This window comes from Paracidovorax citrulli (genome assembly GCF_900100305.1).
Lineage (GTDB): Bacteria > Pseudomonadota > Gammaproteobacteria > Burkholderiales > Burkholderiaceae_C > Paracidovorax > Paracidovorax citrulli.
The window spans coordinates 1-85,525 of sequence record NZ_FNEY01000023.1 but is presented as its reverse complement, the minus strand read 5'-3'; the positions used below and the strand labels follow the sequence as shown (position 1 = coordinate 85,525).

The 85,525-nt window shown below is 69.1% G+C and carries 82 protein-coding genes and 1 pseudogene; 43 read left to right on the top strand and 40 right to left on the bottom strand.

The genetic code is table 11. The features are described 5' to 3' along the window. Window positions 1–918, top strand: a 918-nt coding sequence (locus BLR99_RS23500) for a hypothetical protein (RefSeq protein ID WP_233427233.1), incomplete at its 5' end; no start/stop codon positions are given. Between the two features lie 3 nt (window positions 919–921). Continuing rightward, window positions 922–1,206, top strand: a complete 285-nt coding sequence (locus BLR99_RS15620) for a hypothetical protein (protein ID WP_011796524.1) — start codon at window positions 922–924, stop codon at window positions 1,204–1,206. 16 nt (window positions 1,207–1,222) lie between these two features. On the opposite strand, the gene BLR99_RS15615 is transcribed toward BLR99_RS15620, so the two are convergent. After that, on the bottom strand, window positions 1,223–2,125 hold the full coding sequence (locus BLR99_RS15615; protein WP_011796523.1) for a DMT family transporter: 903 nt from the start codon (window positions 2,123–2,125) through the stop codon (window positions 1,223–1,225). A 168-nt stretch (window positions 2,126–2,293) separates the two neighbouring features. On the opposite strand from BLR99_RS15615, the gene BLR99_RS15610 reads away from it, so the two are divergent. Together BLR99_RS15610 and BLR99_RS15605 are read left to right on the top strand one after the other, a co-directional pair. After that, entirely contained in the window at window positions 2,294–3,280 is a 987-nt protein-coding gene (locus tag BLR99_RS15610) for a quinone oxidoreductase family protein (protein WP_074687352.1), read from the top strand. After that, the gene (locus BLR99_RS15605; protein WP_011796521.1) at window positions 3,277–4,146 is read left to right on the top strand and encodes an NUDIX hydrolase; all 870 of its coding nucleotides are present in this window, start codon (window positions 3,277–3,279) and stop codon (window positions 4,144–4,146) included. The genes BLR99_RS15610 and BLR99_RS15605 overlap by 4 nt, the downstream gene beginning before the upstream one ends. A gap of 363 nt (window positions 4,147–4,509) precedes the next feature. On the opposite strand, the gene BLR99_RS15600 is transcribed toward BLR99_RS15605, so the two are convergent. Next, window positions 4,510–5,139 (bottom strand): flavin reductase family protein, encoded by a 630-nt coding sequence (locus tag BLR99_RS15600; RefSeq protein WP_011796520.1) that lies wholly within the window; start codon window positions 5,137–5,139, stop codon window positions 4,510–4,512. Window positions 5,140–5,359: 220 nt separating this feature from the next. Between BLR99_RS15600 and BLR99_RS15595 the strand changes: the two genes are divergently transcribed. Beyond that, a complete protein-coding gene (locus tag BLR99_RS15595) occupies window positions 5,360–6,406 on the top strand; it encodes a bile acid:sodium symporter family protein (RefSeq protein WP_011796519.1) in 1,047 nt (348 codons plus the stop codon). 35 nt (window positions 6,407–6,441) lie between these two features. Here BLR99_RS15595 and BLR99_RS15590 read toward each other — a convergent pair whose 3' ends face one another. Then, window positions 6,442–6,873 carry a tautomerase family protein gene (locus tag BLR99_RS15590; RefSeq protein ID WP_011796518.1) on the bottom strand — a complete coding sequence of 144 codons (432 nt, stop codon included), beginning with the start codon at window positions 6,871–6,873 and terminating at the stop codon, window positions 6,442–6,444. A gap of 108 nt (window positions 6,874–6,981) precedes the next feature. Here BLR99_RS15590 and BLR99_RS15585 point away from each other — a divergent pair, with 108 nt between their 5' ends. After that, window positions 6,982–7,899: a LysR family transcriptional regulator gene (locus tag BLR99_RS15585; RefSeq protein WP_011796517.1), complete on the top strand. Its 918-nt coding sequence runs from the start codon at window positions 6,982–6,984 to the stop codon at window positions 7,897–7,899. Here BLR99_RS15585 and BLR99_RS15580 read toward each other — a convergent pair. Continuing rightward, window positions 7,896–8,075 carry a hypothetical protein gene (locus tag BLR99_RS15580; RefSeq protein ID WP_017440661.1) on the bottom strand — a complete coding sequence of 60 codons (180 nt, stop codon included), beginning with the start codon at window positions 8,073–8,075 and terminating at the stop codon, window positions 7,896–7,898. The genes BLR99_RS15585 and BLR99_RS15580 overlap by 4 nt on opposite strands. A gap of 364 nt (window positions 8,076–8,439) precedes the next feature. Here BLR99_RS15580 and BLR99_RS15575 point away from each other — a divergent pair, with 364 nt between their 5' ends. Then, window positions 8,440–9,828, top strand: coding sequence for a YopJ family acetyltransferase (locus tag BLR99_RS15575; protein WP_228193982.1), 1,389 nt, complete (start codon window positions 8,440–8,442; stop codon window positions 9,826–9,828). A 6-nt stretch (window positions 9,829–9,834) separates the two neighbouring features. On the opposite strand, the gene BLR99_RS15570 is transcribed toward BLR99_RS15575, so the two are convergent. Beyond that, window positions 9,835–11,502: a Na/Pi cotransporter family protein gene (locus BLR99_RS15570; RefSeq protein ID WP_017439198.1), complete on the bottom strand. Its 1,668-nt coding sequence runs from the start codon at window positions 11,500–11,502 to the stop codon at window positions 9,835–9,837. Between the two features lie 245 nt (window positions 11,503–11,747). Here BLR99_RS15570 and BLR99_RS22645 point away from each other — a divergent pair, with 245 nt between their 5' ends. After that, entirely contained in the window at window positions 11,748–12,461 is a 714-nt protein-coding gene (locus BLR99_RS22645; protein ID WP_011796514.1) for a hypothetical protein, read from the top strand. A 37-nt stretch (window positions 12,462–12,498) separates the two neighbouring features. Here BLR99_RS22645 and BLR99_RS15560 read toward each other — a convergent pair whose 3' ends face one another. The 7 genes from BLR99_RS15560 to BLR99_RS23160 all read right to left on the bottom strand — a co-directional run bounded on the left by BLR99_RS15560 (window position 12,499) and on the right by BLR99_RS23160 (window position 18,376). Continuing rightward, a complete protein-coding gene (locus BLR99_RS15560; RefSeq protein ID WP_011796513.1) occupies window positions 12,499–13,356 on the bottom strand; it encodes a phosphodiesterase in 858 nt (285 codons plus the stop codon). Window positions 13,357–13,371: 15 nt separating this feature from the next. Next, the gene (locus BLR99_RS23775; protein WP_046059745.1) at window positions 13,372–14,457 is read right to left on the bottom strand and encodes an ABC transporter ATP-binding protein; all 1,086 of its coding nucleotides are present in this window, start codon (window positions 14,455–14,457) and stop codon (window positions 13,372–13,374) included. Beyond that, the gene (locus BLR99_RS15550; RefSeq protein ID WP_011796511.1) at window positions 14,447–15,244 is read right to left on the bottom strand and encodes an ABC transporter permease; all 798 of its coding nucleotides are present in this window, start codon (window positions 15,242–15,244) and stop codon (window positions 14,447–14,449) included. Before BLR99_RS15550 ends, BLR99_RS23775 begins: the two co-directional genes overlap by 11 nt. Before the next feature lie 9 nt (window positions 15,245–15,253). Continuing rightward, on the bottom strand, window positions 15,254–16,078 hold the full coding sequence (locus tag BLR99_RS15545) for an ABC transporter permease (RefSeq protein ID WP_011796510.1): 825 nt from the start codon (window positions 16,076–16,078) through the stop codon (window positions 15,254–15,256). Next, window positions 16,075–17,088 carry an ABC transporter substrate-binding protein gene (locus BLR99_RS15540; protein WP_074687350.1) on the bottom strand — a complete coding sequence of 338 codons (1,014 nt, stop codon included), beginning with the start codon at window positions 17,086–17,088 and terminating at the stop codon, window positions 16,075–16,077. Before BLR99_RS15540 ends, BLR99_RS15545 begins: the two co-directional genes overlap by 4 nt. A gap of 114 nt (window positions 17,089–17,202) precedes the next feature. After that, window positions 17,203–18,195, bottom strand: a complete 993-nt coding sequence (locus tag BLR99_RS15535; protein WP_011796508.1) for a LacI family DNA-binding transcriptional regulator — start codon at window positions 18,193–18,195, stop codon at window positions 17,203–17,205. 28 nt (window positions 18,196–18,223) lie between these two features. Beyond that, window positions 18,224–18,376: a hypothetical protein gene (locus BLR99_RS23160; protein ID WP_157774159.1), complete on the bottom strand. Its 153-nt coding sequence runs from the start codon at window positions 18,374–18,376 to the stop codon at window positions 18,224–18,226. Between the two features lie 169 nt (window positions 18,377–18,545). Between BLR99_RS23160 and BLR99_RS15530 the strand changes: the two genes are divergently transcribed. Then, window positions 18,546–19,475, top strand: coding sequence for a hypothetical protein (locus tag BLR99_RS15530; protein WP_233423741.1), 930 nt, complete (start codon window positions 18,546–18,548; stop codon window positions 19,473–19,475). Between the two features lie 40 nt (window positions 19,476–19,515). Here the strand turns inward: BLR99_RS15530 and lspA are convergent, their stop codons facing one another. The 3 genes from lspA to BLR99_RS15515 form a co-directional block, all read right to left on the bottom strand. Next, on the bottom strand, window positions 19,516–20,025 hold the full coding sequence (lspA, locus tag BLR99_RS15525; RefSeq protein WP_011796506.1) for a signal peptidase II: 510 nt from the start codon (window positions 20,023–20,025) through the stop codon (window positions 19,516–19,518). Then, on the bottom strand, window positions 20,026–22,905 hold the full coding sequence (gene ileS, locus BLR99_RS15520) for an isoleucine--tRNA ligase (protein ID WP_011796505.1): 2,880 nt from the start codon (window positions 22,903–22,905) through the stop codon (window positions 20,026–20,028). Between the two features lie 140 nt (window positions 22,906–23,045). Then, on the bottom strand, window positions 23,046–24,095 hold the full coding sequence (locus BLR99_RS15515) for a bifunctional riboflavin kinase/FAD synthetase (RefSeq protein ID WP_011796504.1): 1,050 nt from the start codon (window positions 24,093–24,095) through the stop codon (window positions 23,046–23,048). A 156-nt stretch (window positions 24,096–24,251) separates the two neighbouring features. Between BLR99_RS15515 and BLR99_RS15510 the strand changes: the two genes are divergently transcribed. From BLR99_RS15510 to BLR99_RS23735, 5 genes are all read left to right on the top strand, one after another. Further along, window positions 24,252–24,809 (top strand): HNH endonuclease, encoded by a 558-nt coding sequence (locus tag BLR99_RS15510; protein WP_011796503.1) that lies wholly within the window; start codon window positions 24,252–24,254, stop codon window positions 24,807–24,809. Window positions 24,810–25,064: 255 nt separating this feature from the next. Then, window positions 25,065–26,045, top strand: coding sequence for a TRAP transporter substrate-binding protein (locus tag BLR99_RS15505; protein WP_041828089.1), 981 nt, complete (start codon window positions 25,065–25,067; stop codon window positions 26,043–26,045). 97 nt (window positions 26,046–26,142) lie between these two features. Beyond that, on the top strand, window positions 26,143–26,658 hold the full coding sequence (locus tag BLR99_RS15500; protein WP_011796501.1) for a TRAP transporter small permease: 516 nt from the start codon (window positions 26,143–26,145) through the stop codon (window positions 26,656–26,658). A 27-nt stretch (window positions 26,659–26,685) separates the two neighbouring features. Further along, the gene (locus BLR99_RS15495) at window positions 26,686–27,969 is read left to right on the top strand and encodes a TRAP transporter large permease (protein WP_011796500.1); all 1,284 of its coding nucleotides are present in this window, start codon (window positions 26,686–26,688) and stop codon (window positions 27,967–27,969) included. A 125-nt stretch (window positions 27,970–28,094) separates the two neighbouring features. Next, complete coding sequence (locus BLR99_RS23735; RefSeq protein ID WP_011796499.1) at window positions 28,095–29,648, top strand: methyl-accepting chemotaxis protein; 1,554 nt, start codon at window positions 28,095–28,097, stop codon at window positions 29,646–29,648. A 245-nt stretch (window positions 29,649–29,893) separates the two neighbouring features. On the opposite strand, the gene BLR99_RS15485 is transcribed toward BLR99_RS23735, so the two are convergent. The 6 genes from BLR99_RS15485 to BLR99_RS15460 all read right to left on the bottom strand — a co-directional run bounded on the left by BLR99_RS15485 (window position 29,894) and on the right by BLR99_RS15460 (window position 37,806). Then, window positions 29,894–31,204: a tetratricopeptide repeat protein gene (locus BLR99_RS15485; protein WP_011796498.1), complete on the bottom strand. Its 1,311-nt coding sequence runs from the start codon at window positions 31,202–31,204 to the stop codon at window positions 29,894–29,896. 96 nt (window positions 31,205–31,300) lie between these two features. Further along, on the bottom strand, window positions 31,301–32,656 hold the full coding sequence (locus BLR99_RS15480) for a glycoside hydrolase family 18 protein (protein WP_017438366.1): 1,356 nt from the start codon (window positions 32,654–32,656) through the stop codon (window positions 31,301–31,303). A gap of 181 nt (window positions 32,657–32,837) precedes the next feature. After that, a complete protein-coding gene (locus BLR99_RS15475; RefSeq protein ID WP_011796496.1) occupies window positions 32,838–34,442 on the bottom strand; it encodes a hypothetical protein in 1,605 nt (534 codons plus the stop codon). Window positions 34,443–34,568: 126 nt separating this feature from the next. After that, entirely contained in the window at window positions 34,569–35,684 is a 1,116-nt protein-coding gene (locus BLR99_RS15470) for an acyl-CoA dehydrogenase family protein (RefSeq protein ID WP_011796495.1), read from the bottom strand. A 150-nt stretch (window positions 35,685–35,834) separates the two neighbouring features. Further along, entirely contained in the window at window positions 35,835–37,040 is a 1,206-nt protein-coding gene (locus BLR99_RS15465) for an acyl-CoA dehydrogenase family protein (RefSeq protein WP_074687348.1), read from the bottom strand. A 67-nt stretch (window positions 37,041–37,107) separates the two neighbouring features. Then, the gene (locus tag BLR99_RS15460; protein WP_011796493.1) at window positions 37,108–37,806 is read right to left on the bottom strand and encodes a YceH family protein; all 699 of its coding nucleotides are present in this window, start codon (window positions 37,804–37,806) and stop codon (window positions 37,108–37,110) included. A 67-nt stretch (window positions 37,807–37,873) separates the two neighbouring features. Between BLR99_RS15460 and purN the strand changes: the two genes are divergently transcribed. Beyond that, window positions 37,874–38,452: a phosphoribosylglycinamide formyltransferase gene (gene purN, locus BLR99_RS15455; protein ID WP_011796492.1), complete on the top strand. Its 579-nt coding sequence runs from the start codon at window positions 37,874–37,876 to the stop codon at window positions 38,450–38,452. Window positions 38,453–38,498: 46 nt separating this feature from the next. Here the strand turns inward: purN and BLR99_RS15450 are convergent, their stop codons facing one another. The 3 genes from BLR99_RS15450 to BLR99_RS15440 all read right to left on the bottom strand — a co-directional run bounded on the left by BLR99_RS15450 (window position 38,499) and on the right by BLR99_RS15440 (window position 41,017). Continuing rightward, a complete protein-coding gene (locus tag BLR99_RS15450; protein ID WP_046059743.1) occupies window positions 38,499–39,059 on the bottom strand; it encodes a hypothetical protein in 561 nt (186 codons plus the stop codon). Between the two features lie 123 nt (window positions 39,060–39,182). Next, entirely contained in the window at window positions 39,183–39,452 is a 270-nt protein-coding gene (locus tag BLR99_RS15445) for a DUF1653 domain-containing protein (protein ID WP_041827530.1), read from the bottom strand. 53 nt (window positions 39,453–39,505) lie between these two features. Continuing rightward, window positions 39,506–41,017 carry a pectate lyase family protein gene (locus BLR99_RS15440; RefSeq protein WP_048857509.1) on the bottom strand — a complete coding sequence of 504 codons (1,512 nt, stop codon included), beginning with the start codon at window positions 41,015–41,017 and terminating at the stop codon, window positions 39,506–39,508. Window positions 41,018–41,206: 189 nt separating this feature from the next. Here BLR99_RS15440 and BLR99_RS15435 point away from each other — a divergent pair, with 189 nt between their 5' ends. Together BLR99_RS15435 and BLR99_RS15430 are read left to right on the top strand one after the other, a co-directional pair. Next, a complete protein-coding gene (locus tag BLR99_RS15435) occupies window positions 41,207–42,481 on the top strand; it encodes an RsmB/NOP family class I SAM-dependent RNA methyltransferase (protein WP_011796488.1) in 1,275 nt (424 codons plus the stop codon). A 138-nt stretch (window positions 42,482–42,619) separates the two neighbouring features. Further along, complete coding sequence (locus tag BLR99_RS15430; RefSeq protein WP_046059741.1) at window positions 42,620–43,834, top strand: DesA family fatty acid desaturase; 1,215 nt, start codon at window positions 42,620–42,622, stop codon at window positions 43,832–43,834. 58 nt (window positions 43,835–43,892) lie between these two features. Here BLR99_RS15430 and BLR99_RS15425 read toward each other — a convergent pair whose 3' ends face one another. Further along, window positions 43,893–44,282, bottom strand: coding sequence for a hypothetical protein (locus BLR99_RS15425; RefSeq protein ID WP_228193983.1), 390 nt, complete (start codon window positions 44,280–44,282; stop codon window positions 43,893–43,895). A 303-nt stretch (window positions 44,283–44,585) separates the two neighbouring features. Between BLR99_RS15425 and BLR99_RS15420 the strand changes: the two genes are divergently transcribed. Then, entirely contained in the window at window positions 44,586–46,151 is a 1,566-nt protein-coding gene (locus BLR99_RS15420; RefSeq protein ID WP_052712000.1) for an aminotransferase-like domain-containing protein, read from the top strand. Between the two features lie 88 nt (window positions 46,152–46,239). On the opposite strand, the gene rpmG is transcribed toward BLR99_RS15420, so the two are convergent. The 3 genes from rpmG to trxB form a co-directional block, all read right to left on the bottom strand. Continuing rightward, the gene (gene rpmG, locus BLR99_RS15415; protein WP_011796484.1) at window positions 46,240–46,410 is read right to left on the bottom strand and encodes a 50S ribosomal protein L33; all 171 of its coding nucleotides are present in this window, start codon (window positions 46,408–46,410) and stop codon (window positions 46,240–46,242) included. 11 nt (window positions 46,411–46,421) lie between these two features. Then, a complete protein-coding gene (rpmB, locus tag BLR99_RS15410) occupies window positions 46,422–46,655 on the bottom strand; it encodes a 50S ribosomal protein L28 (RefSeq protein WP_005797187.1) in 234 nt (77 codons plus the stop codon). Window positions 46,656–46,901: 246 nt separating this feature from the next. Beyond that, entirely contained in the window at window positions 46,902–47,861 is a 960-nt protein-coding gene (gene trxB, locus BLR99_RS15405) for a thioredoxin-disulfide reductase (protein ID WP_074687344.1), read from the bottom strand. Between the two features lie 220 nt (window positions 47,862–48,081). On the opposite strand from trxB, the gene BLR99_RS15400 reads away from it, so the two are divergent. Continuing rightward, the gene (locus BLR99_RS15400; protein WP_011796482.1) at window positions 48,082–50,421 is read left to right on the top strand and encodes a DNA translocase FtsK; all 2,340 of its coding nucleotides are present in this window, start codon (window positions 48,082–48,084) and stop codon (window positions 50,419–50,421) included. Window positions 50,422–50,465: 44 nt separating this feature from the next. Beyond that, window positions 50,466–51,101 (top strand): outer membrane lipoprotein periplasmic chaperone LolA, encoded by a 636-nt coding sequence (gene lolA / locus BLR99_RS15395; protein WP_011796481.1) that lies wholly within the window; start codon window positions 50,466–50,468, stop codon window positions 51,099–51,101. 33 nt (window positions 51,102–51,134) lie between these two features. On the opposite strand, the gene BLR99_RS15390 is transcribed toward lolA, so the two are convergent. Then, window positions 51,135–51,491, bottom strand: a complete 357-nt coding sequence (locus BLR99_RS15390) for a DUF1304 domain-containing protein (RefSeq protein WP_011795000.1) — start codon at window positions 51,489–51,491, stop codon at window positions 51,135–51,137. Between the two features lie 175 nt (window positions 51,492–51,666). Then, window positions 51,667–52,266, bottom strand: a complete 600-nt coding sequence (locus BLR99_RS15385) for a uracil-DNA glycosylase family protein (protein ID WP_170838054.1) — start codon at window positions 52,264–52,266, stop codon at window positions 51,667–51,669. A 173-nt stretch (window positions 52,267–52,439) separates the two neighbouring features. Here BLR99_RS15385 and BLR99_RS15380 point away from each other — a divergent pair, with 173 nt between their 5' ends. The 6 genes from BLR99_RS15380 (at window position 52,440) to BLR99_RS15355 (ending at window position 59,587) form a co-directional block, all read left to right on the top strand. Then, window positions 52,440–53,744, top strand: coding sequence for a replication-associated recombination protein A (locus BLR99_RS15380; protein ID WP_017438188.1), 1,305 nt, complete (start codon window positions 52,440–52,442; stop codon window positions 53,742–53,744). Window positions 53,745–53,920: 176 nt separating this feature from the next. Next, window positions 53,921–55,714 carry a methyl-accepting chemotaxis protein gene (locus tag BLR99_RS15375; RefSeq protein ID WP_011795003.1) on the top strand — a complete coding sequence of 598 codons (1,794 nt, stop codon included), beginning with the start codon at window positions 53,921–53,923 and terminating at the stop codon, window positions 55,712–55,714. 315 nt (window positions 55,715–56,029) lie between these two features. After that, window positions 56,030–56,959 carry a branched-chain amino acid ABC transporter permease gene (locus tag BLR99_RS15370; RefSeq protein WP_017438186.1) on the top strand — a complete coding sequence of 310 codons (930 nt, stop codon included), beginning with the start codon at window positions 56,030–56,032 and terminating at the stop codon, window positions 56,957–56,959. Window positions 56,960–56,972: 13 nt separating this feature from the next. Next, entirely contained in the window at window positions 56,973–58,049 is a 1,077-nt protein-coding gene (locus BLR99_RS15365; protein WP_011795005.1) for an ABC transporter permease subunit, read from the top strand. Window positions 58,050–58,073: 24 nt separating this feature from the next. After that, window positions 58,074–58,856, top strand: coding sequence for an ABC transporter ATP-binding protein (locus tag BLR99_RS15360; RefSeq protein ID WP_017438185.1), 783 nt, complete (start codon window positions 58,074–58,076; stop codon window positions 58,854–58,856). Between the two features lie 2 nt (window positions 58,857–58,858). Then, the gene (locus BLR99_RS15355; protein ID WP_011795007.1) at window positions 58,859–59,587 is read left to right on the top strand and encodes an ABC transporter ATP-binding protein; all 729 of its coding nucleotides are present in this window, start codon (window positions 58,859–58,861) and stop codon (window positions 59,585–59,587) included. Between the two features lie 81 nt (window positions 59,588–59,668). Here the strand turns inward: BLR99_RS15355 and BLR99_RS15350 are convergent, their stop codons facing one another. Continuing rightward, window positions 59,669–60,271, bottom strand: coding sequence for an outer membrane beta-barrel protein (locus BLR99_RS15350; protein WP_011795008.1), 603 nt, complete (start codon window positions 60,269–60,271; stop codon window positions 59,669–59,671). Between the two features lie 322 nt (window positions 60,272–60,593). Here BLR99_RS15350 and BLR99_RS15345 point away from each other — a divergent pair, with 322 nt between their 5' ends. Both BLR99_RS15345 and BLR99_RS15340 read left to right on the top strand, forming a co-directional pair. Next, window positions 60,594–61,241, top strand: a complete 648-nt coding sequence (locus tag BLR99_RS15345; protein WP_011795009.1) for a DUF47 domain-containing protein — start codon at window positions 60,594–60,596, stop codon at window positions 61,239–61,241. A gap of 27 nt (window positions 61,242–61,268) precedes the next feature. Continuing rightward, entirely contained in the window at window positions 61,269–62,279 is a 1,011-nt protein-coding gene (locus tag BLR99_RS15340; protein WP_011795010.1) for an inorganic phosphate transporter, read from the top strand. Between the two features lie 21 nt (window positions 62,280–62,300). Here the strand turns inward: BLR99_RS15340 and BLR99_RS15335 are convergent, their stop codons facing one another. Then, the gene (locus BLR99_RS15335) at window positions 62,301–62,762 is read right to left on the bottom strand and encodes an NINE protein (RefSeq protein ID WP_017438184.1); all 462 of its coding nucleotides are present in this window, start codon (window positions 62,760–62,762) and stop codon (window positions 62,301–62,303) included. 20 nt (window positions 62,763–62,782) lie between these two features. Next, window positions 62,783–63,304: a GNAT family N-acetyltransferase gene (locus tag BLR99_RS15330; RefSeq protein ID WP_041827346.1), complete on the bottom strand. Its 522-nt coding sequence runs from the start codon at window positions 63,302–63,304 to the stop codon at window positions 62,783–62,785. A 123-nt stretch (window positions 63,305–63,427) separates the two neighbouring features. Between BLR99_RS15330 and rpsP the strand changes: the two genes are divergently transcribed. The 6 genes from rpsP (at window position 63,428) to BLR99_RS15300 (ending at window position 67,579) form a co-directional block, all read left to right on the top strand. Continuing rightward, entirely contained in the window at window positions 63,428–63,685 is a 258-nt protein-coding gene (gene rpsP / locus BLR99_RS15325) for a 30S ribosomal protein S16 (protein ID WP_017439238.1), read from the top strand. Between the two features lie 103 nt (window positions 63,686–63,788). Next, complete coding sequence (rimM, locus tag BLR99_RS15320; RefSeq protein WP_017439237.1) at window positions 63,789–64,364, top strand: ribosome maturation factor RimM; 576 nt, start codon at window positions 63,789–63,791, stop codon at window positions 64,362–64,364. A 6-nt stretch (window positions 64,365–64,370) separates the two neighbouring features. Continuing rightward, window positions 64,371–65,138 (top strand): tRNA (guanosine(37)-N1)-methyltransferase TrmD, encoded by a 768-nt coding sequence (gene trmD / locus BLR99_RS15315; protein WP_046059736.1) that lies wholly within the window; start codon window positions 64,371–64,373, stop codon window positions 65,136–65,138. A 145-nt stretch (window positions 65,139–65,283) separates the two neighbouring features. Beyond that, window positions 65,284–65,670: a 50S ribosomal protein L19 gene (gene rplS, locus BLR99_RS15310; RefSeq protein WP_011795016.1), complete on the top strand. Its 387-nt coding sequence runs from the start codon at window positions 65,284–65,286 to the stop codon at window positions 65,668–65,670. Window positions 65,671–65,791: 121 nt separating this feature from the next. Continuing rightward, window positions 65,792–66,517 (top strand): CoA pyrophosphatase, encoded by a 726-nt coding sequence (locus BLR99_RS15305; RefSeq protein ID WP_011795017.1) that lies wholly within the window; start codon window positions 65,792–65,794, stop codon window positions 66,515–66,517. 69 nt (window positions 66,518–66,586) lie between these two features. Continuing rightward, window positions 66,587–67,579, top strand: coding sequence for a CobD/CbiB family protein (locus BLR99_RS15300; protein ID WP_041827929.1), 993 nt, complete (start codon window positions 66,587–66,589; stop codon window positions 67,577–67,579). A gap of 42 nt (window positions 67,580–67,621) precedes the next feature. On the opposite strand, the gene rsgA is transcribed toward BLR99_RS15300, so the two are convergent. From rsgA to BLR99_RS15285, 3 genes are read right to left on the bottom strand one after another with little or no spacing between them, the layout of a single operon-like run. Further along, window positions 67,622–68,599: a ribosome small subunit-dependent GTPase A gene (rsgA, locus tag BLR99_RS15295; RefSeq protein WP_017438703.1), complete on the bottom strand. Its 978-nt coding sequence runs from the start codon at window positions 68,597–68,599 to the stop codon at window positions 67,622–67,624. Window positions 68,600–68,617: 18 nt separating this feature from the next. After that, window positions 68,618–68,968: a 4a-hydroxytetrahydrobiopterin dehydratase gene (locus tag BLR99_RS15290; RefSeq protein WP_011795020.1), complete on the bottom strand. Its 351-nt coding sequence runs from the start codon at window positions 68,966–68,968 to the stop codon at window positions 68,618–68,620. After that, on the bottom strand, window positions 68,965–70,293 hold the full coding sequence (locus BLR99_RS15285) for a M48 family metallopeptidase (RefSeq protein WP_048857508.1): 1,329 nt from the start codon (window positions 70,291–70,293) through the stop codon (window positions 68,965–68,967). The genes BLR99_RS15290 and BLR99_RS15285 overlap by 4 nt, the downstream gene beginning before the upstream one ends. A 74-nt stretch (window positions 70,294–70,367) precedes the next feature. Between BLR99_RS15285 and orn the strand changes: the two genes are divergently transcribed. The 3 genes from orn to BLR99_RS15270 all read left to right on the top strand — a co-directional run bounded on the left by orn (window position 70,368) and on the right by BLR99_RS15270 (window position 74,688). After that, window positions 70,368–70,949: an oligoribonuclease gene (gene orn / locus BLR99_RS15280; protein WP_011795022.1), complete on the top strand. Its 582-nt coding sequence runs from the start codon at window positions 70,368–70,370 to the stop codon at window positions 70,947–70,949. 284 nt (window positions 70,950–71,233) lie between these two features. Next, window positions 71,234–73,093, top strand: a complete 1,860-nt coding sequence (locus BLR99_RS15275) for a DEAD/DEAH box helicase (RefSeq protein WP_046059734.1) — start codon at window positions 71,234–71,236, stop codon at window positions 73,091–73,093. 134 nt (window positions 73,094–73,227) lie between these two features. Beyond that, window positions 73,228–74,688, top strand: coding sequence for a sensor domain-containing diguanylate cyclase (locus BLR99_RS15270; protein ID WP_074687342.1), 1,461 nt, complete (start codon window positions 73,228–73,230; stop codon window positions 74,686–74,688). A gap of 66 nt (window positions 74,689–74,754) precedes the next feature. Here the strand turns inward: BLR99_RS15270 and BLR99_RS15265 are convergent, their stop codons facing one another. The 4 genes from BLR99_RS15265 to rpoN all read right to left on the bottom strand — a co-directional run bounded on the left by BLR99_RS15265 (window position 74,755) and on the right by rpoN (window position 78,554). Beyond that, complete coding sequence (locus BLR99_RS15265) at window positions 74,755–75,987, bottom strand: multidrug effflux MFS transporter (RefSeq protein ID WP_017439143.1); 1,233 nt, start codon at window positions 75,985–75,987, stop codon at window positions 74,755–74,757. A gap of 125 nt (window positions 75,988–76,112) precedes the next feature. Continuing rightward, a complete protein-coding gene (locus BLR99_RS15260; protein WP_046059732.1) occupies window positions 76,113–76,616 on the bottom strand; it encodes a copper chaperone PCu(A)C in 504 nt (167 codons plus the stop codon). Between the two features lie 75 nt (window positions 76,617–76,691). Further along, on the bottom strand, window positions 76,692–77,078 hold the full coding sequence (locus BLR99_RS15255) for a hypothetical protein (RefSeq protein ID WP_046059731.1): 387 nt from the start codon (window positions 77,076–77,078) through the stop codon (window positions 76,692–76,694). Between the two features lie 69 nt (window positions 77,079–77,147). Then, a complete protein-coding gene (rpoN, locus tag BLR99_RS15250) occupies window positions 77,148–78,554 on the bottom strand; it encodes an RNA polymerase factor sigma-54 (RefSeq protein ID WP_046059730.1) in 1,407 nt (468 codons plus the stop codon). Window positions 78,555–78,807: 253 nt separating this feature from the next. On the opposite strand from rpoN, the gene BLR99_RS15245 reads away from it, so the two are divergent. From BLR99_RS15245 to BLR99_RS15220, 6 genes and pseudogenes are all read left to right on the top strand, one after another. Continuing rightward, complete coding sequence (locus tag BLR99_RS15245) at window positions 78,808–81,894, top strand: hybrid sensor histidine kinase/response regulator (protein WP_116212405.1); 3,087 nt, start codon at window positions 78,808–78,810, stop codon at window positions 81,892–81,894. A 76-nt stretch (window positions 81,895–81,970) separates the two neighbouring features. After that, entirely contained in the window at window positions 81,971–83,392 is a 1,422-nt protein-coding gene (locus BLR99_RS15240; protein WP_011795030.1) for a sigma-54-dependent transcriptional regulator, read from the top strand. A gap of 240 nt (window positions 83,393–83,632) precedes the next feature. Beyond that, window positions 83,633–83,917 carry a KGG domain-containing protein gene (locus tag BLR99_RS15235; RefSeq protein ID WP_011795031.1) on the top strand — a complete coding sequence of 95 codons (285 nt, stop codon included), beginning with the start codon at window positions 83,633–83,635 and terminating at the stop codon, window positions 83,915–83,917. Between the two features lie 343 nt (window positions 83,918–84,260). Then, complete coding sequence (locus BLR99_RS15230) at window positions 84,261–84,776, top strand: type VI secretion system amidase effector protein Tae4 (protein WP_011795032.1); 516 nt, start codon at window positions 84,261–84,263, stop codon at window positions 84,774–84,776. Continuing rightward, window positions 84,773–85,015 (top strand): hypothetical protein, encoded by a 243-nt coding sequence (locus BLR99_RS15225; protein ID WP_011795033.1) that lies wholly within the window; start codon window positions 84,773–84,775, stop codon window positions 85,013–85,015. Before BLR99_RS15230 ends, BLR99_RS15225 begins: the two co-directional genes overlap by 4 nt. Before the next feature lie 286 nt (window positions 85,016–85,301). Next, a pseudogene (locus BLR99_RS15220) lies at window positions 85,302–85,525 on the top strand (transposase); the annotation flags it as partial.

Below are 85,525 nucleotides of genomic sequence, written 5' to 3'. Positions count from 1 at the left end.
CTGGCACTCACGCCGATCTCACGCGCCAGCTCGTCGGGCGTGGCGCTGTGCGGTGGCAGCAACCTGCCCACCGCTCTGTCTTTGAATGCTTGTCCGTATCGTGCCAACTGGCTTCTCGCTCTTCGCCCCCGGGGTGAAACACACGGCAGCGGGCCGGCGCCTGAAGGCACCTGCAAGGCTGTGCATTTGTGGACGATGCGCTGCGCGCACCGGCCCGCTTGCCGTGGACAACGCTTCGCGTTGCCCACCACGCAGACCTTCGACCACAACTACACAGCCTCCTACTACCTTCATGAACTCCGAACACCGGAGTCCTATCGAGGCGACAACTATTCTGACGCGGGGGGATGGGGCGGGGGCCGGGCTTACATCCAGAAGTTCAAGGACGCCTGGGTCCGGCATAACAAGCAGTCGATCGTCACCGAGTCAAAGAAGTATCAATTGCCGCCGGAGTTGCTGGCGGGCGTTTGCTGGATCGAAGTGGGTGGCGATCCCAGCTTCATCGATCGGGTCGCTTTCGAGATCAGGTCGTTCGACTGGAGCGGTCCTCCTTGGACAGACAAGCAGGCGATTACCAACCATCCCAACAAGACGTCCTTTGGAGCCGTCAGCATTCAGATTCGCGCTGCGGCTGAAACGCTCGGGCTCAATCCCTCTGAACTGACTTCCAGCCAAGCCCGCGGATTGGCAGAATGCTTGCAGAAAGATGTGTTCAACATCGAAGTGGTCGCCAGGCATTTGAGCCAATTGGCTGCACACGATGGTTTCTCCGCACCCCTCGGTCAAGAAGAGGTTCGCATCATTGGTGCCAGATACAACCGGGGAGTGGGATTGACGCTGGAGCAGATCAGGAAGAACACCAGCTATGGCAATTTCCTCGTGAAATTCTGGAACCGTTTCAGTCAACTGATCCAGTAAGCCATGCACAAAACCCTCCGTCTCTGCATCCACCTGGCATGCATCGCCGGCCTGCTGGCGATGTTCCTGCTGTCCGGCGACAAGTACGACGTGCTGTACGCAATGGATCCTTCGATTCCACCGGGGAGCATCGAAGGTGGGGGTAGCGGAAGAGTGGTGACCGTTGCCATCTTCCTCGCCATCGTGTTGTTGCAGATCTTCGCCATGGCAAAGGCCACCCGCATGCGGGAGCGGTGGCTGCCCGCCGTTCTGATGTTGTCAGGAGCGCTGCTGCTGGTCTTCGCCTGACTGGAGCAAGAGTTTCTTACCCCCGCCGCGACGACACCACGATCCCCGCCACGATCAGCGCGAACGCCGCGCCGTGGTAGAGGTGGGGCGTCTCGCCCAGTACCAGGGCGGAGAGCACGGCGGCGAAGAGTGGCGTGAGGTTGATGAAGAAACTCGCCACGGCCGGGCCGGCGCGCTGCACGCCCACGCCCCAGCAGCGGTAGGCGAGCAGGGCGGGGCCGAGCGCGATGAAGGCGAGGGCGGCCACGAGCGGCCAGCCCCAGGTGGCGTGGGCGTGGCCGAGCGTCCATTCGCCGGCGGCGAACGCGCCGGACCAGGCCAGGCCGAACACCATCTGCGCCATGAGGAAGGCGGCCCAGTCGCCGCGCAGGCCCACGGGTTCGGTGGTGCGCGACAGCAGCCAGCTGTAGAAGGCCCAGGAGATGGTGGCCAGCACCATGTAGAGATCGCCCGGCACGAGCCGCAGCGCCAGCAGCTGCGCCCATTCGCCGCGGCTGAGCACCACCAGCACGCCGGCGATGGAGAGCAGCGCACCCGTCGCCTGCGCGCGCGTCACCCGGGCCCCGAAGCAGAGCGTGCCGATGGCCAGCATCCAGACCGGCAGGCCGGAGCCCACGAGCGTGACGTTGAGCGGCGTGGAGGTCTGCAGCGCCATGTACTGCAGCGCGTTGTAGCAGCCGATGCCCAGCAGCCCGAGCATCGCGTAGCGGCGCCAGTGCGGCCACAGCGGGCTGCCGCGGCGCAGCACGCCGTGGGCCAGGGGCAGCAGCACGAGGAAGGCCAGCGCCCAGCGGATGAAGTTGAGCGCGACCGGGGAGATGAGGGGATGCACGAGGCGGCCGACGACCGCGTTGCCGGCCCAGAGCAGCGGCGCGGCCACGAGCAGGGCCGCGGTGCCGGACGAGAGTCGTTGTGTCATGGCCTGGAAATGTACCGGCCTGCGGGCTTCGCCGATCCGTGGCAGGATGCACGCCGGCCCCCGCGTGGGGCCATTCCGCGGGCCGGATGCCCGTCCGCATTGCCCCGGTCCGCGTTCCCGATTTTTTCCTTTCTTTTTGATCGTGTCTTCCATCGCAGGAGTCGCCGCATGAGCCTTGCCGTCCAGATCCGCCAGCACGGCGGTCCCGAAGAACTGCACCTGACCGACGTGACCGTGGGCGAGCCCGGCCCCGGCGAGATCCGCATCCGCCACCATGCGGTGGGCCTGAATTTCATCGACGTGTACCACCGCACGGGGCTGTATCCGCTGCCGATGCCGGCCACGATCGGCATGGAGGGCGCGGGCATCGTCGAGGCCGTGGGCGCGGGCGTGACGCACCTGGCCGTGGGCGACCGCGCCGCGTATGCGAGCCAGCCGCCCGGCAGCTATGCCGAGGTGCGTGTGCTGCCCGCGAAGTGCGTGTGCCGGCTGCCCGACGCGATAGATTTCGAGACCGGCGCGGCGATGATGCTCAAGGGCCTGACGGCGCAGTACCTGCCGAAGAAAACGCTGCCGGCCGAAGGCCTGCAGCCGGGCGACCACGTGCTGTTCCATGCGGCCGCGGGCGGCGTGGGGCTGATCGCCTGCCAGTGGGCGAAGGCGCTGGGCCTGCAGCTCATCGGCACGGCGGGCAGCGACGAGAAGTGCCAGCTGGCGCTCGCCAACGGCGCGGCGCATGCCATCAACTACCGCACCGAGGATTTCGCGGCGCGCGTGAAGGAGATCACGGGCGGCAAGGGCGTGAAGGTGGTGTACGACTCGGTGGGCAAGGACACCTGGGAGAAGTCGCTGGAGTGCCTGCGGCCCTTCGGCCTGATGGCCACCTTCGGCAATGCCTCGGGCCCGGCGCCGGCGTTCGCGCCCGGCATGCTGGGCGCCAAGGGATCGCTCTACGTCACGCGGCAGACGCTGTTCACGCACATCGCCACGCGCGAATCCACCCAGGCCATGGCGGACGACCTGTTCGCGGTGGTGCAGAGCGGCGACGTGTCGATCCACATCGACCAGCGCTACCCGCTGCGCGACGTGCAGCAGGCGCACCGCGACCTGGAAGCGCGCAAGACCACGGGCTCCACCATCCTGACGCTGGAATGAGCGGGCATTGCGAGATGCCGGTGCCCGCGTGGGTGGCACCGGCCCGCGCGCTGGCGCACCGGCCGGCTATGGTGCCGCGTGTGCTGTTCGCCGTGGCCGGGCAGATCGTGGGCTCGGTGGCGCCGGGGGTGATGGAAGGAATCGCGCTGGACAGCGACGCTGACCGGGCCGACGGGGCCGACGGGGCCGACGGGGCCGTTGCCGCTGCGGCCTCGCTGGTGAAGGAACGCCACGCCGGGGCCGAGCGCTGGCACCTGGCCTGCGCCCCGGCCGATGCCACGCCTGCGCTGGCCGCGCTGGCGAATGCGCTGCGCCGCGCCGGGCGCTGCGGGGCGTGGCGCGAGGAGCAACTGGCGGTGTGCAACGCGGCGGGCGAGCGCATCGGCACGGTGGAGCGCGGCGCGGTGCGCGCGCTGGGCATCGCCACGCGGGCGGTGCACCTCGTGGCCTGCGCGCCGGACGGGCGGCAGTGGGTGCAGCAGCGCGCGTTCGACAAGCCCAGCCACCCGGGCCGGTGGGACACGCTCATGGGCGGCATGGTGAGCGCGCAGGACACGGTGGAATCCGCCCTGGCGCGCGAGACCTGGGAAGAAGCCGGGCTGCGCATCGAGGCGCTGCAGGCCGTGGCGCACGGTGGCCATGTCGATTTCTCGCGCCCGAGCGATGAAGGCGAGGGCGCGGGCTACATGGTGGAGCGCATCGACTGGTTCCGCGCCACCGTGCCCGAAGGCGTGGTGCCGGCCAACCAGGACGGCGAGGTGGAGCGCTTCGAGTTGCTGGAGGCGGCCGAAGTGCAGGCACGCCTCGCGCAGGGCGCGTTCACGCCCGAAGCGGCACTGGTGCTGGCCGGCTTCTACGGCTGGTGACCTGGCGCGGGGCAGGGCGGCGGGCGCACCGCCGTCCTCCTTTTCTTTCTTTCTTCCCTCGGTTTCCCCTTCACCGGCGGCCGGCACGCGATACCCGCACGCGCCGGATAGCGGCTGCGCGCGCCGGATAGGGCGCACGCGGGTCTTCGCCGCACCATGGAGCCCAAGCAGCAAACGGCTGCGAAACCACCGGAGAGGGTCTGGGAGCGGCTCACACGACCCTTCTGGCGTCGTTGCCGCATCTTGTCGTAGCGCTGGAACTGCCTGTGCGATGCGGTGCCCCGCCGGAACCGCGTCCCTGGGGCGTGTGAGTCGCTCGGGATAAGAAGCGGCTGGCACGGCTGGCACAGCGGCTCCGCCGTGCTACCGGGGCCGCGCCATGCGCAGCAGTCCCTCGGGCAGGATCTGGAAATAGTCCTGCGGACCGCCCGCGCGCAGGATGGGCTGCGCCGCAGCCGTGTCGTAGATGCCGCCGTGCAGCAGCGCGCGGTCGATCTGCACCGCCACCACCTGGCCGAACACCATCCAGGTGCCGAGCGGCTCGCCGTCCAGCCCGGCCAGGCGCTGGACCTGCGTCACCCGGCATTCCAGGGCCACCGGGCTCTCCGCCACGTGCGGGGCCGCCACTTCCAGGCAGGGCGCTGGCGTGAGGCCGGTGAGCGCGAACTCGTCGGCGCCAGGCAACTCGGTGCTGCTCAGGTTCACCTGTTCCGCCAGCGGGCGCGTGGCCAGGTTGCACACGAACTCGCCCGTCTCCTCTGCATTGCGCACCGTGTCCTTGTGCCCGACGCTGGAGAACGCCACGATGGGCGGGCGGTAGTTGAAGATGTTGAAAAAGCTGTAGGGCGCGAGGTTGGCCCGGCCGCCGGCCGAGCGCGTGGAGATCCACCCGATGGGCCGGGGCCCCAGGATCGCCGGAATCGGATCGTGCGCGAGCCCGTGGCCCTCGGAGAGGCGGTAGGTGTGCCTTTGCGTTTGCCTTTTCGTGTGCATGCGGTAAGTGGCGTCGTGGCGGAGGGGAGGTCCCGGCCATTCTGGCGCCGGACCGCCCGCGGGAGCGCGGCGCGGCGCAGAGATCCGCAGGCGGCGGATAGCGGCTGCGGGCAGCGGACGGGGTGGGCATGGCGGACATCGCACGGCCGGGACTGCACGCCGTGCCCGCCGGGTCAATAATGCGGGGTTATCCCGTACGCAGCGCACCGCCGCAACCGCCATGGCCCGTTCCCGCTTCCTGCCCGACAACTTCACCATTGCGCTGATCGCCGTCGTCGCGCTGGCCAGCGTGCTGCCCGCCGCCGGCCGGGCGGCGCGTGGCTTCGAATACGCCACCACGGCGGCCGTGGCGCTGCTGTTCTTCCTGCACGGCGCCAAGCTGTCGCGGCAGGCCATCGTCGCGGGCCTGTCGCACTGGCGGCTGCACCTGCTGGTGATCGCCTCCACCTTCGTGCTGTTCCCGCTGATCGGCTGGGCACTGCGGCCCGTGCTGGAGCCGCTGGTCACGCCGGAGCTCTACCAGGGCGTGATCTTCCTGTGCGTGCTGCCCGCCACGGTGCAGTCCGCCATCGCCTTCACCGCCATGGCGCGGGGCAACATGCCCGCGGCCATCTGCTCGGCCTCGGGCTCCACGCTGCTGGGCATCGTGATCACGCCGATGCTGGTCGGCCTGCTGCTGCCGGGCGTGCCCGGCGCCCAGGCGGGAGCAGCCACCGCGGGCTCGGCGGGCCACGACACCCTCGCGAGCATCGGCCGCATCACGCTGCAGCTGTTCGTGCCCTTCCTGGCCGGCCACCTGCTGCGGCCCTGGATCGGCGGTTTCGTGCAGCGCCGTGCGGCGGTGCTCAAGTTCGTGGACCAGGGCTCCATCCTGCTCGTGGTCTATACCGCGTTCAGCGCGGCGGTGATCGAGGGCCTGTGGCACGACATTCCCCTGCACGCGCTGGCGGGGCTGGTATTCGTGTGCGCCGTCATCCTCGCGATCGCGCTGGCCACCACCACCTGGATCAGCCGGCGCATCGGGTTCTCGAAAGAGGACGAGATCACCGTGGTGTTCTGCGGCTCCAAGAAGAGCCTCGCGAGCGGCGTGCCCATGGCCAAGGTGCTGTTCGCCTCGCACGCCGTGGGCGCGCTGGTGCTGCCGCTGATGGTGTTCCACCAGATGCAGCTCATGGTATGCGCGGTGATCGCGCAGCGCTACGCCCGCCGGCCGGCGGCGGACGGGGAAGCCGCCGCAGCCGAAGTTCCGCCCGCGGCACGCCGCTGAGTGCGCGCGCCGCGGGGCATGCCCGTGCGCGCGGGTCAGCCGCCCTGGATCCACTCTCCAGGCACTGCCTGCACCCCGGCCTGCTGGTGGCGCCATTCCTGCGTGCGCCCGCCGTAGCCGTAGGCCGCCGCGCGCGCGTCGATCAGGTGCACGTAGCTCACCGGATGCAGCCGGGGCAGCAGGGCCTCGAAGGCCGCATGCACCTCGCGCAGGTAGAGCGCCTTCTCGGCCTTGGTGTTGGTCTCGTCGGTGATGCTGATGTCGAGGTGGAAGGCGCTCTGCTCCAGCTCTGCCAGCGATGCGCCGCCCACGAACCATTGGGCGGCCGGGATGAACTGCACGGTGGTGGCGATGACCGGCAACTGCTTGCCCAGCACGCGCTGGGTGATGCGGGCCACGGCATCGGCGGCGTTGCGGGCGAGCGAGGCGTCGGGTTCGCCGCTGAGGTGGATCACGGTGTGGGGCATGCGAGGCTCCTGGGGCCGGGTTGGAATGGTTCCGATTCTTCGGCTTTCCACGCCATCGGAAAAGCAGGATGATCGGCAGTCATCCATCGAAAATTCCGTGGGATCGACATGCGCCCCTTCAACCTGGAACAACTCAGGACGTTCGTCGCGGTGGCCGATGCCGGCAGCCTGGCCGCCGGTGCGCCGCAGGTCTTCCTGTCGCAGTCGGCCGTGAGCGAGCAATTGCGCAAGCTCGAGCAGCATGCCGGCCAGGCGCTGCTGGTGCGCTCCAAGGCCGGCGTGGCGCCCACCGCCGCCGGGCTGCGGCTGCTGGCGCACGCCCGGCAGTTGCTGACGCTGAGCGAGTCGGCATGGCACGACCTGCGCGGCGCGCGGCTGGAGGGCGCGCTGCGGCTGGGCGTCACCGACTATTTCCGTCCCGCGGAGCTGGCGGGGCTGCTGGCGCGCATGCAGGCCCGGCACCCTGGCGTGCGGCTGCAGGTCACGGTGCAAAAGAGCGGCGACGTCGAGGCCGGCTACGCCCGGGGCGCGTTCGATGTCGGCATCGCCATGCGCCTGCCGGCCCCTGCCGCCGGCCGCTCCGCCGGTGCGCCGGCCCCGGCCCGCGGCGGGCAGGTGCTGCGGCGCGAGCCCCTGCACTGGATGGGCGCCGCGCAGATTGCCGCCGCGCCGCCCGGCCGGGAGGAACCCCTGCGCCTGCTGGCACTGCCGGACACCTGCGCCCTCCACCAGTTCACGGCGGCCTTGCTGCGCCGGCGGCGCATTCCGTTCACGGTCGCGCTCATGGCCTCCGGGGTCGCCGGCCTGCAATCCGCGCTGGCGGCCGGGCTCGGCATCGCCTGCCTGAACGCCGCCGCGCTGTGCGAGGGCGTGCAGGTCCTGCCCGCGGCCTGGGGGCTTCCGGCGCTGCCCCAGGCCCGGTTCATCGTGCTGCCGCCGCGCCCGGGCGAATCCGCCTTCGTCCGCAACGCCCGCGAGCAACTGGCAACCGACTTCGGGCAGGCCCCGGCGCGCGCGGCACGCTAGCGCCCCGGCTTCGGTGGCGCAGGGCTTTCGCTGCCGCCGGCGGGCTGCCGCAGGCGGTCGTTGCGGACCTCCTTCATCATCTCCTCGCCGACCGGATCGGTGCCATCCACCGGCACATCGGTTTCCTGGGTGACTTCCGGTTCGTCGCTGGGGGGCTTGCGGTGGGGCGTGGGCATGGCGTCTCCTCGGGGTGCGGGATGGCGGGGCCATCGGACCTGACAGGGTAGGGGCTCCGTGCCCCGATGGCAAACGCGGGGGCTTGCAGGGCATCGCGATGCGGACGGATGGCTTTCGCCCCGGTTCGCCCGGCAGGCACCCGTTTCGCGCCGCCGGGCGCCTTTCCGCAGGCCACGTGCATGCTCGGCGGCATTGCCCTCGAAGGCACTGCCTTGCCCCGCCATGCCCCGTTCCGTCACATCCTCTTCGCCGCCACGCCCGCCCGGCCCTGCCCACCCCGACCATCCGCCGCCATCCGCGGCCGAGCGGCCTGCCCGACGGCGCCGGCAGGCCGCTGGCACGCCGGGGCCGTCGGCGCCGGGAATGCCGTCGCCGCCGCGGCGCCCGGGGCTTTCCCTGCCGATCACCCGCGAGCGCGCCACGCTGCGCCGGATGGTGCAGGGCCCCGCCTTGCTGGACAACACCGCCGCGCTGTCTCGCATGGGCTTCGACCCCCGGGCGCAGTTGCTGTGCGCGCCTCCCGGGCGGCGCCCCGTGGAGGCTGCCGCACCGGGTGCGCTTTTCCTTCCCATGGCGCTGCCTGTGCCGCCGGCCCCGGTGGTCGCGCTGCCTTCCGGCGATCCCGTGGCCGCGCAGCGGCGGCAGGTGGTCGATGGGCTCTGCGAACTGCGTGCCCTGGCAGCCGAAGTGCATGCCGAAGGCGCGAGCCCGGACGACGAGCCCGCCGCCTTCCGCAAGCTCGACAAGCTGGCGATGCCGGCGATCGTGTCCGCCCTCAATGCGGAGGACCCGCGGCTGCGCCTCGTCTATGCCCACGCCAGCGTCCCGGACGACCGGGGCGTGGTTCCGGACCACCGCGGCTTCGGCTCCGTGGAGTGGCGCAGCTTCCTGGCGGATGCGGCGCCCGGCCGATGGCGGATCGTGCTCGACAACGCCGCCCACAATCTCGCGCTGGACCTGCATGTCGAGGGACTGCCCGGCGAGCCGGGGCGCCGTGGCTCCGTGGTGCACATGAACTCGTCCGTTGCCGAGGGCGCCGAGCCGATCATCACGGCTGCCGAGATGGCGGCCCACCTGCGCCTGCCCGAGGGCTGGCCGCTGTTGCTGCTGGATGTGCCCGCCCAGAAGAGCCTGCGCTCCTGCAGGATCTTCGCGCTGTCGATGGCCCTCAAGTGCGCCGCCGATGCATCCCTGGAGGAACTGCACGCCCGGCAACTGCGCGGCGAGCCGCCGTCCTTCGATACGGTCGAGGTGGATGCCGAGCTGCTGCTGCCGGCCGAGTATTCCGGCGAGGCCGACAGCCTGTCGGACGGCAGCACGGCCGCATCGGCGGACAGCCCGGCGACCGGCTCCGTCGCCCCGGCGACCCCGCAGCCGGTGGGCCTGCTCGCGCACTACGTCAAGACGGTGGCGGACGTGCTGGGGCCGGCCTACATGAAGCATGCCCAGTCCCGCACGGCCGTGCAGGGCTATCTCGACGGGTTGCCGCACGGGGCCCGCGATCAGCCCGTGAACCGCAAGGGACAGACGCTGCTGGAAAGGCACGACGCCCACCGGGTGGCCCGGTGGCCCGGCCCTGCGGCGCGCAGGCCCGGCCCGCTGCTGCAGAGCGCGTCGATCGAGCTCAAGCGCATCGCCTTCCTCGACAAGGCGATCCGCCATGCTGCCCGGTGCAGCGCGCAGGACATCCTGCCGCTGTGCGAGGCCATGGGCAACGTGGACAGCCGCTGGCGCGACTGGTATCGGCACTGACGGGGGTCAGGCCAGCGGATCGGCACCCGCATCGCCGGGCGCGCTGCGCAGCCGGCTCGGCGCCAGCGCCCCCGCGGAGTCGAGGATCGGGTAGGCCAGCGAGCAGATGTGCGAATTGATGCGCTTGAGGTCGCTGATGAGGTCGATGTGCAGCGAGCTGGTTTCCATGCTCTGCACGGTCTTGTCGGACAGGCGGCCGAGGTGGGTCGCCGCGTAGGCGCGTTCCAGGTCGCGGAAACGCGTCTTTTCCTCCAGCAGCCGCTGCGCGTCGCGCACATTGCCGTTGAGGAACACGCTCATCGCCAGGCGCAGGTTGCTCACCAGCCGGCCGTGCAGCTCGGTGATCTCGGCCATGCCCGCATCGGAGAAGCGTCGGCCCTTGCGGATCTTCTTGTCCTCGATGTCCGTGAGCACGCGCTCGATGATGTCGGCCACCTGCTCCATGTTGATGGTGAAGCTGATGATGTCCGTCCAGCGCCGGCTTTCCTCCTCGCCCAGCGCTCCCCGGGAGATCTGGGTGAGGTAATACTTGATGGACGAGTACAGCCCGTCCACCTCGTCGTCCATCTTGCGCAGTTGCTGCGCCAGCTGCACGTCGTCCCGGCGGATCACGTCGAGCACGCCCAGCAGCATGGTCTCCACCACGTCCGCCTGGTAGAGCGCCTCCCGCGCCGCGCAGGACATCGCCAGCGAGGGGGTGGAGAGCGCTGAAGGGTCCAGGTGCTGCGGCCGGCGGCTGGGCGGACCTTCGGGCGGGGGCAGCAGCCGCGTGACGGCGCGGGCCACCCACTGCGTGAACGCGATGAAGCCCAGGCTGACCACCACGTTGAAAGCCAGGTGGAAGAGCACCACGCTCTGGGCCGCGCCGGGCATGTGCGGCTGCACGTGCCGCAGCCACAGTCCCACCAACGGCGCGACCACCAGCACGCCCATGAGCTTGAACATCAGGTTGCCCACGGTCACCTGCCGCACTTCCACGGCCGACTTGGCGGTGGTGATGACCGCCAGCAGGCCGCTGCCGAGATTGGCGCCCAGCACCAGGCCCAGCGCCACGTCCAGCGGCACCACGCTGGAAGCCGCCATCGCCGAGATCAGCAGCACGATGGCGAGGCTCGAATAGGCGATCACCGCCAGCACCGCGCCCATCACCACCTCCAGCACCAGGTCGCTGTCGAGCGAGCCGAGCAGGGTGCGGATGATCGGCGAGGCCAGCATCGGCCCGCTGGCCTGCACCACCATCTCCAGCGCCAGCAGCATCAGGCCCAGCCCGATCAGCACGCGCCCCACGCGCCCGGCGGTGCTCGCCTGCCGGGTGATGAACAGCACCACGCCCACGAAGATGAACAGCGGCGACAGCCAGGACAGGTCGGTGGAGAACAGCACGGACATGAGGGCCGTGCCGATGTCCGCCCCGCGCATCACCGCCAGCGCGGCCGGCAGCGTGATGAGCCCCTGCCCGACGAAGGACGAGGTCATGAGCGAGGTGGCGGTGCTCGACTGCACCAGGGCCGTGACCCCGATGCCCGACAGCGCCGCCGAGAAGCGGTTGCCCATGCTGCGCGCCAGCAGCGTGCGCAGGTTGGCGCCGAACACGCGCAGCACCCCGGTACGCACGAGGTGCGTACCCCAGACCAGCAGGGCCACGGCGGCCAGCAGATTCAACAGGTGCTTCATGGATCGGGTGTTCGCAGGCCTCCCACGGCAGAGCCGCGGCAGATGTTGTTTTCCAGAGGCCACAGCATACTCCTGAATCCATAGCAATCGGCCGGCGGCCACGGCCGTGCCGGGGGCATGGGATGCGGTGAAGCGCGAGGGCGGGCGCCTTCGCCCCGGCCTGCCGGACTTCGCGGGCATGGCCCCGCGGCGCCGCGGGCGGCCCTAACCTCGCCGCATTCCTGATTCGAACGGATCACCACACCATGCATTTCAGCTTCAATCAGCTCTGCGGGGCAGGTACCTCGCAACGCCGGTCGCACTCCGCGCAACCGGCCGCCACCTCCGCGACCCGCCAGTCCCACCCTGGCCGCAGGCTCGACGCCGCAGGCGGACCGGCCCCCCGGGGGCGCACTTTCCAGACCGACCCGGCCGATTCCGGCCCGCCGCCCCGGCGCCCGGCGCCCGCGCTGCCGCAGGCGCACCGGATGCAGTCGCAACCCGCCGCTGCGCAGACCCTGGTGTTCGCGCCGCGCTTCCTGTCGAACGGGCCGGTGGAGGCCATCGTCCTCACCCCTGAACAGGACGCGCAACTCTCGCGTGCCGACAGCGCCGCCACCCGGCTGGAGCGGCTGGTATCGCTCTCTCTGGGGCCGGCGGCCAGTGGCCGGCCTTCCGCCGCGGATCCGGAGCAGGTCGGCGCGCTGCAGCGCAAGCTGGGCGAACTCCAGGAGATTCAGGCGCGGAAGGCGCAGCTGGCCGAGGACGCGACGCAACTCCGGGAAGCCTTCGATGCGGGGACATCTCTGGGCATCGACTGGAACCGCCACAAGTCCTGGGAGCGCATCCTGAAAGCCCGTCCGGAGGAACGGATCGTCCAGGTCGATGAGGGCGTCGCCAATCTGCAGCACCGCCTGGGCGAGGCCCGGCACGCCATCGGCGAGCGCCGCGAAGCGGCGCTGGGCAAGTACGTTTTCTGAGCGAATGCCGGCACGGGCGCGGTGCCCGCGCCGGCCGTCAGTCGATGAGCCGCCCGCCGTCGTGGAACGGGTAGGGGCCCGGATACTGCCCGCTGGCTGCCAGGTGGCTCACCAGCCGCCCACCTGCGGGCAGCGCATGCACGGCGAAGCCCGGGGGCTCCAGCGTCCAGGCCGACGCGGCATCGGGCGCGAGGTCCAGGCACACCTGGTGCGCCGGCGAGGGCACCGTGGCCGCGATCGTGCCGCCGAAGCGCACCTGGATGCTGCGGTGCAGGTGGCCGCAGATGACGCGCTCGACGTTGGGATGGCGGGCCACCAGGGCCTCCAGCGCCTGCGCGCCTTCGAGCAGCCCGATCTCGTCCATGTGGCCGATCAGCGTGCGGAAGGGCGGATGGTGCATGGCGATGACCACCGGCCGGCCCCTGCTGGCATCGAGCTGCGCGGCCAGCCATTCCAGGCGCTCGGCGCAGAGACTGCCCTCGCTCGCGCCGGGCACCACGGTGTCCAGCGCGATGAGCTGCAGGCCGCCCACGGACACGCTGAATTGCACGAAGCCGTCCGTGCCCAGGTAGCCGTGGCCCGGGAAGCTGGCGCGCAGCTGCGCGCGGTCGTCGTGGTTGCCGGGCAGCAGGTAGAGCGGTATCGCGCCCAGCGGCGCGAGCAGCTTGCGCAGGTGGCCGTACTCTTCGGGCCGCCCGAAATCCGTGAGGTCGCCCGTGGCGACGATGGCGTCGGGGCGCTGCGGCATGCGCAGCACCGTCTCCACTGCCTGGCGCAGGTAGGGAGCGGTGTCCAGCCGGCCGTAGGCCAGGCGGCCGGGCTCGCGGATGTGCAGGTCGGAGAGCTGCAGCAAAAGGGTGGTGGGTGCGGTGGATGCGGTCATGGAGCGGGTCATGGATGGGTCTGCGTTTCAGGCGGCAGTGTCTTCGGCCAGCGGCATGAGCCGCTGCGGCGCGATGCGCACGGCCACCGCATCGCCCGCGCGGGCGGCGTGGTCGCGGGCCACGTCGGCGCGCAGCGGGGCCTGGCCGGGCACGTTGAGCGTGAGCTGCACGCGGTCGCCCAGGAAGCTGCGGTGCGTCACGTCGGCATGCCCCCAGCCGGGTTGGCCCAGGACGGTAGGCTCCACTTCCACGTCTTCCGGCCGGACCAGCCAGGCGCTGCAGGCGGCGCCTGGCGGCACGGGCAGTTCCAGCCCGCCCAGATCGATACAGCCCGGCGCGGCGTGCCGTGCGCCCGCCTCGGGCAACACCAGGCGGTTCACCCGCCCCAGGAAGGATGCCACGAACGGGTGCGCCGGGGTGCGGTAGAGCGTCTCGCCGTCGCCCACCTGCACGATGCGCCCGGCCTGCATCACGGCCAGCCGGTCGGCGATGGCGAGCGCCTCCTGCTGGTCGTGCGTGACGTGGATGGCGGTGATGTGCAGGCGGCGCAGCAGCTCGGCCAGTTCGTCGCGCAGCGATTCCTTGAGCTTGGCGTCGAGTGCGGTGAGGGGCTCGTCCAGCAGCAGCACGCGCGGGCGCGCCGCCACGGCGCGGGCCAGGGCCACGCGCTGGCGCTGGCCGCCGGAAAGTTCCGCGGGGCGGCGCTTCTCCAGCCCGTTCAGGCGCACCAGGTCGATCAGCTCGCCCACCACGCGGCGGCGTTCCACCTCGGGCGTGCCGCGGATCTTCAGGCCATAGCCGATGTTGCCCTCCACCGTCATCTGCGGAAACAGCGCATAGTGCTGGAACACCATGCCCACGCCGCGCTGCTCGATGGGCAGCTGCGTCACGTCGGCGCCGCCGAAGGCGATGCGGCTGCCGGCGTCCGGCGCCTCCAGCCCGGCGATCAGGCGCAGCAGCGTGGTCTTGCCGCAGCCCGAGGGGCCCAGCAGCGCCAGCACCTCGCCCGGCTCCACGGCCAGGTCGGTGGGCTGCAGGCCGCGCGCGCCGCCGGCATAGGTCTTCGCGCAGCGGACGATGTCCACGCGCGTGCGTTCGAGTTCAAGTGCCATGGTGTTTCTCGATGAACGTGCCGGCGGCCTGCAGGCCCCACAGCACGGGCAGGATCACGATCAGGAAAACAAGGGTGTAGGCCGAACCGATCTCGATGCGCATCGAGGCATAGCTGTCGGCCAGCCCCACGGGCAGCGTGCGGGTGAGCGGGGTGTGCAGCATCCAGGTGAGGTTGAATTCGCCCACCGACAGCGTGAACACCATCAGGCTGCCGGCCACGATGGCTGGCAGCACGGCCGGCACCAGCACGCCGAGGAAGCGCTGAGAGAAGCTGGCGCCCAGCGAGCGCGCGGCCTCTTCCAGCGAGCGCAGTTCGTCCTTCCGGAAGGCCGCGCCCACGGTGCGCACCATGAAAGGCAGCGTGAACACCATGTGCCCGACCAGGATGAAGGCGAAGCTCTGGCGAAAGCCCTGCAGAGAGCCGTAGGCCAGGATCAGCGCCAGCGCGCTCGCCAGCCCCGGCACCGCCACGGGCAGGGTCAGCAACTCCTCGAAGAGCCGCGCCGCGCGCGAGCGGCTACGCGCCAGCGCATAGGCGCAGGGTACGCCGATCAGCAGGTTGCCCGCCACGCACAGCAGTGCGAGCCACAGCGACCAGGTCACGGTGCTCCCGTAGTGCTCCCACACCTCGCCCAGCCAGCGCAGCGTGAGACCGCTGCGCAGCCCCGTGCCGTAGTTGTGGACCAGCCCGGCCATCACCGACAGGGCGATGGGCGCGGCCATGAAGAGCGTCACCAGCGCGGTGAGGGCGATCAGCGCCCAGGGTGCCTGTCGTGCGTTGCGCATGGAGATTCCTTAGAACGCGGACGTGCCGGCCCAGCGGCGGGACACCCAGAGCACCAGCCAGGTGATCAGGCCCAGCGCGATCGACAGGCTGGCTGCCAGCGCGAAGTTGGCGTAGTTGGTGAATTCGTCGTAGATGGTGATGGGCAGCACCTCGAACTTCGCCGACAGCGTGAACGCCGTGCCGAAGGCGCCCATGGCCGTGGCGAACACGATCGCGCCGCAGGCCAGCGTGGTGGGCGCGAGCGCCGGCATCCACACGTCGCGCGCCACGCGCCAGCGCGAGGCGCCGAGCGAGCGCGCGGCTTCTTCGAGCTGCGCGTCCATGGCGCCGGCCGCCGCCGTGTAGGTGGCGATGGCGCGCGGCAGCGAAAAGTACAGGTAGGCCAGGAACAGGCCCACCAGCCCATAGGCGAAGGTGATCCGGCCCCAGCCCAGCGCCTGCGTCAGGCCCGCCAGCGTGCCCTGGCGACCGCCCAGCAAAATCATGAAGAATCCCACGATCACGCCGGGAAAGGACAGCGGCAGCGTCAGCAGCGACAGCAGCAGCTGCCGCCCGGGAAAGCGCTGGCGCGCCAGCGTGATGCCCACCAGGGCGCCGAGCATCAGCGTGGCGAGCGTCACGGCCAGCGACAGACCCAGCGTCTGCAGCAGGCTCTGCAGGTAGCGGCCGTTCGTCAGCACCGCGAAATACGTCGCCCAGCCCTGGCGCGCCGGCAGCGCCACCAGCAGGGCCGTGGGCAGCAGCCAGAAGGCCGCGAAGAACGCCACGGCCGGCGCGGCGCACGCGGCCAGCAGGGCGCGCGAAGGAGCGAAGCCGCCGTGGCGTGCCGTCATTTCACGTCCCGCAGGTAGCGGTCGGAGAACGCCTTCTGCACCGCGGCCATGCGGCCGTAGTCCACCGTCTTCGCGCGGGCATATTCGCTGGCGGGCAGGAAGCGGGCCTGCACGTCGGCGGGCATGGCGGCGGCGCGCACCGGCCGCAGGTAGGCCTTGGCCCAGATCGCCTGGCCCTCGTCGGAGAGCACGAAATCCAGCACCTTCTTCGCCTCGGCGGCATGGGGCGCCTTCGCCACCATGCCCATCACGTAGGGCACCACCACCGTGCCCTCGGCGGGGATGACGAACTGCACGTTGGCGCCGTCCTTGTACTTCGCGCGGTAGGCGTTGAAGTCGTAGTCCAGCAGGATCGCGATCTCGCCCGAGAGCACGCGCGCATAGGCGGTCTGCTTGGGCACGATCGGCTCGTTCTTCTGCAGCGCCTTGAAGTAGTCGATGCCGGGGCCGAAGTTCTCCAGCGTGCCGCCGCGCGCCTGGTTGGCGGCCACCGCGCCCACGTAGCCCACGAAGGCCGAAGCCGGGTCCAGATAGCCGATCAGGCCCTTGTACTCGGGCTTGAGCAGGTCGGCCCACGACTTCGGCACCGGCTTGCCGCCCAGCGCATCGACGTTGACCATGAAGCCCAGCGTGCCCGAATGGATCGTGAACCAGTGGCCGGCCGGGTCCTTCAGGCCGTCGGGAATGTCCTTCCAGCCGGCGGGCTGGTAGGTGCCCAGCAGGCCATCCTTCTGCGCCTGGATGGCGAAGGTCACGCCGAGGTAGGTCACGTCGGCCACGGGGCTGGCGCGTTCGGCGGACAGCTGTGCGAGCGACTGGCCGGAGTTCTTGTTGTCCGGCGGCACGGTCACGCCGGTCCGGGCCTTGATGGCCTTGAGCTGGGTGCCCCAGTCGGCCCATTCGGGCGGGCAGTTGTAGCAGATGGCGGTCTGCGCGAAGGCACCGCCGGTGGCGGCCAGGCCGAGGGCGAGCGCGGCGGCGCGGGCGAGTTTCTGGAGGGCGGATCGCATCGATGGCTCCTGTGCGAAGAAAGAAAAAGGGGGTGGATGGAACGTGGCGGAGAAAAAGCAGAAAGCGGGCGGAACGGACCGATCTGGGCGGGGCAGGGGGCGCGAGTGTCGGTGTCAGATGGCCGCGCACGACCCTCCCGCGCGGAAGTGATGGGGCAGCGTCAGGCTGTCTTCCCGGGTGGGCAGCCGGTGCGACGCCATGGCCTCGATCAGCAGTTCCACGCTGCAGCGGCCGATATCGACATTGGGCTGCGCCACCGTGCCGAGCACGGGCGTCAGGTCCCTGCCCAGCGCGATGCCGTCGAAGCCCACCACGCTGAGGTCGCGCGGCACCTCCAGGCCCGCCATGTGCGCCGCGCGCAGGCAGCGGATCGCGATCAGGTCGTTGGAGCAGACCAGGGCGGTGGGGGGCCGCGGGCCGCGCAGCAGCTCGGCCACCTCCTGCACGGCGGTCTCGACGAAGGGCACTTCCACGACCCGCGCCGGGGCCAGCCCCGCCTGCGCCATGCCGCGCATGAAGCCGCGGCAGCGCTGCTGCGCGCGGTCGGACGCCGCGAGCTGCCCGCTCACCATGGCGATGCGGCGGTGCCCCAGCGCGGCCAGTTGCGCGACCAGTTCCGCCACGGCGCCTTCGCCGTCCACGGAAACACAGGGATGGTCCGGATGCCGGTTGTAGGCCAGCGCATACGGCAGTCGCGCCGCGGCCAGCCGCTCCAGCGCCACCGAGGTCCGGGGCTGGGACACCACGAGGACCATGCCGTCCACATTGCCCGCCAGCAGCAGGTGCACCGCGCGCTCTTCCTGCGCCACCGCATAGTCGGTGGTGTACGGCAGGATGGCGTAGCCCCCCCGCGCCGCGGCCTGCGCGATGCCGTCCAGGCATTCCGCGAACACCGGGTTCAGCAGCGTGGGCAGCACCACGCCGATGACGTGGCTGCGCTGGGTGCGCAGCGTGCGCGCCGTGGCGTTGGGCACGTAGCCCAGCCGCTCGGCGGCGCCGAGCACCGCGGCGCGCGTGGCGGGCACCACCTTGTCGGGCGTATTGAACACCCGGGAAACGGTGGCGGCCGAAACCCCGGCTTCGCGGGCGACGTGCTGGATGGTCATGGGAGGACGGAACAGGGCGGGAAACAGGTCATGTAATCGATTTCATGGCATTGGAGCCCGGCCGCGTGACGGGGCGATGACAGCAGGGCAGTGCCCCGGGGGCGATGCCTTCGTTTCCCTGGTTGCCTGCTTCGCCCAGGGAGTCGCCGGATGGCATGGCAACTTTCATCATCTCGTCCATGGTTTCCCGCCTCACCCCGACCAGCGCTCCGCCAACGCACCAAGCCCATGGCGCGCCTGCCGCGCCCCCGCCGCATGCGCGAGGCGCATCCTCCGCAGTGGCGGCCGGTGCCGGCGCAGCCCTGCGTCCCCGAGGGGTGCCCCCAGGACCTTCCGCGCCGCGCCGCGGCGTGGCCGGCGACGCGCTGTTGCGGCCCTATGTCATGGCGCGGGCGATCGATGGACGGCACGTGGAAGGGGCGGATCTGGCCCGACTGCGGCAGGCCCACGGCACGGTCGAGGCAACGCGCAGCCTCCTGTCCATTGGGCGGGGCAATGTGGCTCAGGACATCGAGCGCACCGGCGGCGAGAGCCTGCGCGGGATGACCGCCGCCAAGGCCGTGGCGGAACACCTGGTGGGTGCGGGCTGGCCGCAGTTGGCCGCGAGGGCCGCCGGTGCGATCGCGGCCAGGGCCGGCAACTGCGACGAGCACGCGGCCCTCGCAGCCCTGTTGCACGTGCCCCGGCTGCGCCCGCAAGAGGCGCTCTGCCAGGTGATTTCCCACGAGATCCCGCACGTATGGACCGAAGTGCGCGGCGGTGGAGGGCCGGAGGACGACCTCGTCATGGATGCCTGGCTGGAAGGGCCCGCAGTGTTCGCTCCCGATGGGCAGTGGTCCGACACGCCGGCGACCAAGGAGGAATACTTTGTGCAGGGCGGTCCGGAAAAAGCCTGCCTCGACGTGTTGCTCGCATACTCCGGCGCCGCCTTGCATGCATGGGTCGAGTACGAACGGAGCCAGGTTCCGGAAGGCTCCCTGCCTCCCCCCGGCTATGCCTATCCAGCCATGCCGGCCGTCAGCAGGGCCTTCGAGCGCAGGGTCCAGCGGAAACTCTCCGGTGCCGGAGAGGCGGAGCGGGCCGCCAGTGCCGGGGTGCCCCGCGAGGCACTGACGGCGCTACCCGCGATGCAGGAGGCACGGCGCGCGGTGCGCTATGGTGTGCTGGCCGTAGGCGTGGCCCGGCAGATGACCGCCGGGCTGGACGTGCGCCAGGCCGTGGCAGAAGTGCCCGCCTTGCTGTACGGCGCCGCCTGCCGGCTCCGCCGGAGAACGTCCTGACGGCCCGACGCGCCCCGGGCCGGTGGCATCCGGCGTGCGTTCAGCTGCCCCGCCGCACCCGCATCAGCTCGTCGATGATCAGGCAGGCCGCGCCGATCGTGATCGCGGAGTCGGCCAGGTTGAAGGCCGGGAAGTGCCAGCCGCGTGCGTGGAAGTCCAGGAAGTCCACCACGTAGCCGTGCATCATGCGGTCCACCACGTTGCCGATGGCGCCGCCCAGGATGCTGGAGAGCGCGAAGCAGAACAGCTTCTGCCCGGGGTGGGCGCGCAGCTGCCAGACGATGAAGAACGCCGCCGCCACGCCGATGCCGGTGAACACCCAGCGCTGCCAGCCGCCCGCGTTGGCCAGGAACGAGAACGCCGCGCCGGTGTTGTGCGCCCGCACGATGTTGAAGAAGCTGGTGACGTAGGTGGCGTCGCCCAGGCGGTAGTAGCCCAGGATCAGCGTCTTGGTGAACTGGTCGGCCACCAGCAGCAGCACGGCCCAGGCCAGCCAGGGCCACAGCGAGCCCTTGCCGGATGCGGAGGAAGAAGCGTTGCCGCGGGCCATTTATGCGTGCTCCCGTGTCTCGCCGCTGCCGTACAGGTTGCTCACGCACCGGCCGCAGATGGTCGGGTGGGCAGCGTCCCGGCCCACGTCGGCGCGGTAGTGCCAGCAGCGCTCGCACTTGGCGTCCTGGCTGGCCGCAACACGGACGGCGAGCGCATCGCCCGCCACCAGCTCGACGGCGGAGGTGATGAACACGAACTTCAGGTCCTCGCCCAGGCTGGCCAGCAGCGCATGGTCTTCCGGCGGCGCCACCAGGGTGACGTCGGCCTGCAGCGACGAGCCCACCTGGCCGGCGGCGCGCACCGCCTCGATCTCCTTGTTCACCGCGTCGCGGATGGCACGGATGCGCATCCACTTCGCGGCCAGGCCTTCGTCGGCGCCGGCGATGGGCTGGTAGGTCTCCAGGAAGATGGACTCGGAGTGGCCGAACGTCTTCCACGCCTCCTCGGCGGTGAAGGACAGGAACGGCGCCATCCAGCGCAGCATGGCGTGGGTGATATGGTGCAGCGCGGTCTGTGCGCTGCGGCGCGCCAGGCTCTTCGGCGCGGTGGTGTAGAGACGGTCCTTCAGCACGTCGAGGTAGAAGCCGCCCAGGTCCTCCGAGCAGTAGAGCTGCAGCTTCGCCACCACCGGGTGGAACTCGTACACCCGGTAGTGCGCCAGCACCTCGGCCTGGAACTCCGCCGCGCGCGTGAGCGCATAGCGGTCGATCTCCAGCATCTCCGGGAACGGCACGGCGTCCGTGGCGGGATCGAAGTCGCTCACGTTGGCCAGCAGGAAGCGCAGCGTGTTGCGGATGCGGCGGTAGGCGTCCACGACGCGGGCGAGGATCTTGTCGTCGATGGCGAGGTCGCCCGAGTAGTCGGTGGACGCCACCCACAGGCGGATGATTTCGGCGCCCAGCTTGCCGCTGATCTGCTGGGGCGACACCGTGTTGCCCAGCGACTTGCTCATCTTCTTGCCCTGGCCGTCCACCGTGAAGCCGTGCGTGAGCAGGCCGCGGTAGGGCGCGCGGCCGAAGATCGCGCTGGCCAGCAGCAGCGAGGAGTGGAACCAGCCGCGGTGCTGGTCGTGGCCCTCCAGGTACAGGTCGGCCTCGGGACCGCTGTCGTGGTGCATGCCGGCGTGCGTGCCGCGCAGCACGTGCCAGAACGTGGAGCCGGAGTCGAACCACACTTCCAGGATGTCGGTGCTCTTGGTGTAGTTCGGCGCATCCTGGGCGCCCAGGATTTCCTCCGCCGTCACGCGGCTCCAGGCCTCGACGCCCCCCGCCTCGACGATGGCGGCGGCCTGGTCCAGGATCTCCATGGTGCGCGGGTGCAGCTCGCCCGAATCCTTGTGCAGGAAGAACGGGATCGGCACGCCCCAGCTGCGCTGGCGCGAGATGCACCAGTCGGGCCGGCCCGCGATCATGTCGCGCAGGCGGGTCTTGCCGTTCTCGGGGTAGAAGCGGGTTTCCTCGATGGCGGCCAGGGCGATCTGGCGCAGGGTCTGCGCGGGCTTCTGGGCCGGATCGGTGAACACGCCCTCGCCCTCGTCCATGCGGACGAACCACTGCGCGGCGGCGCGGTAGATCACCGGCGTCTTGTGGCGCCAGCAGTGCGGGTAGCTGTGGGTGATGTCCTTGGAGGCCATCAGGCGGCCGGCATTGCGCAGCGCCTCGATGATGACCGGCACGGCCTTCCAGATGTGCAGGCCGCCGAACAGAGGGAAGCCGGCCGCGTAGGTGCCGTTGCCCTGCACGGGGTTGAGGATGTCCGCCAGCGCCAGGCCATGGGACACGCAGGAGTTGAAGTCCTCCAGGCCATAGGCGGGGGACGAGTGCACGATACCCGTGCCGTCGTCGGCCGTGGCGTAGTCGGCGAGGTACACGGGCGAGAGGCGCCGGTAGCCGAAGCTGCCGTCCTCGCTCGCCACGTCGTAGAGCGGGTGTTCGAACTCCAGTCCGCCCAGCTGCTTGCCGGGGGTGGTGGCGATCACGCTGCCCGTGAGTCCGTAGCGTTCCAGGCAGGCGGCCACCAGCGGTTCGGCCACCAGCAGGAGGCGCTCGCCCGTGTCCACCAGCGCGTAGCGGATCTCGGGGTTCAGGTTCAGCGCCTGGTTGGCGGGGATGGTCCAGGCGGTGGTGGTCCAGATGACCACGAAGGTGTCCTTGGGCAGGGCGGGCAGGCCGAAGGCGGCGGCCAGGGCGGCCGGGTCGTGCGCCCTGAAGGCCACGTCCAGCGTGGTGCTCTTCTTGTCCTGGTACTCGATCTCGAACTCGGCGAGCGACGAGCCGCAGTCGAAGCACCAATAGACGGGCTTCAGGCCGCGATAGACGAAGCCGCGTTCCATGACCTTCTTCAGCGCGCGCAGCTCGCCCGCCTCGCTGGCGAAGTTCATGGTCTTGTACGGGTGGTCCCATTCGCCCAGCAGGCCCAGGCGCTGGAAGTCCGCCATCTGCTGGGCGATCTGCTCGGTGGCGAAGGCGCGGCCCTTGGCCTGCATCTCGTCGCGGGGCAGGTTGCGGCCATGCAGCTTCTCGATGGCGTTCTCGATCGGCAGGCCGTGGCAGTCCCATCCCGGGGTGTAGAGCGCGTCGAAACCTTCGAGCTGCCGCGCCTTGGTGATCATGTCCTTGAGGATCTTGTTCACCGCATGGCCGATGTGGATCTGCCCGTTGGCGTAGGGCGGGCCGTCGTGCAGGATGAACTTAGGGGCGCCGCGCCGCGCATCGCGCAGGCGCTTGTAGATGCCCTTGTCGTTCCATTCCTGGACCCAGCCCGGCTCGCGCCTGGGCAGGTCGCCGCGCATGGGGAAGGGCGTGTCGGGCAGGTTCAGCGTCGCGCGGTAATCGGTTCCGGGCGTGGATTCGGAGGCGGAGGGCGTGGTGTCGGACATGGCTGGGCAGGAGTGCCTGGCTGCCGGCAGGTGCCGGGGCCGCCAGGGCGGAAGCGTGAAAAAGGGGGAGGGAGGGCAGCCGCGCACCGGCGCGGCCCGGGGAGGAGCGGGCGCGGCCGCCGGGGCGGGCCGCGCGGGCGTCAAATTCGGTCGCGCGTGGTCTGGCGGCGGGTTTCCGTGTAGCTGGCGGCCGGGGTGGAGGCGAAATACGCCCGCGCGTCCTCGCAATCCCGGGCGATGCCGGCGGTGAGGGCGTCGAAGCTGTCGTACTTCAGCTCGTCGTGCAGTTTGTGCAGGAGTTCCACGCGCACGATTTTACCGTAGGCCCCCTCGGGCCCCAGGTGGGCGGGCCACTGCAGGCAATGCGTCTCCAGCAGCACGCGGCCGCCGTTGACGTCGTTCGGATCCAGCGAGGGGCGCACGCCCAGGTTGGCGACACCGGGCAGGGGCGCGTCGCAGAGGCCGTGCACCAGGACGGCGAAGATGCCGCCGGCCGCCGGCTTCCAGTGCGCGAAGCGCAGGTTCAGGGTGCGGAAGCCATCCCCGGCGCCCTCGGCGCTCGCGCCCAGCGCACGGCCGAGCTTGCGCCCGTGCACCACATGGCCGCTGATCGCGTAGGGACGGCCCAGCAGCGCCGCCGCGGCTCCCATGTTGCCGCGGGCCAGCGCATCGCGCACGGCCGAGCTCGACACGCGCAGCCCATGCACTTCATAACTGTTCATGCGCGCCACGTCGAAGCCGCGCTCGCGCCCGGCGGCGTCCAGCATCGCGTAGTCGCCCGCGCGCTGCGCGCCGAACCGGAAGTCATCGCCCACCAGCACGTAGCGTGCGCCCAGGCCGCGCACCAGCACGTCGTCGATGAAGGCCTGGGGGGGCTGGCGCGCCAGCCGTTCGTTGAAGGGCAGCACCACCGCCTGCTGCACGCCGCAGCGCGCCAGTTCCTCCAGCTTGTCGCGCAGCGTGCCGATGCGCGCGGGCGCCAGTTCGGGCCGCCGCAGGGCTCCGGCGAAATAGTCGCGGGGATGCGGCTCGAAGGTCAGCACGCAGCTCTCCACGCCGCGGTGCGCCGCTTCGCTGGCGAGCAGCGCCAGCATGGCCTGGTGCCCGCGGTGGACACCATCGAAATTGCCGATGGTGACCGCGCAGGCTGGGGCGATGCCGGGGTGGTGGAGGCCTCGGAAGATCTTCATCGGAATGCTAGTTTTTTGATACCGTGCCATGCAGGTGCGCCAAGCGCTGGCCGCCAATCCGTCGTGATTTGGGAGTATATTGTGCGGCACGGGCCCCCGCGGGTGGCCCGCGAGACATCAGCGTTCCGAATCTTGTCGTGTTGCAAGGAGGGTGTTGTGAAGGTCTTGAAGCTGTCGGCCCAGGGGCTGCCGCAATCGTGGATTTCGCTCGAACAGGCGGTCACGCACTATGCCGCTGGCGAGGTGCGCTGGGAGTCCGGCGGGCCCATCGCGGTGTTCCGCGGCGGGCACAACGCGCTCACGGGCGAGCAGTCTGTGATCGAGGTCAACAGCATCATCGGCACCAAGGGCGTGCCCGGCATCAACCCCTTCGGCCTCAAGCCCTCCCTCACCAACAGCAAGCTCTTCGCGCGCGACCGCAACATCTGCGCCTACTGCGGCGGCCACTTCCACGAGGAAGACCTCACGCGCGAGCACATCGTGCCCTTCGCTCGCAACGGCGCCGACCACTGGATGAACGTGGTCACCGCCTGCCGCGCCTGCAACCACCGCAAGGGACCGCGCACGCCCGAGCAGGCCCACATGCCGCTGCTGTACGCCCCGTACGTGCCGAGCCTGTGGGAAGACTTCATCCTGCGCAACCGGCGCATCCTCGCCGACCAGATGGAGTTCCTCATGGCGCATGTGCCCAGGTCCTCGCGGCTGCTGAGCTGACGGGCCCTTCGTTCCCGACCGCCGTGTTCCGGCATGCGGTATGCGGTGCGCGGAACCGGCGCAGTCAGGGCATTCCCGCTCGCCAGGATGGCGCAACGGTCACCATAATCGCCCGCCGTCCCCGGGCGGCATGCTTTTCCGCTGCCGGCCCTGCCAGGCTTTCCACGTTCACCGGACCCCGTACCCATGCGCCACGCTGCCGTTACCGCTCCCGCCGTTTCCTCGCCTTCCCTCCCGCTGCCCGCCCACCGCACCCTGCGCCGCCAGGGCCTGGCCGCGGCGCTGGCCGCCATCGCCTGCCTGGCCACGGGCACGGTCCACGCCCAGCAGGCCAAGGAAGTCAAGCTCGGCTACGCGCTGGCCGTCAACTCGCACTACGGTGCGGCCGCCCAGGCGTGGTCCGAAACGGTCGAGAAGGCCACCAACGGCGCCATCAAGTTCAAGCAGTTCCCCTCCAGCGCCCTGGGCGGCGAGCGCGAGCTGATCGAGGGCCTGCAACTGGGCACCGTGGAGGCCGTCATCGTCTCCACCGGGGCCCTGAGCAACTTCGTGCCCGACGTGGGCGTGGTGGACATCCCCTTCCTGTTCCGCGACACGGCCCACGCCCGCGCCGTGCTCGACGGCGCCTTCGGCCAGGAACTGCTGGGCAAGTTCCAGAAGCGTGGCCTCATCGCGCTGGCCTGGGGCGAGCAGGGCTTCCGCCACCTCACCAACAACAAGCATCCGGTCAAGACGCCCGCCGACCTGAAAGGCCTGAAGATCCGCGTGACCGAGAACCCGGTCCACATCACCGCCTTCCGCACGCTGGGCGCCTCGCCCACGCCCATGTCCTGGCCCGAGGTGATCGGCGCGCTGCAGCAGGGCACCATCGACGGGCAGGAGAACCCCATGTCGGTCATCGTCTCGGCCAAGCTGCCGCAGGTGCAGAAATACCTCTCGCTCACGGGCCACGTCTATGCCCCGATGGCCCTCATCGTTTCGCCCAACTTCTGGGCGGGCCTGAACGATGCGCAGAAGGCCGCCTTCACGCAAGGCGCCAAGGCGGGCGCGCTGGCTTCGCGCAAGTTCGTCGATGACGTGGAGCAGAAGGGCCTGGCCGAAGTCAAGGCCGCCGGCATGCAGGTGGTGGAGTCGGTGGACAAGAGCGCCTTCCAGAAGGCCCTGGAGCCCGCCTACAAGCAGTACGCCACCAAGTTCGGCCAGAAGACCCTGGACCAGATCGCCAGCGTGAAGTGAGCCGGGGCGGGCGGCATGGGCCGCCTGCCTTGCGGCTCCATCGGCCTGTGCCCGGCGCGTCCGGGCTTTGTCTTTTCCAGCCCCCATCCATCCCGCCATGCTCCCTCGCTTCGAGCGCGCCCTGGTCGCCGGCAACCGCTGGCTGCTCATCCTCCTGCTGCTGGCCATGGCCTGCATCGTCTTCGCCAACGTGGTGCTGCGCTACACCACGGGCGACTCCATCGTCTGGGCCGAAGAAGTGGCGCGCCACCTGATGATCTGGTGCACCTTCCTGGGCGCCGGTCTGGTGCTGCGCTTCGGCGGCCACGTGGCCATCGACAACCTGCACCACGTGCTGGGCGAGCGCGGCGCGCGGGCGCTGCGCGGCTGCATCGTGGTGGCGCTGGGCGCGTTCTTCCTGGTGATGGCCTGGTTCTCGGTGCAGTACGTCTGGGCCACGCGCTTCCAGACCACGCCCGCCACCGACATCCCCTTCGCCTGGATCTACGCGGCCATGCCGGCGGGCTTCGTGCTGCTCTTCGTGCACCTGCTCTTCATGGCGCGCGGCTACATCCGGGACGGCCGCTACGTCGAATCCGACGAGATGGACGCCGAATCGGCGGCCTCCCTGTGATGGCCCGCAGCAGAAGGAACTGACGCCATGGCCATCACCCTCTTCGTTTCCGCCCTCCTGCTGATGGCGCTGGGCTTTCCCGTCGCGTTCGCGCTCGCCATGTCGGCCGCCATCGCGGTCTTCGTGGGCGGGCGCTATCCGCAACTGATCGTGTTCAAGGAGATGTTCACGGGCATCGACAGCTTCCCGCTGATGGCCGTGCCCTTCTTCATCCTCGCGGCCGAGATCATGTCCGGCGGCGCGCTCACCGTGGTGCTGCTGCGCTTCGCCGCGCAGTTCGTGGGCCACCTGCGCGGGGGCCTGGGGCACGCCAACATCCTGTCGCTCACGCTGTTCTCGGGCATCTCGGGCTCGGCCCTGGCCGACGCGGCGGGGCCCGGCTCGATGATGGTCAAGATGATGGACAAGGCGGGCTACTCGCGCGCCTACGCCGCCGCGCTCACCGCCAGCACGGCCATCGTGGGGCCCATCATCCCGCCCTCGATCATCATGATCATCTACGCGCTGCAGGACGAGCAGGTCTCGGTCGGCGCGCTCTTCATCGCCGGCTTCGCGCCGGGCATCCTCATCGCCGTGGCCATGGCCATCGTCAACTGGCGCGTGTGCGTGCAGCGCGACTACCGCTCCCGCGAGCCGCGCCCGGGCGGCCGGGAAATGCTCGCCAACAGCATCCGCGCCATTCCGGCCCTGATGCTGGTGGTGCTGATCCTGGTGGGCATCCGCTTCGGCATCTTCACGCCCACCGAGGCCTCCGTGGTGGCCGTGTTCTACGCCCTGGTCTGCGGCAAGTGGATCTACCGCACGCTGGAGTGGAAGGCCCTGCCGCACATCGCCGCACGCTCCGCGCTGCTCACCGCCTCGGTGCTGCTGGTGGTGGCGGCCTCGGCCGCCTTCGCCTGGGTGCTGACGGTGGAAGGGGTGCCCCAGCGCCTGGCCGAGACGATCGTGGGCTGGAACCTCTCGCCCGTCACCTTCCTCATCGCGGTCAACATCCTGCTGCTGCTCTTCGGCATCTTCATGGAGCCGCTGCCGGGCGTGATGATCCTCGTGCCCATCCTCGCGCCCATCTCGGCGGCGCTGGGCATCGACCCGATCCACTTCGCCATGGTGGTGATCGTCAACCTCACCCTGGGCATGATCACGCCGCCGGTGGGCGGACTGCTGTTCGTCACCTCGGTCGCCACCAAGGTGCCGCTGGCGGCGCTCACGCGCGAACTGCCGCCGTTCCTCGTGGCGCACCTGATCGTGCTGGGCCTGCTCACCTTCGTGCCCGCCATCTCCACCTGGCTGCCGCACGCACTGGGCTTCTGAGAGGGCGGTACCCCGGCACGTTGTAGAAATGCCGTCATCTTTGATGAACGTGTATTAATTCCTTACGTTTCTGGCACCATGGGACGGCCTGCACGGATGAGTTGCAGTTCGAGGGGTTCCGTTCCATGCCGCTATTCAAAAACATCACATTGGCGCAGAAGCTGGTCGCGCTGGTGGCTTTCTTCCTGGCCGTCGTCCTGCTCGTCGGGGCCACGGGCCTGGCCCAGCTGCGCGCGGTGAGCGCCGCCCAGCGCGAGATGTACACCGACACCGTCGTCCCGTTGCGCAAGGTGGTGGACGGGGGCCGGCAGGCGGCGGTGCACTTCCGGCGCATGTACCCGTTCATCCTCAAGACCGACGCGAAATCCCGCGAGGAAACGCTGTCGCTCAACCAGCAGTCGGAGCAGTCCGTGCTCGACGCCATCGGCCTGCTGCGCCAGGACGATGGCAGCGCGGAACTGCGCGCCACGGGCCAGAAGCTGGCGGACACCTGGGCCCGCTACAAGGCGTCGGTGGCCAGGCTGCAGGCGGCTGCGCAGGCCGGCGATGCGGAAGCGGCCATGGGCGAGCTCAACGCCTCCACCGACCGGCTGCACGTCGAGGTCCGCAACCTGCTGCTGGAAGCCGGCAAGCTGCAGGAGCAGCAGGCACGGGACGAGACCGAGCGCGTGGCCGCCTCCGTGGACCGCACCTTCCGCATCGTGTCCGCGCTCATCGCGGCGGGCGCGGTGCTCGGGGGGCTGCTGGGCTGGCGGATCATCCGCTCCGTCCTGCGCCAGCTGGGCGGCGACCCGGCCCAGGCAACGGCGATCGCCCGCCAGATCGCGGACGGCGACCTGCGCGAGAGCTTCGCGGCAGGCGCGGGCGACACCTCCAGCCTGGTCCACCATCTCTCGGCCATGCGCCTGCAACTGGCCCAGGTGATCGGGCAGGTCCGCCAGTCCGCGGACGCGGTTTCCCAGGCCTCCGTGGAGATATCCTCCGGCACGAACGACCTCTCGGCCCGCACCGAGCAGCAGGCCGCCGCCCTGGAGCAGACGGCCGCATCGATGGAGCACCTGGGCTCCACCTCGCGCCAGAACGCCGACAGCGCCCGCCAGGCCAATGAACTTGCCGTGAACGCGAGCACCGTGGCCGTGCGGGGCGGGGAGGTCGTGGCCGAGGTCGTGCAGACCATGCGCGGCATCAACGATTCCAGCCGCAAGATCGCGGACATCATCGGCGTGATCGACTCCATCGCCTTCCAGACCAACATCCTGGCGCTGAATGCGGCAGTGGAAGCGGCCCGCGCCGGCGAACAGGGCCGCGGCTTCGCCGTCGTGGCCGGAGAGGTGCGGCTGCTGGCCCAGCGCAGCGCCCAGGCCGCGCGGGAGATCAAGGACCTGATCGGCGCCAGCGTCGAGCGCGTGGGCCAGGGCTCGCAGCTGGTGGACCGGGCAGGCACCACCATGGCCGAAGTGGTGTCCGCCATCCAGCGCGTCACCGGCCTGGTCAGCGAGATCAGCGCCGCCAGCGGGGCCCAGAGCGACGGCGTGGCCCAGGTCAGCGAAGCCATTACCGTCATGGACCAGGGCACCCAGCAGAACGCCGCGCTGGTGGAGCAGAGCGCCGCCGCCGCCCAGTCCATGCAGCAGCAGGCCGCCCACCTCGTCCGCGCCGTGGACGCATTCCGCATCTGAGCCGCCAGAGCTCGCCGCCCGGCGCCTCCGAGCCTGCGGAAGCTGAAACGCCTTGGTGCCAGACCCCGCCGAGAAAAAAGCGCGCCCGAGGCAGGCTCGGGGCGCCAGCGTTGGACAGGCAGTGCGCCACCCATCCGAAGGCCGCGGAGCAGGCCATGTCAGCAGACGCCGCAGAACCGGCTCCGCCGGGCTGCCAGCGTCGTCCCCCCGGGGGGAAGGCGCCGCAGGCGCCTCAGGGGGGGCCGTTATTTCCTTGCGGTTACCAGGAAGCCCTGCACGGGCTCATTGCCGTCGTAGCGCAGCAGGAGATCCTCGATCTCCACCGACGTGAAGCCCGCCGCCCGGCACACGGCCAGGGCGTGGCTGCGCTTGTGGGCGTAGCGGCCACTGGCCTGCAGCACCAGGTCCGGGCCCTCTTCGGGAGCGGCTTCGCACGAGAAGAGGAAGTCGCCGTTCGGCACGATCAGGCGGAAGGCGTCGGGCACGGTGTCCGACAGGTCGCCCGCGTAGATGAAGACATCCAGCGCCGCCACCACGTCGTAGGTGGAGGAGGGCGTGTCGCGCAGCGCGTCCAGCAGGTTGGCATTGTGGAAGCGGTCGTACACGTTGTGGCGTGCCGCCTGCTCGATCATCTTCATGGAGATGTCCACGCCGATGAGGAAGCCGTCGATGCGGCCCAGGCACACGCCCAGCAGTCCCGTGCCGCAGCCCAGGTCCAGCACGTTCATGTGCTTGTCGGGGTAGCGTGCGAGGATCTTTTCGGCCGCGATCTTCGGCAGCTTGTACTTCAGTCCGGCGACCATGTGCTGGTCGTAGAGGCTTGCGAGGTTGTCGAACAGCGCGCGGTGCAGTTCCGGCGGCTGGTGCTGCGGCGTCACGCCGTGCGCGATGGCCGTGTAGTAGGCCACCACGGAATCACCGGGCGCGAGTTCCATCAGCGCCGTCGTGTCGGCCACCGCCTGCGCCGGCGTGCCGGCCGCGATGCAGGCCTTCACCCGGCCCAGGCGGGCCTCGGTGTCCTGCGGGTTCTCGTCGATCAGCGCGCCCCAGACCTGCAGCGACTCGGCGTGTTGGCCCAGGTCGCTCAGGTCGCGGGCGAGCAGGCGGCGCAACTGCACGTCGCCGGGCACCATCTCCAGGCCGCGGCGCAGGTGCCGCACGGCCATCTCCAGGTGCCCCGCGCGGTGGGCGATGTCCACCACGCCGGCGAGCACCACCAGGTTGCGCGGCTCGCGCGCGGCCAGCTTCTCGGCCAGCTCCACGGCTTCGCGCAACTGGTTCTGGCGCGCGTGCAGCAGCGCCAGCTCCAGCTGGCCCGGGCCCCAGTCGGGCGCCAGCGTCACGGCGCGGCGCAGCCCGTCGAAGGCCTTCGGGATATTGCCCGCCTTCTCGGCCATGAGGCCCGCCAGCATGAACACGCGCGGGTCGTTGGGCTGGGTGCGCTGGGCCTTGTTCAGCGTGAGCGCGGCCTGCTGCAGGTCGCCGCGCGCGATCTGCTCGCGCGCCGTTTCGAGGTGTTGGCGGTTCGGGTCGGTGGGGGTGGCAGTGGCGCTCATGTCTCGTGCTGAAAATAGAGAGCCGGGCGCTCGGCCCGGCTGCAGGGAATCACGGGATTATCCCGGATTCGCCTTCCACGGCGCGTCCCGCGGGTTTCAGCGGCCCGTGGACAGCTCCTCTCCCGCCGCGCGCACCAGCTCGCCACCATCGCCGGAAAGCTCCCAGAACATCATGCCGCGCAGGCCCGCGGCCCGCACGGTGCGCGCCTTCTCGCGCACGACCTGTTCGTCGTCGAAGGTCCAGAACGTGCTGCCGTCGAAAAGCCAGGCCGCGCGCGACCACGCGTCCCGGTGGCGCGTGAAACCGGGCTTGGCGCGCACGGTCTTGAAATCATCCACGCCGGCCTCGTAGGTGCCCTGCGCGGGCCCCGTGGCCGGCTGGTAGAGGCCGTTGCCAGCCGGATTCACGCCGCTCCATCCCTGCGAGTACAGCGGTGCGCCGACCACGAGCTTGCTGCGCGGCACGCCGGCCTGCAGGTACCGGCCGACGGCTTCCACCACCGAGAGATCCTTTGCCCGGTCGGGGTCGCGCGGGCTGGGTGCGAGCGCGGCCTGGTGGTTGGTGCGGCGCTCCGGGGAAACATGGAGGTCGTAGGCCATCAGGTTGATGAAATCCACCGTCTTCGCCACGGCCGCGAGCTCGATCTTCGCGCTGTTCTGCGGGCCCGCGGGGGCCGCGATGGTCAGGCGCAGCGCCGGGTCGATCGCATCGAGCTGCCGGCGGAATTCCTGCAGCAGCAGCGTGAAGTTCGCCGTATCCTCTGGCCGCACGATATTGCCCGGTGCAGCCTCGGCGGCGACGTGCTCCCAGTCGATGTCGATGCCGTCGAACACGCCCGCGGCCGGGCCGTCGCCTTCGGTTTCCCCTCCGGTGCGGCCGCGGATGAAGAGATCGACGCACGACTTCACGAACGCGCTGCGCGACGCGGGCGTGAGCGCCGCGTCGGAGAACCACTTCGATCCGTTCCATCCCCCCAGCGAGACCAGCACCTTCAGCCCGGGCCGCAGGCGCTTGAGCGCGCGCAGCTGCTGGAAGTTGCCGCGCAGCGGCTGGGTGTCGTCCACCGCCGTGCCGTCCACGCTTTCCTCGGCCGTCCAGGGACGCTCCACGTCGGCCCACGCGTCGCCGAGCCGACAGCCCACCGGGCCGCTGCCGTCCGCGCTGGCGGGCGCCACGCTGCCGAACGCATAGTTCAGCGTGGTGATGCGGGGCAGGGCGCCCTGGGAGGCCAGGCTTCTCGCGGTGTAGCCGCGGGCATAGATGCCCCAGGACGTGAAGTAGCCCACCATTTCGCGTGCGGGCGCTGCCGCGTGGGCGTAGGCGTGGGCGTGGGCGGACATGGCGAAGCGCGGCTGTTGCCCGGCGTCCGGCGCGGCCGTGCCGCTCCAGGCAGGGGCGGCCAGGAAGGCCAGGCAGGCGATGCCCAGGGGGCGGGTCCAGGTGGGCCTCATGTGCGGTGCTCTTCAGTGTGCAGGGCTCCGCACTCTCGGCCCGGGGAGGCAGCGTGTCAATGCAGCGCCATGCATGCAATGCCGAGGGTGCCGCTTTGGGATGCGGCCGCGCCCGGCACGGCGGCGGTCCGCGCCACGTGGCATGTGCAGCCCCGGCCTCGCGCCATGGCTGCACTTCCCGTCAGGAGGCCGGCGTGTTCAGCTCTTCGGTGCTGCAGGGGCGGAAGCTGCCTTCTTCCGTCCGCCGGACACAGAAGCCGCCGCCATAGACCCGGCGCGGTGACTTGTAGAAAACGATGTGCCCACCGGCATCCACTTCGAACTGGTAGTTGCTGTAGGTGCCCGTTGCCCCGGACCCGTCGCACACGTAAGTTCCGGAGGGGCTGACGAGGCTCCGGCCGGCGAACCGGTAGCTGCCCGTGTAGGTGCAGCCCCCGGTGCCATCCCCGCCGTTTTCGACCATCTGGAACTGCCCGTCGCGTGCCTGGAACTTGAGCTGCAGGGACGGTGCGCCCCCCAATGTGGAGCCTCCGGCGTACCGGATGCGATAGGTCTGGTTGAACCGCGCCGTGAGATCCTCGTACTGGAACCGCACGATGCGCCGGGGCGTGTCGCCGGGCAGGGTGACGGTGCCGGTGGTGGCCGAGTCGAAGGTGATGCGCATTGGGCCCAGGTCGGCGGCCTGCTCGCCACTGCGGGTACCGCCGCCCAGCACGGGCCCGTTGCGGTATTCCTGCAGGTTGCCGGTAAAGGCCGTGTCGCCTTCGGCCCGTACGCCCCCGGCCTGCAGGAAGAGCGAGGAGCCGTCGGGCCGGTAACCTACATAGGTCACCACCATGGCGCGTCCCTGCTGCGTGTCGATCTGCAGGCTGCGCCCGGGCCGGCCGCTCACCTCGCCCTCGAAACCCCAGATGCCGGGTTCCGGCTGCGTCTGGAACCCTCGTGCCGTGGGGCAAAGCCCCGGCCAGTCCATGAAGACGGCACCCCCCATGCAGTAGCCGAGCAGGTCGGTGGACGCGCCGTCACGCCACAGGGTCCCCCGGAATATGCCATCGGCCTGCATCATGAAATGCTCTGCGCGGTAAGCGCCTGTCTCCTGCGTTCCATCGTCCTTGGTGCACAGGTACGTCCCGTCGGAAGACACGCCCGAACCTGCGGGCTGGATGTTGCCGGTATAGATGCAGTTTCGCCGTTCCGCGCTGGTTTCGATCTTCATGGAGAGCTGGCCATTCTCCAGCTTCATGTCGATTTTGTGGGGAGTTCTCGAGCTCTGCGTCGCGCCAGCGAAGGTATCGGCGGCGATGGAGTCGCGCGTGAGCCGTACGGCAGGATCTTCGTACTGGTAGCGCGAAATACGCCGCGGCACGTCGCCCGGCAGCGTGACGGTGCCCGTGGTGGGCGTGTCGAAGACGATTTTCACGGGGCCCGCGGTGGCTGCGGTCTCGCCCTGGCCGGCGCCGCCGCCGATCACCGGGCCGTTGCGGAATTCGCTCAGCGTGCCGTCGAAGGTGGAAGAGGTGTTGGGCCGGATGCCCGCGGCCTGCAGGAAGAACGACGAGCCGTCGGCGCGGTACCCCAGGTAGGAAACGGCCATGGTGCGGCCGGCCTGGGTGTCGATGTGCAGGCTGCGGCCCGGGCGGCCATCCAGCTCACCGTCGAAGCTCCACATGCCGGGCTCGGGCTCGGCCGTCTGGGCCCAGGCGGGCGCGGCACAGGCGGCGACGATACCGCCCAGCAGCAGGGCAGATGCGGATGGGCGGCGGGATGGCAATGGCGTGTGATGCATGGAACTCCCTCGGGTCAAGTGACATGTCGGATGAACCTCGCACTTGAACACAGAGTTCCCGCCCTGCCTACCCCTCCGTCGCGGGGTTCGTGTTACCGCGCCCAGACGGTCGCGTTGTCGCCCGGGTCAGGCGAACACGCCCGCCGTGTCCTGCATGCGCGCCGACACCTCGCCCAGGTGGTGCAGCGTATCGCCCCAGGTCATTTCCAGTTGCGTGAGCTTCTTGAAGTAGTGGCTGCCGATGTATTCATCGGTCACGCCGATGCCGCCATGCAACTGCACGGACTGCTGGCCCACGAAGCGCATCGACTGCCCGAGCTGCACCTTCGCGCGCGACAGGGCGCGGCGGCGCTCCTCGGCGGGGGCGCCGAGCTTCAGGCTGGCGTAATAGCTCATCGAGCGCGCCAGCTCCAGCTGCATCTTCATGTCGGCCACGCGGTGGCGCAGCGCCTGGAAGGTGGCGATCGGCACGCCGAACTGCTTGCGCTGGTTCATGTAGTCCACGGTGAGCGCCACGGTCTGGTCCATCACGCCCACGGCCTCGGCGCACGCCGCGGCGATGCCGATGTCCACCGCGAGTTCCAGCGCCGCGAGCCCGTCCTCGGCGACCAGCGTGGCCGGCGCGTTGTCGAACTGGACCTCCGCCGCGCGGCTGCCGTCCTGCGTCACGTACCCGCGCGTGGCCACGCCCTGCGCGCCGCGCTCGACCAGGAAAAGGGCCACGCGGCCCTGGTGCTGTGCCGGCACCAGGAACGCATCGGCCTGGTCGCCCGCGGGCACGAGGCTCTTGGTGCCCGTCACCGTGGCGCTGTCGCCCGAACCGGTGGCCTGGGCCTCGCAAACGTCCAGCCGGTAGCGTGCCTTGCGCTCCTGGTGCGCCAGCACCACCAGTGCCTCGCCACTCGCGATGCGCGGCAGCCACGCGGCCTGCACCGCCTCGGGTGCGCACTGCGCCAGCATGCCGCTGGCCACGAAGGTCTGCGCCAGCGGCTCCAGCACGATGCCGCGGCCCAGCTCCTCCATCGCCACCATGGCATCCACCGCGCCCTGGCCCAGCCCGTCGTGCGCCTCCGGCACCGTCAGTGCCGTCAGGCCCAGCTCCGCCAGCTCGCCGTACGCCGCACGGTCGAACCCGCCCGCCGCCACGATGCCGCGGCGCCGCTCGAACGTGTAGCCCTTGTCCACCCAGCGCCGCACCGCATCGCGCAACGATTGCTGGTCTTCAGAAAAATCAAAATCCATGTTCGTCTCCAAAAGCCGTTCAGGGCGGGGCGCTTGCACGCCCCCCTTCAAAGATCAGCGAAGCTCATGCTGGAGCCCCCTCGCGGAGGGGGCCTGGGGGAGCGGTGCGTTACCGCGCCAGCGAAACATCGTCGCTCCCTCGGAAGCAAATCAGCCCAGCACCGTCTGAGCGACGATATTTCGCTGGACTTCGTTGCTCCCCCCGTAGATCGTGGTCTTGCGCAGGTTGAAGTAGGTGGACGCCAGCGGCGCGTTCGCCACCGTGCCGCCCGGGTAGCCGCCCAGCGCGCCCATCGCCGCGTCGCCCTGCCAGCCGGCCTCCATGGCTTCTTCGATGAAGGGCAGGGAGTACGGGCCGGCGGCCAGCATCATCAGTTCGGCATAGCGCTGCTGGATCTCGCTGCCGCGGATCTTGAGCAGGCCGGCGATGTCCAGCGAGTTCTTGCCCGACTTCTCGGCCGAGAGCACGCGCAGCACCAGCATCTCCAGCGCCACGATGTCCACCTCCAGCAGCGCGATCTGGTCGCGCAAGCGCGGGTCGTCCCACACGCCCTCGGTCTTCGCGATGCGTTTGAGGCGCTCGAGCTCGCGCTTGCTGCGATTCACGTCCGCGATGTTCGTGCGCTCGTGGGAGAGCAGGTGCTTGGCGTAGGTCCAGCCCTTGTTCTCCTCGCCGATCAGGTTCTCGGCGGGCACTTCGACGTTGTCGAAGAACACCTCGTTCACCTCGCATTCGCCGTCCAGCAGCTTGATCGGCCGCACGGTGACGCCGGGCGACTTCATGTCCAGCAGCAGGAAGCTGATGCCGGTCTGCGGCTTGCCTTCCGTGCTGGTGCGCACGAGGTTGAACATCCAGTCGCCGTACTGGCCCAGCGTGGTCCACGTTTTCTGGCCGTTGACGATGTACTTGTCGCCGCGGCGCTCGGCGCGGGTCTTGAGGCTGGCCAGGTCCGAGCCCGAGCCCGGCTCGCTGTAGCCCTGGCTCCACCAGACCTCGCCGCTCGCGATGCCGGGCAGGAAGCGCTGCTGCTGCTCGGGCGAACCGAAGGCCATGATCACGGGGGCCACCATCACCGGGCCGAACGGCACGATGCGGGGCGCACCGGCCAGCGCGCACTCTTCCTCGAACAAATGCTTCTGCACGGCCGTCCAGCCGGGGCCGCCGAACTGCTTGGGCCAGCCGAAGCCCAGCCAGCCCTTCTTGCCGAGGATCTTCGCCCAGCCCTGCAGGTCGTCGCGCGTCAGGCGCAGCGCGTTGTGCACCTTGTGCGCGGTCTCGGCCCGCAGATGCTCGCGGACCCACGCGCGAATCTCTTCGCGGAAGGCCTGTTCTTCGGGGGTGAAAGCAAGGTCCATGCGGTGTCTCCGTGTGAGCGCCGGCGTGGCCGGCGCGATACCGCAATTTGTAGCACGGTCGTGCTTTTTATGGCTGTCCGGGGAGCGACACCCCGAGCTGGCCGCAGAGCGCCGCCAGCGATCCCCGCAGAGCCGCTACCTCGGCCTCCAGGGCCGCGACACGCTCGGCCAGCGCCGGATCGGCCGCCCGGGCGGAAGATGTCGGGGCCGCGGCCTGCGCCGCCTGCGCGGCCATGTCGGCGGCGCTCAAAGGGCCGCAGAGCAGGTGCGTCCAGCGCGATTCGCGGGCGCCCGGCGCGCGCGGCAGCAGGGCCACCAGCGGGCCGCCTTTTTCCTCGCTGCGCGACTGCAGCTCGTCCAGGAACGCCTCGACCGATGAGATGTCGGCGAAACGGTGCCAGCGCTCGGCATTGATGCGCAACTCGCCCGCCGTCTGCGGGCCGCGCAGCATCAGCAGCCCGAGCAGGGCCGCGGACTGGTCGGGAACGCCCGCCGCGCGCGTGAAGTTGTGCTCCCAGCGGGTGGCGCGCTGGCCGCCGATCTCCACCACCATCGCGCGGCGGCGCAGGCTGTCCAGCGCTTCCTGCACTTCGGCGTCGGAAAGCGTGGTCACCGGATCCCGGCTCGATTTCTGGTTGCAGCCGGTCACCACGGCATTCAGGGTGAGCGGATAGCTGTCGGGCACCGTGCGGGCCTTTTCCATCAGGGTGCCGAGCACGCGGGCTTCGGCGGCGGTCAGGGGCTGGAGGCGGGGATCGAAGGGCATGGAAACAAGGCGGGTGGCACCGCCGCAGGCAAGGAGGAGGAACGGACGCGGCGATAATCCGCGCCCCATGAAGAACATCGTGATTTTGATCTCGGGCGGGGGCTCCAACATGGCGGCCATCGTGCGGACGGCCCGCATGCAGGACTGGGCAGGCCGCCACGGCGTGCGGGTGGCGGCCGTGCTGAGCAACAAGGCCGATGCACCCGGCCTCGCCTGGGCGCGTGAGCAGGGCATCGCCACGGACGCCGTGGACCACCGGGCCCACGCTTCGCGCGAGGCCTTCGATGCAGCACTCGCGCAGCGGATCGACACACACGATCCCGCGCTCGTCGTGCTGGCCGGCTTCATGCGCATCCTCACGCCCGGCTTCGTGGCGCATTACGCAGGGCGGCTGGTCAACATCCACCCTTCGCTGCTGCCGGCCTTTCCCGGCCTGCATACCCACCAGCGCGCCATCGACGCGGGCTGCAAGGTGGCCGGGGCCTCCGTGCACCTCGTCACCCCCGAACTGGACGCGGGGCCCATCCTGGCCCAGGGCGTCGTGCCGGTGCTGCCGGGGGACACGGCCGAGCGCCTGTCCGAGCGGGTGCTGGCGCAGGAGCATGCGATCTACGCACCGGCCGTGCTGCAGTTGCTGCTGTCCTGACGCTTTGGCCGATACGGCCATGCGGCCAGCGCGGTGAGCCGGCGGATCAGAGCGCCGTTACGATCTTTCCGGGGTGGCTGCCGTCCAGCAGGTCCCTGGCCAGCTGCGCCTGGTGCGGGTCCGTGGGATGGACCACCACGGCCCAATGCCCGTCGCGCAGCGCGGAACGGACCTGGGTGATCAGCCGCACGTGGTCCGGCCGCAGCGAGACCAGCCCGCCGAGCAGCACACCGAAGGCCGTGGCGATGCCGACGATGGCGAGGAAGGCCTGCAGCGGACTGCCCGCCACCACGGGCTGGCTGCCGCGCAGCAGCCAGGCGTAGAACAGCACGCCCGCCAGGGCGCCCGCCAGCCCGGTCACGAGATGCGATCGCGGCAGCGTGCGGAAAACGCCTCGCTGGTCCGGTTCCAGGGCGCGGCCGAACAGGTCCGCCCGCGAAGCGCGTGCGTCCTGCGGGCCCAGCAGCCGTACCTGCCCCGGCCGCAGGCCATGCAGCCGCAGCAGGCGGCCGGCGAGCGCCTCGGCCGGTGGTTTGTCATCGTAGATTCCAGCGATCTTGGTCAGGGACTTTTCCCCGAACATGCCTTGCAGCGGATGGTCCGTCATGGACCCAACGTTAGGCAGGGATGGACTGCCGGCCTGTAGGACGCCTGCCGCTGCCCGCGACGGGCGTGCGCCGCGGGCGGACGCAGGCCGGCTTCTGACGCGCCTGCGGTCGCCTTCGCGTCGTCAGCCTGGCGTACTGCCGGAGGCGACGGGCTCGAACCGCGGCCGGGCCAGCCCGTCGATGAGGACCGTCTCCGCGAACATGGCCGCGGGCCGTACCCACAGCCCACGGTCGCCGTAGAGCGCCCGGTACACCGTCATCGGCTCCAGCGTCTCGCTGTGCCGCGCGGTACCGACGACCTCGTAGAGCATGCCTTTGTAATGCCGGTAGAGGCCGGGAGGGGTGGGCTGCAGCGGAGGCAGTTCGCCATCGGGGTGGGAGGGACTGTGCATCGCCGGATTGTGCGCTTGCTCTGCAGCCACCCGGGCACTCCCGACGCCCGGCGTCAGCGTGGTTCTGCGGGACCCTCGAGCTTGCCCGCTCCCGCACGGGCGGTGATGCGCGCCGCCAGGTCCGCGGTGTCCTCCAGCGTGTAGTCGTAGTAGTCCGATGGCTTCCAGGCCGGGGCGGCCGCCAGTGCCGACGACCAGCGCACGGCGGCCGTCAGGTCCGCGGGCCCGCCGTTGAGCACCGTGCCGCTGTCGTAGAACGTGGAGGCGCACTCGCTGGCCGAAAACAGCGCCGCGCAGTCCTGCGTCCGTGCCGCCGAGATCCGGGCGTTCGCCACGTCGGCAGGCCGCGCGGGCCGGTCCGGGCCGGCGAGCGATACCACGTTGTTCTCGGCATGCACCTTGCCGCTCTGGCCCAGCGTCATGCCGGCGAGCCAGGGGTAGTCGGCCGAGGCGTCCCGTGTGTTCTCGTAGTAGTTGTTGTAGAGGTGCACCATCCCGTAGCGGACCCGGGCCTGGCGCTGCCGCAGGTTCTGGAAATGGTTGCCGTGGAACGTCACCTTCAGCATGCGCGGATTGCCGCTGTCCGCGCCGGGGACATCGGTGCCACCGATCAGGAATGCCTTGTCGTGGTCGTGGAAATGGTTGTTCGACAGGGTGACGTAGTTGCCGTGCCGGGTCACGTCCACGAGGCCGTCATGGTGCTGCACCTTGAAATCGCCGCCGCTGTAGTCCGTGCCGTGCACCGTCTCGTGCCACACGGAAGGGAAGGCATGGTCGTGGCGGTCGCCGTCGCTGAAGGTGTTGTGGTCGATCCACACGTGGCTGGCATGGGCGACGGAAATGAGGTCGTACTCCGAGTTCCACCGGCCGTCGGAGGAGTCCGTCGGGTCCCATTGGGGGAAGTCGTCGAATGCGTCTTCGAAGGTGATGTTGCGGATCACGATGTTGGCGACCGGCGCATCCGGCGTGCCCAGCATGAGATTGCCGTGCAGGATCTTCGCGTCCGTGCCGATGCCCAGCAGGGACGTGTTGTCCGGCACGCTGATCGTCACGACGCGCCTTTGCAGTTCCGCCGCGCAGGCCCGCGCGTCTTCCGGCTTGCCGCTCACCGTTCGCGCATTGCCCCAGGCGCCCGGGCGGTAGGCCGCGAGGTAGTCCGACCAGAGGCTGGCCTGGGACGCATAGCCGTGCACCGACGATGCGCAGGAGTCCGCCACGTAGCGGTCCGGCGTGTAAGGGCGCAGCTGGCCGTCCACGTTCAGGTCGATGGTGCCCCGGATGCGGATGACCTTGGGCGCCTTGTCCGGCGTCCCCTGCACCGAACCGTCCGGTGCGATCACGGCGGTGTTGCCGTAGAGCGCCTGGATGAGTTCGTTGCGGTTCGCCACCGTGTAGGTCCTTTCTGCCGCGGCGCCCTGTCCACCGGTGGTCGGCGTGCCATGGGAGGCCCAGCCCGTCGCGCCCAGCGAATCGATGCTGCCTGCGGGCGCGGCCGCAGCCTGCGCGGTCACACTCTCGCCGCCGCAGGCGCACATCAGCGCCGCCGCCGCGGCAGCGGCTGCCATGCGCAGCGCCCGGGGGGGCGGAAGCAGCGAAGTCGCGCGCGGTCGTCGTACGGGTGCATGGTGCATAGCCGCCCAATCTAATGCCGGCAGTGCCTGGCGCGCCGGAAAAATGCATACTGTTTTCTTTTGCAGCGCATTGCATTCCATAACAGTGACGCGCCCGGCACGCATGGATGGGACAATCCTCCCATGCACCCGAAAGCCCTTCTGGATGCCTGCGCGGAACTCGTCAGGCTCACCCTCCAATTCGAACACCCCGCCGATGCCGTCGTGTCCCGCTATTTCCGGGACCACCGCTCCCTCGGTCCGCGCGAACGCGCCACCCTCGCCGAAACCGCCTATACCGTGCTGCGCAAGAAGCTGCTGTTCGAGCAACTGGCGCGCTCCGGCTCCGGGCCGCGCGAGCGGCGCCTCGCCATCCTGGGCTTCCACGGCCCGCGCGACTTCCTCAAGAGCGCGCTCTCCGATGCCGAGAAGAGCTGGCTCGACCAGTGCGACGCCGTGCCGCCGTCCGACCTGCTGGAGCCGCACCGCCACAACCTGCCCGACTGGCTCGTGCAGCCGCTCCGGCGCCAGGTGGGCGAGGGCTTCTGGGCCCTGGCGGACAGCCTGGCCCAGCCGGCGCCGCTCGACCTGCGCGTCAACGACCTGAACGCCAGGCGCGCCGACGTGCAGAAGGAACTGGCCAAGGCCGGCATTCCCGCAGTGCCCACGCCGTACTCCCCCTGGGGCCTGCGCGTGGAAGGCAAGCCGGCGCTCACCAAGGTCGATGCGTTCGCGCGCGGCGCCGTCGAGGTGCAGGACGAGGGCTCGCAACTCCTCGCCCTGCTGCTGCAGCCCCGCCGCGGCGAAATGGTGGTGGACTTCTGCGCCGGCGCGGGCGGCAAGACGCTCGCCATCGGCGCGGCCATGCGCAGCACCGGGCGGCTCTACGCGTTCGACGTCTCCGCCCACCGGCTCGACGCGCTCAAGCCGCGGCTGGCCCGCAGCGGCCTCTCCAACGTGCACCCCGCCGCGATCGCGCACGAGCGCGACGAGCGCATCAAGCGCCTGGCCGGCAAGATCGACCGCGTGCTGGTGGATGCACCATGCTCCGGCCTGGGCACCCTGCGCCGCAACCCGGACCTGAAATGGCGGCAGTCCCCCCAGGCCGTCCAGGAACTGGTGGCCAAGCAGACCGCCATCCTGCAGAGCGCCGCGCGCCTGCTCAAGCCGGGCGGACGCCTGGTGTACGCCACCTGCAGCATCCTGCCCGAGGAAAACGAGGGTATCGCGGAAGCCTTCAGTGCGGCACATTCCGACTTCGTGGCGGAAGACGTGGGCACGCTGCTGGAGCAGCTCAAGGTCGAGGGCGCGGCCGGACTGTGCAGCGGGGGCGCCAGCGGCACTGGTTATCTGCGCCTGTGGCCCCATCTGCACCAGACCGATGGCTTCTTCGCCGCGGTATGGACCCGGAAAGGCTGATTTCCCCCGGCTGATCCGCCGATGAAAACACCGCGCATCGCGCGGTCTTGTGCAACTTCCCGGCCGCATCGGCTTCTAAAATCACTGAAGTGCCCTTCATCGGGCAGTTTTCCCGTCCGCTTTCCTCAAAGGCTTCCCATGTACCTTCCCGACCGGGCCGTTTTCGATGCCATCCTTGCCTGGATGGCCAATGGCCTGCTGGACCTGTCCTGGTGGGAGATCGTCCTCTACACGCTCGTGACCACCCATATCACGATCGCCGCCGTGACGATCTTCCTGCACCGCGCCCAGGCGCACCGCTCGGTGGACCTCGGCGCCGTCCCGTCGCACTTCTTCCGCTTCTGGCTGTGGGTGGGCACGGGCATGGTCACGAAGGAATGGGTGGCCGTCCACCGCAAGCACCACGCCAAGTGCGAGACCGCCGACGACCCCCACAGCCCGCAGACGCGCGGGCTGGATACCGTGATGTGGCGCGGCGCAGAGCTGTACCGCTCCGAGGCCGCCAATGCCGAGACCCTGGCCAAGTTCGGCCACGGCACGCCCGACGACTGGGTCGAGCGCAACGTCTACAGCCGCTTCGCCTGGCAGGGCGTGGGGCTGATGCTCATCATCAACGTGCTGCTCTTCGGTGCCATCGGCGCGACGGTCTGGGCCGTGCAGATGCTCTGGATCCCGTTCTGGGCCGCAGGCGTCGTCAACGGCATCGGCCACTTCTGGGGCTATCGCAACTTCGAGGCGCAGGATGCGAGCACCAATCTGGTGCCCTGGGGGCTCGTGATCGGCGGCGAAGAACTGCACAACAACCACCACACCTATCCCACCTCGGCCAAGTTCTCGGTCAAGCCCTATGAATTCGACGTGGGCTGGCTCTACATCAGCCTGATGCGCCGCGTGGGCTGGGCCACCGTCAGGAAGGTGCCGCCCAAGCTGCGCCTGGGCGCCGTCAAGCCGGTGGCGGACGAGAAGACGCTCGAGGCCCTGATCGCCAACCGCTACGAGGTCATGGCCGGCTATGCGCGCGGCGTGCGCCGCGCCTGCCGCGAGGAGATCGCCGCCCTCAAGGCCCGCAAGGCGGACGTGTCCGTGCTGCGTACCGCGCGCCGCTGGCTGCACCGCGATGCCGAGAAGGTGCCCGCGCGCGCCCAGGAGCAGCTCGCCAGTGCCCGCGCCGCGCATCCCGTGCTCGACACCATGGTCACGATGCGCGAGGAGCTGCGCCAGCTCTGGTTGAACACCTCGCAATCGCGCGAGCAGCTCACGGCCGACCTGCAGGCCTGGTGCCGTCGCGCCGAAGAGAGCGGAATCGCCGCCCTGCGGGATTTCTCGCTGCGGCTGCGGGCCGCGCAGGCCTGAGCTGACTGGAGCCGGGGCGGGCTGCGGCAGCGGCCGGCACGGCAGGCGGCGTTCGCCATCACCGTGCTGTGGTGGCATGGGCCCCCGCCCGCTGGCCGTGGTCCGGCGTGCCGGGCCTCGGCCTTCCATGCGCCCGCAGGGTGCGCATCCCGCCGCCCAGCCGGTTCAGGCAGGCCCTGACCAGCCCCGCCAGCGATGACAGGACGGGGGCAGGCTCCAGCAGCTTGGCATGGGCCGTCGTATGCCCCGGGTTGGACACTTCCATCCACTCCGTGGACTCCGCCGCGCCGGTCCGGCATTGCCCGGCTTCCAGCGTCCCGAGGCGGGCCTGGGATGCCAGCACCTGCCCCCACACGACCGGACCGGCCCGCAACGCGAGGCAGCCATGCTCCACCACCAGCGAAGCGCCGGGCGGCAGGCAGACCAGCAGCGTCTGGCCAGGGCGCACGGACAGTTGCGTGGCCGCGGGAACAAGGGGGCTGACAGCAGGGGATGCGCAAGGGGCTGGGCGTGTGGCGTGCGGCATGGTTTCTCCTGGGGGCGGATGCGTCGGAACAGGGCCTCATCCTAGGAAGAACCCGGATGCCGGGGCAGGCACAGGCGGACCGGAGGGCAAGGAGAACAGTGCGGGTTTTTCTGCCTCTGTTATGGTCACTGTGTGGCCTGTCTGTATCTGTGCGGCCGTGCGATGCCGCGGCATGATGGCCGGCACTGCTTTCCCGCCTCCAGCGCCTTTCGGGGCGTCCCCGCCATGACCGATTCCGTCGCCGAATTCCCCCTGTCGCCCGCGGCGCGGGCCGCGGACCAGCCGCGCTACCGGCAGATCGCGGGCCTGTACGTGCAGGCCATCGCGGCGGGCAGCCTGCAGCCGGGCATGCGCCTGCCGTCGGTGCGGGAGCTGTGCCAGCGGCATGGCGTGAGCCTCACCACAGCCCTGCAGGTGCTGCGGCACCTGGAGGCCGAAGGCTTCGCCCAGGCGCGCGAGCGGGTGGGGTACTTCGCCGCCGTTCCTGCCCGTGTCGCCTCCCTGCCGGCGGCCCGCGAGCCCGAACTGCACGAGCCGCTGCCGCCCGACCCGCACGTGTTCGCCGGCATCAACGAACGCATTTCCACGTTCCTGGAGAAGGCCCGCCGTGCGCCTTCCGCGCTGGACCTGGGCAGCGCCATGCCCGCGCCCGCGCTGTTCGATGCCGAGGCGCTCAACCGCCTCGCGGTCCGGCTGCTGCGCGAACAGCCCGACATCCTCGTCTATGGCCCCTCCGCCCCGTCCACGCACCCGGAGTTCCAGCGGGCCATGGCGCACCATGCGCTCAGCTTCGGCCTGAGCCTCGCGCCCGAGGGTATCGGCGCCACGCACGGCAACTCGGAGGCCGTGAACCTCGCGCTGGACGCGGTGGCCGAGCCCGGCGATGTGATCGCGGTCGAATCCCCGACCTTCTTCGGCATCCTGCAGGCGATCGAGGTGCGGGGCCTGCGCGCGCTCGAGATTCCCTGCAGCCCCCACACCGGCATATCGATCGAGGCCCTGGAACTCGCGGCCCGCAACGAGCCGCGGCTCAAGGCCGTGGTGGTGGTGCCGCACCTGCAGATGCCCCAGGGCAGCGTCATGCCGGACTCCCACAAGGAGCGCCTCGTCGCGCTCTGCGTGGAGCACGGCCTCGCCCTGATCGAAGACGATATCTACCGCGAGTTCGTCGAATCGCCCCAGCCGATGCGGCCCGCCAAGGCCTGGGACCGCCCGGGCGACGCGGGACAGGTGATCTACTGCGCCTCCCTCAGCAAGAGCTTCGCGCCGGGTTTGCGCCAGGGCTGGATGAGCGCCGGCCGCTGGAATGCGCGCGTGCAGATGCTCAAGTTCGCCCGCACGCGCAACATGCAGACGTGGTCGCAACTGCTGGCGGCGCGCACCGTGGGTTCGCCCGCGTACGAGCGGCACCTGCGCCGCATGCGCGCTTCGCTGAAGGAGCAGCGCGAGCAGTCGGCCCGCGCCGTCGCCCGTTACTTCCCCGCGGGAACCCGCCTGAGCCTGCCGCCCGGCGGGATCAGCCTGTGGCTCGAGTTGCCCGCGGGCCTGTCCTCCACGCGGCTCTACGACGATGCCCTGGCACGCGGCATCCGTGTGGCGCCGGGGCCCATGTTCTCCAACACCGGGCGCTACGAACGTTTCCTGCGGCTGAGCTGCGGCATGCCGTTCACGCCTGCGGTGGAGGAGGGGTACCGGGTGCTGGGCGAATTGCTGGCCGGCCAGCGCAATACCGTGCCGGAAACCGGCCGCCCGCCGCAGCAGGGCGGGGGCCGCCAGGCCGCTGCGGCCTGAGGCCACGCCAAAAAGGAACAGCCGGAAAAAGAAAAGCCGCCCTCGGTGGGGCGGCTTTCACGGGAAAGCGCTGGAAGCGGCTGGCGCCTTACTTCAGTTTCATTTCCTTGTACTCGACGTGCTTGCGAGCCTTGGGGTCGAACTTGATGATCGACATCTTCTCGGGCATCGTCTTCTTGTTCTTGGTGGTGGTGTAGAAGTGGCCGGTTCCTGCGGTGGATTCCAGCTTGATCTTGTCGCGTCCGCCTTTGGTTGCCATGGTGCTACTCCTTAAGCCTGGCCACGTGCACGCAGGTCGGCGAGCACGGAATCGATGCCGTTCTTGTCGATCAGACGCAGGGCGGCGCTGGAAACACGCAGGCGCACCCAGCGGTTTTCGCTCTCGACCCAGAAACGGCGGTATTGCAGGTTCGGCAGGAACCGGCGCTTGGTTTTGTTGTTGGCGTGGGAAACGTTGTTCCCGACCATGGGCTTCTTGCCCGTGACGTCGCAGACGCGTGCCATGAGGACACTCCGATTTTTCAAATACAGCCGCAGGACATGCACGCTCCGCTGGTTCGCGAAAGCCTGTCCGCGCGGCCTCACCTCGCCAGATAGGGTGGCGGTAACCCGGTTGGTATCTGCCGCGGCGCGCGGCTCGCTTGAAAAAGCGGTGCGCAAGATGCAGCAAAGCCGCGCATTATAGCGCGGCCTTCAAACGGGTGTCCAGCCCGCACGGCTGCCGCCCGCGCGGACGGACCGGGCAGGGCGTCAGATCACGCCTTCCTGCTCCAGGAAACGCTGTGCGTCGAGCGCCGCCATGCAGCCCGTGCCGGCGCTGGTGATCGCCTGGCGATAGACGTGGTCCTGCACGTCGCCGGCCGCGAACACGCCGGGCACGCTGGTCTGCGTGGCGAAGCCCTTGAGGCCGCCCTGCGTGACGATGTAGCCGTTCTCCAGCGTCAGCTGGCCTTCGAAGATGCCGGTGTTGGGCGCATGGCCGATGGCGATGAAGCAGCCCTGCAGGGCGATGTCCTGGGTGCTGCCGTCCTGCGTGCTCTTGATGCGGATGCCCGTCACGCCACTGTCGTTGCCCAGCACCTCGTCGAGCGTGTGGAACACCTTCAGCTCGATCTTGCCGGCGGCGACCTTCTCGTTGAGCTTGTCCACCAGGATGGGCTCGGCCTTGAACTTGTCGCGCCGGTGCACCAGCGTCACCTTGCGGGCGATGTTGGAGAGGTAGAGCGCTTCTTCCGCGGCGGTGTTGCCGCCGCCCACCACGCACACGTCCTGCTCGCGGTAGAAGAAGCCGTCGCAGGTCGCGCAGCCCGAGACGCCGCGGCCCATGAACGCCTCTTCGGAGGGCAGCCCCAGGTACTTGGCCGAGGCGCCCGTGGCGATGATGAGCGCGTCGCAGGTGTAGGTGCCGCTGTCGCCGGTGAGCGTGAACGGGCGCTTGGACAGGTCCACCTGGTTGATGTGGTCGAACACCACCTGGGTCTTGAAGCGCTCGGCGTGCTCCAGGAAGCGCTGCATCAGTTCCGGGCCCTGCACACCGTTCACGTCGGCGGGCCAGTTGTCCACTTCCGTCGTCGTCATGAGTTGGCCGCCCTGCGCGATGCCGGTGATCAGCACGGGATTCAGGTTGGCGCGGGCGGCGTACACGGCGGCCGTGTAGCCGGCGGGGCCGGAGCCCAGGATCATGACTTTGGCGTGTTGCGTAGTGGACATGGTGAAAGGTAAGAGTTTGTGCCGCCGGGTGGCGGGTGCATTCCGTCCATGCGGTCGGTTCCACGAGTATCCACCCGGGGCCGGCCCGCGCGGGCGCGGGGTTTTCAATCGCGGCGATTGTAAGAAGCCGGCGAAGACCGGGCTGCCGCAGGGTCTGCATCCAGGACGCCGCGCCGACACGGCCGGGCAGGGCATCGGGTAAGCTTGCCGCGCTTCGACTATGACGTACTCCCTCAACACCCTCAATGCTTCTGCCGGGGGCAGATCGGCGCCGCGCAGCATGGCCGCACGCTTCGGGCACGAGATCGGCCTGGTGGCCGGGCTGCTGGCCCTGGTTTTCTGGCTGCTGGCCCTGGCCAGCTATTCCGCGCAGGATGCGGCCTGGTCCACGTCCGGTGCGCACGACAGCCGGCTGATGGCGAACTGGGCCGGACGCCTGGGCGCCTGGCTTGCCGATGGCAGCTATTTCGCGCTCGGCTTTTCCGTATGGTGGTGCGTGGCCGCGGGCGTGCGCGCCTGGATCGCCTCGCTCGCGCGCTGGATGCGCGGAGGGGAGTCCGCGACACCCGGCCAGAGCCCGCTGGCACGGCGGCTGATGTTCTGGATCGGCCTCGCCCTGCTGCTGTGCGCGAGCACGGCCCTGGAGTGGTCGCGCCTGTACCGCCTGGAGCCGCTGCTGCCCGGGCACGCCGGCGGCGTGCTCGGCTACATCACCGGCCCCGCCGGCGTGAAGTGGCTGGGTTTCACCGGCTCGGGCCTGGTGGCCGTGATAGCGGTCGTGGCGGGCGCCGCGCTGGTGTTCCGCTTCTCCTGGGGCCAGCTGGCCGAACGGCTGGGCGGCCGCATCGACGGGCTGGTGCAGTTCGGCCGGGCGCGCCGCGAGAAGGCCCGTGACGTCGCGGCCGGCAAGCGGGCCGCCCGCGAGCGCGAGGAGGTGGTGCAGGAGGAGCGCCATGAAATCCAGGAGCACCATCCGCAGCCCGTGCAGATCATCGAGCCCGTGCTCATGGCCGACGCCCCCCCGAGCGCGCGCGTGGTGAAGGAGCGGCAGAAGCCCCTCTTCACCGAAATGCCCGACAGCCGCCTGCCGCAGGTGGACCTGCTCGATGGCGCGCAGGCGCGGCAGGAAACCGTGGCGCCGGAGACGCTGGAGATGACCAGCCGCCTCATCGAGAAGAAACTCAAGGACTTCGGCGTCGAGGTGCGCGTCGTGGCGGCCATGCCCGGGCCGGTGATCACCCGCTACGAAATTGAGCCCGCCACCGGCGTGAAGGGTTCGCAGATCGTGAACCTCGCCAAGGACCTGGCCCGCTCGCTGTCGCTGGTCTCCATCCGCGTGATCGAGACCATCCCCGGCAAGAACTACATGGCACTGGAGCTGCCCAACGCCAAGCGCCAGTCGATCCGCCTCTCGGAGATCCTGGGCTCGCAGATCTACCACGACGCCAAGAGCCTGCTCACCATGGGCCTGGGCAAGGACATCGTGGGCAATCCGGTGGTGGCCGACCTCGCCAAGATGCCGCACGTGCTGGTGGCCGGTACCACGGGTTCTGGCAAGTCGGTGGGGATCAACGCCATGATCCTCTCGCTGCTCTACAAGGCAGAAGCGCGCGACGTGCGCCTGCTGATGATCGACCCCAAGATGCTGGAAATGTCGGTCTACGAAGGCATTCCGCACCTGCTGGCGCCCGTGGTCACCGACATGAAGCAGGCCGCGCACGGCCTGAACTGGTGCGTGGCCGAGATGGAGCGCCGCTACAAGCTCATGTCCAAGCTGGGCGTGCGCAACCTGGCGGGCTACAACACCAAGATCGACGAGGCCAAGGCGCGCGAGGAGTTCATCTACAACCCCTTCAGCCTCACCCCCGAGGAGCCCGAGCCGCTGGAGCGGCTGCCGCACATCGTCGTCATCATCGATGAACTGGCCGACCTCATGATGGTGGTGGGCAAGAAGATCGAGGAACTGATCGCACGGCTGGCGCAGAAGGCGCGGGCGGCCGGCATCCACCTCATCCTGGCCACCCAGCGGCCCAGCGTCGATGTGATCACCGGCCTCATCAAGGCCAACATCCCGACCCGGATCGCCTTCTCGGTGGGCTCGAAGATCGACAGCCGCACCATCCTGGACCAGATGGGCGCCGAGGCGCTGCTGGGCATGGGCGACATGCTCTACATGGCCAGCGGCACCGGGCTGCCCATCCGCGTGCACGGCGCCTTCGTCTCCGACGACGAAGTCCACCGCGTCGTCAGCTACCTCAAGAGCCAGGGCGAGCCCGACTATATCGAGGGCGTGCTCGAGGGGGGCACCGTGGACGGCGACGATGGCGCCTTCGGCGAAGGCGGCGGGGGGGGTGAAGGCGGAGAAAAAGACCCCATGTACGACCAGGCGGTGGAAGTGGTCCTCAAGGACCGCAAGGCCAGCATCTCGTACGTGCAGCGCAAGCTGCGCATCGGCTACAACCGCTCCGCGCGCCTGCTGGAAGACATGGAGAAGGCCGGCCTCGTGAGCGCGCTCACCGCGAGCGGGCAGCGCGAGGTGCTGGTGCCCCACCGCGAGTGACCGCCGGCATGCCGGAGCCTGGACGACAAGGATTGGATCGAAGCATGATGAAACAGTGGATGGCGATCGCCGCGATCGCGGTCGGTGCGCAGAGCGCCTGGGCCGATGGCCTGGCGAGCCTGGAGTCGTTCATGAAGGGCGCCCAGGCCGGGCGCGCGGATTTCACGCAGACCGTGACATCGCCCCCGAAGGACGGCCAGGCCTCGCGCACCCGGACCTCCTCCGGCACCTTCGAGTTCCAGCGGCCGGGCCGCTTCAAGTTCACCTATACCAAGCCCTTCGCCCAGACCATCGTGGCCGACGGCAAGTCGCTCTGGCTCTACGACGCCGACCTGAACCAGGTCACCCAGCGGGCGCAGGCGCAGGCGCTGGGCACCACGCCCGCCGCGCTGCTGGCCTCCGCGCCGGACCTGCAGGCATTGCGCAAGGATTTCACCCTCGAATCCGCGCCGGACCAGGATGGCCTGCAGTGGGTGCTGGCCACCCCCAGGACCAGGGACGGCCAGCTCAAGAGCGTGCGCGTGGGCTTCCAGGGCGAGCAGCTCGCGGCCCTGGACATCCTGGACAGCTTCGGCCAGCGCTCGGTGATCCGCTTCGCGAACGTCCAGTCCAGCGCTTCCCTGCCGGCCTCCACTTTCGAGTTCAAGCCCCCGCAGGGCGCCGACGTGGTGCGCCAGTGATGCCCTGCAAGGCCCGGCGCCGCCGGCCTGCCGCTAGATCCAGAGCAATGCCAGGCCCAGCGCGGCCGGCACTGCCTGGATGAACAGGATCTTGCGGGCCGCCGTGGCGGCGCCGTAGAGCCCGGCCACCAGCACGCACAGCAGGAAGAAGGTCAGGACCGCGCGGCCGTGCGGTCCGCCGAGCCAGAGGCCCCAGAGCAGCCCGGCCGCGAGGAAGCCGTTGTAGAGACCCTGGTTGGCCGCCATCACCTTCGTGTCCGCCGCGCGCTCCGGCGTGTTACGGAACGCCTTGAGGCCTGCCGGCTTGTCCCAGAGGAACATCTCCAGTATCAGGATGTAGATGTGCAGCAGCGCGATCAGCGCCGCGACGGCATGGGCAGCGAAATGCATGGATGGGTCTCCGAAGGGATGGGGGCGGCCTGCGGGCAGGCGCGCGAAGCGTGATTGTCCGCGCTGCGCGGCCATGGCCCGGCGCATGGCGGACCCGCCTTCCCCGGCCGCAGAGTTTAGCTCCGCAGGCCCACACATGGTTTCGCTCACGCGGCGCTGCGTGTACCCGCAGCGTTCAGTCCGCGAGCACTTCCGCCACTCCGCGGCGCAGGGTGGGCAGCAATTCTTCGGCGAACCACGGATGGCGTTTCAGCCAGCCGTTGTTGCGCGGACTGGGATGCGGCAGCACCCATAGCGCCGGCGCATCGCGGCGCCAGTCCTGCACGGCGTCGGTCAGCGACGCCGGCGCAGGCGCGCGGCGTCCGTGCCAGGCGAGGGCGTGCGCGCCGAGCACGATGGTGAGGCGGATGCCGGGCAGGGCTTGCAGCAGCGGCTTGCGCCAGGTGGAGGCGCATTCCGGGCGCGGCGGCAGGTCGCCCGAACGGCCGGTGCCGGGGTAGCAGAAGCCCATGGGGACGATCGCGATGCGCCCGGGGTCGTAGAACGTGTCCCGGTCCACCCCCATCCAGGCGCGCAGCCGTTCGCCGCTCGCATCGTCGAAGGGAATGCCGCTGGCGTGCACCTTGCGGCCCGGTGCCTGCCCCGCGACGAGGATGCGCGCCCCGGCGGAGGCCTGCAGCACGGGCCGCGGCCCGAGGGGCAGGCTGCCTGCGCACAGGGTGCAATTGCGCACGCTGTGCACAAGCGAGGCGAGATCGGGCTGGGGGCGCAGCATGTCGTCGGAGGGTGCGGGGATGCTCGCGGCGCCGGCCTGCAACGCGGAGCCCCCGGATTGGTGCAGGATACCGCCTGCAGGAATAATGGGTGCGGCGGCCTGTCTTTCCCGTTCGCTCCTGCCGGTTTCCCTTCCCGAACCCCCGTTCTTCCGCTGCATCGCATTCCACCGCCATGGCAGATCTGTTCTCCACTCCTCCGGTCGCTCCCCTGGCCGAAGCCCTGCGCCCGGCCAGCCTGGACGAGGTGATCGGGCAGTCGCACCTGCTGGGGGAGGGCAAGCCGTTGCGGCTGGCGTTCCAGTCGGGCAAGCCGCACTCCATGATCTTCTGGGGGCCGCCAGGCGTGGGCAAAACGACCCTGGCCCGGCTCACGGCCACGGCGTTCCAATGCGAGTTCATCGCCTTGTCTGCGGTGTTCTCCGGTGTCAAGGACATCCGTGCCGCCATGGAGCAGGCGCAGCAGAACCTGGCGATGGGCAAGCACACGATCCTGTTCGTGGATGAAATCCACAGGTTCAACAAGTCGCAGCAGGACGCGCTGCTTCCCTACGCGGAAAGCGGCCTGGTGACCTTCATCGGGGCCACCACCGAGAACCCTTCCTTCGAGGTGAACTCGGCTCTGCTGTCGCGCGCCCAGGTCTATGTCCTGAAGTCCCTGACGGATGAAGAACTGCGGCTGCTTCTGAAGCGTGCGCAAGAGATGGCCCTCGGCCATCTTCGGTTCGACGACCTGGCGACGGACACCATCATCGGCTATGCGGATGGCGACGCCAGAAGGTTCCTGAACCTGCTGGAGCAGACCAGCACGGCAGCCAATGCTTCGGGGACCACGGCGATCACTGCCGACTTCCTGCAGAACGCCTTGACGCTGAACAGCCGGCGCTTCGACAAGGGCGGGGACAATTTCTACGACCAGATTTCAGCCCTGCACAAGTCGGTGCGCGGCTCCCATCCGGACGCTGCCCTCTACTGGCTCACGCGCATGCTGGACGGTGGGGCAGACGCCAGGTATCTGGCACGGCGCATTGTCCGCATGGCGTGGGAAGACATCGGCCTGGCCGACCCGAGGGCCATGCAGATCGCCAACGATGCCGCGCTGACCTACGAGCGTCTGGGAAGCCCGGAGGGCGAGCTGGCCCTGGGGCAGGCCGTGATCTATCTGGCGGTGGCTGCCAAGAGCAACGCGGGGTACAACGCCTACAACGCGGCCAGGGCCTTCGTGAAGAAGGACAAGAGCCGTGAGGTGCCGGTCCACCTGCGCAACGCGCCCACCAAGCTCATGAAAGAACTGGGCTATGGGCACGAGTACCGGTATGCGCATGACGAGCCCAACGCCTACGCTGCCGGGGAAACCTATCTTCCCGACGGCATGGATGAGCCGGGCTGGTATCGGCCGGTGCCCAGAGGCCTCGAAGTGAAGATCGCGGAGAAGCTGGCGGTGCTCAAAAAGTGGGACGAAGAAGCGCGCAAAAATTGAGATGAATGCCTTGGTGAGCGCGCCGGGATTCCGAAAAGTCAATCTCGTTGTGGTGCCGCATACAACATCTTGTGCCGATGCACAGCACGCATGCGCATAACGTTTTCCCTGTGGTATGTTTGTTTTTGTAATAATGCAGTTAATTGGTTTGATTGCAAAAACAAAACTCCACCAAAATGTTGTCATCCATTCGCACCCGCGTCGTCGGTGTCTCGGTATTGCTGGTCGCGCTCTCGGTCATCGTCAGCACCGCGACCAATTACCTGATCGCAAAATCGAGCATGTCGGCGGCGGCCGATCAGGATTTGATCACTTCGGTCAACGAGCATGCGGTGGTCATCGGCGACTGGGTGGCTGACAAGTCCCGTATGGTGGCTTCGCTGCAGGATGTGGTGCTGACGAGTAGCCCGGATATCGCACTCAAGCAGATTGCCGTCGCCGGTGGTTTCTACGACGTCGGCGTCGGCTATCCGGACAAATCCGCGAAATTCACGGATTGGCCGAACATTCCGCCCACGTACGATCCGACCAGCCGCCCCTGGTACCAGGGCGCGGTCCAGGCCGGTAAACCCGTCGCCATTCCGTACGTCAGCACCAGCAAGCTCCTGCTGGTGGCACTGGCCCTGCCGGTGATGCGCGAAGGGGCGCTCAAGGCCGTCCTGGTCGGGGATATCGCGCTGGACAGCGTGGTGGAGAACATCAAGTCGATCCAGCCGACACCAGGAAGCTTCGGCATGTTGATCGACCGGAGCGGCCGCATCATCGCGCACGCTGATACAAAACTGCGATTCAGGCAGGTCACCGATATCGCGCCCGATTTTTCCCAGCTCTCCGTCGCTTCCACGGGCCCGGGCTCGGCGCAGATGAAGGTCGTCGTCGATGGCCGGGCAAAGCTGGTGCGTGCGCAGGATGTCCGCGGCACCGACTGGCGCATCGTGATCGTCATGGATGAAGCCGAGGTGATGGCGGGCTCGCGTTCCTTGCTGGTGGCCTCGCTGGTGTCGCTGCTCATCATCGTCGGCATCGCCTCCGTGATCGGCATCGCCATGACGGCGACCAGCTTCCGCCGGCTCGAGCAAGTCAGCCAGGCCATGACGGCCATCGGCTCGGGGTCCGGCGACCTGACGCAGCGCCTGCCGGACCAGGGCAAGGACGAGGTCGCCACCATCGCCCGGTCGTTCAACCAGTTCGTCGGCAAAATACAGAGCGTGATGCTGGAAGTCCGGGATGCCGGAGCGTCGGTCCTGACTGCCGCCGATGAAATCGCGAGCGCCAGCCAGGACTTGTCCGCCCGTACCGAGCTGGCTGCCGCCAATCTCGAGGAAACCGCTGCCTCGATGGCCCACATCTCGGGAACGGTCGACAGCTCCGCCGCGGCGGCCCTGGAGGCCGACCAGCGTTCCAGTGCCGCGACGGAAATGGCCTCGCAGGGGGGCAGGATCGTCTCCGAGGCGGTCGGTACGATGGAAGAGATCGAAAAGGTCTCGGGACAGATCGGTGCCATCATCACGGTCATCGACGGCATCGCATTCCAGACCAACATTCTCGCGCTCAATGCAGCGGTGGAAGCCGCCCGTGCCGGGGAGCAGGGGCGCGGTTTTGCCGTCGTCGCCCATGAAGTGCGCAACCTGGCGCAGCGCAGTGCAGAGTCCGCACGCGAGGTCAAGCAGCTGGTGGAGTCCACGGTGTCGCGCGTTTCCGCCGGGTCGGTCCAGGTGCGCCGGGCCGGCAAGACCATGAGCGAGATCATCTCCCATTCCGCCGAAGTGCAATCCGTCATTTCCGGGATCGCGCGTGCCGCCGCAGAGCAGACGCGCGGCATCCAGGAAGTCAATCAGGCGGTCGTCCAGCTGGATGCGATGGTGCAGCAGAACGCTTCGCTGGTGGAGCAATCCGCTGCCGCCTCGGGCACCTTGCAGACGCAGGCCAATGCACTGGCCGCGACCATCGGCCGGTTCAAGATCGCCTGACCTTCTCCACTGCCGGGAAGGGCGGGAGACGGCTGCAGCCTCCGCTCCACCAGCGCCCCGCCGGCACCGCGTCCATGCGTGAATGGATCAGCGCGCCTAATGGCCTGTTCGGGCTGCTGATGTCTTGTCCATCCCCGGGAAAACCCCGTCCAGCCGTGGTAAGGCGCCCGCAAGGCATCTGGCTACAATCCCGCACCAAACCCGCGTGGCACCTGTCCTGGCGGGTTTTTTGCTACATGGCAATCGGGCCCAAAAGGCTGTACCGATTCCCGGCCCAATGACGGGATGGGACGTTATCAACGAAGGACTTTTTCTATGGACATTTTGCTGCAGCAGATCATCAACGGTCTGGTCCTCGGCAGCATGTACGCCTTGATAGCCTTGGGCTATACCATGGTGTACGGCATCATTCAGTTGATCAACTTCGCCCACGGGGAAGTGCTCATGATCGGGGCACTGACCAGCTGGAGCTGCATCGGGCTGATGCAGGAAGCCATGCCGGGCGCTCCGGGCTGGGTCATTCTCCTGCTGGCCACCATCATCGCCTGCGTGGTCGCCGCTGCGCTCAACTTCACCATCGAAAAGGTCGCCTACCGTCCGTTGCGAAGCAGTCCCCGCCTCGCTCCCCTGATCACCGCCATCGGCATGTCCATCCTGCTGCAGACGCTGGCCATGATCATCTGGAAGCCCAACTACAAGCCCTATCCCACGCTGTTGCCGACCACGCCGTTCCAGATCGGCGGCGCGGTGATCACCTCCACGCAGGTGCTGATCCTGGCCGTCACGGCCATCGCGCTCGCCTCGCTGGTCTATCTGGTCAACTACACCAAGCTCGGCCGCGCCATGCGCGCCACCGCGGAGAACCCGCGCGTCGCCGCCCTGATGGGCGTCAAGCCGGACATGGTGATCTCGGCCACCTTCATCATCGGGGCCGTGCTCGCCGCGATCGCCGGCATCATGTACGCCTCCAACTACGGCACCGCCCAGCACACCATGGGCTTCCTGCCGGGCCTGAAGGCCTTCACGGCGGCCGTGTTCGGCGGCATCGGCAACCTGGCCGGCGCGGTGGTGGGCGGCATCCTGCTCGGACTCATCGAGGCCATCGGCTCGGGCTACATCGGCACCCTCACGGGCGGCCTGCTGGGCAGCAACTACACCGACATCTTCGCCTTCATCGTGCTGATCATCATCCTCACGCTGCGCCCCTCGGGCCTGCTGGGCGAGCGTGTGGCCGACCGTGCCTGAGGAGCGCATTCCCATGAAAAACAACAAAGCCCAATGGATCATCGGCGCCATCGCGCTGCTCGTCCTGCCGCTCATCCTGCAGTCCTTCGGCAACGCCTGGGTCCGCATCGCCGACCTCGCGCTGCTCTACGTCATGCTGGCCCTGGGCCTGAACATCGTGGTCGGCTACGCCGGGCTGCTGGACCTCGGCTACGTGGCCTTCTACGCCGTGGGTGCCTACCTCTTCGGCCTGATGGCGTCGCCGCACCTGTCGGATACCTTCGCGAGTTTCGCGGCCATGTTCCCCAACGGTCTGCACACCTCCCTCTGGCTCGTGATACCGCTGGCCGCGCTGGTGGCCGCGGTCTGCGGGGCACTGCTCGGCGCGCCCACGCTCAAGCTGCGCGGCGACTACCTGGCCATCGTGACGCTGGGCTTCGGCGAGATCATCCGCATCTTCCTGAACAACCTGGACCACCCCGTCAACCTGACCAACGGGCCCAAGGGCATCGGCCAGATCGACTCGGTCAAGGTCTTCGGCCTGGATCTCGGCCGGCGCCTGGAGCTGTTCGGCTACGACATCAACTCCGTCACGCTCTACTACTACCTGTTCCTGGTCCTGGTGGTGTTCAGCGTCATCATCTGCTACCGGCTGCAGGACTCGCGCATCGGCCGCGCCTGGATGGCCATCCGCGAGGACGAGATCGCCGCCAAGGCCATGGGCATCAACACCCGCAACCTCAAGCTGCTGGCCTTCGGCATGGGCGCGTCCTTCGGCGGCGTCTCGGGCGCGATGTTCGGTGCGTTCCAGGGCTTCGTGTCGCCCGAGTCCTTCAGCCTGATGGAGTCCGTGATGATCGTGGCCATGGTCGTGCTGGGCGGCATCGGCCACATCCCCGGCGTGATCCTGGGTGCCGTGCTGCTGTCCGCGCTGCCCGAGGTGCTGCGCTACGTGGCGGGCCCGCTGCAGTCCATGACGGACGGCCGCCTCGACTCCGCCATCCTGCGCCAGCTGCTGATCGCGCTGGCCATGATCATCATCATGCTGCTGCGCCCGCGCGGCCTCTGGCCGTCGCCCGAGCACGGCAAGAGCCTCGTGCAGAAGTCCTGAGAACACCCTTCGAGAGCAACGAACATGGCAGAAACAACCAACGAAGTGGTGCTGCGGGTCGCCGGTATTTCCAAGCGCTTCGGCGGGCTGCAGGCCCTCTCCGACGTGGGCATCACCATCGGCCGCGGCCAGGTCTACGGCCTCATCGGCCCGAATGGCGCAGGCAAGACCACCTTCTTCAACGTCATCACGGGCCTCTACACGCCCGACAGCGGCACCTTCCAGCTGGCCGGCAAGTCCTATGAGCCCACGGCGGTGCACGAGGTCGCCAAGGCGGGCATCGCGCGCACGTTCCAGAACATCCGGCTCTTCGCCGAGATGACGGCGCTCGAGAACGTGATGGTGGGCCGGCACATCCGCACCCAGTCCGGCCTGATCGGCGCGATCTTCCGCACCAAGGCCTTCAAGGAAGAAGAGGCCGCGATCGCCAGGCGCGCGCAGGAACTGCTCGACTACGTGGGCATCGGCAAATACGCCGATTTCAAGGCACGCACCCTGTCCTACGGCGACCAGCGCCGCCTGGAGATCGCGCGCGCCCTGGCCACCGATCCGCAATTGATCGCGCTCGACGAGCCGGCCGCCGGCATGAACGCCACCGAGAAGGTGCAGCTGCGCGAACTGATCGACCGCATCCGCCGCGACAACCGCACCATCCTGCTCATCGAGCACGACGTGAAGCTGGTGATGGGCCTGTGCGACCGCGTGACCGTGCTCGACTACGGCAAGCAGATCGCCGAAGGAACCCCTGCCGACGTGCAGAAGAACGAAAAAGTGATTGAGGCCTACCTGGGCACCGGAGGACACTGAGCATGGCCGAGAAATCCAACAACGTACTGCTGTCCGTGAAGGGCCTGAAGGTGGCCTACGGCGGCATCCAGGCCGTCAAGGGCGTGGACTTCGAGGTGCGCGAGGGCGAGCTCGTCTCCCTCATCGGTTCCAACGGTGCCGGCAAGACCACGACGATGAAGGCCATCACCGGCACGCTGGCGATGAACGACGGCGACATCCACTACCTGGGCGAGAGCATCCGCGGCAAGGGCGCCTGGGACCTCGTGAAGAAGGGTCTGGTGATGGTGCCCGAGGGCCGCGGCGTGTTCGCCCGCATGACCATCACCGAGAACCTGCTGATGGGCGCCTACACGCGCAACGACAAGGCCGGCATCCAGGCCGACATCGAGAAGATGTTCAGCATCTTCCCACGCCTGCGCGAGCGCAAGGACCAGCTCGCGGGCACCATGTCCGGCGGCGAGCAGCAGATGCTCGCCATGGGCCGCGCGCTCATGAGCCAGCCCAAGGTGCTGCTGCTGGACGAACCCTCCATGGGCCTGTCTCCCATCATGGTGGACAAGATCTTCGAGGTGGTGCGCGACGTCTATGCCCTGGGCGTGACCATCGTGCTGGTCGAGCAGAACGCCAGCCGCGCGCTGGCCCTGGCCGACCGCGGCTACGTGATGGAATCCGGCCTGATCACCATGACCGGCCCGGGCCAGGACCTGCTGAACGATCCGCGCGTGCGCGCCGCCTACCTGGGCGAGTGACACGACGGCGCGCCCTGCGCCATGGACGAGAAAAAGGCCCTGCGAAGGGCCTTTTTGCGTTTCCGAGGGGAGGGCGATGGATCAGTACCGGTACTGCACGCCGATCGTCGTCATGTCCACATCCGACTTGCCGTCGGCGAAATGCAGGCGGTGGCGCTCCCACTCCAGCACGGCGGCCCACTGGGGATTGAACGCCCAGCGCACGCCCGCGCCATAGGACAGGCCGAAGCCGCTGTCGTCCCCCGTGGCCACGCCGAAACCGGGATTGCCGGAGGTTTTCGTGCGGCCGTAGGTCGTGCCGAGCTTGCCGAAGATGTCGAACTGTTCGCTGATCGGTGCACGGCCCACCAGGCTGAAGTTCAGCCCCTGTGCCTTGGTGTCCCCGCCGAGGCGGGTGGCCTTGCCGAAATTGAGGTAGCCGAACTCCACCCCGACATTGGGATGGAAGAAGCCGCCCGTGTAGAGCTTCCAGCCGGTGTCGCTGTCGTCGAAATCGAAGGGGCTCGTGCCATTGCGCAGGTCGTATTTGGATTGGCCGGCGTTCAGGCCGATATAGCCCTGCTGCGTGGCGGGGATGAAGGAGTTGCCGGTCGCGCGGCCGGCCTGGGCATGGGCGGCCATGGTGCCGCAGGCGAGGGCGAGGGCGCAGGACAACAGCCGGAGGGAACGGTTCGGTGTGTGCATGGGTTTTCCTTATGGTGGAGGACAGACGGGCGGTGGTGGCAGGATCGGAGGCTGCACCTCGGCCCGCGGACGGGCCTTGGGCCCATTGGAAGGGCCGTGGCGCATGAGGTTTGTGGGCACTCGCGTCCGGCGTCTGTAGGAGTGCGCTCACAAGGCGCGTGTGCATTGGCGCAACGCGGCGCATCGGGCGGCATCTGCCGGGATCGGATCGGCATCCCGGTCGCGGTTAAACTCGCGCCTTTCTTGAAATCGTCACCATTTCGTCACAATCGCGGCCACGCCGCAGGTGGCGCATGCCTGCCAGTCGTCCAGGAGTCCCCCCATGTTGTTTGGAAAGCTGTTGCCCCGCGAGGGCAATTTTTTCGAGATGTTCAACCAGCATGCGGACCGCATCGTCGAGGCTGCGAGGGCCTTCTCCCAACTGGTCGCCAACTACAACGACCCGCACCTGCGCGACAAGTACAACCAGGACGTGGACAACGCCGAGCGGGCTGCGGACCGCGTGACGCACGAGGTCAACCGCACGCTCCACAAGACCTTCATCACGCCGATCGACCGCGAGCAGATCCATTCGCTCATCAACACGATGGACGACGTGGCCGACCTGATCCAGGATTCGGCCGAAACCATGGCGCTCTATGACGTGCGCCACATGACCGAAGAGATCAGCCGACTGACGGACCTGAGCCTGAAGTGCTGCGAGCGGCTGCGCGATGCCGTCAAGCTGCTGGAGAAGATCGCCGATCCGGGCGTGGCCGAGGCGGCGCTCAAGACCTGCGAGGAAATCGACCGCCTGGAAAGCGACGCCGACCGCGTCATGCGCAGCGCCATGAGCAAGCTCTTCCGCGAAGAGCCCGACGTGCGCGAGGTGCTCAAGCTCAAGGCCATCTACGAGCTGCTGGAAACCATCACCGACAAGTGCGAGGACGTGGCCAACCACATCGAGGGCATCATCCTCGAGAACTCCTGATCCGCGGCGGACGCAAGCGCTCAAAGCATGGAAACCGTACAAACCGCCCTGTGGGTCGTCGCCCTCCTGGTCGCGCTCGCCATCCTGTTCGATTTCATGAACGGGTTCCACGACGCCGCCAATTCGATCGCGACCGTCGTCTCCACCGGCGTTCTCAAGCCCACGCAGGCCGTCATCTTCGCCGCGTTCTTCAACTTCATCGCGATCTTCATCTTCCACCTGAGCGTGGCCGCCACCATCGGCAAGGGAATCGTGCAGCCCGGGGTGGTGGACACCCATGTGATCTTCGGCGCGCTGGTGGGTGCCATCACCTGGAACGTCATCACCTGGTACTACGGCATCCCCAGCAGCTCCTCGCACGCGCTGATCGGCGGCATCGTGGGGGCGGTGATCGCCAAGGCCGGCATCGGGTCGCTGATTTCCGGAGGCATCTTCAAGACCGTGGCGTTCATCTTCGTGTCGCCGCTGCTCGGCTTCCTGCTCGGCTCCCTCATGATGGTGGCCGTGGCGTGGATCTTCCGCCGCTCCCGGCCCAGCAAGGTGGACAAGTGGTTCCGCCGCCTGCAGCTGCTCTCCGCCGGCGCCTACAGCCTGGGCCACGGGGGCAACGACGCGCAGAAGACGATCGGCATCATCTGGCTGCTGCTGATCGCCACCGGGCATGCCTCTGCCTCGGACACCGCGCCGCCGACCTGGACCATCGTCGCGTGCTACCTGGCCATCGGCCTGGGCACCATGTTCGGCGGCTGGCGCATCGTGAAGACGATGGGCCAGAAGATCACCAAGCTCAAGCCCGTCGGCGGCTTCTGTGCCGAGACGGGCGGGGCGATGACCCTGTTCCTCGCCACCACCCTCGGCATCCCGGTGTCCACCACCCACACCATCACCGGCGCCATCGTCGGCGTGGGCTCCACCCAGCGCGCAAGCGCCGTGCGCTGGGGGGTGGCCGGCAACATCGTCTGGGCGTGGATCCTCACGATTCCCGCCAGCGCCTTCGTGGCCGCGATTGCCTACTGGATCAGCCTGCAGCTGTATTGATCCGGGCGCCGCGGCGCCGCCTCACTGCGAAATCTTGCGTGCCTCTTCGATCTGGTATTCGAAATAGCGCTGGAAGCTGAACGCGATGCTCGCCATGAGCACCGCCGTGCCGAGCATCAGCGACAGCGCGATCGCGAACACCGTCGCCCAGCGGGTGCGCCCGGCGGGTGCGTCGGCTGCGCTGCCCGGGTTGAAGCGCGCATTCCAGCGCTCCGGTGCCATGAGGCCATAAAGGATCGCCCGCAGCGCGCATCCGGCGATCGTGAAGCCCAGCAGGGGGATCAGCATCCAGCTCAGGTGGTCGTCCTGCCCGAACTGCTGCACCCGCTGGATGCCGTGGATGCCCAGCGCCGTGGGAATCGGCAGCATCCAGCCGATCAGGTCGCCGAAGCCGTGCAGGTAGAAGCGGTGCAGGCCGAGCGGACCCCCGAGGAAGGCCAGCCACGCGGCGACCGTCTTGCTTTTGCCGCGGGGGCGGGCCATCGGTGCGTGCCGGTCCGGGGTCATTCGGGTGCCGTGGTGTCCGCGGCGCCGAGGGGCTTTTCCATGAGCACCACGTCGCGCCACGCACCGAACTTCCAGCCGACCGAGCGCATCACCCCGATTTCGGTGAAGCCGGCGGCGCGGTGCACGCCGACCGAGCCGGCGTTGGCGGAGTCGCCGATCACCGCCAGCAGCTTGCGCACGCCCGCGGCCTCGGCAGCGCCGCACAGCGCATCCAGCAGCAGCCGGCCCACGCCGCGCCCACGGGCCGCGTCCGCCACGTAGATCGAGTCTTCCGCGGAAAAGCGGTAGGCCGGGCGCGGCTTGAACCAGTTGGCGTAGGCGAACCCGAGGATTTCTTCCTGTTCCTCGGCCACCAGGTAGGGCAGGCCGCGCGCCAGCACGTCCGCCCGCCGCGCCGCCATGTCGGTGGCGCTGGGCGGATCGGTCTCGAAGGTGCCCGTGCCGTGCAGCACATGGTGGGCATAGATGGCGGTGATGGCGGGAAGATCTTCGTCGCGGCTCGGGCGGATATTGGGCATACGTCGGGATGTGGATATAATCGCGGGCTTTGCAGCGTGTCGCTGGCCGGGTGGCCATGTCGCGTGTCTCAAACGCCGCAAAACCTCGACAGATTTTGCTGTCACCCACCCGAAGGATTCATTATGGTCGTGATTCGACTCTCCCGCGGCGGCTCCAAGGGCCGTCCGTTCTTCAACATCGTCGTTGCCGACAAGCGCGTGCGCCGCGATGGCCGCTTCATCGAGCGCCTGGGCTTCTACAACCCCACCGCCAAGGAAGGCGAAGAGGGTCTGCGCATCGCCCAGGACCGCCTGACGTACTGGAAGGGCGTGGGCGCCCAGACGTCCGACACCGTCGATCGTCTGATCAAGCAGGCCGCCAAGAAGGCCGTCGCCGCCTGATCCTCGGTCGTCGAGCCGGGAGATCCATCTTCCCGGAACGAGGCGGGCTCCGTTGCCACGGCAAACGGAGCCCGCTTTTTTTCTTTTCATCCCTTTTTTCGCCATGCCCGCCCTTCCCATCCTCGATCCCGCCGACCTGCCCGCCGACGCGGTGGAAGTAGGGCGCATCGCGGACGCCTGGGGCGTCAAGGGCTGGTTCAAGGTGCTGCCCTACAGCGCCGATCCCGAAGCGCTGTTTTCCTCCAAGCGGTGGTACCTGCAGCCCAGCGAGAAGGGCGCGAAGAGCTTTTTCACGGGAACCGTGCTGCTGCCCATCCGCCAGGCACGCGAGCATTCCGACTCCGTCGTCGCGCAGGCCCAGGGCGTGGACGACCGCGACGCCGCCGAGGCCCTGCGGGGCGCCCGCATCTTCGTGCCCCGCTCGAGCTTTCCCACGGCGGCCGAGGACGAGTACTACTGGGTCGATCTCATCGGCCTGGAAGTGGTCAACCGCGAGGGCGTCGCGCTGGGCTCCGTGCGCGAACTGCTCGCCACGGGGCCGCAGACGACCCTGGTGCTGTCGTTCCCGCAGGAGGGCGGCAAGGAGGGCGAGCGCATGATTCCCTTCGTGTCCGCCTTCGTCGATCGGGTGGACATCGCCGGGCGCCGCATCGTGGTGGACTGGCAGCCGCATTACTGAGCCGCCATGCGTTTCGACGTCATCACGCTGTTCCCGGAGCTGTTCACGCCGTTTCTCGCCAGCGGCGTGACGCGACGGGCCTATGCCACCGGGCTCGTGGACGTGCGCTTCTGGAACCCGCGCGACTACGCGGAGGGCAACTACCGCCGCGTGGACGACCGCCCCTTCGGCGGAGGGCCGGGCATGGTCATGATGGCCGAGCCGCTCGAGCGCTGCCTGCGGGCCATCCGCGCGGACCGCGGCGAGGCACCCGAGGCCGTGGCGCCACTGGTGATGTTCTCGCCGATCGGGCGCAGGCTGGACCATGACGGCGTGGCGGGCTGGGCCGCCGGCAACGGCGCAGTGCTGCTGTGCGGCCGCTACGAGGGCGTGGACCAGCGGTTCGTCGATGCCCATGTGGACGTGCAGCTGAGCCTGGGGGATTTCGTCCTCTCCGGCGGCGAGATCCCCGCCATGGCGCTGCTCGACGCGGTGGCGCGGCTGCAGCCCGGCGTGCTGAACGATGCCGGCAGCCACCAGGAAGACAGCTTCAATGCAGCGCTGGACGGCCTGCTGGACTGTCCGCACTACACCCGTCCGGAGTCGTGGCAGGGGCAGGCGGTGCCCGCCGCGCTGCTGTCCGGCCACCATGCGCAGATCGAGCGCTGGCGGCGCGACCAGCGGCTTGCCGTGACGGCGCGGCACCGGCCGGACCTGGTCGAGGCCGCGCGCGCGGCGGGGCGCCTCGACCGCGCGGACGAAGCCGTCTTGGCGAAACTGAACGGCTTGCTATAATGGCGGGCTTTCCGATCCTCTGTCCGGCCGCTGGCGGACGCTTCCTTTTCGCAGCCGCAGGGCTGCCGGGGCGGCCTTTCAGCACCATGCGTCAATCCCGACGCCTGCCAATCCTGGCGCGGCCATGATCGCAAGGAAATCAACAATGAATCTGATCCAGACCCTCGAGCAGGAAGAAATCGCCCGCTTGAACAAGACCATCCCCGAATTCGCGCCCGGCGACACCGTCATCGTGAGCGTGAACGTGGTGGAAGGCAACCGCAAGCGCGTGCAGGCCTACGAAGGCGTGGTGATCGCCAAGCGCAACCGTGGCCTCAACAGCGGCTTCACCGTGCGCAAGATCTCCAGCGGCGAAGGCGTGGAGCGTACGTTCCAGACCTACAGCCCGCTGATCGCCAGCATCGAAGTGAAGCGCCGCGGCGACGTCCGCCGCGCCAAGCTGTACTACCTGCGCGACCGTTCCGGCAAGTCCGCGCGCATCAAGGAAAAGCTGCCTTCGCGCGTCAACAAGGCTGCCGCCACCGCCGCTTGAGGCCGGGCCGCCGCTCTGGCATCCGAAGCCGCTACAGGGTCCTGTAGCGGCTTTTTTCTTGGCCGCCGCGCTGCGCCCCCGGGCGCGCGCATTTATCTGCCCACGCCGTAGGACCCGACGCATGTCCTCTTCCCCATCCACCGCGGCCGCAGCCACTGCCGGGCCGCTGACGGCCCTGCCAGGATTCGATCCCCGGACGGTTCCGGTGCTGGGGACGGACGCCCACCTGCCCGCCGTGCCGGCCGCTGCGTGGGCGCCCGAGGCGCTGCGCCGGCGCTTCGCCGCGCCGCCGTCCTGGACGCCCGACGTGCTGCGCGAGAGGGCCATGACGACCCGCGCGCCGCGCGATGCGGCCGTGCTGCTGGCGATCATGCTGCGCGATGAGCCGACCGTGCTGCTGACGGAGCGCACCGCGCATCTGTCCAACCATTCGGGGCAGGTGGCCTTCCCGGGCGGACGCGTCGATCCGGGCGATGCGGACGCCGCTGCCGCCGCGCTGCGCGAGGCGCGCGAAGAAGTGGGCCTCGACAGCGGCAGGGCGGAGGTGCTGGGCACGCTGCCCGTCTATGCCACCGGCACGGCCTTCCTCGTCACGCCCGTGGTGGCGCTGGTCCAACCGGAAGGCAGCTTCCAACCCAATCCTTATGAAGTGGCCGATATCTTCGAGGTGCCGCTGGCCTTCCTGCTGGACCCGTCGAACCACCGGCGCCATGCCCTCGACATCGGCGGTGCCCTGCGCGAGTGGTTCTCCATGCCCTACACCGATCCGGCGACGGGCAAGGACCACTTCATCTGGGGTGCCACGGCGGGCATGCTGCGCAATTTCTACCGCTTCCTGCTGGCCTGAGCCGGCGGCGTGCCGGTAGCGGGTCGGCCGCAATGTTTCCTGTGGTTACGGCCCAGTATGATTGCCGGCATGAGCTTCTTTGCCATCCTCATGGCGTTGCTGATCGAGCAGGCCCGCCCGCTGGCCCGCAGCAACCCGATCCATGCCGGCGTGCGCGCGTGGGCGCTGTCCGTGAGCCGCAATTTCGATGCGGGCAAGCCGCACCATGGCTGGGTGGCATGGACCCTCGCGGTGTGCGTGCCGTCGCTGGCCGTGCTGGGCGTGCACTGGCTGCTGATGGTGGCCATCGGCTGGCCGGCCGCCGTGGTGTGGAGCATCGCCGTGCTCTATCTCACGCTGGGCTTCCGGCAGTTCAGCCACCACTTCACGAACATCCGGGATGCGCTGGAAGAGCGCGACGAGGACGCCGCCCGGGCCCGCCTGGCCGCCTGGCAGCAGGTGGACGTGGGCCTGCTGCCGCGCAGCGAGATCGTGCGGCACGTGATCGAGTATTCCGTGATCGCGGCGCACCGCCATGTCTTCGGGGTGCTGGCCTGGTTCTCCATCCTGGCGGCACTGGGCCTCGGCCCCGCGGGCGCGGTGTTCTACCGGCTCGCGGAATTCGTGTCGCGCTACTGGAAGGCGGGCGGGCGCGGCGCCAGCCTCGTGCATCCCGGCAGCGAGCCGCTGCAGCGCGCCTCCGCCCAGGCCTGGACGGTGGTGGACTGGCTGCCCGCGCGCCTCACGGCCCTCAGCTTCGCCGTGGTGGGCAGCTTCGAGGAAGCCATCGACGGCTGGCGCTTCCATGCGCAGCATTTTCCCAATGACAACGACGGCGTGATCCTGGCGGCCACCGCCGGTGCCATCAATGTGCGCCTCGGCGGCGAAGTCCTGCAGGCACGGCAGGACGCGCTGGGCGAGGGCCTCCTGCCGCCCGAGCCCGGGCCGGCCGGCGGCGACAGCACCCCGGGCAGGGAGCCCGAAGTGGCCCACCTGCGCGGCGTCGTGGGCCTGGTATGGCGCTCTGTCGTGGTGTGGATGCTGCTGCTCGCCCTGCTCACCCTGGCCCGCCTGCTCGGCTGAAGCCGGGGCGCCGCCCCGGGCGCCGGCCCTCCGCTGCATTGCTCACCAGTGGCGGTGCGTGCTCAGTTCCTCGTACAGCTGGCGGTAGATCTGGTAGCGGTTCGCGCCGATGCGGCGCGAACCCGGTACCGGCGAGGCATCGGGCTCGTCCACGTGCGCCATGACGGCGCAGCCGGGCTCGTGCAGATGGGTGCAGTTGTAGAAGCGGCACTCGCCCGCGTGCTGGCCGATGTCCGGCATGAGCCGGGCCAGGTCCGCGGCACCGATGTGGTGCAGCCCGAATTCCTGGAAGCCCGGGGAGTCGATGAGGGCGGTGGTGCGGTCCTGCGGGTCCACCCAGTACCACGTGGTGGTGGTGGTGGTGTGCCTGCCCGAGTTGAGCGCCTGGGATATTTCTCCCGTCACGGCCGACGCATGCGGCACCAGCAGGTTGATGAGCGTGCTCTTGCCCGATCCGGAGGGTCCGAGCACCAGCGTGGTCTTGCCCTGCAGTTGCTTGCGCAGCGCTGCATGGTCCACCTCCGCCGAGTGGGTGAGCGACAGCGGCAGCACCTGGTAGTGGTGCCGCCCGGCGCCGTCGCCGCACATGTGCCGGTAAGGCCAGAGCCGTGCCCAGGCCCGCTCGAAGGGCTCGACCAGGTCGCTTTTGTTGAGGGCGATGACCGGGGCGATGCGTTCGGCTTCCGCCGCGATCAGCGCCCGCGCGAGCTGGCTTTCGGAGAACACCGGCTCGGCGGCGATGAGGATCAGCACCTGGTCCAGGTTGGCGGCGAACGATTTGGTGCGGATCTCGTCCTGCCGGTAGAACAGGTTGCGGCGCTCCAGCACTTTCTCGATCGTGCCTTCGTCGCCCTGGCCGGGCGGCGGGGCCTGCCAGAGCACGCGGTCGCCGACCACCGCCTGGCTCTTCTTGCCGCGCGGATGGCAGATGCGCCGCGCGCCGTCGGGGCTCTCGACGAGGCAGTGCCGGCCGTGGCTGGCCACCACCAGGCCTTCGAGGGGGCCGGAGCGCTCAGACATGGGTCGCCGGTCGGGTCGTCATTCGGAGGCCGCCAGCAGCGCGTCGAAGCGCGCGGCGCATTCGAGGTCGGTGGTGGAGATGCCCTTCACGTCATGGGTGTTGAGGCGAACCACGCAGCGGTCGTAATGCACGGACAGGTCCGGGTGGTGGTCCTGTGCATTCGCGATGAAGGCGACGGCGTTCACGAACGAGATGGTCTCGTAGTAGTTCGCGAAACGGTAGGTCTTCTCGATCGCGACCGCGGCGCCGTCGCCGCTCAGGGCCCAGCCCTGCAGGTCCGCCAGGCGCGTGACGATTTCGGTGGGGCTGAGCGCACGGCGTGCGTGGGCGGACCAGTCTTTCTTGGTGAGCATGGAAGAAGAGGTCATGTCGATGGCTGGGGAAGGGGCATGCGGGCCAGCCGTTCGCCGGCCGGCGGGTGGGAGTAGTAGAACCCCGCGTACACCGGGTCCGGCGTGAGCGTGGAGGCGTTGTCCTCGTAGAGCTTGAGCAGTGCGGAGGCGAGGGCGCTGCCTTCGGCCTGCGCCATGGCATAGGCATCCGCCTCGAATTCGTCGCGGCGCGACAACTGGGCGAAAACCGGCGAGACGAAGAAGGTCAGCACGGGTGTGGCCAGCAGGAACAGCAGCAGCGCCAGCGCGTCGTTGGAGGCCGAGCCCGCCGGCTGGCCCGGGAGCAGGGCGGCGGGCTGCACGCCCAGGCCTTCGTAGAACCAAGTCTGCCCCGAAAGCCAGCCCAGCAGCGCGAAACCGAGCAGTGCCATCGCGAACACGCCCGCCATGCGCTTGGCGATGTGGCGGTGCTTGAAGTGGCCGAGTTCGTGCGCGAGCACGGCTTCGACCTCGTCCGGCCCGAGCTGGCGCAGCAGCGTGTCGTAGAACACCACCCGCTTCGCGGCCCCGAAGCCCGTGAAGTACGCGTTGGCATGGGCGCTGCGCCGGCTGCCGTCCATCACGAACAGCCCCTTGGCCGCGAAGCCGCAGCGCTGCATGAGCGACGTGACGCGGGCCTTGAGGGATTCGTCCTCCAGCGGCTGGAAGCGGTTGAAGAGCGGCGCGATGAACAGCGGATAGATCACCATCAGCGCCAGGCTGAAAGCCACCCAGGCGCCCCAGGCCCAGAGCCACCACAGGGCGCCCGCGGCCCCCATGAGCCAGAGGATCAGCGCGGCCAGCGGCAGCCCGATCACGGCGCCCATCAGCGTGGACTGCGCCAGGTCCTTCAGCCAGAGGCGCGGCGTGGTCTTGTTGAAGCCGAAGCGCTCTTCGAGCACGAAGGTCTGGTAGGCCGCGAGGGGCAGGTCGATGAGCCCGCTCACCAGCGCGAACGCCGCCAGCAATGCGATCTGCTGCACCATGCCGCCGTCCAGCACGGACAGCAGCGCCTGGTTGAGCGCGTTCAGTCCGCCCAGCAGCGTCCAGCCCAGCAGCACGGCAGCGCCCAGGGCGGCTTCCAGCATGCCCAGCCGGGCCCTGGCGATGGTGTAGTCCGCGGCTTTCTGGTGGGCGGCGAGGGGGATGCGCCCTGCGAACGGCTCCGGGACGGTGCCGCGGTGGCGCGCGACGTGCCGGATCTGCCGGGACGCCAGCCAGAAGCGCACCAGCAGGCCGGCGGCCAGCAGCAGGGCGAAGGCCGCGGTCAGCAGGCCGGCGGGCGTGGTGAAGTAGGAGGCGGTATCGGGGGCGGGAGGCATGTACCGGGAGTTTAGGGCTTCGCGGACCGGCATCGCGGCGGCAGGGGCGTTCCGCCTGGGAGACAATCCGGGCCATGTCCGATACCGCACCCGTCTCCGTCCCTCCCGTCCTTCCCAAATCCGACCTGAACTTCGTCTGGCTCGACTGCGAGATGACGGGGCTCGATCCCGAGAAGGATCGCCTGCTGGAGATCGCCGTCGTGGTCACCGGCCCGGAACTGGAGCCGCGGGTGGAGGGGCCGGTGTTCGCCATCCACCAGTCCGATGCGTTGCTCGACGGCATGGATGCCTGGAACAAGGGCACGCACGGTCGCAGCGGTCTCATCGAGAAGGTGCGGGCCTCCACGGTCACGGAGGCCGAGGCCGAACAGGCCATCCTGGAATTTCTCGCGCGGTATGTGCGCAAGGGCGTGGCACCCATGTGCGGCAACAGCATCGGCCAGGACCGGCGTTTCCTCGTGCGCTACATGCCGAAGCTGGAGGCGTTCTTCCATTACCGCAACGTGGACGTGAGCACCCTCAAGGAGCTGTCCCGGCGCTGGAAGCCCGAGGTGTACGCCAGCTTCAAGAAGGCGCAGAAGCACACCGCGCTCGCCGATGTGCACGAATCCATCGAGGAACTGGCGCACTACCGCAAGCACCTGCTGGTGCCCTGACCGCGGCCGTTTGCGGGAAAACCCGAATCGTGCGATAATTGCAGGCTTGCGCGGAAAAACATCGGATGCAACTTCCGGTCCGCGCGATTTGCGCATCTCCCCTTCACACCGGGCCGCGGACGGCGGCGAATCTTCCAGGTTCGCTGCATGATCTTCCGCACCAATGCTCACCTGCCCCGACACACCGGGCGCCGGTTCTGTTGAATGGTTGATGTTTTTTAACCATTGACGGAGCCCGCGCAGGCCTCTTTGCCTGCGTTCGTCTTCGTGTGAGAAACATAGACATGACCGACACTTTGCAAGTGCAGGGCGCTTTCGCGCCTGCAGATTCCTCTTCCGTGGCCGCAACCGAAGCAGCCGTGGCGCCTGAGGCCCTGGCCACGGACACGGCTGCTGACGCGGCTGCGCCCCAAGCCCCGGCGGCCCCCAACGGCTTCGTCGAACTGGGCCTCGCCCCCGAACTCGTGCAGGCCGTGGCCGACCTGGGCTACACCCAGCCCACGGGCGTGCAGGAACGCGCCATTCCCCTGGCCATGGGTGCCGGTGCCGACGCCGGCAAGTTCATCGACCTGATGGTGTCCAGCCAGACCGGCAGCGGCAAGACGGCGGCGTTCCTGCTGCCCGTGCTGCACACGCTGATCGGCCAGCAGGCCGCGGCCCAGGCGGCCGCCCGTGCTGAATACGAGGCGGCAGTGGCCGAAGCGGCTGCCCGCGGCGAGCCTGCTCCCAAGCGCGCCAAGCGCAAGGACCCGACCAACCCGCGCCATTTCAAGGCGGCCACCCCCGGCGCCCTGGTCCTGTGCCCCACCCGCGAACTCGCCCAGCAGGTGGCCCACGACGCGATCGAACTCGTGCGCCATTGCCGCGGCCTGCGCGTGGCGAACGTGGTGGGCGGCATTCCCTACCAGCTGCAGATCGCCAAGCTGCAGAACGCCGACCTCGTGGTGGCGACGCCCGGCCGCCTGCTGGACCTGCAGCGCTCGATGCAGATCAAGCTCGACCAGGTGCAGTTCCTGGTGGTGGACGAGGCCGACCGCATGCTGGACCTCGGCTTCTCCGACGACCTCGCCGAAATCAATGAACTCACCAGCCAGCGCAAGCAGACGATGATGTTCAGCGCGACCTTCGCGCCCCGCATCCAGCAGCTGGCGATGCGCGTCATGCATGACGGCGGCGCCTCGGTGAAGAAGGTGCAGATCGATTCCCCGCAGGAAAAGCACGCCAACATCAAGCAGGTGCTGTTCTGGGCCGACAACGCGCAGCACAAGCGCAAGATGCTGGACCACTGGCTGCGCGACACCTCCATCAACCAGGCGGTGGTGTTCGCCAGCACGCAGGTGGAGTGCGATGGCCTGGCCAACGACCTGCAGCAGGATGGCTTTTCCGCCGTGGCGCTGCACGGTGCCCTCAGCCAGGGCCTGCGCAACCGGCGCCTGATGGCGCTGCGCAATGGCCAGGTGCAGATCCTCGTGGCCACCGATGTGGCGGCCCGCGGCATCGACGTGCCGACCATCACCCACGTGTTCAACTTCGGCCTGCCGATGAAGGCCGAGGATTACACCCACCGCATCGGCCGCACGGGCCGCGCCGGCCGCGACGGCCTGGCGGTGACGTTCGCGGAGTTCCGCGATCGCCGCAAGATCTTCGACATCGAGGGCTACAGCAAGCAGCCGTTCAAGGCCGAAGTGATTCCGGGGCTGGAGCCCCAGCAGCGTCCTCCGCAGGCGCGCTCCGAGTTCGGCGGCCGCGGCCGTGACGGCGGCGGCTTCCGCGATCGCCGTTCCGCAGGTGGCGGCCGGGGTGGATTCGGCGACCGCCATGGCCGCGGCCGCGATGACGGCCGGGGCTTTGCTCCCCGGGACGATCAGCGCGGTTTCGCACCCCGTGAGGATCAGCGGGGCTTTGCTCCGCGCGATGACCAGCGTGGCTTCGGCCCGCGCCGCGACGGCGAGGGCTATGGCCGCAAGCAGGGCTTCGGCGAGCCGGCGCGTGGCGGCTTCGGCGGCGGCCGTGGCGAGGGCGGTGGCCGGGGCGGTGATTTCGCTCCCCGCAAGCCGGCTTTCGCCAAACCCGGGGCGGGTGGCGGCAAGCCGTCGTTCGCGCCGCACGATGCGCGCAAGCGCCCGGCGCGTCCGGCGCGCTGAGGTCCGCATGACCGCAAAGGCCAGCCCTCGAGGCTGGCTTTTTTTCGTCCATGCCACGGCGTGGGGCTTGCCGGACGCGGGTGCGTCCGATAATTCATCTCCCCAGGGCCCATACGCACGGAGTTCTCCGAAAAATGACCTTTCCTCCCTCGTCGGAGAACGATTTTGAACACATGTTCGACCTGGCCCCGGTGTCGCTGTGGCTGGAGGACTTCAGCGCGTTGAAGTCGCTGCTCGACGCCTGGCGCAGCGAGGGAGTGGTGGATGCCGAGGCCTACGTGCGGGAGGACCCCGCGCGGATGCAGCAGTACGGCGCGAGCCTGAAGGTGCTCCAGGTGAACCGGCGCACGCTGGAGCTGTTCGCGGCGCCCGACCAAGCCACGCTGCTGGCTTCGCTGGACCAGGTGTTCCGCGGCGACATGTTCGAGCAGGCGATCTCCGAGCTGCGGCAACTGTGGTCCGGTTCGCTGGAGTTCTCCAACCAGACGGTCAATTACGCGCTCGACGGCCGCCGTCTCGATGTGCACATCCGCGGCCGCATCCTGCCGGGCCATGAGGACCGCTGGGACCGCGTGCTGATTTCGCTCGAGGACAACACCGAGCAGATCCGCTCCGGCACGGCATTGCTGCGCAGCGAGCAATACGCGCGCGGCCTGTTCGAGCATTCGCCGGTATCGCTGTGGGTGGAGGACTTCAGCTGCGTCAAGCGCCTGCTCGACGACGTGCGCGCGCAGGGCATCCGCGACTTCAAGACGTTCCTGAAGGTGCATCCGGAGTTCGTCACGCGCTGCATGCAGGAGATCCGCGTCATCGACGTGAACCAGCAGACGCTGGAGATGTTCGGCGCCGACAGCAAGGAGCAACTGCTCCAGCAGATCGGCAAGGTGTTCCGCGGGGAGATGGCCGAGTCCTTCGCCGAGCAGCTGCTCGACCTGTGGGACGGCCGGCTGGCGCAGCAGCGCGAGGTCGTGAACTACAGCCTCTCGGGCGAGCCGGTGTATATCCACATGCAGTTCGCCGTGCTGGACGAACGCAGGCATGACTGGTCCATGGTGCTGCTGTCGCTGGTGGACATCACGGCGCGCAAGAAGGCGGAGGCCTATCTGGAGTACCTCGGCAAGCACGATGTGCTCACCCAGTTGCGTAATCGCGCCTTCTACATGGAGGAAATGAACCGGCTCGTCCGCAAGGGCCCCTGGCCGGTGGCGGTGGTGGTGGATATGAACGGGCTCAAGGCCATCAACGACGAGTACGGCCATGCGGCCGGCGATGCGATGATGCGACGCGTGGGCGAGGTGCTCCTCAAGGCGGTGGACTCCCCGGACTGCGCCGCGCGCATCGGCGGCGATGAATTCGCCCTGCTGCTGCCGGCCTGCGACGAGCGCGGCGCACAGGCCGTCACCGACCGGATCGCATCGCTGCTGGAGCTCAACAACCAGTTCTATCCCGGCAAGCCGCTGAGCCTGGCGATCGGGACCGCCATCGCGGCCACGGGCGACCAGGTCGAGGGGGCCGTGCACCGCGCCGACCAGGCCATGTACGCGGAGAAGCTGCGCTACTACCAGCAGGCCGGGCTGGAGCGCCGCCGCAGCTGACGCGGGCACCTCCGGCCGCGAGCATGGGCGCACGAAGCTGCCACGGTGCGGCAGGCCGCGCCTGCTTCAGGCGGCGGTGGCCACGCGGCCGATGTCCGGCCAGCGGTGGTGCAGATAGACCCAGGCCACCAGGCCCACGCACATCATCGCCAGCGACGCGCAGGCCAGCAGCAGGGTGGAGTGCATCACCAGCGGGGCCACCACGCCCGCCACCAGGCCGTTGGCGGTGGAGCCGACGAAGGCCTGCAGCGACGAGGCCATGCCGCGGCGCTCGGGGTACAGGTCCAGCACGAGCAGGGTGACGACCGGCACCATCAGCGCCCATCCGAAGGCGAAGACCGCGATGGGCAGCAGCGCCCACGAGACGTGGGCCGTGAACAGTGCATTGGCCGCCAGGTTCAGCAGGGACATGATGAACATGATGAGGAAGCCGTGCCGTATCTGGCGCTTGGGCGCGATGCGGCCGGCCAGGCGGCCGCTGAGCCAGGCGCCGCCCATGATGCCCGAGATGGTCAGTATGAAGAACCAGAAGAAGTGCGTGGGCGAAAGGTGCAGGTGCTCGCCGAGGAAGGCGGGGGCCGCGAGCACGTAGAGGAACATGCCGTTGAACGGCACGCCGCTGGCGAGCGCCAGCAGCAGGAAGCGCGGGCTGGAGCCCAGCTGCCAGTAGCCCTGCAGCAGGTGGCGGGCGTTGAAGGGCTGGCGGTGGTCCGCATGCAGCGTCTCGGGCAGCAGGCGGTAGTTGGCGATCCAGAGCAGCAGCCCCACGCCGGTGAGGAACCAGAACACGCTGTGCCAGCCCGCATGGACGAATAGCCAGCCGCCCACGATGGGGGCGATGGCCGGCGCCACGCCGAAATAGATGGTGACCTGGCTCATCACCTGCTGGGCCTGGGCGGGCGGGAACATGTCGCGGATCACCGCCCGCGAAACCACGATGCCCGCGCCGGCCGACAGGCCCTGCAGCGCGCGGAACAGCACCAGCTGGCCGATGCTTTGCGACAGTGCGCAGCCCGCGGAAGCCAGCGTGAACACGGCGATGCCCCAGAGCACCACCGGCCTGCGCCCGAAGCTGTCGGACAGGGCACCGTGGAACAGCGTCATGAACGCGAAGCCGAACAGGTAGGCCGACAGCGTCTGCTGCATCTCGACCGGCGTGGCGCCCAGCGCCGCCGCGATGCCCGAGAACGCCGGTATGTAGGTATCGATCGAGAACGGCCCCAGCATGCCCAGCACGGCCAGCAGGACGGCGAGGGTCCAGCGCGGGGCGCGCCAGAGATGGTGGGCGTCTGGATTCATGGCGGAAGCAGGGGGGATGGGGGCTGTCGGGCCGGCCCGCGCACGGTGCGGAGCACCGGCAGGCGGGCGATTTCCATTATCGGGGCGCCGCCGCAGGCCCGGGGCCGGCCTGCGTCTCCCGGGCGTCAGTGCTGGTGCGCGCCATGGCCCGCATGGGCGGGGGCGTCCTGCGCCGGGGCATTGTTCCCGGTCGTGCCCAGGGCGCGCACGGGAGCCTGCACGTCCACCGTCTGGCGCTGGCCGTCCGGGCCTTCCAGCACGAGCTGCAGGGGCACGGTATCGCCCGCCTTCACCGGCTTGGCCAGGTCCATGAGCATGACGTGGTAGCCGCCGGGCTTGAGTTCCACGGCCTGGCCCGCCGGAAGGTCGAGCTTGTCCACGGGCCGCATTTTCATGACGTTGTCCTGCAGCCGCATTTCGTGGATTTCCGCCACGGGGGCCGCGGGGGACTTCACGCCGACGAGCTTCATCGGCCTGGCGGCGGTGATCTTCATGAAGGCGCCGGTCGCCTTTTGCTGGGGCACGGTGGCCCGGACCCAGGCGTCCTGGACGGTGGCGGTCTGGCCGTGCGCGGACAGGCTGGACAGGGTGGCGATGGCGATCAGGGAAGAGGAAAGAATGCGTTTCATGGATGATGTCCGTTCAGAGGGGGCGCAGCGCAGCGCCCGGATGGGAAGCCTGCAGGGCAGGGGGGCTGGAGCGCGTCAGGCTCCGGAGCGCATGCATCCAGGCGGCCCCCTGGCCGGCAGATGTCCGGCGGCAGGGCAGGCGGGATGCGGGTTCTGCCGGCCGGCGGGGCGTGCCGCGGGCAGGAAGTCGTGCTGGAATGCACCGGCCACCACCGTGGGCGGGGGCAGTCCCGTGGGCAGGCATGCGGGGCAATCCAGCGCATGGGCGTGCGGTTGCGGTGCCGGCTCGCCAGGGGCCGCCGCGGGCACGGTGACCCATCGCGCGGAGCCGTCCGCCGAGCAGATGCGGTCCAGGGGGGCGGCGGAGAGCACCAGCGGGGACGCGCCCGACGCGGCGATCGCCCACAGAAAGCAGGCGAGCACGAATCGGCGGACGGCGAGGGCGCTGCGGAGGAACGGCATGGTGCGCCGGTGATTATGGGCCGTCCCCGCTGCCGGGGGCCCCTTGCGGCCGCGGAGGCGCCTGCAGCTTCAGGGACGCGCCGCGGCACGCTGCTCTGCGGGCGGAATGCGCAGTTGCTGCCGGTACTTGGTCACCGTGCGGCGCGCGATGCGGATACCCTGGCGCTCGAGCTGCCGTGCGATGTCCACGTCGGAGAGCGGCCGCTGGCCGTCGTCCGCCGCCAGGATTTCCTGCACGAGCCCGCGGATGGCGGTGGGCGAACTGTCCCGCCCTGCCGGCGTGGTCATGGCGCGGGAGAAGAAGTACTTCAGTTCGAACAAGCCGAACGGCGTCTGCAGGTACTTGTTGTTCGTCACCCGCGATACGGTGGAGACATGCACCCCCAATTCTTCCGCGATGTCCTTGAGCGCCAGCGGTCGCATGCCGATGGGGCCGTATTCCAGGAAGTGGGGCTGCCGGCGCAGGATCGCCCTGGCGACATCCAGCACGGTGGAAAAGCGCTGCTGCACATGGCGGACGGTCCAGCGCGCCTCGGCCAGTTGCGCCGCCAGATCGCGGTGCGCGTTGCGCGCTCCGGTGTCTTCCGGAGCGGGCGCCGGCCCGTCCGGCGCATCGGCCGGCGACTGAAGCAACTGCTGGTACTGGCGATGGATGCGCACGCGCGGCATGACGGCCTCGTTCAGCGAGACGGTCCACTGCCCGCGGGCCTTGTGCGCGATGACATCGGGCATGATGTACTGCACCGGCTGGGACCCGTGCCGCCATCCCGGGTGGGGGTCGAGGTGCCGCAGCCGCTCCATTGCCTCGCGCACGGCATGCGCGGGTACATCCAGGCGTGCCGCCAGCTGCCGCATGGCCTGCGGCCCGGACCCTTCCGCCGCCCTGGCCAGTACCGCATCGCACAGCGCACGCTGCAGCGGGCAGGCGACTGCGGGCAGCTGCAGGCGCAGGCATTCCTGCAGGTCGCGCGCACCCACGCCCGCGGGCTCCAGGGACTGCACGGTGCGCAGCGCGGCGTCCAGCTCCTCGGCCGTGGCCTCCGGCTCCACGCCGTAGTCCCTGCAGAGGGAGTCCAGGGAGGCCAGCAGGTAGCCGTCATCGGACAACTCTTCGACCACCAGGCTCGCCAGGAGAAAGGCGCGGTCGGGCAGGCGCAGCAGGCGCAACTGCGAGTGCAGGTGTTCCTGCAGCGTGGCCGTCGCCGGTTCGCGGTCCAGCATGGACAGGCCGTCGCCGCTGCCGGCCTGGGGCGACCGGGAGCCCGGTGCCGCGGTCCAGGCCGGCCCCTCTTCCGGGCCGGGGGCAGCAGGTGCCGCCGCCTCGTCTTCCTCGAGGAACGGGTTCTCGTCCACGGCAGCCATCACGCTCTGGATGAACTCCGCCGTCGGCATCTGCAGCAATTGCACAGCCTTCTGGAGGCGGGGCGAAAGGTGCGGGGTCTGGGTCTGTCGGGCTCCAAGAGCGAGTGTCGGCATCGGACGAAAGGTTCCTCGGGCAGGCCAGCCATGTGTGGCCTTCCAATGCTTCGTGCAAACACCATGCCGCCTTTGTCCGACAGTGTACGTATGGATACCTTTGCAACAATCCGGCAGACCGCCAAGCGAACTCCTGTAACTGTGGACGGCCGGCGGGGAGCGCGGATTGCAATGCGGTTGCGCAGATGCGGTGAACGCGCCGTCCTGGCGCCGGACGCTGCTGCGGGACGGTATTAATTGCGGAAACTATTGCATGGCCCAACACACCGAATCATCGCTTCCGCCCTCCGGCCCCGACGTGGATGCGGACATCATGGAAGCGCGGAGGGACTCCGGACGGACCCGGGGGCTGCCCGGCTGGTCCGAGCGTGCCTGGCCCTCCGCGTCGCTGCGGACCTATCTGGTGGCGATGATCCTGGCCGCGACGCTGCCCATCGCCCTGCTGCTGACCTACAAGGTTTCGGCGGACCTCGTGCAGGCGCGCAGCCGCCTGCAGTCCGTGCTGGGCCACAGCGCGGCCGGACTGGCGCAGACCGTGACGCTGGACATGGCCTCCACAGTCGATGCGCTGCTGGCGCTGGAGCGCACGGATGCGCTGCGGTCCGGCCAGCCCTCCGCGCTCGAGCGCTGGCTGCGCCAGCGGCCGCCCATGAAGCCCCAGTGGCACAGCGTGTTCCTCGCGACGGCCGACGGACGCATCGTGTTCGACACCGCCCGGCCTGAGGGCGATCCTGCGCAGGACGCGGCCATCGAGGCGCTGGCGCGCAAAGCCTCGTCGGAGCAACGCGCGGCGCTTTCGGAGTCCGCCCCCGTGGACTCCGCCCGGGCCGAGGTGGCGCTGGTCGTGCCGGTGCGCCTCGCGGGCGCGGATGGCCATGTGCTCGGCGCGCGCATGGATGCGCACGCATGGCAGCGGCTGCTGTCCACTTCCGCCCCGCCGGAGGGGGGCTTCATCGCGCTGGTGGATGCCCGCCAGAACGTCGTGGCCGCGGCGGGCCATCTGGCCCGTGGCCGGCAGCTCCTGCCCACGGGGGTGGACCGCGTGCAGGCCCGCATGGGCGATGACGGCATCGCCGAGCCCGCGGTGGCCGCATGGCGGCCCGTCGCGCATTACGGCTGGCAGGTGAGCGTGGGCGCGCCCGCGGTGCCCATCGAGGCGGCGGAGCGCGCCACCGTGCTGTCCGCGATCGCCACCATGGGAGCCTGCCTGGTGCTGGGCGTGGCGCTGGCGTTCCTGCTGGCATGGCGCATCGCCCAGCCGCTGCAGATGCTGGCGCGGGCCCAGCGCCTGCCGCCTTCCATGCGCATTCCCGTGCGGGAGATCGCCCTGCTGCGCGATGCGCTCTGGACCGCGCAGCGGCGCGATGCCACCACGCGGCAGCGGCTGCAGGCCAAGGCCGCGGAATTCGAGGCCCTGTTCGAGAACACGCCCATCGGGCTGGCATTCGCCGATGGGGCGCATTGCGGCCATGTGGTGCTCAATCCCGTGATGCGGGGCCTGTTGGGCGTGGCGGATGACGAGGATAGCCGGGAGACGCCGGCCCGGATCTTTCGCGGCGGAAAGGAACTCGCGCCTGAGGAGCAGCCCTTGATGCTGGCATGCCGCCTGGCGCAGCCCGTCGGGCCCATGGAGCTGGAGATCCGCGTGCCGGGGCGCGCACCCATGTCGGTCGTGGCGAGCGCCGTGCCGCTGCTCGACGAGCAGGGAAGGCCGCGCGGCGCCCTGAGCGCGGTGACGGACATCACCGAACTGCTGCAGGTGATGGCGCTCTGGCTGGCCGCGGACCGCAAGCGGCAGGAAAAGCAGAGCCTGATCGACCTGGCCTGCGAGGCGGGCTACGTGGGATTCTTCGAGTACCGTTTCCGCCCGTCGGAACTCGTCTGGACCGCGGGGCAGGAGGGGCTTTTCGGGCGCGATCCCGCGGCCCCTCCGCCGGATGGCAGGGCGCCGCCCCCGGGGCTCAGGGCCTGGAGCGCCCTCGTGCATGCGGACGATCGCGCGAGGCTGCGGCGATCCCTGGCCCGGGCCCTGCGCACCCGCAGCGCCAGGGCGCAACTGGAATACCGCATCGCCGCCGCGCCCGACGAGGCGCCCCGCTGGCTGTCCAGCCGGCTGCTGCTGCGCTACGGGACCGGCGGGCGCCCGGAACAGGTCGTGGGTATCACGGTGGACGTCACCGAGCAGAAGAACGCGGAGCGCCGACGCGCGCTGCAGTCCGAGCAGGAGCAGGCGGCACGCCGGCAGGCGGAAGCGGCCAGCCGTGCCAAGGACGAGTTCCTGACCATGTTGAGCCATGAGCTGCGCAATCCGCTGGCGGCCATCGCGGCGGCGTCCGACGTGCTTTCCACCGGTGCGGGCGGGGCCGAGACGACCAGCCAGGCCCTGGGCATCATCCAGCGGCAGACCCAGCACCTGGCCAGCATGATGCGCGACCTGCTGGACGTCAGCCGCGTGCTGCGCGGCAGCGCCGTGCTCGCGCGCCGGCCCACCGACCTGGCCGAGCGGGTGCGCAGCGTGCGCGAGTCGCTGTACGTCGGCGGCACGATGCAGCGTCACGCCTGGACGTTCGACCTGCAGCCGGCGTGGATCAACGGCGACGCGACGCGCATCGAGCAGGTGATCGTGAACCTGCTGCAGAACGCCATCAAGTACACGCCCGAGGGCCGCAGCATCGACGTGAGCGTGGCCTGCTCCGGCGACGAGGCCGTGCTGAGCGTGGCGGACGGAGGGGACGGCATCGACGAGGATCTGCTGCCGCACATCTTCGATCTGTTCCGCCAGGGCGAGCGCATGCTGGACCGGCAGGACGGCGGGCTCGGGGTGGGCCTGACGCTGGTGCAGCACCTGGTGGAGCAGCACGGCGGCACCATCGACGTCGCGACCTCCGCAGAAGGAACCGTGTTCACGGTGCGCTGGCCGCGCGTGGCGCCCGGCAGCGCTGCCGCCGCGCCATCGGATGCCGTGGCCGGGCGCCCGCGCGGCCCGTCGCGGCGGATCGTCGTGGTGGAGGACAATGCGGACATGCTGCGCTCCGTGAATGCCTACCTGCTCGGCAGGGGGCACACGGTCCGCACGGCCGAGGACGGGCTCGACGGGCTGGTCCTGATCATCGCGGAGCGGCCCGACGTGGCCATCGTCGATATCGGGCTGCCGGGAGTGGACGGGTACGAGGTCGCGCTGCGCGCACGCGCGGCAGGTTATGCCGGCCGGATGGTGGCCGTGTCGGGCTACGGCCAGGCGCAGGACATTTCCAAGGCGCGGAAAGCCGGTTTTGACGAGTACCTTGTCAAACCGATCACGATGGAACAATTACAAAACGCAATGGACCGCATGCCTTGACGGGTGCAGAGTCCACACGCATCTGTATTGGCGCGGTGCACGGACGGCCGCACTGCGGCAAGCATCTGGAGGACTCATGGGTTTGGCTCTGATCGTGGACGATGACGCCGATGCGGCGGACATGCTGGCGGCGCTGTGCAGCGCCGAGGGCTATCACGCCGCCACGGCGCATACGCTGGAGGCAGCGCGCAAGAAGATGGTGCTGCAGCCGCCGGACGTGGTGCTGCTCGACCTGCACCTGCCGGACGGCAACGGCCTGTCGTTCATGAACGAGCAATCGCTGCGTTCCAACACGCAGGTGGTGCTGGTCACGGGGCACGCGACGCTGGAGACGTCGATCCAGGCGCTGCGCCTCGGCGCGGCCGACTACCTCGTGAAGCCCGTGAGCCTGCCGCAGTTGCGCGGCGTGCTGTCGCGCGTGATGCCTCCCGCGGCGATCGCCGCGGAGATCGAATCCTGGCGCAAGACGGTGGACGATACCGGCCGGTTCGGCCACCTGGTGGGGCGCTCGGCCTGCATGCGGCGGGTGTACGAGCAGATCGCGCGCGTGGCCGGAACCTCGGTCACGGTGTTCGTGACCGGCGACAGCGGGACCGGCAAGGAGCTCGTGGCGCGCACGGTGCACGACCTGAGCCGCCGGCGTTCGCAGCCCTTCCTGGCCATCAACTGCGGGGCGATATCGCCGCAGCTGATGGAGAGCGAGATCTTCGGCCACGAGAAGGGCAGCTTCACGGGCGCGGAGCGGCAGCACCAGGGGTTCTTCGAGCGCGCGCACGGGGGCACGCTGTTCCTGGACGAGGTCACCGAAATGCCCATGGAGCTGCAGGTCAAGCTGCTGCGGGTGCTGGAAACCGGCACCTTCATGCGCGTGGGCTCCACGGTGGAGCGGGCCACCGACGTGCGCATCGTGGCCGCGACCAACCGCGATCCCCTGTCCGCCGTGGCTGGCGGGGCCCTGCGCGAGGACCTGTTCTACCGGCTCAACGTGTTCCCGATCGAGTTGCCGCCGCTGCGCGAGCGCGCCGAGGACATCGGGCTGCTGAGTGCCCATTTCCTGGCGGCGATCGGGCAGAAGGAAGGCCGCCCCAAGCGGCTGGAGCCCGCCGCCCTCGAGCGCCTGGAACGCTACCGCTGGCCGGGCAACGTGCGCGAACTGCGCAACGTGATGCAGCGTGCCTACGTGATGGCGGAGGGCGATGTGATCACGGCGCACTGGCTTCCGACCAACGGCGCCGAAGCCGATGCCGCGGCCGTTCCCGAAGGCCGGGCAGCGCGCGCGCCCGTGGAGGACAACGGTGCCGAATCCGCGGGCCAGTTGCGGGTGGACGTGGGCACCTCGATCGCGGACGTGGAGCAGCAGCTCATCCTGCGCACACTGCGGCACTTCGACAACCACAAGGAGCGCGCCGCGGCGGCCCTCGGCGTGAGCCTCAAGACCCTCTACAACAAGCTCAAGGCCTACGAGAGCACGGCTGCGGACTCCTCCTCCACGCGCTGAACGCGCAGGTCGCGACCGGTCCCGGCCTTCAGGGCACGCCGATTGCCCTGTATCTTTTGCCTGGCCGCCCCGCCAGGCGCGCCCCTCTTGAGCCCGCCACCAAGGCGGGCTCTTTTTTTGCCGGGTGCGGCGCCCGCACCGTCGGGCATGCCGATTGCCCTGAGTCATTGCGTAGGCCCGGCCGCTGCGGCGCCGGACTGCAAATTCCATCCATTTCCATTTTGTTGAGAGGAGCGGTACATGGCCAATGACCCAACGAACGAACGCGACACGGGCAAGCAAGCACAGGCGGAAGAGGCGCTGAAGCAGGGAGCCCGCCGTGCCGGTCCGGCCCGGCGGGGGTTCGCGGGCATGGACCCGGCCCGCCAGCGCGAGATCGCGTCCCTGGGCGGGCGCGCGGCCCACGCCAGCGGCAACGCCCACCAGTTCACGTCGGAAGAAGCCCGCGAGGCTGGCCGCAAGAGCCATCGCAAGTCCGCGGCATCCAGCGGCGCTGGCGCTAGCGCAGGCGCTGCCTCGTCCTGAGGTGTGCGTGCCGGTGCCGGCATCGCCGGCTCCGGGGGCATCCGGGCCCGCCTTCATGGCGGGCTTTTTTCATGGGCGAAGGCTGTATGTCGGAAAGGATTTCTTGCCGTAAAAACGCCTCGAAAGGCTGCCGTGATGGGTGGACAGACTTGCGGGCAGGGAGTGGCGCATGCCGAAGGGTGGAAAGTCGCAAGCTTCTGCGCTGTTTCCAAACCCAACAATTCACAGTCTGCTGCGTAAGAATTTGGTAAGGAATGACCGCGGTAATACCGAGTGCTGGCGGGAGGCCAGCCCATCGCAAAGGTCATGCTCCACGCCTTTTGCTCATTCCGCAGACAAGCAAATGCCAAACTTCCAAGACATCTGGAAAAACCATCCCAATGTGCGAGGCGATGCGCCACTGCTGGACAAAGCAGCCTACGAAAACCAATGTGCCATCAACTTCTCCGCCGCGCTCATGCGTACCGGCGTGGACTTCCGCACGTTCCGCGGCGCATGGTCCTGGCAACAAGGCGCCACGAAATACCCCATCCGAGCGCAAGAGGTGGCCAATTGGGTGGCGGCCGGCGGGACGCGCCTGCCGATCAGTATCGAAAAGTTCACTGGCGCACAGGCATTCGGCCGTGCGGAGGGCAGCGCCGGCATGAAAAACCGTACCGGTTTGGTGTTCTTCCAGAACTACTGGGGCCCTGGCATGCAGGGGGACCACATCGACCTTTGGAATGGTAGCCGGCTAACCGATCGCGGCTCGTGGCTACGCATCCATGCGCGCATTGGCAGTTTCGGGATCCACAGCATCCTGAGCGACGTTTCGGATATGGAAAAAGCCCAGGCGGTATGGTTCTGGCAACTCGCATGAAAGCCATACTCCACATCATTGCCGGGGTGATCCTGGGCGTGCTTCTCGGCGTGCTTGCTTCTGCGGCGTTCAGCCGCGTCTTCGGCGCCGGCTATCCCCTGAGCGAAGAGCGGTCCAACATCCTGGCCGCCGTGTTTGTGTTCGTGGTGCTCCCAGCTTCCGCACTCGTCGGTGCGCTGGTCGGCTATGCGCTGCATCGGCGGCGCGCGCGCAGTGCTCGGTCTGCGTCGCCCTCATGACGGCGAACTGATGTGGATCAGGCCTGCGGCGAAGTCCTCAACTCTGGCTGCGCGCGCCTGCAAAGCCATTGCTGGAAAAGGTGTTCGTAGGAATGCGGGAGACTGGGACTCGTCTCATAAGACATCACATTCGAGCCCGAATGACAAAAGACGGTGCTACATTTACGATAGCGCCATCCTTTTCAGCTCTGCGGCTTTATTGGGGGTAGATCTTGAGTTATTTGAAAACTTGACCTACGGCTTAAGAGCGGCTAACAGCACCGTCTGAGGCTTGTGCAGAGCCGTTATGCTTGGCGCCCTCATGGCAAGAAGACCCGTCAGCAAAGAACTGCGGCGACAGCTACAACCCTTCATCCCAGCCTTCGTACGGCCAAAGGCGGAGCGCGCAAGCGCACCGTGAGCGATGAGGCGGCCTTCAATGGCATCCTGTTCGTGCTGCACACCGGCATCGCCTGGGAAGACCTACCGCAGTCCCTGGGCTATGGCAGCGGCATGACCTGCTGGCGGCGG

Coding starts and splice junctions, on each gene's coding strand:
- trxB (WP_074687344.1), bottom strand. CDS start 47,861: ATGTCCACTACGCAACACGCCAAAGTCATGATCCTGGGCTCCGGCCCC.
- BLR99_RS15560 (WP_011796513.1), bottom strand. CDS start 13,356: ATGACCCGCTCCATGACCGCATCCACCGCACCCACCACCCTTTTGCTG.
- BLR99_RS15615 (WP_011796523.1), bottom strand. CDS start 2,125: ATGACACAACGACTCTCGTCCGGCACCGCGGCCCTGCTCGTGGCCGCG.
- BLR99_RS15500 (WP_011796501.1), top strand. CDS start 26,143: ATGCTCCCTCGCTTCGAGCGCGCCCTGGTCGCCGGCAACCGCTGGCTG.
- BLR99_RS15450 (WP_046059743.1), bottom strand. CDS start 39,059: ATGACGGACCATCCGCTGCAAGGCATGTTCGGGGAAAAGTCCCTGACC.
- rpoN (WP_046059730.1), bottom strand. CDS start 78,554: ATGCCGACACTCGCTCTTGGAGCCCGACAGACCCAGACCCCGCACCTT.
- rsgA (WP_017438703.1), bottom strand. CDS start 68,599: ATGTCTGAGCGCTCCGGCCCCCTCGAAGGCCTGGTGGTGGCCAGCCAC.
- BLR99_RS23775 (WP_046059745.1), bottom strand. CDS start 14,457: ATGGCACTTGAACTCGAACGCACGCGCGTGGACATCGTCCGCTGCGCG.
- BLR99_RS15340 (WP_011795010.1), top strand. CDS start 61,269: ATGGAAACCGTACAAACCGCCCTGTGGGTCGTCGCCCTCCTGGTCGCG.
- BLR99_RS15365 (WP_011795005.1), top strand. CDS start 56,973: ATGAAAAACAACAAAGCCCAATGGATCATCGGCGCCATCGCGCTGCTC.
- BLR99_RS15570 (WP_017439198.1), bottom strand. CDS start 11,502: ATGAAGCACCTGTTGAATCTGCTGGCCGCCGTGGCCCTGCTGGTCTGG.
- BLR99_RS15285 (WP_048857508.1), bottom strand. CDS start 70,293: ATGCCTCCCGCCCCCGATACCGCCTCCTACTTCACCACGCCCGCCGGC.
- BLR99_RS15360 (WP_017438185.1), top strand. CDS start 58,074: ATGGCAGAAACAACCAACGAAGTGGTGCTGCGGGTCGCCGGTATTTCC.
- BLR99_RS15535 (WP_011796508.1), bottom strand. CDS start 18,195: ATGACCATCCAGCACGTCGCCCGCGAAGCCGGGGTTTCGGCCGCCACC.
- BLR99_RS15600 (WP_011796520.1), bottom strand. CDS start 5,139: ATGCACACGAAAAGGCAAACGCAAAGGCACACCTACCGCCTCTCCGAG.
- rplS (WP_011795016.1), top strand. CDS start 65,284: ATGAATCTGATCCAGACCCTCGAGCAGGAAGAAATCGCCCGCTTGAAC.
- BLR99_RS15575 (WP_228193982.1), top strand. CDS start 8,440: ATGCCGTCGCCGCCGCGGCGCCCGGGGCTTTCCCTGCCGATCACCCGC.
- BLR99_RS15375 (WP_011795003.1), top strand. CDS start 53,921: ATGTTGTCATCCATTCGCACCCGCGTCGTCGGTGTCTCGGTATTGCTG.
- BLR99_RS15435 (WP_011796488.1), top strand. CDS start 41,207: ATGCACCCGAAAGCCCTTCTGGATGCCTGCGCGGAACTCGTCAGGCTC.
- BLR99_RS15605 (WP_011796521.1), top strand. CDS start 3,277: ATGAGCGGGCATTGCGAGATGCCGGTGCCCGCGTGGGTGGCACCGGCC.
- BLR99_RS15260 (WP_046059732.1), bottom strand. CDS start 76,616: ATGAAACGCATTCTTTCCTCTTCCCTGATCGCCATCGCCACCCTGTCC.
- BLR99_RS15550 (WP_011796511.1), bottom strand. CDS start 15,244: ATGCGCAACGCACGACAGGCACCCTGGGCGCTGATCGCCCTCACCGCG.
- BLR99_RS23160 (WP_157774159.1), bottom strand. CDS start 18,376: ATGGACGAGATGATGAAAGTTGCCATGCCATCCGGCGACTCCCTGGGC.
- BLR99_RS15270 (WP_074687342.1), top strand. CDS start 73,228: ATGACCTTTCCTCCCTCGTCGGAGAACGATTTTGAACACATGTTCGAC.
- BLR99_RS15255 (WP_046059731.1), bottom strand. CDS start 77,078: ATGCCGTTCCTCCGCAGCGCCCTCGCCGTCCGCCGATTCGTGCTCGCC.
- BLR99_RS15460 (WP_011796493.1), bottom strand. CDS start 37,806: ATGCCCTTCGATCCCCGCCTCCAGCCCCTGACCGCCGCCGAAGCCCGC.
- BLR99_RS15445 (WP_041827530.1), bottom strand. CDS start 39,452: ATGCACAGTCCCTCCCACCCCGATGGCGAACTGCCTCCGCTGCAGCCC.
- BLR99_RS15370 (WP_017438186.1), top strand. CDS start 56,030: ATGGACATTTTGCTGCAGCAGATCATCAACGGTCTGGTCCTCGGCAGC.
- rpsP (WP_017439238.1), top strand. CDS start 63,428: ATGGTCGTGATTCGACTCTCCCGCGGCGGCTCCAAGGGCCGTCCGTTC.
- purN (WP_011796492.1), top strand. CDS start 37,874: ATGAAGAACATCGTGATTTTGATCTCGGGCGGGGGCTCCAACATGGCG.
- rimM (WP_017439237.1), top strand. CDS start 63,789: ATGCCCGCCCTTCCCATCCTCGATCCCGCCGACCTGCCCGCCGACGCG.
- BLR99_RS15290 (WP_011795020.1), bottom strand. CDS start 68,968: ATGACCTCTTCTTCCATGCTCACCAAGAAAGACTGGTCCGCCCACGCA.
- BLR99_RS15265 (WP_017439143.1), bottom strand. CDS start 75,987: ATGAATCCAGACGCCCACCATCTCTGGCGCGCCCCGCGCTGGACCCTC.
- BLR99_RS15245 (WP_116212405.1), top strand. CDS start 78,808: ATGGCCCAACACACCGAATCATCGCTTCCGCCCTCCGGCCCCGACGTG.
- BLR99_RS15350 (WP_011795008.1), bottom strand. CDS start 60,271: ATGCACACACCGAACCGTTCCCTCCGGCTGTTGTCCTGCGCCCTCGCC.
- lspA (WP_011796506.1), bottom strand. CDS start 20,025: ATGGCCCGCGGCAACGCTTCTTCCTCCGCATCCGGCAAGGGCTCGCTG.
- BLR99_RS15440 (WP_048857509.1), bottom strand. CDS start 41,017: ATGGCAGCCGCTGCCGCGGCGGCGGCGCTGATGTGCGCCTGCGGCGGC.
- BLR99_RS15580 (WP_017440661.1), bottom strand. CDS start 8,075: ATGCCCACGCCCCACCGCAAGCCCCCCAGCGACGAACCGGAAGTCACC.
- BLR99_RS23735 (WP_011796499.1), top strand. CDS start 28,095: ATGCCGCTATTCAAAAACATCACATTGGCGCAGAAGCTGGTCGCGCTG.
- BLR99_RS15420 (WP_052712000.1), top strand. CDS start 44,586: ATGACCGATTCCGTCGCCGAATTCCCCCTGTCGCCCGCGGCGCGGGCC.
- BLR99_RS15430 (WP_046059741.1), top strand. CDS start 42,620: ATGTACCTTCCCGACCGGGCCGTTTTCGATGCCATCCTTGCCTGGATG.
- BLR99_RS15610 (WP_074687352.1), top strand. CDS start 2,294: ATGAGCCTTGCCGTCCAGATCCGCCAGCACGGCGGTCCCGAAGAACTG.
- BLR99_RS15345 (WP_011795009.1), top strand. CDS start 60,594: ATGTTGTTTGGAAAGCTGTTGCCCCGCGAGGGCAATTTTTTCGAGATG.
- BLR99_RS15390 (WP_011795000.1), bottom strand. CDS start 51,491: ATGCATTTCGCTGCCCATGCCGTCGCGGCGCTGATCGCGCTGCTGCAC.
- BLR99_RS15585 (WP_011796517.1), top strand. CDS start 6,982: ATGCGCCCCTTCAACCTGGAACAACTCAGGACGTTCGTCGCGGTGGCC.
- BLR99_RS15545 (WP_011796510.1), bottom strand. CDS start 16,078: ATGACGGCACGCCACGGCGGCTTCGCTCCTTCGCGCGCCCTGCTGGCC.
- BLR99_RS15335 (WP_017438184.1), bottom strand. CDS start 62,762: ATGGCCCGCCCCCGCGGCAAAAGCAAGACGGTCGCCGCGTGGCTGGCC.
- BLR99_RS15590 (WP_011796518.1), bottom strand. CDS start 6,873: ATGCCCCACACCGTGATCCACCTCAGCGGCGAACCCGACGCCTCGCTC.
- BLR99_RS15240 (WP_011795030.1), top strand. CDS start 81,971: ATGGGTTTGGCTCTGATCGTGGACGATGACGCCGATGCGGCGGACATG.
- BLR99_RS15475 (WP_011796496.1), bottom strand. CDS start 34,442: ATGCATCACACGCCATTGCCATCCCGCCGCCCATCCGCATCTGCCCTG.
- rpmG (WP_011796484.1), bottom strand. CDS start 46,410: ATGGCAACCAAAGGCGGACGCGACAAGATCAAGCTGGAATCCACCGCA.
- BLR99_RS15305 (WP_011795017.1), top strand. CDS start 65,792: ATGTCCTCTTCCCCATCCACCGCGGCCGCAGCCACTGCCGGGCCGCTG.
- BLR99_RS15620 (WP_011796524.1), top strand. CDS start 922: ATGCACAAAACCCTCCGTCTCTGCATCCACCTGGCATGCATCGCCGGC.
- BLR99_RS15380 (WP_017438188.1), top strand. CDS start 52,440: ATGGCAGATCTGTTCTCCACTCCTCCGGTCGCTCCCCTGGCCGAAGCC.
- BLR99_RS15225 (WP_011795033.1), top strand. CDS start 84,773: ATGAAAGCCATACTCCACATCATTGCCGGGGTGATCCTGGGCGTGCTT.
- ileS (WP_011796505.1), bottom strand. CDS start 22,905: ATGTCCGACACCACGCCCTCCGCCTCCGAATCCACGCCCGGAACCGAT.
- BLR99_RS15595 (WP_011796519.1), top strand. CDS start 5,360: ATGGCCCGTTCCCGCTTCCTGCCCGACAACTTCACCATTGCGCTGATC.
- BLR99_RS15470 (WP_011796495.1), bottom strand. CDS start 35,684: ATGGATTTTGATTTTTCTGAAGACCAGCAATCGTTGCGCGATGCGGTG.
- BLR99_RS15485 (WP_011796498.1), bottom strand. CDS start 31,204: ATGAGCGCCACTGCCACCCCCACCGACCCGAACCGCCAACACCTCGAA.
- trmD (WP_046059736.1), top strand. CDS start 64,371: ATGCGTTTCGACGTCATCACGCTGTTCCCGGAGCTGTTCACGCCGTTT.
- BLR99_RS15355 (WP_011795007.1), top strand. CDS start 58,859: ATGGCCGAGAAATCCAACAACGTACTGCTGTCCGTGAAGGGCCTGAAG.
- rpmB (WP_005797187.1), bottom strand. CDS start 46,655: ATGGCACGCGTCTGCGACGTCACGGGCAAGAAGCCCATGGTCGGGAAC.
- lolA (WP_011796481.1), top strand. CDS start 50,466: ATGATGAAACAGTGGATGGCGATCGCCGCGATCGCGGTCGGTGCGCAG.
- BLR99_RS22645 (WP_011796514.1), top strand. CDS start 11,748: ATGCATTTCAGCTTCAATCAGCTCTGCGGGGCAGGTACCTCGCAACGC.
- BLR99_RS15495 (WP_011796500.1), top strand. CDS start 26,686: ATGGCCATCACCCTCTTCGTTTCCGCCCTCCTGCTGATGGCGCTGGGC.
- BLR99_RS15330 (WP_041827346.1), bottom strand. CDS start 63,304: ATGCCCAATATCCGCCCGAGCCGCGACGAAGATCTTCCCGCCATCACC.
- BLR99_RS15230 (WP_011795032.1), top strand. CDS start 84,261: ATGCCAAACTTCCAAGACATCTGGAAAAACCATCCCAATGTGCGAGGC.
- BLR99_RS15465 (WP_074687348.1), bottom strand. CDS start 37,040: ATGGACCTTGCTTTCACCCCCGAAGAACAGGCCTTCCGCGAAGAGATT.
- BLR99_RS15385 (WP_170838054.1), bottom strand. CDS start 52,266: ATGCTGCGCCCCCAGCCCGATCTCGCCTCGCTTGTGCACAGCGTGCGC.
- BLR99_RS15480 (WP_017438366.1), bottom strand. CDS start 32,656: ATGAGGCCCACCTGGACCCGCCCCCTGGGCATCGCCTGCCTGGCCTTC.
- orn (WP_011795022.1), top strand. CDS start 70,368: ATGTCCGATACCGCACCCGTCTCCGTCCCTCCCGTCCTTCCCAAATCC.
- BLR99_RS15235 (WP_011795031.1), top strand. CDS start 83,633: ATGGCCAATGACCCAACGAACGAACGCGACACGGGCAAGCAAGCACAG.
- BLR99_RS15540 (WP_074687350.1), bottom strand. CDS start 17,088: ATGCGATCCGCCCTCCAGAAACTCGCCCGCGCCGCCGCGCTCGCCCTC.
- BLR99_RS15515 (WP_011796504.1), bottom strand. CDS start 24,095: ATGAAGATCTTCCGAGGCCTCCACCACCCCGGCATCGCCCCAGCCTGC.
- BLR99_RS15275 (WP_046059734.1), top strand. CDS start 71,234: ATGACCGACACTTTGCAAGTGCAGGGCGCTTTCGCGCCTGCAGATTCC.
- BLR99_RS15400 (WP_011796482.1), top strand. CDS start 48,082: ATGACGTACTCCCTCAACACCCTCAATGCTTCTGCCGGGGGCAGATCG.
- BLR99_RS15300 (WP_041827929.1), top strand. CDS start 66,587: ATGAGCTTCTTTGCCATCCTCATGGCGTTGCTGATCGAGCAGGCCCGC.